This is a genomic window from Paenibacillus jiangxiensis, from assembly GCF_046098255.1.
GTDB lineage: Bacteria > Bacillota > Bacilli > Paenibacillales > Paenibacillaceae > Paenibacillus > Paenibacillus jiagnxiensis.
Genome location: NZ_JBJURI010000006.1, coordinates 1 through 115,343, shown reverse-complemented (window position 1 = coordinate 115,343; position 115,343 = coordinate 1). Strand labels below are relative to the sequence as shown.

Below are 115,343 nucleotides of genomic sequence, written 5' to 3'. Positions count from 1 at the left end.
GTTTCCTTGAAACCCTTTACTGAAAGCGTTTCCCTTCAGCATGATCATCTTACCACCCGCGCTTTTGGGCCAGCTATAAATATCTTTGCTAAGATTTGTTTTATTATTATGTCATGCAGCTGGATAACGCTTTCATATGGTACTTTCTTTTGATTTTGGCATTTTTTTTAGCAGTATCCTGTTCAACAGGACGTCACTTTGAACGCATGGTCACAGTTTTTGTTACATTCCCATCTACATTGTTTGTTGCGCAAAAATCGTAATTTGTTTAGTCATTTCATATTGATTTCACCCGTAAATACCTGTACATTTTAAGTACGAAACAAATCCACGTAACAAATCAACGCAACAATCGGCAACTCAGGGCTAATATTGTTTGAACAATGCAGCATTCCTATACACTCTAAATGGTGATCACCAGTATTTTCAAAGGAGAAATGTTTATCCATGAGTACGATCCGGGATGTTGCGAAATTAGCGAATGTATCCACAGCCACCGTATCCAGAGTTTTAAACAATGACACCACCTATAAAATCACGGAAGAAACCAAAGAAAGAGTCTGGCAAGCGGTTACTCAGCTTCATTATAAAATCAGTTCACGCCCAAAGCGAAAAGCTGCACAGAAGGATCAGGCCGCAAGCAAGCCGCATATCAAAATCGGATGTGTATTAAGTGTTACAAAGGACAAGTACAACGATCCTTATTTCATGTCCATCTTATCCGGCGTGGAAGAGAGATTGCTTAGTAAAGGGTACAGCATTTCCTTTATTCGGACCGGAATTGAACTGAATGATCACAAAATTTTATCCAATACCTTCAGCGAACCGATTACCGGTCTGATCCTGATGGAAATTTTGAAAAGCGAAACCTACGAGTATATATGCAAACAGGTTCCCCATATCGTGGGTGTCGATACAGAACGCGAGGATATCGATAATGTGGGTTATGATCACTACAATGTCGCTTCAATGGCCGTAAACCATCTCATTAACAAAGGCCACACCCGGATTGGATATATCGGGGGAAGCGGGCTAACGGGCAACTTGAAGGACAGCCGCCGCTATCGGGGCTATTACGCTAGCATGCACGCTGCCGGGATGTCCGTCAATCCCGATTGGGTGATTGATTGCCTGTGGGATGAAGCCGTCTGTATCGACAAAATCAATCATTTATGCAAAACCGGCAATTACCCAACCGCCTTCTTCGCCGGGAGTGACCTGATGGCCATGGCCGCCCTCAATGGCTTGTATAATAAGGGCATTTCCGTTCCCAACGATGTGGCTGTTATAGGTCTATCCAATATTGAGGTATCCAAGTATTCCAATCCCCCACTATCCACGATCGAGGTGCCGACCAGGGAAATCGGCATGGTCGCTGTCGACAACCTGATCGATAGAATCAACGGAAACCGGCTGCTGCCCAAGAAAATTATTTTGCCCACCCGCCTGGTGGTACGCAGTTCTACCTAGAAAGTACAAATCGAAAAATGAACTCGTGCTAAACGCCATGCCATCTCGGAAAGCACCGTCGAACAGTGAATCCGGATATTCGGACAAGGAGGTGAAGCTTCTCATTCAGCCGCATATTTCCAGGCTAAGAAAGAATGCTTGCTTGCTGGTTTAGGGCTCCAATATCTGTATAAGAGGAGGTTTGAAATGAGAACACGAGGCAATAAGACGAAAATGACGTTGATCGTTTTTACCATGATGGCCTTGCTCCTTACCTTATTCCCCTTTCCCGCCTTTACTTCGATTGCAGCAGGCGACGTGATTGAATTCCATCCGACCGAGCTGGATGATCCGCTCAATAACCCATTTAAGGGCTGGGCGCCTTCAGCGAAATCTACCGGCTATCCGCAGGAGCACCGCCTGGTTTATGCTGGCATCACCTGGAAGGAGCTAGAGCCGACAAAGGACCAATATGATTTCAGTGCGATTGAAGCATCCAATCACTTTGACTATTGGCGAAGCCGCGGAGTCAAGGTAGTGCTGCGCTTTATTATGGACAGTCCTTCCGGTTCGCCTCACCGGGATATTCCTGAATGGCTGTATAATGACATGGTCAATATGGGGCAATCGCCGGGTACGGCCTATCGGGATGATACCGGCGGTATGGGAACGGGCAACAATACAGGCTTTTCCCCCAATTACAGCTCCGAATATCTGATCTCCAGACACAAACTTGCGATCGAAGCGATTGCGAAGCATTACAACACCCCCGACAGCCCGATCGCTTTTGTACAAATCGGTTCGCTCGGCCATTGGGCGGAATTCCACACCTGGCCCTACGCAGGACCGAATGGGGAAAGCAACTATACAGGCGTGTTTCCTCCGAACGAAATATCCAACCAGTACATTCAACACTATATTGACGCATTCGCCGCTCAGGAGGATCATACGCAGTTAATGATCAGACGGAGCGTGGAGCTGGCCAAGAATAATAACAAAGGGCTTATTTTCGGCATGTATAATGACGTATTCGGAGATCAGCCGAGCTTCGATTCCGAATGGGGATGGTATACAGGCACACAGAACGGCTATTGGGATGATATTGGACAGCGGCAGCCGGATCATGCAAACTTCTGGGACATCCGTATCTCTGGCGGCGAATTTTACGGCGGTGCTTCCGGTATGAATGCCGCACTCACAACAGGCAGCGGCTTTAATGAGACGCTTCGGCAGACCGAGCTCAGTAAGCCGAGCTGGCTGGGACCGAATTCCCCGGCTTCCCTGGCGCAGGGCAATCCGCTGCAAGGCAATATCGACCGGCTCAAGAAACGAATGGGCTACCACTTTGTTGTGAAGAAGGCTGCATATCCACAAGACAATAATGGGGGCACGCTGGATGTATCCATCGATGTGGAAAATAAAGGGGTTCAGCACTTCCCCTTCAACTGGCCTGTTGAAATTCAGCTGCGCAGCGGGAACAATATTGTGGCCCGTCAATCCGTATCCGCAGACTTAAGAACCTGGAAAACCGGTTTGCATACGGTCTCAGGCTCTCTCTCTACCGGTACACTGCCAAGCGGTTCCTATGACCTGGCCATCGCGATCCTTGATCCAACCACAAACCAGCCAGGGGTTGACTTTGCCAATACGGACCGGCTTGCGGATGGAGCTTATAAGATGGGTACGTGGACCAAGCGTTAGAATGAGGCAAACATCCAACACATGTTAAGAAAAGGGCAACGCCCTTGGATAGGATATCCAGGTACTTTGCCGACTTCGGGAGTTCACAAAACGTAGCCGCCTCAGCTTTCATCCCCCTCTTCTAAAGCTGGATGCTTTTGTGGAGGGGGTCTCTCTTGTCACCACTGATAAAATTATGCTTCTGTGTCGCCCGGCAGCTTTTCGATCAGGGGCAGTGTAATTCTCACCTTCGTGCCTTCGCCTTTGGTGCTCGTGATGCTCACGCCATATTCCTCGCCGTACAATAAGGTAATCCGGTTATGCACATTCTGAATGCCGATCCCGGTAAACATCTGGCGTTTGCTCTTCGGATTGGGCAGCGTATCCTGGCCGGACAAGCCGTCCATGCCGTCGCCGTTATCCGCGACCTCGCAAATGAGTGTATCCTCCGTACGAGATACCAGAATGTAGATCATTCCTTCATTTTTCTGATTAAAGGCATGGAAGAACGCATTCTCAATAAAAGGCTGAATGATCAGCTTTGGCACATGATAGTGCATGCAATCGGGAGAGGCAAATGTATTCACCTTGATCCGGTCGCCGTAGCGAGCGTGGTTAATGAAAACGTAGTTTTGCATATTAGCCAGCTCCTGCTCAATGGTGACCGTTTCATTGACGTTGCTGATCGTATTCTGCAGCAGGGAGATGAGCGCATTAATGGTCTCGGCGGCCTTCTCCTTGCTGCCCTGCTGTACCAGGAACTTGACGGAGGCCAGCGTATTGTACAGAAAATGCGGATTAATCTGCCGCTGCAATGCCGCCAGCTCGGCATTGCGCTGCTCCTTCTGGGTGTACAGCAGCTTGTCGATATAATCATTCAGCTCATAGAGCATGTAGTTAAAAGCCTTGCCCAACTCGCGTGTCTCGTAGCTGCCGCCAATATCGATGTAATTATCGAAATTTTTCTCCGTGATGTTCGACATCTGCTTGACCAGCCGGGAGAGCGAGTCGGTCAGCCTTCTGGAAATCAGAAACACGACCAGCAGGGAAATCGAAATAATCGCCAGGCAGATCAGTACCACCGATTTGACGTTGATAATCTGGCCTACCGCAAATTTCCGATCAATCAGATTAACAATATAGAAGTCATAGGCGGGCACGTAATTGGCGAGCAAAATATGGTCCTTGCCCATTACCTCGGCATTTTTATAGGGCAGCTGCCGGGCTGCGATATCCTCAGCGTCGCCAAGCAGCTCGGGCGAGCTCTGTCCGATCCAATCCTCGCGGTTGCTGGAGACGATCCGGCCTGTCTTGTCCAGAATAACAACATCGTTACCCGTGCTCGTGAAGTTGGAATAGAACTGCTTGAATTCCTGTTCACGGATGGAGACATACAAAATGCCGTACAGCGTTCCGCTGGTACGCTCGATAAGAGCTTTGGAGGCGATGATAAAATGCTCATCCTGCGCCGCTCCGGGCGAGCGCTCACAGTCATACTGATACATAAGCCGCTTCGGCTCGGCAATGGTGTTGATGGTAATCCGGTGGCCTGCCAGGTCATCCCCCGCCACGGGCCAGTACATCTGGCCGGCAGAATAACTTCTGCCGTTCATACCTGAAATGGTAATGCCCACATCGTAAGCATCCACATTGGATTTGATCTGCTTCATCTGCTGCCCCATGTTGAAATAAAGCTTGGCCGTCGTGACGGAATCGGTGCTGCCTGCAGTCAGGAAGCTCTTCACCGTCAGGCTCTGAGATGCATGGCTGGAGGCATTAACGATGGAGTCGTTGAAGGACTCGAAACTGGTTTTAATCTGGTTCAGCACCTTGGAGTTCGTGATGCTGAAGGTCTCAACAAACAGACGCTCCGACATTCGGAGCGTCACAAGCGAGGTTAACACGCAGACTGCCGTAATGCTGATGATCATGACAATGAATATTTTAAAGAACAGCCCGTCCTTCTTCATCCGGTTCAGATATGTTTTCATACTAGCTTCCCTTTTCCCTGTAAGAGGTTGTTCAAAAATTCGCACTATTAATGCGTGTTCAAAAAGTCAGGTTTTCAGCACCGAAGTGTATGCTTCCGAAGTGCGTTTTTTCAAAACGCTTGAGTTGGATGAAGCTAGGGACTGAGGAGCGGAGCGTACCTGGGGTACGTGAGCACCTGAAATGTTTCCGCAGGAAACATGCTTCGGAAGCATCTGCTTAGTCCCGGCTGAATTCAAGATTCGATGTCGAGTCCGCTTCCTGACTTCCTTCGTGATCAAAAGATGACTTTTTGAACTACCTCTATCAGTGCTTTCTTCGATATTGGCTGGGCGAGCAGCCAGTCAGCTTCTTGAATACTTTCGTAAAATAGCTGTGATCCGAGTACCCGACCAAACTGCCGATTTCCGAGATCGGAGCGGCGCTGGAACGCAGCAGCTCGGCTGCCTTGTCCACACGGACCTTGTTCAAATATTCGCTGAACCCTTCCTTGTTATGCACGGTAAAATAGGTGGACAGATAGGACGGGTTAAAATGAAAATGCTTCGCCAGCGCGGTCAGGCTGAGCGGCTCGCTGTAGTGATCATTGATGTAATCGAGGAGCATCTTCATGTTGTCATCGCCTGCCTGCTGCTGCTTCAAGGAAATCAGCCTGTCCGCTTCCTGCAGGAATTCCTCCAGCCTGGCGGTTGCTTCATGCACATTGCCGGCCTCTTCGATAGCCTGAAAGTAAGCAAACTTCGCTTTGTCCAGCTCCTTGACGTCATATCCGGAGCCTCCGAGCAGAATCGTAATATTAAAAATGATGTTCCCGAGAAAGGACCTGAATTCGGAAGCGGAGCTGCTGTAGTCCTTCGCCTTCCCGGCAACATGGTCTCTCAAGGACTGGAACGCCTCTGCAAAATGCTCCCGTTTCATATCCTCGGCAAACCGCTTCAAGTCGAACAGGGCGATGGGTGCAGCCAGCTGGGGCAGCAAATCCTCCGTCAACAGCGGCGCTTCCGGAAAATAAAACCTGATGTCCAGCAGCTTCAGCAGCCTGTCCCTGAATACGCTTCCCAATTGGCCGAAATCGCGGAACCAATGGCTGGCCACCCACCCGGCGTCCGGTTGGCTGATGCTCAGTGTCCGTGTCAGGCCTTCTGCCTTCGCCAGCAGATGCGCATAGGACGCCTGCTCCACATTGACCAACCACACCGACAGATGGCTGTCCGCCGGCACGGGCATGATCACGATATGCTCCAGGGCCGCTCGAAGCGAGTCGGCAAGCTCTTGCCCGGGATCGGTTAACCCTGCGGTTTTGCCTTTGGCGGACGAACGGCCCTTGTCCATACCCAACAGGCAAAAGCCTGTATAAGGAAAATGACGCCGCGGAATGTCAGGGTCGTACTCAGCGTCATAGGACGCAACCAGCTTTCCGATCACGGACTCCACAGTGACGGTATGTCCGCCGCTGCCGCCGGTGTACTGCAGGGAAGGGATACGGCGGGCGGTCTTCTGCAGCACCCGCAGCAGCTCTTCCGTTTCCAGTTTGGGCTTTAGAATGTAATCCGCCACCCCGCTTTGGAAGGTCGAGCGTACATACTCGAACTCACCGTAGCTGCTGAGCACGATGATTTCAATATGCGGATAACGGCTCTTCACCACTCTGGTAAACTCTTCGCCGTCCATCAAGGGCATGACAATATCGGTAATGACAATATGCGGGTGCACCGTTTCAATCAGCTCCAAGGCTTCGCGCCCGTTGGAAGCCTCCCCGGCGATCTCGAATCCGTATTGCTCCCAGTTCAAGTAATGCTTGATCCCCTGACGGACAAGCGTTTCATCATCCACGATCAAAATCCGGCACATCTGCTCCATGCTCTCACTCCCCACCATTACGGAATTTCCTGACGATCCATATATCAAGTTCGTTTGTTAGCGCTTTAATAAGTGCTCTAATGCTACCATAATTCAATTCAAAGGGGCAAAGGAAAAAATTCGACTGACTCTTGGGCGCTGCTTTTACACGTTGTGAGACGCTCCGATAACGAACCATTCCTACAATCGCTGTTGGCCCCAAGCGAACGCTGCCGCTTTTCCGGAATTGCTTCGTTCTCTCCGCTGCTGCGTGCATATTCATTATGTACAAAAACAAGCAAAAGGAGCGGCCCCACAGCCATTTTCAATGACTTGCGGGACTGCCCCTTACTTCATAATTACTCCCCAATATACCTGCGTGCTCCCGCAAACTCTTGCGAATAAGCGGCTGTCTTGATCGAGATGATCTCAACCGTCTTACCGGCCTTCGGGGAGTGAATCATTTTCCCATTTCCGGCATACATCGCAACATGGTGCACCTTGCCTTTGCCCTGGTTATAGGCAAAAAACATTAAATCCCCGGGCTTGAGCTCATCAAGGGCCACCGGCGTTCCCTGCTTGATCTGCTCCGAGGCGTCGCGCGGCAGCTGGATGCCATGAAAGCCATATACGGTTGAAGTAAAGCCCGAGCAGTCAAAACCATAGGCAGATATCCCAGCCCACAGGTACGGCAGACCGAGGAAAAGCTTCCCTGTGCTAACCAGGTCTTCGCCCGACGGCTGCGGAATATCCGAGGCCTGTTCATAGACGAGTGCATCCTGCGCTTTCAGCCAGGCGGTTCCGCCAGCCGGGGTATGAATCTTGATCCAGCCGCTCTCCCGCGCAGCCACGGGTAATCTCGTATTAAAGCTGACTTCCAGCGCCTTGGTTTGCTTGTCCTGCTTGTACAGTACAGCCGTTTTGGCGCTGACGACAGCGAACGGACAACCGTCATAGGCGGAGGTCGTCGTCACGATCTGCGACCTGGGCAGCCAGCCGGGATAACCATATTTGCTCTTGGAGGTCGTCTGGTCAACGACAGCCACCTTGGCCCAGCTTCCCTTCACCTGCAGCAGACGGACCTCCTGTCCGTACAGGGCCTGCGTTTCAGTGCGGCCTGTCAGCCATCTGCGCTGGCTCACGGACATGGAGGATGTCCACTTTTTCATATCCACCGGATTGGTTAGCGAGGGCTGATCCAGCGTCCGGTTGATGGAGGGATTCTTCCAGAGTGTGGCGACAGCCACGTTAATGTAATGCTTGCTCCCCGCCTTGGCAGGCGCACAGTTCTCCCCGGCGGCACCCGCCGAACCGGGCGGAATGAAAGTAAAAAGAAGAATAACGGCAACGCATGCCGACATGATTCTCGCACATATTTTCATAGCGTTTGGTAAACTCTCTTTCTTTGATTTAGGAATATTACCTGAGCAGCCCGCAGTATCACTTTACCTGTAAATTCTATTTCCAATAGGAACTATCCTGCTTGCAGATCTGCAATCCAGTCATAGGCAGCAGAAAAAACGGCGACTGCCCCAAAGGTTATCGGAGGCAATCGCCGTGAGGCGGGTTATTTCCCGGTTCGAAGGCTCAACCGTTCTTTGTTTCCATGTACTCGCCTATATCAAACTCAGGCATGCCAATCGTCTTAAACCAGGTGCGGATCTGCTCCTCATCATCCGAGAACGTCAATGAGAGCTGCAGCAGGAGTCTGGCTTTCTGCGGCAGTAAATCGGCAGCGCCGATGACACCCGGTGTACCACTATCATATACTGCTCCGGAGCCTGCACGGGTGGTGCTGACGAACAGCACGCCTTTATCGATAGCCGCTTTACGGGCTTCCGCCTGCTTGGTCGATATACCGCCGGCTCCATGTCCTGCGGTTACAATACCTTTTACGCCCGCATCCGCCATGGCACTGATCGATTCCCCTCCCGCTTCAGCATAGCTGTAGACAATCTCTACTTTGGCGATATCCTCCGGCTTCACCTTTTTCAGGTCAAACGGCGTTTTCCACGATTCCTGTCCGCACTGCAGAACACGGCCCGGAGCTCTTACGCTGCGGATTCGGTTTTCATCCACCGTACCCAGAGCCCCGTAGCGGCCACCGTCAAACGTATCCAGACGCAGCGCATCCGTTTTGGTTACCTCGCGGGCGGCGAAGAACTCATCGTTCAGCATCAGCACGGTGCCGTAGCAGGTTGTCTCCCCGCTGGCCGCAAGCCGGATGGCGTTGAAGAGATTGGCCTCCCCATCAAACGAGAACGTATTAGACTGTCTCATGGACCCGGTGAACACGACGGGTTTGTCGCTCTGTACGGTCAAGTCCGCAAAGTAGGCCAGTTCCTCCATAATATTGGTGCCTGCATTGACCACAACGCCGTCAACGTCTTCATCCGACAGCACTTCATCAATGGCGAGACTCATATCATACAGATGCTTGGTCGTCGTCTGGGCAGAGCCGATATTATATACCTCACGAACGGTTACATCCGCCACCTTGGAAATCTCGGGTTGCAGTCTGGAGAGAATATCCGATATCGACACTTTATCCGTTCCGTAGGATTGGAACATTTCACGCCCGATGGCCGTGCTCGTAATCGTTCCGCCCATACCCACAATTACAATATGAGGCAGGTCGGCCTCTGCTGCGCCGGCCTTTCCGGCGCCGGGATACGGCGAAATTGCGAAAGCAACCAATAAAAATGCTGTAAATAAAGCTCCAACCCATCTTTTTCTCATGTGCATCCTCCCAGTCGCAAAGTAACTATTTTGTTATTTTTTCTAACACAAATCTATATATAAATGCTATTCATGTAAATATATCTATGTACCTATTTTGTTTTAATGCCGAAATCCACCAAACTATCGCTATATAGACCTTAATAAATACAAATAAATGTAATATTAAATAACATTTAAATTCTATTTTTTCTAATACCAACAAAAAAGAAGCCTTTAGAGGCTTCCAAAAATAATGCCGGAATTCTGATCAATGAGACGCCAGAAGATCTTCAGCTATTTTTACCAAATCCTTCTTGGTCAGCTCGCTGTCCTGATTATCAAAAATCTCGTAATACAGATGCTTGCTATCATCCCTCCACCCAAGCCGATTCTTGCTTGCACTTGCAGTTTGGCCGGTCTCATCCGAACTGATGTAGAAAACTTCCGTCCCGTGAATCCTTAGCTTTTCAGCCGAATCCTGTTCATCCAGGAAAACCGTCATCTTCTTCGAAGCAGGATCAAGGGTATGCACCATAACACTTATATAATCGTGTCCTTTTACATACTTGGCCAATGTGAAGTCAGCTTTCGACCAGTTGAGTTTTTTAACAAATACTTTTTCACCCGCCGGAGCAGACTCTGCTTTCCGGACAAGTTCATCCGTTAACGCACGGTATTCAGCCATTTTCGCCGGTTTAGGGAACATGTAGGCTGGGTATGCGTATCCGAAATCAAAGTGATAGCCGTTCGGCAAATGAGAAATATTGTTCAAGGCTGGCGCGCGGGTTCGTTTGATTTCATCCTGCAGGCCGCTAAAACTGGAGATTTCCGGCCATTTATACACAAATTTGACCGGATTCGTCTTGTCTGCGCTGTTCATAAAATCATCCTTAACGTAATAAGCGGCATACTCCCCTGGCTGAAGCTGATCTTGCGCCAACTGCTCGTACATGCCAAACAGTTGCGTGTATTTTTTGAGAAATTCGGATTTTTCCTCAGTTGTTTCCGTATTTAATATGACATCCCCCTTGCTGTTCCGGAATTCAAGGTATTGCGAAGCAGCGTAACCTGTCACGGAGAGACCCACAACAAAGATCAAAAGCATCACAGGGATGGCGATCCCATGCCGCAGGCGCTTTCTTGCTGTCCATCCCGGCTGTAGACGACTCTTCTGATGAACACGTGTCATCACTTTGTCCGTAACATCAAAAGCCTGAACGGCTAAAGTCTCTTCCGGCAGCAAATCCATCCTTTTCAGGCTTTCGTCTTGGACAGCGCCTGGTAATTCACGCATTGGGCTTCCTCCTCAATCTGATCCATTAATTTTCTTAGCTTGGTCTTCGTTCTGCCGTATTTTTTCTTGACTGCTTCCGGGCTTTTGTTCATGATTTCACCGATCTCGGCATACGGCTTTTCTTCAAAAATCCGCAGCACCAGCACATTTCGCTCCTCTACTGTCAGTTGGTCCAAGGCCTTGCTCAGCGGTTCGCTGAAGAGCTGACGATCCATCACCTGTGCGGCACTGTCAGCAGCTGTATCTTTGATAAACAGCCCCAAACTAAGCTTCCGCTGCAGCTTTCTCCGCCGGATCGAGTTCAGGCAGTGATGGTACGCCATTTTATACAGCCAGGAAGAAAAGCTTACGGATGGCCGGTACAAGCAGATTTTCTCAAATGCCTTGACCAGCACGTCCTGAACGGCGTCCTCCGCTTCATGCCTGCTGCCTAGCAGCCGCCAGCAATAGACGAATAGCTGCTTCTGATACGTCTGCACAATATAGGCGTATTCCTGAACCTCACCTGCCTGCACCCGTTTAATTCTATATTCGATCTCCTCATCCATCCTGGTTCAGCGCCCCCTTTATGCCTTGTTGCTGGATGAAGTTTATATATGTATAACAATTGAGATGAGCCACAAGGGACACCTCGCCGCAAATTCAGCAGCATACAGTCTCGTGTCTCCCCATGATATAACAAATAAACCCGGTGCCTGGCGAAAAAAAATACGCCCCACAACCCGTTTATGGCCGTGAGGCGTCGCTTCGTATATTACAGTTTATTTTCGCTCCAGCAAATAATCCAGAATGATGTCCAGCTGTGCTTCCAGGGATACCGGATCGTTGAACAAATCTCCCTTGGGGTTCATCCTGAAGACCCGGTTGTTCTTAACGGCAGGTAGGTTCTTCCACAGGCTGCTTTCGTATACAGCTGAAGGATCGGTGTCATCACCGCTCCAAGGGTTCGTGAAAATATAGTCCCCCGCATATTCCGGGAGCTTCTCCAAAGATAAATTCGCCCATCCTTGACCGTTGTCAATCGCCTGCTGCTGAACGATCGGCGGTGCCTTCAGCTCCAGCTCGCCGTAGATGATATCCCCACCCCGCCCATAGTTATGACCAAATGCATAGATTCCTTTGGCGTACGGCTGAATGATGGAGACGGTCTTATCCCCGATTGCAGCCTGAACCTGGGGTTTCACCTCGGCAATCTTCTGATCCCAGGCTGTAATCCATGCCTCCGCCTCAGCCTCCTTGCCTGTCATCTTGCCGAATTCACGCAGTTGCTCCCTTAATGGAAGCTCACCGAACTTGATACCCACCGTAGGGGCAATCTTGGAATAGCTCTCGAGGACGCTGGCATCTGCCCAGCCGGGGGCAATGATCAGATCAGGCTTAAGCTCCAGTATTTGCTCAAAAGACTGGCCATCCCCCAAATTCGCCACACCATCGAGTTTCCCTTCAAAATAAGGGTTCTCCAGGGCCTGCTGATTCACTCCCACAGGTTTGATGCCGAGCACCAGCAAATCCCCTACATAGCTGTCCGCCACTTCCACAACACGCTTGGGATTGCGCGGAATCTCGACTACACCATTCGAAGCCTTGTATGTGATCGTCTCTGACTGCGAAGCCTCGGTGCTATTCGTATTGCCAGCCGACTCCCCCGAATTGGCCGCTGAAGGAGTCGAAGCGTTTCCGCAGGCCGACAGAACCCCAATCATAAGTAATGTAAAAACGATAAATGTCCATTTGCGAAATTGATTTATGTACACAACGCTCTCCCCTGTTCTTTCTAATTGAGAATAATTATCAATCAAATGATAACAGGGATGTCCATAACTGTCCAGCAAATGGAGCAAATAAAAAGACTGCCGCGATCTCCTACAGCTCCGCAGCCACGCCAAAATGATCCGATACGACAGGGCCTGTCTTCCCGTTCAGCACAACCGTGGAAGACTTCGCCCGCACCGGCATGCTGGAGAGAATATAGTCGATCCGCAGATTGTCCGTATTGTTCTCCCATCCAGCAATCGCCTTGAGCACGGTGTAGCCCTCATCGCGCCGTTCTGCTTCTTCGTACAGGTCATGCCAGCCGTGCTGCATGACGTAGTCGTACCCCTCGTCACGGACGCTCGCTGCATTATTCAGGTCCCCCATCATAAATACAGGGTTGGACCTGCAGCTCCGCAGGACGGCTTCCGCCCGGTCCCACTGCTGCCGGAAAGGCTCCTCGCCATCATTCCACCAGCCAAAATGTCCACTGACGAACCAGGTCTTCGCTCCTCCCGTTTCCGTCAAAATGCCGGCAATCTTCCGCGTACGGAAGCTGGCGTAGTCACGGCCTGTGGACACATAACCGCTCACAGTTTCAAGTATTGGCGTCCTCGACAGCAGCGCCACCCCTTCATCGTATTTCCTGCCGCTCATGTGGGTCGGCGCCCATGTCCAATAATAAGTCTCATCCAGCTTCTGCTGCAGAAGATAGGCATAGTTGTCATGCTTAATGACCGCGTCATGCTCAGCCGCCGTAAAATGAACCAGGCCCTCCGCCGTAACGGGGGCATCCTGCATGGGTTGATTCACTTCCTGCAATGCAATGACATCAAATCGATGCTCATTAATGAAGCGGGCCAGCTGCCCGATCTTGTCCAGTTGATGCTCCTCATGCCAGGCATGGGTGTTCAAGGTTAACAATTTCATTTCAATCACCTGCATTTCATAGTATGTAGTTGGTACGCCCCGGTCTCTTCGATATATACAAATTCCCATCCATCATCTTAACACAAAAAGGACGCCAGCCATTGAAGCCGCCGTCCGCTATTTTAATCCCAGCCTTCCCTGGATTCCTTCACACTTTCTTCTATACCCTTTAGCTGCTCCTCTGTAAGACTTCCTCTTGCCTTCAAAACAGCTTGTTGGTTGGCTTGAAATACAGACTCCTCAGGCCATTCCGGGAAACCTGCCGCGCCTCTTATGGTGCTGTCACGAAAATTATCTTCGTCAGAAAAAGAAACCCACCAACCATCCCCGATGAGAGAAGCCTTGGTATCTTTGGCTATTGCAAAAGGCAGGTACTCTTTTAGACCGATTTCAGAGAGCAGCTTCTTAGCATCTACTCGATCCTCCGGAAAAACCCGATCAGACATCCAGTGCACGAAATCAATCATAGGTACGCGCGTTTGACCACGTTTAAATAAGATTCTGGGGATGAAAAATTCCTTTACTCCCGGGCGCAGCTCCAGATAATATTTTCCTTCGGTTCCATGTACTTCGGCGATGCAGACATTGTCGTAAAATAGCTTCAACATTTACGTCACCCCATAACCTTCAGGTACTTTGTGCGCCAACGTAAATATGCTGCGGATACACCCTCCTCTATATTATATTCAATCTCCATCCCGGAACCAGACTGCAATACCGAAAAGGCTATTTATTTGAACCCGAAAGATAAATAAAGATAAAACAAATAACCCTGCCCGTAAAAATACAGACAGGGTTATAACACACCGTGACCATCCGTCAAATTTACTTTTGCAAATGATAAGGCACGGTTGTCACAATGACATCTCTGCGGTAGAGCAAGTGGGCCCGGATCAACAAGCTGGATTGGTTATGCAGAATGTTGTGCCAGCCTTTCTTCGGAATGAACTGCGGGATCACAACCGTAACCTGATAGTTCGATTCACTGGCCTTGCGCTGGACGGTATCGATAAATTTCGTCAATGGATGAATGATGCTCCGATAAGGAGAATACAGCGTCACCAGGCGTACATCAGGCTGCCAGGCTTTCCACTTTTTCTCGAAGGCGACTTCATCCCCCCGCTCGAATGGAACATACACGGCAATGATCTGATGCGGTGACAGTGACTTCGCATAGTTCAATGAATTTTCGACGACATGGGTAATGCCTGCGACCGGCAGGATCACAACATTGCCTTCGATCGGAACAGCAGGCTTGCATGTCGAGATTCTGAGCTGATCCGCAACATCGTCATAGTGCTTCCGAATCCGGTAAAACAACAGAATGATGAGCGGCAGGAACACCAGCACAGGCCACACCTGGCTGAATTTTGTTAAAAAGAACATGATCACCACGATAAAGCTGATCAAGGCTCCAATAGTATTAATGATGAATTTGAGCCCCCACCCCTGCGGTCGCTCGCGCAGCCATTTCAACATCATCCCGGTCTGTGACAGAGTGAAGGGTATAAAGACACCCACCGCATAAAGGGGAATCAGATGCTCGGTTTGCCCTTCAAAGGCCATGATTAACACAATAGACAGCAGGCCCAGGATGATAATGCCGTTGGAGTAGCCCAGACGGTCTCCTCTTACCGTGAACATCCGGGGGATAAATTTATCTTTTGCCAGATTGACCGCCAGCAGCGGGAAGGCCGAATACCCTGTATTGGCAGCCAGGATGAGAATAAGCGCCGTGGTTCCCTGGATAAAAAAGTACATGAAATTTCGTCCGAAGGTCTGCTCGGCGATTTGCGATACGACCGTAACCTCTTCCTTGGGGCTGACTCCGTAATAATAGGCCAAAAACACAATTCCTGAAAAAAGCAGGGCAAGCAGAAACCCCATGGCCATGAGCGTTCGGGACGCATTGCTCGGAGCCGGTTCCTTAAAATTCGGAATCGCATTGGAGATAGCCTCAACCCCGGTAAGAGCCGAGCTTCCCGAGGAAAAGGCGCGCAGCAGAATGAACAAGCTCACTCCCGCCACCGGAGTACCGATGGAGGTGTGCAATTCAGGAGAAACCTGACCTGTCGCAATCCGATACAGTCCTGCACCAATCAGTATAAAAAGAGCCAGCACAAACAAATAGACAGGGTATGCCAGAACCGAGGCCGATTCCGTAACTCCCCTCAAATTCAGCAGCGTGATCAACAGCACGAATATAACTGCAATCAACACATTATAGGAATGCAGGCTGGGAAAAGCGGACGTGATGGCATCCGTACCGGCAGATACGCTTACTGCCACCGTCAATATATAATCCACCAGCAGCGAGCCTCCTGCAATCAGGCCAGGATATTTGCCCAAATTTTCTTTGGATACGACATAGGCTCCGCCGCCGTGAGGATAAGCAAAAATGATTTGCCGGTAGGACAAGATCAGCGCAGTAAGCAAAATTAAAACGCCAATAGCGATGGGGATCGAATACCAGAAGGCGGCCGTGCCGATGGTGACCAGCACCAATAAAATTTGTTCAGGACCGTAAGCCACCGACGAAAGGGCATCCGACGAGAGAATCGCGAGCGCTTTTTTCTTGTTTAACTTTTGCTCACCAGCTTCGTGTGATTTAAGAGGTCTCCCGATCAAAAATCGTTTCAAATAGGATAACATTTGTCCTCACCGTATCTTTCTTGGGAAGTGATTCAACATTCATTCAAAGCCCGAGTGTTTAAACAGCTTGCCCTGCCACAGCCCAAATTATTTGGCAAGGCTGATCGGGCCTTGAATAGAATATCCCTTTAGAACGGTTTATGTAAAATGCTGCACTTTCATATTTCTGTCAATTTTGCCTGAATTGATTCATGTAAGCGAGCAAAGTAGCCTTTTTTAACATCAAGCTCTTGCTGGCTTGTGAAATCTCGCCCGGATCATAGGGGGATACAAAGCCTTATTCAGATGGTTTAGTGGGATCAGTTTACGCCTAGCTCTATAATGCGGTGTCACCGGAACGTTTATTCTGTGCGCTCATATTCTGTAGGTGAGCTATCCTGAAAGGAGTTGTGCATCATTTTTTACTATCAGTATAGGGTCGAAGGGCCTGATGGATTATGCAACCAAATGATGGCCATCTATAGAACCCTTTGGGAAACCATCCATCATGCCAAAAAAGATCCGTCTGCGGGTTTTATGCTGAACAATCTGCAAACCCGGACCTCCATTAACCTCGACATATCCCCGCCATTTGCCCCGATCCCCCCTGATTCCATAATCGATGTTGAAGCGCTGATCCCATTGCTTGAGAAAAGACAGATCCCTGTCCTTAAAGAAGATGCCGTCCTTAACAAGGAAGATACGATCATACAATGCACTCGATGTCCGCATAGATTCTCCGTGACCTATGAGGAATGCCGGGAAGTCGGACAGTTTATCGCTACATCGTTTCCTTTTGCAAAGAACCTACAGAAATTAGCTAATTTCATGATTGGTTGCATGTCCTATTATCCGAAATGGAAAGTGATCCAGCTGCGAATTGAAGGGGACCTGCTGCTATTCGAGGAAACCAGACGGATTGGCCTGGAGAAGGCTACAAAAAACTACCTTGACGAACTCGTTATAACATCGCTTGCCAACGAATCCGGCCTGAATGCTGTTTACTTCGCCACCGGGGTACAGGAAGAACGTTATAACGAAATTGTCCAACAGTTAAATGAACAGTTCCCTCATATTACCTTCAAAAGGAAGACGGAGATTCTACAGGGCTTCCCTCTCCTTCAGCAAGAGTTTGATTCGTTGTGTCTGGAACAGCAAGCGATGGTGGATTGGCTGGTCTGCATCGGCGCTTCTTCATTTGTCGGATCCTACGGATCATCGTTCGCTTATCTGGCGGGTTACATGAGACATTACCGCGGTTTCCCGGAATCAGCCACACAATTGCTTATGGTTCAGCACAACATATGGGATGCTTGGTTCCCCCGAATTTGAAGCATGGTTCTGGTAAAAGGATTAATTCCATCGGACAGGAACTTTCCGAAAAAAAGGACCTCATCCCGCGCCATAGCAGGATTTGAGGTCCTTTGAATAGATTTTCGAAACTGTCTCAGCTTTCATCTGATTTCGTAAAATAAGCCTCAATTCTCAGATCAACGCCAATCTGCTGCACGCTCATATGGGTTAAGGAGACGGCTTCATCCATAACCGCCGCGCCCAGGCCTTCGAGGAAGGTAGGTGCATCCTTGCCTCCGACCAGCTTGGGAGCCATGTATAGTACAAGCTTATCAGCCAGCCCCTGCTGCACGAACGAGGCGTTCACTTGTCCCCCGCCTTCAACGAGCAGCGAGGAAATTTCATGCTGGCCCAGAATGTCCAGCACCTGCTCCAGATTCACCCGCTCGCCTTCTGTCGGAAAGACCTTGACCCCGGCTTGTTCAAGTTGCCGCTGCTTGGCTTCATCCGGCGCGCTGCCGGTAAAAATCCAGGTTTCCGCCTCGCCGTCCGTAACGACACGAGCATCCAACGGAGTGCGCAGGCGGCTATCCAGAATCACGCGCAGCGGATTTCTGCCGTCAGGCAGACGGGTGGTGAGCTGGGAGTCGTCATGCAGGATAGTCTGTACCCCCACCAGAATGGCGGCATGCTCGTGACGCAGCCTGTGGACGTCCTCTCTGGCCTCCCCGGAGGTGATCCATCTGCTGCTGGCCGTCCGGGTCGCAATTTTGCCGTCGAGCGTGACCGCGGATTTGATGGTGACAAACGGCCGCTTGCTCACAATATAAGCATTGAACACTTCGTTCAGCCGGACAGCCTCTTCCTCCAATACGCCCTGGATGACTTCAATGCCCGCATCCTTCAGGATTTGCACGCCCCGGCCCGCCACGAGCGGATTCGGGTCCATCGCGGCAATGACGACGCGGCGGATGCCTGCGCGCACGATCGCCTCAGCGCACGGGCCAGTCCGCCCATGATGCGAGCAGGGCTCCAGCGTAACATAGATGGTTGCCCCCTCCGCATGTTCGCCAGCCATGCGCAGCGCATGAATTTCCGCGTGGGGCTCTCCCGGCTTCAGATGGGCCCCGATGCCCACGATTCTTCCGTCCTTGACGATGACCGAGCCAACCATCGGGTTGGGCCGGGTTTGGCCCCGGGCAGCTTTTGCATTATCCAGAGCCAGTCTCATATACGTTTCATGCATGCAGAATCTCCTCATCTTGACCGAAGTGACCGGAACGCTTCACCTTGGTCTGCAGATATTTGGCGTTAAATTCAGAGACATCGCCCCACAGCGGGACACGCTTGACCACATTCATGCCGGAAGCCTTCAAGGCTTCGAGCTTCTTCGGATTGTTCGTAATGAGCGTGACCGGCTGCTGTCTCAGGTGCTTGAGAATGCTGATGGCATCCGTGTAGCTGCGGGAGTCATCGGCAAAGCCTAGCTCCAGATTCGCTTCCACCGTATCCATGCCGTTTTCCTGCAAAATATAAGCCATCGCCTTACTGAACAGCCCGATGCCTCTTCCTTCATGATTCGCCAGATAAAAGAGAGCTCCTGCCCCATTCTCCACAATCATTCTCATGGACTGGTGAAGCTGGTAGCCGCAATCACAGCGTTTGCTGCCGAAGATATCGCCTGTATGGCAAATGCTGTGCATGCGGATCAACGCATCCTCGGCGTGTTCAAAATCACCATATACCAGCACGCTGGACTGCTGCCCTTCCGCCAGGTTAAGGGAAGAGAGCCGCTTGATCAAAGTTTCAGCAGAAGCCGTCTGGAAGGCGGCCATGTCCTCCTCGTTTTGTACTGGCAGCCAGCAGTACCACTGGAACACCACGGTGTCCCCGTCAAGATTCACAGGAAGCCTGATGGGTCCCACCAGAATATTGGTCGATGTATCGGATTGCACGGTTGCTATTTTATCTTTCAAAATGGAAACTGCGTTGTTAGGAATCATGCTGCACCATCCTTAGCTTCTCTAAGATTGCCCCGCCCAGCGGGGTATAATATAAATAGATATAAAAATAATAGCACATATGTTCGTTTTTTCAAAAGAAAAATATAATTTTTCCACATCTGAAGAGGATGAGTGTCTTCTTACATCTAATGATAAAAAAGATCGGATATATAGTGAGGCTCTATCCAGAAATCGATGCTTGACCAATGAAGTTGCCTCGAATGATCGATCTGGCCGGTACATTTCTCTGCTAACGGGTGTCATAGCGCCTATTCGCATGAGAAAAACAAGGTTCCTTTTCTAACGGTTGCAGGCGCGCCTATTTAGGTGAAACATCCCCTTTACCTACGGAAAAACGGAAAATAAGCTCGCGGACAACCGTTAAATCTTGTAACCCCCCGTTTTTACCCAAATAACGTCGCTCACAACCGCTGGAATTTTCGCGCTCTTATTCACACTAACATCTGTTCCCTATACGCACTCGCTCCTGTTCCCCAGTCAAGCACCGAGCTCGATCGGGAAGCATAAATAACTAATGTTTCATCCCAGCATTACGGACTGACTAGTAAAATTCAACTTGAAGGAGGACTCCATCGAACGTTGACGCTGCTGCAGCATGTCCACTTCCTCCCGACGGAGATGCTCGAAGCGTCTCAACCGCTCCGCTGTTACAACCTTTTCCTCTAATGCACGGATTAATTCAAGATGCAGCACTTCCGCATCCCGCAGCGCGGCATTCACACCGTAGGCCCCTGTCGGCGTCATCGTATGCGCGGCATCCCCCATCAGCACCAGACCGTCTCTAGCCCAAACTGGACAAGTGCTGCTGAAAATATCCAGCAGTACGAAGTCCGACCAGGAGCTGATCTTCTCCTTCACGGACTCGCCGAGGTCCGGAAAAGCTTCTGTCAGCAGACGGACAAACGGCTCGAAAGGCCCCTTCCTCAGCCTCCCGAATGACCCCTCCGCAATATTCCAGCCAATCTGAATCATGCCCCGTGTCCGCGTGAAAAGCGAAAGCTGCTGCCGCTCCACCATCGCGAACCGGATGACAGGCTCCCACCCCGAAGGGGCCGGGATTAACGCCCACAGCAGATCGTACCCGTGCTTTATTCTATGCACAGGAATGCCTGCCCGTTTGCGAACGGTCGAATAGCGGCCGTCAGCTCCTACCGTAACAGTGCTGTGTATCGTAACGGCTGCGCCTGACGCATCTCTGCCCGTCAGCCCTGTACAGCGCTGCTCTTGATCCTGAAGCAGGCCGGTAACGGTTACTCCGGTGAGCAAGGTGAAATGCTCGTATCGCTCCGCTTCCTGAAGCATAACCTGCAGCAGATCTGTCTGCGGGACATGAATGCCGAAGTGCCCCTCCGGGCTGTCAGGCAGCAGACTATTTACGAGCTGCTTCCGATCCCAGTATTCGATGCGGGTTAAAGGAAGGTAAGCCTCCGGATCTAGTAGGTCAAGCATATTATATTTTTGTAAAATCTGATCGCCTTCATTGTTCAAAATTTCACCCCGGAACGCTCTGCCGATCTGCGTCTGCTGCTCAACCAGAATGACCGACATACCCTTTCGTGCCAGCAAGCAGGCCAGCAGAGCACCACCGGGTCCGGCTCCAGCGACGCAAACATCACATTCCAATATCATAGTCATACGCCCCATCATGTTATTTATAGCCCAAAGAAGTAACTTCATTTCATTCGATTACTTTATGTAACAGAGTATATTTATAAAACTTTATTTCGTCAAGTTAATATTAATAAAAAAAGTAACATTGTATATTTTAATTAGCCTTAGTATAATAAAGCCCAAAGAGGTGATAGGAGAATGGAAACGTCACAATTATGCCCCCGGTTCGAAAAAGCTGTCGAACTGCTGAGCAAGCGCTGGACCACGTTAATCGTCTATCAGCTCATGGCCGGGCCGCAGCGATTTGTCGCCATCGAGAATTCCCTGCCCAATCTGAGCGGCAAGGTTCTTTCGGAGCGTCTGAAGGAGCTGGAGGAGGAAGGGATTATTGAACGAACCGTCTATCCCGAGAAGCCGGTCCGCATTGAATATTCACTGACACAGAAAGGCCGTGAGCTGGCCCCTTTGCTGGAGAACATTCAAAGCTGGGCCACCCGCTGGATCGAAGTGCTGCCTGCTCTGGAGAAGCAATAATGAAGAATGGACGGCCGTCCTCCGGTATTCGGGGGGCGGCCGTTTGCTTCTTTAATGAAATGGACAAGGTGAAGTCCAAAGGCTGAACACTGCAAAAATGAAAAAGCCAAAAAGGCACCCGCAAGGGTATCTTTTTGGCTGTTTTTTGTGCAAACGCGGTCTGGCTTCTGCGAATGTACGTCGTCGTAGACGTTCTCTTATGCTGCGCTCTCCGAAAGTCTCGGCTTAAGGCATACGCTCCAGATACGGCTTAACGGTCTCGGCAAGCCGGTAGCCGCTGGTCCCATCCCAGTTCACGGACCAGGTCATGGCCCCACGCAAATCCGGGTAGCGAGCCACTGGTTTGTAGCTGCCGCAGCCGGTGCCTGTCGCAAGGCAGCCCAGGGCGTTATTCACGACAGAAGCATCCACATATCCCCCGCCTGCCGCACTCGAAGTAGCCGGAACGCCCAAGCCCAATTGCGAAGGGGACACCCACTGCAGCGTCAGGTCCGACAGGGCGGTCAGGAAGTCCACATTGCCCTGGGAATAACATTTGCCGTCACGGCCAAGCATACAGCCGGAATTGTAGTATTGAACATTGATGACGGTGGTGATGTCCTTCAGATTTTTATAGAGCTGCATGTAAGTCGTATTTTCGTTCTGCATATCAATCGTTTGCGGAGCCATCGTCAGTACGAAGTCAGATCCCACCCGCTGTTGAATTTGGCGGATCGCGTTCGTTAAATTCGGTACATTCATGCCGTGCTCCAGATCGACATCAAGGCCGTCCAGCCCGAATTGGGAAATGACACCGGACATGCTTTCCACAAAATTGGACACGTTCGGGGATGCCGTGCTGAGATCTATGTTGCCTTTCTCACCACCGATCGAAATGATGACCTTTTTGCCTTTTGCCTGCTTGGCCTTAATATCGCTGATCAGATCGGCATTGCTGTATCCACCCAATGCCGAAGAGAGCGAAGAGTCCACGCTAAATTTAACCGCACCAGGTCTGGAGGTATCCATCTCGGCGAAGGCCAGTACGATGATATCATATTCATCAGGCACATCGCGCAATCTCAAGTTTGTAGCCCCGTTCACGAAGTTCTGCCAGTAACCGGTAAGCGTATGCTTCGGCAGCTCGCCGCCCCCACCGCCCCCGTCGGAAGGAGCCGTCGTCGCGTTCACTTGGGCGCTCTTGGCGGACGTATTCCCAGCGGCATCCTTGGCAGCTACACTGAACACATAGGATGTGCTGGCGGCAAGTCCAGTCACGGTAGCCGTCGTTCCGGATACGGTAAGCACCGAGCCCGAGCCTTGATAGACAACATACCCGGTCACGCCGACATTATCTGTGGACGCGCTCCAGGACAAGGACACACTGGATGAGGTGGTCCCGGTTACCGTCAGGTTGGCCGGTACGGAGGGAGCTGTCTTATCATCCGTTCCCCCGCCTCCCCCATCTTCAACCAGCAACCACAGCGCAGGCACATTGGACGGCTCCCAGCCGGCCAGGGATGTGTGCGACTGGCGGCACTGATAGGTCGCTCCCCCATAGGTGACCGTATCATTCACCGTATAACTCACATTGGGTGCCCACTCTCCCTTGTCGGCGGCGAAGGCCGCGGCCGGCAGCAGAGCGGTCATGATGGCCAGAACCAGCAAAAGAGACAGCAGCTTGCCATGTTGACGACGGACGGTCAGCAATTCTCTAATCATAGAAAATTCCTCCTTTTTATCATGGAATGTATGATTTCTGCCCACTCTCTTCGCATCACCTCCTTCATCGCGGGACAGATTAGAATCAGTTCCTGAATATGTGTATTTTTAATAGAAACAGTTCATAGCAAGACGGATTGGGCATGTACTTTAATAAGAAGAATTGCAGCTGCTGAAAAAAACGTTGCAAGGAAGGAAACTGCAGAAGGGCGGGAAGAAAACAGTAGTGTTTCGTTAATTTTTGCTCAAGACAACTTGTAGTCCTGATCCTTTTCAGATTTCCGCAAAAACTGAGGCTTTCGAGCCGATATTGCGCCCGCCGGAAATCTAACGGTTGTATCAGCCGCTATTTTACGAAAAAAGACCTTTTCTAAATTCTTACGGTTGTGACCGTCGTTATTTCCCTTTCTTTAGGCGAAAACATCCGGGTCAAGTAAAATAAGCTCCATGGTGACCGTTATAATTTGAAATCAACGTTTTTGGAGCCAATTACGGTTGTGGCGACCATTAGAATAGTGTTGTGGTTAGAAATGTACCTTGTCAGATTGTTGCAACACTATCGGGAAGGAAGAGGTTATATTTTCCATAAATATATCACTACACCCATTTCTATCACAGGGAGAAATTTATAGGATGAGAGGGGACAATCTTGTACTGGTCTTGAACTGATATAATGGAAAGGATCAATAACATGCAGTCTGTAAACGAGACGGGTGATAGTATGATGGATAACGACGCTATGATGAATGATGATACACAGTGGACCGAGCTTGTGCGGCAGGTTGCGGAGCATTTCAGCGATCTGACGATCAAGCGCGGATTTCAATATTACAAGCAAGGACGGGTTCATGAGCTCATGACACCTGATCATGGACCTGTTGAAGCAGTTGTTCAGGAAAATGGGGCTTCTGCCCGGGTCAGCCTCAGCCTTGACGCCTTGGAGAACAGTGAGTGCTCCTGCGGGGAGAACGGCGGCTGCAGGCATATGATCGCGGTCCTGCTGCAGTACGCGGCGCTGGAGGAGCGGCCGGTCTACAGCATCGTGAACGCCCATTCGGCTAACCTGGCCAGCAGGACGGTGTTGTCTCCACCGCACCGGGAGGCAGGCCATGCCTCAGGAACAGGGACGGGGACGGGAGACCGTTCCGCCGCGATACCGCAAGCGGGCCATGAGCAAGCTAACGGGGCAGCCATCGCCATGACGCAAGTAGACCACGAGCATGCCAATGGGCCGGCTATAGAGGACATGAGCGCTTCCCAGTGGCACAGCCTGTTCGGGCAATGCACCGTCACTTTAGGCAACGGCGCGCAGCCCGCCCAGTATGCCAATCAGGCGCTGGAAGCGATCTATGCCGTCAAGCCGCCGCTCGCTCCCGTGCTGGAGCAGCTGTTCGGGCTGCATGCCCATCTGTTCGTCCTGCACAGGCTGATCGGGCACGCACCGGGCGCGGCTCGTCCCGCCCACTTTTATTTGGGGTACCACACGCAAATTGCCGCTGACGAAATACAGGCCGCGATCCGGATCAGCCTGTCGGAGGAGCTGGCGATCGAAGGTCTTCCCGAGCACTGGAGTATGGTGACGGACACGCTGGACTATCTGCGCGAGCGGATGCTGAACGAAAGCGGCGGACGGCTCTACTATTTCCCGGATATTTATTACCGGTTCTGGCAGCAGTGGCTTGCTCCCCATGCAGGCGGACCGGAGATGTTCCGGGAGGAGCTTCGGCTGCTGGAGGCGGCTGAAGGAGCGCAGGACAGCGGTCCCGCTCGAGTGCCAAGGCTGCTGGCCCGCTGCTGGATGTATGTATTCCTTGGCCGGGATGAGGAAGCATGGCGGCTTCTGCAGGCAGCGGACGGCAGCACCGCGCTACAGCTCCCTTCTGCCCAGCTTCTTCTGCTTATAAGTGCGCTGCATGGGCAAGGGGAATGGGCGCGGCTTGTTGACGGCCTCACAGCCACTGGCCCCCTGCTGGGAACAGGAAGCTTGGACGAGTATCTCGCTTGCTGGCGGACGGCGCTGGAGCACCTGCCCGAGCTGGAGGCGAGGATGTGGGATACGCTGACCGGCATGCTTCCGCTGTCCGGGGACATCTATGCGCAAGCTCTGCTGGAGCGGGGCAGGTACCGGCAATGGATGGACTATCAGCTGAGCACCGGGGCGGAGCCGCTCGATTACCGCGTTGCAGAGCTGCAGGTGATTGAGCGGCACGCACCCGAACTGCTGCTGCCCTTCTACCATCAGGCGGTGGAAAGATATGTGCTGCTCAAGAACAGGCACGATTACAAGGCCGCGGTCAAGCTGCTGAAAAGGCTGGCCAAGCTGTACAAGAAAATGAAGCTTGAGGACCGCTGGGAAGCGTTCTTCGCCTCCTTCGCCAGTCGTCACGGACGGCTGCGCGCGCTGCAGGAGGAGCTTCGGAAAGGAAAGCTGCTGTCATGAGTACATTTACGTTCGCTTATACCGTTCATCTTACGCTCAGCGCCCATGGCGACGCCCTCATCTACGGCACAACGGAGACGGGCGGCTATGTGCACGGGCTGAAGCTGAAGCACCGTTTATTTGCATGGCATGAACCATCCTGTTACGGCACAGAGCTGGAAGTCAGGCAGGTACAGGACGCCGAGATCATCATTCTGCCTGCCGAGCAGGTGATTCCCTTCTTCGCGCGACGCGAGCTGCTGGAGCATATCGAATGGGAATGGGGCCAGGATGCATCGGGGATTGTCCGGCTTGCCCCGGCGCTTGCCGCATGTATCGAGGAGCGGAAATATATCCCGAGCTTCTCTGCCTTCCGGGCCGGGCGGCTGGAGTGGATTTGGGACGCTGCGGCTATGGACGACGCTGTGACTGTCGGGGACGCGGCGGCTGTGGGGAATGCCACGGCTATGGAGGACGCAGTGGCAGCGGGGGATGCTTCAGCGGCTGATTCCGGTCTGCGGACCACGCTCAAGGAGAGCGCAGCGGATGAAGGGCTGGCGGCGGCCTTCTCGGCGGCGGTATTCCAGCGCTGGTACGGTACGGAAGCGGAAGCGGCCGACCTGCGGCGGGAATATCCGCAGCTCTTCGCGGGCAGGGGAGCTGCTTCCGCCTGGGATGAGCCGAGCTGGCTCGTATCCATCGGCTGGAAGGCGGACAGCGCGCCGTTCCGCCCGCTGCTGCAGGACAAGCTCGATCCGGCCCATCTGGTTCCCATTCGGCTGCGCGATGACGGACAGGCGGCCGGCGACTGGCCGGACCACTGGGCGGCCTACCTACGGGACCGCTCCCCTGCCTGGCTCGCCGGCCTGCGCGCCAACCTGACCGCAGACCAGCTGTCCGGCGGAAGCGGCGACGTGCTGGGCAGCCCGCTGTCGGATGAGGCCGCCTGGTGGTTCCTGACGTCCGACAGCCGCCGTTTGCTGGAGGCCGGATGGCAGGTGCTGCTGCCGGCCTGGTGGGAGGCCGCTTCCCGGAAGAAGCCGCGGCTGCGGGCCAAGCTGCGCTCCGAAGAGAGCACCGACAGCAGCCGGGGCAAATCGCTCTTCGGTATGGATGCGATCATCAGCTTCGACTGGCGGATCGCCGTTGGGGATGCGGCCCTAACCGAGGAGGAGTTCGCCGAACTGGCCGCCCGCAATGAGCGCCTGGTCCGCTTCCGCGATCAATGGATTACGCTGGACCCTGCCCTGCTGGAGCAGATCCGGCGGATCATGGATGGAGTGGACAGCGCGCAGGGCCTCTCCTTCCAGGATGTGCTGCATCTTCACTTGCTGCAGAACCAGGAGCAGCCGCGTCGGCGCGGTCCGAAAGCGAAGGGGCAGGAAGCTGAAGACGATGAGCCTGTCAAGCTGGAAGTGGAGCTTGACGCGCATCTGCAGCAGCTGCTCGCCCAGCTTGAGCGCAGAGCGGAATGGCCGCAGCCGTCCGTGCCGGCGGGCCTGCAGGCTGAGCTGCGCAACTATCAGCTTGAAGGCTACGGCTGGCTTGCATTTCTGCGGCAGCTCGGACTGGGAGCGTGTCTGGCGGATGACATGGGCCTGGGCAAAACGATCCAGTTCATCACCTATCTGCTGCATCTCCGGGAAACGGCGGAGCCGGATACAGCCCTGCCCGCCCTGCTCATCTGCCCGACCTCGGTGCTCGGCAATTGGCAGAAGGAGCTGGCGCGTTTTGCTCCCTCCTTGAGGGTGATGCTCCATTATGGAAGCAGACGTTCCGGCGGGGAAGCCTTTGCGGAGCAAATCAGCCAGGCGGACATCGTTCTCACCACCTATGCCACCGCCACGCTGGATCAGGAGCTGCTGCAATCGTTCACGTGGGAGTCCATTTGCCTGGACGAGGCGCAGAACATCAAGAACGCTCAGACCAAGCAGTCCGCTGCCGTGCGCAGCCTGTCCGCCCGCCACCGCATCGCCCTGACCGGCACTCCGGTTGAGAACCGGCTGGCAGAGCTGTGGTCCATTTACGACTTCATCAATCCCGGCTATCTCGGCAGTCTGCGGGCCTTTACCACCCGTTTCATTCAGCCGATTGAGAAGGATCACGATGAACAGCGGACACAGGACCTGCAGCGGCTCGTCAAGCCGTTCATGCTGCGCCGCAAGAAGAAGGACCCGGCGATACAGCTTGCTCTGCCTGACAAAAATGAAATGAAAACCTATATTCATCTCACGCCCGAGCAAAGCGCTCTGTATGAGCAGTCCGTCCGCCAGCTTATGGAAAGGATGAAGGAGCTGGAGGGTATGGAGCGGAAGGGTGCAATCCTGTCGGCACTCACTCAGCTCAAGCAGCTCTGCGATCATCCCGTGCTGCTCACCAAGGAAGCGGTGCAGGAGCCTGAACCATCTGGAGAAAGCAGCTCCGAGGGCGGATCCATGATCGGCTCTCGGAGTGGTTCCGTGAGCGGCCCCCAGAGCGGCTCCGTGGACACCGCCCGCCTGATCAGCCGCTCCGCCAAGCTGGAGCGCCTCGTCGCCATGGTGAAGGAACTGCGTGACGAGGGCGAGCGATGCCTGATCTTTACACAGTATATCGGAATGGGGGTTATGCTGCAGAACGTGCTCGGCCACGAGCTGCAGGAGCCTGTGCTCTATCTGAACGGCGGAACCTCCAAAACCGCCCGCGACCGCATGATCACGCAGTTTCAGTCCCAAGAACTGCCCTCTACCGAGCAGCCGAACGTATTTATCCTGTCCATCAAGGCGGGCGGCGTCGGCCTCAACCTGACCGCAGCCAACCATGTCTTCCATTTCGACCGCTGGTGGAACCCGGCTGTCGAGAATCAGGCAACCGACCGCGCTTACCGGATGGGACAGACCAAGGACGTGCAGGTTCACAAATTCATCGCACTGGGTACACTGGAGGAACGGATCGATGAAATGCTGGAAAGCAAGCAGCAGCTCAGCGATCAGGTCATTACCAGCACGGAGGGCTGGATCACGGAGCTGTCGAACGAGGAGCTGCAGGATCTCTTCACGCTCCGCCGCCAGTGGACCGCCGATTGACCCCTTACCCACAAAAGCGGCCTCATTCCTGTGGAGCTCAGGACCGAGGCCGCTTACCTGTTTTTTTTACAATGAACCTTATTTCCTACCCACCACTGCATCTCTGCCATATTCGAACAGAAATTTTATCCTGTAATACTCAAAGACAAGATCTCGCTCCATAACTCCACAGTTATGAAGCACCCACGGTTCAGCCTGGGGCGGGATGCCCACAGAGTACCCTCTTCTCTTGAATTCGAAGCATTGGGATACGGTTTTCAAGTATTTTGCCATAACATTGGTCCGACTCCCACCAAAGCCCGCTATCCGGAACAGTTCCCGAACCAATAAGCCCGACCAGACCGAGCTGCGGATGGGTATTGAACAATTCAAGCAGATCGTGAATAAAGTTGCGGTTCATGATATATGTATCCTGGTGCAAATAGACCTTGTACTTCGCCCGTGATGAGCGAATGGCCTGATTATAACCGGAGGTGAGGCTGGACGCTCCTCTGATGGCGAGGGCTTGGGTATGAACACCTGACGCGGTACAGTCAGATAACGAATGTGCTCCTTGCATACTTTGTACAATTCCTCATCATTCACGCAGGTTATAAAGCAAACGGAATTTTCCTCTTCTGTCATTGTCTTCACTCTCATTCCCGTATGATCTCCTGAATCATATGAAGCTGTGTTTTGGAGTATAACCGTAATCTAAAAAAAGAAGCAGCTTAATCGCTGCCTCTTTCAATTGCGCACCCGAGTTATGAAGGAACTATAGGGGAGCTAACCATCCGTCCATTCATTCGTTATCTCTTTCTCATGGGCTTGCTTGCAAATTTGCTGCTAAGCTTGCTGCCGGATTTGCTGACTGCTCTGCTTTTCATTTTTGCTCTGGCGCTGCTGACGCTTGCCTTACGGCTCGCACTGGACTTGCTGCCCGCGCTGACTTTACGGCCGCTCGCGGCCTTACGGCTCACAGCAGCCTTGCGGCCTGCTGCGGATTTCTTCTTGAGGTTCTTTTTCCGGTAGCTGCTGACGCTTGCTTGCCCAGCGAAACCGTATCCTCCAGGATTATATCCACCCAGGTCCTGCGGAGAATCAATCTCGTCTCTTACAGAGTATACATAAGAATGCTGATACACAGGGCAGCAATGATATTTTTTCACAATCTCAATCGGATGAATGACCTGAACCAGTTGTTTCTTGTAAATGTTCTGAACCTGAGTCTGCGTTGGAGCTGTAACCATTTGATCAGGGCAATTTCCGTTGCTGCAGTCTGCACCGTAGTTGTAACCGGACATTCAAACACCTCCCTTTTGTTATACTGCATTATATGTCATTGAAGGGGAGGAGCTTGTTTATTCGTCTATGTCCAGTAAAATAGGTGCCTGACTCGGGCTCGCTGCGGGCAGAGGGTCATTGCGGTTCCGGAAGCGGCTTGGTGATCATGAGGGATTTCAGCTCGCTCCGCTCCAGAAACGGGTACATATCTTCAATCGGCCGGTTCACCGCCAGCTTCGGACGCACTTCCGTCTCCATCCCCAGATGGATATCCACAAGGCGAGGCCCCGCAGTTTCCAGCGCTTCGCTTATGATGTACTGAGCCTCTTCAAACCTCGTAATCCGCTTCGCCGGAATGCCGTAAGCCTTCGATACCTTCACCAGATCAGGACATTCGTAGCCTTCGACGGTCGATTGCCGGCGTCCGTCCATATACATATCCTGAAATTGCCGGACAATCCCCAGATGATGATTATTCATAATGAAGATTTTCAGCGGCAGCCGGTGCTGCACAATCGTCTGCAGCTCCTGGATGTTCACCTGAAATCCTCCGTCACCTGCAATGACAACGACCCGAGACCCCGGCCGGCAGATCGCGGCTCCAATCCCCGCCGGAACGGCAAATCCCATGGCTCCCATACCGCCTGCGTTCAACAAGCGCTGCCCCTTCTTTAATTGAAAAGACTGGCTGGCCCACATCTGATGCTGACCGACGTCGAGCACAATCAGATCATTCTCCTCGCAGCATGCGGACAGGAGCTGAATGAACAGATTCGGATCGATGATGCCACGCTTCGTCGGCTTCACACCGCTTGGATAGCGGAGCATATAATCCTCAATCGTCCGCTTCCATGCCGCATATTTATTCTTCGGGGCCTTGGGCAGCCGCTTGTTAAGCTCCTTCAGAAATCGCTTGACATCGGCATGAATGGCCACATCCGCCCTGACCTTGGCGTTCAGCTCGGTGGAATCGATATCCACGTGAATCTTTCTGGCTCCGCGCGCAAAGGTTGCCGGTTGAGTGCCGGTCTGGCGGGTATCCAGCCTGGAACCGAGAACGAGCAGCAGGTCGCAGTTCGCCACAGCCAGATTGCTGTAGCGGTTCCCATAGGTGCCGATTAACCCTATGCTCAAGGGATGGCTGGTGGGAAGAGCATCCAGTCCAAGCAGGGAGCTGACGACGGGAATGCTGCTCCTGTCTGCCAACTCCTGCAGCTCCGAAGCCGCGTTCCCGGCCCGGACCCCTCCGCCGACAAGAATCAGGGGACGCTTCGCCTGACTGAGCAGGTCAAGAACCTTTTCCAGTTCCGGGATTCCATCGGCACCCGCTTCATCATCGTACTGACGGTGCTCCTCGCTGCCGAAGAAGCTTTCCAGCTCATCCGGCTCGATCTGCGCGCGCTGCACATTCAGCGGCAAATCCAACAGGACCGGGCCAGGACGGCCATTCTGGGCGATGAACACCGCCTTCTCCAGCTCATACCGGATCTTCTTTTCGTCAATCACCAATTTCGCATACTTCGTAATCGGCTTGACGATACTGACGACATCCGTTTCCTGGAAGCCGATTTGTCTCACAGGCCGGTCAAACTTGAATTCATACGTATTGACTTGCCCGGTAATAAACAGACACGGCACCGAGTCAAAATAACAGCTGCCGATCCCAGTCAGCAAATTCAGCGCCCCCGGTCCACTGGTAGCCATCGCCACTCCAAGCTTGCCATTGATCCGGCTGTAGCCTTCGGCCGCGAAGGCGGCGGCCTGCTCATGGTGCATCGATACCGTATCGACCTCCCTGGCGTCAATGGTTGAATCGATCAGATGGGCAATGGCCTCGCCGGTCATTTCGAATATATGTCTGACACCTTGCCGGCTGATGAAGTCGATGACATAATCGGATAATTTCACCCTGATCCTCCTTTTAACAGATGCCTTGCATTAAGCTGCCGCCATGTACACCCCGCATCCTTCTCTCTCTATGACCATCTACTTCATATCCGTACGCTGCCTTCATTCGGGCCGAATCCATCGTGATTTACAGCTTTGTTATATCTATATGTGCCCACCTGCAAATGATGTGCCTGCAAAATGAGGAACACAAACCGAAGCATAATTGATGGACTGACGAATATGATGTAGTAAAGCGGACAGGCAAAGAGAAATTGACAACGAGCTGGAGGGTGCAATGTGATCAGAGAGATAAAAGAACGCTGCGTTCTGAACAATGGAGTGGAAATACCGTGGCTGGGGCCGAATGAAATGCTTGTGGGAGAAGAGGTCAAGCGTTATGGACTTCCAGGGCGGGAGCCGTTCATAACGATCAAACTGTGATAAAAATGTCACTTGCGATTATGCCGGCGATTAGCGCCTTGAACCTCAACCAAAGGTTCGGTGGACATCCCGATCCATTCGCGTTTCGGGATTGACGCCTTTAATATAGATGACGGCTGTACACAGGCCCGCGGAAGTCGCGACCCCGCTGGCTCCTGCTGTACATGTCCTGTCGCCTCTTGTATGCTTGCAGGCCATACCTTTGAAGAGCTGAGGATCGCGTCTGATCGCGAAATCCTACCGCAACACTGGAGCATCGGCTGGAAACATGGTTGTCCGCTGCTCATTGTTTGCTCTGGCAGCTCAGGTATGGCCGGTTATAAAACCTCATTCTTTGCTTTTAAGAGCATAGACCGAATTGCAGCTCCCGCCCCTGGTCCAAAACGTATTTTTGTCCATGGACCATGAGCTGCATATTCTGTACCTATGCTTCTGATGTTCATGAGCAGTAGTACTACATACGCATATAAACTATTTAATGCTCTACTATGTACACTATTTAATGCTCCTGACGCTCTTATAATTTCTTATGCTTCAATGTAAAAATCCTCAATATAACAATAACAGATCATATATCTATAACTCTGTTTGTTTTTACATTTAATCGTTTCTGTTTATGGATCGTTGTTTTATTAGGTTCATAGCTCATAAGCTGTTCACAAATCATTATTTCAAATTTTAAATATGACAACAACTTCTTTACGTGACGTAAATGATCCGATTTAAAGGTCAAAATAAGAATTTTTTGTATTAATAAGCTGCTGACTATGCTACAATACACGTAATAACGTCACTAAGGAGGCTGGTATTGTGAACGAGGAAATTTTGACACAGATACTAGGAAAATTAGAGTCCATTGACAACCGTATGGACTCCTTTGAAACACGTATGGATTCTCTCGAAACCAACATGGTACGCATGACGGAACGCCTCGATTCTCTTGAAACCAAGGTGGATCGTATTGAAAATAAACTGGACAAGACCTTTGAACAGGTGGCAAGTCATACAGAGACCATCCATGAAATTGTCGCCACGCAAGAACGGCACGAACGAATTCTGGGGGAATTGTCCGTACGGTCGATTGAGCAAGAAGCCTATATGCGTCAAGATAAATAAACCAATTTCCCATATATCTTTCATAATTATGAATATATCAAAGCAGGCCTGAACATAATACGTCTACTATATGACTAAGGAGATGGCCGCTATGATGCAATGGATCAAATTCGTAGTTATGGGGATTGTGTTCTGGCTCATTGCCACAGCCTTCTTCAGGCTGCTTGGCCCGTATGTACTGCTCGGCCCGCAAGAGACCTACTTCGTTTCGTTCCTGCTCCTGCTGCTGTCCGTCATCCTGCTGCTCGTCGCCGGGATATCCCTGTTTGTCAGGCTGCGCATGTACCGCGACCGAGGCTCCGCGACACGTTTCGGCTTCTGGCTGGCTTTGAGCGGACTGGTGATGAACGGGTTCATTTTTATTTATCGGTCTTATGTATACCCGGACTTCACTCCGCAGCAGCATGAATCTTATATCATCTGTATCCTGTTCGGCTGCGCATTGGCGCTGTGGGTCCCTTCCCTGATGGACCGGCTGATCCGCACCAAGACAAAAAAGGTAACGTTCGAAGCAAACGTGGACTCCGGGAAATCTTCCATCACCGATGCGAATCCCGTGACTTCCCCGCAGGATGCGGACATCCTCGATGAACATCAGGAGTTTCATGCACCCATGGATGAATCCAAGCGTGAATGAGACGAATCCCGGAAAATGGCAAAGGCCACTTGCAGGACTGCTGGTGGCCTGATGTTTCCCCTATAATCTTTAAGCATCTTATACACCCAAAAGCTACCGGATTCGGATTCTGGCATCACCGAACATCAGACTCGCCAGGGTTAAATAAAGGTCTGCATTCATCCGGTCTCCGGCGGATCCGTGCAATTTCCCAAGTCCCACACATGCCAGATAGGTGCCGTGCCCTGACACGCCTGGATATTCATCCTGAGCAGGTCCCAGGCTCAGCGCTTGCCTTAATGTATCAATGGCTTTGCCTGTTTGGCCCAGTGCCTGCAAGCCGTTCGCCATCAGGTGATACAGATCCGTGAAGTCCGGGAACAGCGTAATACTTTCCATGCTGTAATGAACCAAGTCGTGAGATTTCCCCATGGTTTCCAGTGTCATCAGCCTGTATTTATGCGCACTGGACAGTACAGTCTTCGGGAATCCGGATGGATCTTCCAGTGCTGAATTAAAATGCTTCAGAGCGTTCTCCAAATCATTCATTCGATAAAGCTCAATCCCCAGGTAATAGTGATACTGCCGATAATCCGGGTTCTCCCTGAGAGACTGCAGGAGCAGAGATATATTTCGTCTGATTTTGTCCTGGCGCAAAATATTTTTGGCCAGATTCCCATAATGATGGATATGGATATCGACCTGCCCAACCTTCACTTCTGGATTGGCCCACAGCATGCTCGGCAGAATTTGTTCGTGAATCCTGCCTTCAAACCGGTATTCCGGCCGATTACGCACCATCCGATCCAGACTGGCATGTGATGTTTCTCCCGTTTCCAGATGGTTGATGAAATAAAATTGAATGGCTTCGATATTCTGCTCACGGATTGCATCCCGGGTTAGAAGCTCTTTGAGCTTGTCGGCCTCTTCCACATCCATCTCTTCATCAGCGTCCAGCCACAAAATCCAGTCTCCCGTAGCTTCTTCGAAGCCCCGATTGCGGGCAGCCGAGAAGCTATCCTGCCATGGTATATGAATCACTTTCGCCCCGAAGGCCTCGGCAATCGATACGGTATTATCCGTTGAACCGGTATCTACAATAATGATTTCATCCACAATGCGCATGACACTGCTGAGGCATTTCGGAAGATATTCTTCCTCGTTCTTTACAATCATACATAGCGAGATGCTTGGTTTATCCATAGCCCACCTCTTAATTGAAATACGGATGAGTCCCTCATCCAACGCCTGAACGTTGAATTCAGACATTCGTCCCTCCATTCTATTCCCTTGAGCTCTGTCCTAGACCAATGGGGTTACAGCAAAGTGAGGAATGACGTCCCTATATTCTATTGACCTGCTGCAGAAAAGTTGTGGGCTTGTGGCACTGGACAGCAAAAGGCCATGCCTGCCGCAATGGCCTGCATAGCTTGAGTATGGCGCACTAACAAGTGTTTCTTTTTTATGCCCGGAAAGCCTTGTAGGTCAACGGATACGATTTATGCAAAGCGCTTGTATTGAAAAAAAACTCCGGGTAGTGTATTGAATCCCCTAATGTATTTATAAGATTAATCTCATGATTATGATCCAGGCTGGGATTGGTTAACTTCACCAGTACAACATATAAGTAGTAGATGTCCGTATAATCCGGATACATCTGAATAGCTTCGCGTGCAATGTTCAAAGCATCCTCATCTTTCTCCAGTTCTATTAGACATAAGATGACCCACTTGGTGAATACTGCTTTATATTTAGGATCGCTTGCCTCATTTGTTTTACTTGCAAATGCAGCTAATGCCTGTTCGTAATGTTTTTGCAGAAAAAAGTCCAATCCTCCCTGATACATATCCATGGTGTTGGGATTGCCTTTTACTACACAAAAAATGCGTTCCCTCGCCTTCACAAAGGTATTCTTTTTACGCGCGGCAATTTCCCACCTGCCTATATCATGGTGTTCCAGCCATTGGTCATAGAGCTTTGGAACCTCGATTGTGTCGCTGTGGGTTTTCGTAAGAAAATCTGTAAATTTTTCATAATCCGCGTTATTCAGGAAATCCCTCTGGCTCACATAGATATCCCACTCGTCCAGCCCCTGGACTGCGGGAATGGAGTAAGAGGCACAATGCAAATAATATTCAGCCAGCTTCTTCACGATCACCGACCACTCAAAGTTGGCAGCGGTTAGCAATCCTTGTTGTACCAATTCATGTTTAAGCTCTTCATTTCCGATCACACGCAGCATCTGTTCTGCCAGACTATTCGGGTTGTGGATCTCTGCGAGCAAAGCGTTAGACCCGTCAACAGCATACTCCAGCACACCTACGTTCTTGGTAGTCACCACGGCGCACCCGCAAGTCATGGCTTCGAGCACAGGCAGTGAGAAGGATTCATAGTGGGAGCCTGCAACAAACACTTCTGCCCCTCTATATAACGCGGCAATATCTTGCTGCGAAGGCTGAACGAACACTTTTCCAACCCCCGGGATTTGCGAAATATCCGTTGCAGGTTCTGAAGTTGAGATCCACAGCAATTCCAACTGAGGGTGAACCTGCTGAACCAGCTTAAAAGCCTCCAAAACATCCTTGACCCCTTTAAATTCGACATGGTCGCTTCCCATGATCAATACATATGGAGCGTCCCATGCAAACTTGCTGCCCGTGGCATTAAAATTCTGATGATCCACTGCATTATGAATGACCGCAGCATCGCGATCATAATATTTTTGAATTAAATCTGCTGTTGGTTTGGACACCGTGAACACAAAATCAGCCAGTTGAAACTGCTTATAAGCAAAATCTATTTCCCCTTGGCTTAAACGATCGTAATCAAACAGATGTCTATCCCCTTGTTCAAAGTAAACGACAGGAGCGGCGTTGGCCTTAACACACTCATAAATGTGGTGATAATAAGTCGCAACAATCAGATCACATCTGGGCATGGCCTCCCCTACATCCATCCCGAAGGGGACTTGTGTGTACTCGGCATTCAGCTTGAACCAACGCGGACGGTCGAAATGGGATAAAATGGTTACCTTAGCTCCCAAATCAACCAGACGATTAGCCTGCTCGAATATAATCTTAACCCCGCCCCAGACTCCAACCTGATTCATGACATATACAATATGGCAGTCCGATAAGGCTGGTGCCGATTTCTGAACTAATTCTTTTCGATCGGGTTCTATGTTCTCAACATCCCTGCTTCGTCTGAGAAATTGTTCCCATCGCAAGCCCTCTATCATTATCTCCTCTCCTTCAATTAAATTGAATCAGAGCAAATGGATAAAAATCGTGAGAAATGACCTCCTGAAGCTTAACTGGAACCGGGTCTCCTTCGGTACTTAACACATATAACCGTCCCCCATGATGATTAAGTATCAGATTTAATAATTGAATAAAGGGTTCACACTCTTCGCCAAGCATCGGTCTATTCCATTCAAAGGATATATTTTTTATTTTCCCCTGCTTGATTAGTCCCCTCATGCCGAGAAAAGCTTGATACTCTCCTCCCTCGATATCAATCTTCACCAAATCGATTCGATCCATATCCATAAGTTCGCTGTCCAGAGTGACTCCTGGGATCGATATCTTCTTATAGTGATCAACTACATTGTTATCCTCAGGTCTTTCGTTAATGGAAGAATAACAAGGAAATCGTTCAGATATCTGAATTTCCAGGTTTTTATTTTCAGAATAAATAGCCTTATTGATCAGGGCAACCCGATCAGTAACCCAATTCATTGCAAGATTGTCCTGAAGAAATGGAAGCATTTCAGGATTGGCTTCATAACCGATTACTTTTCCTTGTGCTCCCACTTGTTTTGCGGCAAGCAGGGTGAAGTAACCTATATTTGCTCCAATATCAACAACAGTGTCTCCTGTTTTTATATACTTAAGAAAAAAGCTTGTTAACGGATATTCGAAATATCCAGTCGTCACCAAAACAGGCATTAAACTATAATCTTGTGATGATATTGTAAGCCATCCGCCATACCCTAATTTTATAAGCATTTTATGATCACCAATATAAGTACCGTTCATTTGTCCGCTCCTTTTCTCCTTTGCTCCGTATCTCTCCCTTCAATCATATTCAGATAACTGCTTGATATGACTTCTCTTAAGCCTCAAAATTGGATATGAGCAGGGTAAAGAGGGGATTTTCAGTCATATTAAAAGCCCGCTCGTTATTGGGTACGAGTGAGCTTTATGAGTGCGGAGCATTTGCCTAAGTGTCTGGAGAGCGCAGCGCATATATCGTGGAAAAAAATCCGCAGGAGCAATGACTTGTTGCAACTCCACTGTTTCCTGCGGAAACGTGCCCATTCGGATAGCGCCGTCAATACGAAAGGCATGATTTCACAAGGGTGCAAACATGCGCAATTACATGAGTTTGATAATGTTCACGTTAGCATTAGAATATTGCGAAGCAGCCGCGTTAGAGTTGGTGTCATTTAAAGTTAGAGTAGATGTTGTGGCTCCAGTACTAATAATGGCACCACCTGCCAGTGTAGCATTTCCATTTGCTACTCCTGTCGCAACGGATTGTGTTCCAGGAATCGCTGCCCCATTTTCAAACAGTGCCAATGATCCCGAAAATGAACCTGTATTAGTAATTAACGGAGTTGTCGCAGTATACGTTACGTAGTATGACTGGTTAGGGGCAAGCAGGAAGTCAGTATTGTTTGGATGTGTAATCGCAGATCCAGACGACGAAGCTCGTGTATTGACGAGACTTAGTGGCTGACCAAACTGTGCCGTTTGCGCAGCGACTTGATAGGCAGACAGGAAATTTTGTAATACTGCTGGTGCTGTCGCCCCAGTTGCTCCTGTCGCGCCGGTGTCTCCGGTGGCTCCTGTTGCTCCGGTCGCTCCCGTGGCTCCGGTGTCTCCGGTTGCTCCTGTTGCTCCGGTCGCTCCCGTGGCCCCGGTGTCCCCGGTGGCTCCTGTCGCTCCTGTTGCACCGGTCGCTCCCGTGGCTCCGGTGTCTCCGATTGCTCCCGTCGAACCTGTCGCTCCCGTGGCTCCGGCGTCCCCGGTTGCTCCTGTCGCGCCGGTCGCTCCCGTGGCTCCGGTGTCTCCGGTTGCTCCCGTCGAACCTGTCGCTCCCGTGGCTCCGGCGTCCCCGGTTGCTCCTGTCGCGCCGGTCGCTCCCGTGGCTCCGGTGTCTCCGGTTGCTCCCGTCGAACCTGTCGCTCCCGTGGCTCCGGTGTCCCCGGTTGCTCCTGTCGAGCCGGTAGATCCTGTTGCTCCCGTGGAGCCTGTTGCTCCCGTGGAACCTGTTGCGCCGGTAGATCCTGTCGCGCCGGTGGAGCCTGTTGCTCCCGTGGAACCTGTTGCGCCGGTGGAACCTGTTGCTCCCGTGGAACCTGTCGCGCCGGTGGAGCCTGTTGCTCCCGTGGAACCTGTCGCGCCGGTGGAGCCTGTTGCTCCCGTGGAACCTGTCGCGCCGGTGGAGCCTGTTGCTCCCGTGGAACCTGTCGCGCCGGTGGAGCCTGTTGCTCCCGTGGAACCTGTCGCGCCGGTGGAGCCTGTTGCTCCCGTGGAACCTGTCGCGCCGGTGGAGCCTGTTGCTCCCGTGGAACCTGTCGCGCCGGTCGCGCCGCTTGAGCCTGTGGCTCCGCTTGAGCCCGTAGCTCCTGTAGGACCTGTCACTCCGATTCCAGTAGCACCCGTGGCTCCCGTAGGACCTGTCGCGCCGGTCGCTCCTGGTGCACCAGGATCACCTTTGGGTCCTGTTGGACATGTTGGACACGTTCCTGGCGGCCCTGCCGGACCCTGCGCTCCTGTGGCTCCCGCTGGACCTGTCGCGCCTGCCGGACCGGTTGGTCCCCCTGGAGGTCCTGGAGGTCCCGGAGGACCGGTTGGCCCCACAATATTCGTAGCGCACAGGGCTGTTTCCAATTTGTTGCTCAGTACAAAGTCTTTATTGACCGTTTCTTGAAGCGTTTTCCGAATGCTGTCGTTTACAGCCAATATATCGCTGATCGTTGCGGGCGGTCCTGATACACCTGGCAATGTCCCCAGTACATATTGAAGCTTCTCGCCTTCCGCATTCAAAATATGACTGAGCCCCAGCTCTTCCATCGCGATCGATGCGACGATCAAGGATATGGCGTCATCTCTTGTAATTGTGATCGTTGGCGTAATATTAGGCAGATTGGCTTGAGACATTTATACATCTCCCTTCACCTTTGATAATCCAACATATTCTCTCACATTCTCGGTAGTGTTAGTTGAACACCTGTTTTGGTCATACTTTTGAAAAATGGATGGAACGGACGCCGAAAAAGAGACTAGCCTGCTCCACCATGCCTATCTGCGCTAAACGAAAGCTTTCTTGACCAGGTTTCTGATAGAACCGGAAGAAACTAAAAAAAGCCCGCATCATGAGAAGCACCATGATGCGGACTTTTTTGACACTCGTTTTTTTCAAACAACGCAATACCGATTACTTTTGACTTTGGGTGAAAGAGCGATGCAGGAAGCGAAAATAATCTGAAACATATCTAAAACGGCCTTCCTGAATCATGTTATCGATGATGTCCCAATCTTGCTGGGGCAGAGTTACGGTATAGTGTCTTTTGATGCCCCCCTTGGGCTTGGGGCCAGGTTTCTTTCGAACCTTGCCTTGGTGATCGATCTGACTTGCCAATCCTCTGACTTCTTTCTCCAAGTCGTTCAGTTGTTTATAAATGCTGTGCAGTCTCCATTCATTATCGAAGGTGAAATCAAGCCGTTCCCTTTCCTCGGTGTGGTCATGATTTGCTCCCATTTCATTTTCGCTCATGCTAGTCAACATATGCTCCACCATGATTTGAATGTTTCTCAACTGCTTCAAATATTCCTTACGCTCTTCTTGACTGTTCATTCCGATCATCCTTCGATTTGGAAATTGCCCTTAATCACCAGGATGCGTTTCATGAAGCTATTAAGGCTTTAAGGAAAGGTTTGTCTAGATGTGTCCACCTCTCCAGAATCGTAAACGTCTGAAGGCCCATTTCTATATTCTATGACCGGCGCAGAAAGATAAGAACATTGGTTTGTTCACTGGAAGTATACTTCCGACACGTCCGATCTGTTCGCAGGATGCGAATAAAGACCGGACGTCAACGCCGTCCGCATATGTATAATATCTCTATGATATCGCCAAAGAGTGGATTTCTGTGAACGCGGAAATAAGGGGCTGAGCCATCCAATGGGGAGGTGTTCAAGATGAAGTGTAAAAAAACAGTGACTTCGATAATGCATAGACGCATGCTATACTGATCATATGGGAGAGTGATAATGTGAATGAAGAATTCCTAAAAGCAATCGAGCAACTGTTGGATCAAAAACTTGCACCTATACATGATCAACTTGAAAAAGTGGACCATGAGTTTGCATCTGTACACGATAAACTTGAAAAAATGGACCATAAGTTAAATCTGTTGGTTGAGAGTCAACCAGAAGACATTGGTGCCATACTGGAAATTATCAACAAGAAACTGGATGAGATTAAAACAGACGTAGAATTTACTTTTCATAAAGCGTCTCAAAATGAGTTAGAGCTTAACCGTTTGAAACATCAATAATGACAAAACTCCCAAATGATCATAGGTCACTGAAAAACTAAAAAGAGACATCTGCCATTAGAAATTCGAGACGGATGCCCCTCTTTTTTTATTTTACTCAGCTGCTCACGGTCATCCTCCTATTGTCAACCTTCAGAGCCGCCAGCGTAAAACAGATGTCCGCTTCCTCCGGTTTATCAGCTGATTCGAACAATAAGCCGAGATCCCGGCATGTTAAATAAGTCCCGAATCCCACGATGGAGGGGTATCCCTGCTCGGCCGGACCCGTCTTGAGCGCCTGCTGCAATGAACGGATGGCCTTGTCAATTTCCCCCAGACCCACGTAACCGATGGACTGTAGATGATACAAATCCGTGAATCCGGGAAATTGAGCAATGCTGTCCGTACTGTGCCGGACCAGATCGTCGTAACGCCCCATGTCCGCCAGGATTCCGAGCCTGTATTTGTGCGCATTGGACAGTAGGGGTATTCCAAAATCGCCCTGCTTGCTCAAAAATTCATTAAAATGATCGAGTGCCCCCTTTAAATCTCTGCTTCGGAATAACTCAACGCCCAAAAAGTATAAATAATGCTCTGCATCCGGCTGTTCCAACATCGCTTGACGAAGCAGCGTGGTATTACGGCGTATTTTATCCTTATCGGCAATATTTTGGGGCAGATACCCATGATGGTAGACATGAATGTCAATCTGACCGATTGTCAGGTCCGGAGTGAATTTCAGCATATTGGGGAGAATCTGCTCGTGAATTCTTCCTTCAAAGCGGTACTGCGGCCGGTTCCGTACCATTCGGAGCAGAGAATTGTACTCCAGTCCGCCTTCATAGAGGTTGCTGACCACCAATAGAAGGCCCTCTATTCCAGGCTCACTGGCCTCACCACGGGTCAGCAGTTCCTTGAGCTTGCCGGCTTCTTCCACATCCATCTCTTCATCGGCATCCAACCAGAGAATCCAGTCCCCTGTCGCTTCATCGAAGCTCCGGTTGCGGGCGTCCGCAAAGCTGCCTTGCCACGGCATCTGAATCACTTTGGCCCCGTACGCCTGTGCAATCGCCACAGTATCGTCGGTGGAACCGGTATCCACAATTATGATCTCATCTACAATACGCTGGACGCTCCTGAGACATTGCGGAAGATATTTTTCCTCGTTCCTGACGATCATACATAACGAGATGCTTGGTTTCTCCATGCCAACCCACCTCTTTACTATAAATACGGATAAATCCCTCGCTCAGGAATCGGTTATGTGCAGTCTCAAAATACCTGTCATTCTATTGTATTCTATGACGGCCCGTCTCAGACCAACACAGGATTCATATTACAAGCCGCAATTCTCCGGACGGTCTTGAAATGAGATCAGCCACCCTTCAGCAGAGGTGTATAACGCCTGAAGGGTGGCCAAGATTTTATCATTTATTAAGCCAGCTTGATCACAGTTATACCCGTATTAGCAAAGGTATTAGAAGCAGTGCCCTGGTTAAGAAGGGTCAACTCGCCTCCTCCCGACCCGGTCTGAATGACGGATGAACCTCCGACATTCACGCTGTCAGCAGTTACTCCCCTAAGGTTAACGTTTGTTTGGGTTCCGAGAAGTCCGACGCCATCCAGAGCTAAAACGGCAGAATAAATCCCTGTAGCTGTACCGCCCCCACCAGTTTCTGTAACAATATTTGTGTTATATGAGACAGAGTACTGCTGATTGGGGGCCAGGAAGATCGTAGGGGAACCGTTAGGGTGAGTGATGGCCGTTCCACTGGAAAACGTATTATGGTCAAGCGGTATGGCTTGACCTGGAGCAACCAAAGGTCCGGATGCGCCTTGATCAACTACTGCCGTCAAATTGTTCGAGGTTACCGTTGGGCCGGTTGGGCCGGTCACTCCCGTGGCTCCGGTTGCTCCTGTGTCCCCGGTTGCTCCGGTCGAGCCGGTCGCTCCCGTGGCTCCGGTGTCTCCGGTTGCTCCCGTCGAACCTGTCGCTCCCGTGGCTCCAGTGTCTCCGGTTGCTCCCGTCGAGCCGGTCGCTCCCGTGGCTCCGGTGTCTCCGGTTGCTCCCGTCGAACCTGTCGCTCCCGTGGCTCCGGTGTCTCCGGTTGCTCCTGTCGAACCTGTCGCTCCCGTGGCTCCAGTGTCTCCGGTTGCTCCGGTTGCTCCGGTCGCTCCCGTGGCTCCGGTGTCTCCAGTTGCTCCCGTCGAACCTGTTGCTCCCGTGGCTCCGGCGTCCCCAGTTGCTCCTGTCGCGCCGGTAGAACCTGTTGCGCCGGTGGAACCTGTTGCTCCCGTCGAACCTGTCGCGCCAGTAGATCCTGTCGCGCCGGTAGATCCTGTGGCTCCCGTGGATCCTGTGGCTCCCGTGGAACCTGTCGCGCCGGTAGATCCTGTGGCTCCCGTGGATCCTGTTGCTCCCGTGGAACCTGTTGCGCCGGTAGATCCTGTTGCGCCGGTAGATCCTGTTGCTCCCGTGGAACCTGTTGCGCCGGTAGATCCTGTTGCGCCGGTAGATCCTGTTGCGCCGGTAGATCCTGTTGCGCCGGTAGATCCTGTTGCTCCCGTGGAACCTGTTGCGCCGGTAGATCCTGTTGCGCCGGTAGATCCTGTTGCTCCCGTGGAACCTGTTGCTCCGGTGGAACCTGTTGCTCCCGTGGAACCTGTTGCTCCCGTGGAACCTGTTGCGCCGGTCGCGCCGCTTGAGCCTGTGGCTCCGCTTGAACCCGTGGCTCCTGTCGCGCCCGTGGCTCCTGTAGGACCTGTCACTCCGATTCCAGTAGCACCTGTGGTTCCCGTAGGACCTGTCGCGCCGGTCGCTCCTGGTTCACCAGGATCACCTTTGGGTCCTGTTGGACATGTTGGACACGTTCCTGGCGGCCCTGCCGGACCCGTCGCTCCTGTGGCTCCCGCTGAGCCCGTCGCGCCTGCCGGACCGGTTGGTCCTCCTGGAGGTCCTGGAGGCCCCGGAGGACCGGTTGGCCCTGCAAGATTGGTAGCATCCAGAGCTGTTTCCAATTTGTTGCTCAGCACAAAGTCTTTATTGACCGTTTCTTGAAGCGTTTTCCGAATGCTGTCATTTACAGCCAAGATATCACTGATCGTTGCAGGTGGTCCTGATACACCAGGCAGAGTCCCCAGTACATATTGAAGCTTCTCGCCTTCCGCGTTCAATATGTGACTGAGCCCCAATTCTTCCATCGCTATCGAGGCGACGATTAATGATATGGCATCATCTCTTGATAGAGTGATCGTTGGCGTAATATTAGGCAGATTGGCTTGAGACACGCATACCTCTCCTTTCACCTTTGATAATCCAACATATTCCCCCTCATTGTCTGTAGTGATAGGCAAACGTATGGTTTTGTCCCATTTTTGAAAAATAGGTGCAACCCTTTCTATCAGGTGTATCTGATAGAACCGGAAGAAACCCAAAAAAAAGTCCATATCATAAGGAGCAACATGATGCGGACTTTTTTTTGACACTCGTTTTTTTTCAAGCAACGCAATACCGGTTATTTTTGACTTCGGATGAAAGAGCGATGCAAAAATCGAAAATAATCTGAAACATATCTAAAACGGCCTTCCTTAATCATGTTATCGATGATATCCCAATCTTGTTCCGGCATGGTTACGGTATAGTGTCTTTTGATTCCTCCTTTGGGTTTGGGGCCTGGTTTCTTTCGAGCCTTACCTGGGTGATCGACCTGACTTGCCATTCCTCCAACTTCTTTCTCCAAAACGTTCAATTGTTTATAAATGCTGTGCAATCTCAATTCAATTTCGAAGATGAAGTCAGGCCCTCCCCTTCCTTCCGTGTGGTTATGATTGGTCCCCATTTCATTTTTGCTCATACTAGTCAACATACGTTCCACCAGAATTTGAATTTGTCTCAGCCGCTCCAAATATTCCTTACGCTCTTCTTGATTATTCATTCCGATCATCCTTTGATTTGGAAATCGTCCTTAATCACCAGGATGCGTTTCATGAAGTAAGATTTATGGAAATTTCATTAATATTAAGAGGTATGCCTCCTTCTCCTGGAACAACTTCGCTGTTTCTAGTATTTATGTAGCTAAATTATTCGCCGTTATTGTTGGACCGGTTGAGCCTTACTCCCCACTGCTATATTCTATGACTGATGCAGAAATACAAGAACATTGGTTTGTTCACTGCAAGTATACTTCCGACACGTCTGACCTGTTCGCCGAATGCGAATAAAGACCGGACGCCAACGCCACGCCATCACATATGCCAAAGAGTGGATTTCTGTAAACATGGAGATAAGGGGACGACCAATCCAATGGGGAGGTGCTCAAGAAAGAACATAGCACTCAAGTGCAATCCGGTTGGGATGCAACCTGAGCTAGGGGATAAATGGAAGTGACCACCCTTCAGGAACGTGTTAACGTGTGAAGGTTGGCGTGGAATGCTTTGGCTTTACTCAGCTGTCCCCTGTCGCTTCATCGAAGCTCCGGTTGCGGGCGTCCGCGAAGCTGTCCTGCCATGGTATCCGGATGATTTATATTTTCTGCAATCTTAAGAAACCCGAGGCTCTTGGAAGATGATCCTCGCATCGCCAGTCATGACACTCGCCAGTGTAAAATACAAGTCCGCGTCCTTTGAGTTCCCGACGGATGCGCACAACTGCCCGAGGTCCCGGCACGTTAAAAAAGTGCCGTGTCCGGCTACGCTCGGATACCCCTCCTCAGAGGGACCCATGCTTAGCGCTTTCCGTAACAGCTCCATGGCCTTGCCGGTTTTCCCCAGTGACTGATAGCCAGCCGCGCTCAGGTGATATAAGTCCGTGAATCCGGGGAATTTAGATATACTCTCCTCACTGCAGCGGATCAGGTCATCGTAACGCATCAGATCTGCCAGCATAATGAGCCTGTATTTATGCGCACTGGCTAACAGCGCCTTTCCAGTATCAGCTTCCGCCCTGTTCAAAAATACATTGATGTGGCGGAGAGCTTCCTCCAAATCATTAATTCTGTACAGCTCAACGCTCAAATAATAATAATAATGCGAATATTCCGGATACTCCGCCATGGATTGCTGAAGCAGCGTGATATTGCGGCGGATTTTATCCTGATCGATTACATTTTGGGCCAGATAACCGTAATGATGAACATGAATATCCACCTGTCCAAGCTGCAGACCAGGGTCGAACTTCAGCATATTGGGCAGAATCTGTTCGTGAATCCTGCCTTCAAAGCGGTATTCCGGTCGGTTCCGAACCAACCGATGCAGGTAATTGTACTCAACGCCTCCCCCTTCAAGGTGATTGCAGAACACAAATTGAATACCCTCGATCCGCTGTTCACGGACGGCATCCCTGCTCAGCAGCTCCTTGAGCTTCTCGGCTTCATTCTCATCCATCTCTTCATCGGCGTCCAGCCAGAGAATCCAGTCTCCTGTCGCCTCATCGAAGCTCCGGTTACGGGCATCCGCGAAGCTGTCCTGCCACGGCATCTCGATGACTTTGGCCCCGAAGGCCTTGGCAATCGCCACCGTGTCGTCCGTGGATCCGGTATCCACAATAATGATCTCATCCACAATGTGCTGGACGCTGCTGAGGCATTTCGGAAGATATTTCCTCTCGTTCCTGACGATCATGCATAACGAAATGCTTGGTTGATCCATAACTCACCTCTTTACACCAAGTACGGATAAATCCCTCGTTCAGGAATGTGTATGTGTGATCTCAATTTATATGTCATTCTATTGTATTCTATGACGGCCTGTCTTAGACCAACATAGAATTCATATAACAAGCCTCAGTTCTGCGGATGACCTTCAAACGTTATGTCTATGAAGAAACAATGTAAAAGATACCCTTCGGAACGGTATAAACGTCCGAAGGGGAACTAAAATTATGCTTAATTAAGCCAACTTAATAACTGATACCCCAACATTGGCAAAGCTGGTGGAGACAGTTGGCGATGCGCTTATCAGCGTCAAATCAGCGGTCGCCGCACCAGTGGTTATAACACGTCCTCCCGAGAGAGCCGCTGCTGCATTGACTGGATCGCCAGGCGGACTAGTCACGTTAGCGTTTGATTGTGTTCCTCCAAGTTCAGCGCCATTCAGTGCGAGTGCTGCAGCATAAACTGCTGGAACCGGTGTATACACATTCGTGTTATAGGAGGCATAATAGGTCTGGTTCGGGGCCAAGGTAATAGTGGGGGAACCATTAGCATGTTGAATTGCTGTCCCTTGGAAAGAAGTGCCGAAAAGAGGTACAGAACCGCCTGGAGTGCCTGCAGCTACTACAACACCTCTAAATGTATCGTTAGTAGCCGTCAAATTGTTCGCGGTTACCGTCGGACCAGTCGGACCTGTTACACCGGTATCACCTGTGGCTCCAGTGGCACCGGTGTCTCCCGTTGCTCCCGTGTCACCGGTTGCTCCTGTTGCTCCCGTGTCCCCAGTTGCTCCGGTTGCTCCCGTGTCCCCAGTTGCTCCTGTTGCTCCCGTGTCACCGGTTGCTCCTGTTGCCCCGGTGTCCCCAGTTGCTCCTGTTGCTCCCGTGTCACCTGTCGCTCCTGTTGCTCCCGTGTCACCTGTCGCTCCTGTTGCTCCCGTGTCACCGGTTGCTCCGGTTGCCCCGGTGTCCCCGGTTGCTCCTATTGCTCCCGTGTCCCCGGTTGCTCCTGTTGCCCCGGTGTCCCCGGTTGCTCCTATTGCTCCCGTGTCACCGGTTGCTCCTGTTGCCCCGGTGTCCCCAGTTGCTCCTGTTGCTCCCGTGTCCCCAGTTGCTCCTGTTGCTCCCGTGTCACCTGTCGCTCCTGTTGCTCCCGTGTCTCCTGTTGCTCCCGTGTCCCCGGTTGCTCCCGTTGCTCCCGTGTCCCCGGTTGCTCCCGTCGCTCCGGTTGCTCCTGTCGCGCCGGTCGAGCCTGTTGCGCCGGTGTCTCCCGTTGCTCCTGTCGCTCCCGCGTCACCTGTCGCACCTGTCGCTCCCGCGTCACCTGTCGCACCTGTTGCACCAGTCGCACCTGTCGCTCCCGTGTCCCCGGTTGCTCCCGTTGCTCCCGTGTCCCCGGTTGCTCCCGTTGCTCCCGTGTCCCCGGTTGCTCCGGTTGCCCCGGTGTCCCCGGTTGCTCCCGTCGCTCCGGTTGCTCCTGTCGCGCCGGTCGAGCCTGTTGCGCCGGTGTCTCCCGTTGCTCCGGTCGCTCCCGCGTCACCTGTCGCACCGGTCGCTCCCGCGTCACCTGTCGCACCTGTTGCACCAGTCGCACCTGTCGCTCCCGTGTCACCTGTCGCTCCAGTGGCTCCGGTTGGGCCTGTTATCCCCACTCCCGTTGCACCCGTTGCTCCCGTGTCCCCCGTTGCTCCTGTCGCGCCGGTCGAGCCTGTTGCTCCGGCGTCTCCCGTTGCTCCGGTCGCTCCCGTGTCACCTGTCGACCCAGTTGCACCGGTAGGACCTGTTACTCCTATTCCCGTTGCCCCAGTTGCACCGGCTGGCCCCGCAGTTCCGGCTGCGCCTGTCGGACCTGCTGCGCCCGTTGCTCCTTTCAGGCTGTCAATGAACTCCTGAGTCGTTCCTGTATATCCAAGCAGAAGCCAGAGTTGATACGCAGATAAACCAGGCGCTCCTGTCGGACCCGTTGGACCAGGAGCGCCTGATGCTCCAGTTCCACCAGTAGCTCCGGTTGGACCCGTTGCTCCGGACGAACCGGTCGCACCTATCGAACCTGTTGCTCCCGTTATACCTACCGGTAATTCACCACCACCTGATGGGCCAGTTGGACCCGTAGGACCCACAAGATTGGTGGCTGTCAAAGCCATTTCCAATTTGTTGCTTAGCACAAAGTCTTTATTGACCGTTTCTTGAAGCGTTTTCCGAATGCTTTCATTTACAGCCAATATATCGCTGATCGTTGCGGGCGGTCCGGATACACCAGGCAATGTCCCCAGTACATACTGAAGCTTCTCACCTTCCGCATTCAATATATGACTGAGCCCCAGCTCTTCCATCGCTATTGAGGCGACGATTAATGATATGGCATCATCTCTTGTAATTGTGATCGTTGGCGTAATATTAGGCAGATTGGCTTGAGACACACATACCTCCCCTTTCACTTTTGATAATCCAACATATTCGACCTCACTTTCGGCAGTGTTAGGCAAACGCCCGGCTTTGTCTCATTATTAAAAAATAGGTGCACCTCTTCTCGATCAGGTGTTGCTGATAGAACCGGAAGAACTCGAAAAAAACCGCATCATGGGGAGCACCATGATGCGGACTTTTTTTGGACACTCGTTTCTGTTCGAGCAGCTCGTTTCAGTTCAGGACCGTATCCCCTCGGCCTGTTTCTTCAGCTGCGGGTATCCGCCTTTTCCGGCAAACCTGCAAGGTGGTAGAAATGCTGTTCAATATTCTTCTCCGCAAAGTCCTGAGCCGTATCAACGAAGGTAATCCCCCCGTAACAGCGCCGGTTGTCAATATATTGAGGAACCCCGGCTTTTCTCAATCCGTCGCTGAAGATCACGTACTCATAGCGGTAGCTCTCATCGTCGTATTGCACATATTTCAGAACTTCCTGGCGAATGAAATACGTACAATGAATGACATCCACCTGGATCAATCCTTTGACCTCTCCGGAAAAAATATCATAGTACTGGGTGTTCACTTCTAAATATCCGTTCGCATCAACCCTGTGATGATAATTGGAATAGGTGCTTTCCAGGACATCAGCGTTTCTCAAGAAAGGGCCGATCACCGGCATTCCCGTATCCAACAGGCTTTCAACCGTGTCCGGTGCGATGAAATTGTCGCAGTCTGCCACAAAATAATGCGTGCCTCTGTCCAGCGCCCACTGTATGGATTCCTGCCGGATCCTTCCCAATACTTTAAACTTAATAGCGTTCCACTCATGAGGAGCGTAGTCCTGCACCGGCTCTTCCACATCGCTGTCGTCGAAGCTGACCTCATGATAAAGGTGCTTCACCCGGTCGACCCATGCTTTCAACATTTCGGCCGTTTCATCATTATTGTTGTTCGTCCGGATATAGAGATTGATGCTTGAGGAGGGGTAAGTCTGCTGTTCAATCATATTTAAATACAGGGGTAAAGCATGCGCTTTATCCTTGGCCAGGATGGCGATCGTTATTAACTCCCGGGACATTCGGCAATCTCTCCTTAATCAAGATACGATAACCGCTCAAGCTGCCAACGGTTCTGTGTGTTGTTATCTTTAATAGCTTATGCCCGGGAAGAGGGAATGTTACCAGCCCTGCCAAGGGGGTGCTTGCTTATGCTGGCAATGGTCTGCCTTCACCGTTTGGCGTCCGGCGGTCTTCACGTATAAATTGATGAATGCATGTGCCATTAAATGAATATCAGGTTTATTCAGTTCCACACCTTGTCCTTTCGGTCTGATAACATTCTTATGCTGTACATGTCCCTTGTGTTCCCCCATGCTGCTGCTCCTCCCCTTGTGTTGTAGTACAGTGTATGAGGAGAAAGGCCGTCCGATTCCATGCAACACGCAGGGAGCAGCGAGAATCACGGGCTATAACTATTCATAAGTGAAGACATTGCAAATCATGGCTTCTTATTTGACGTCTAAAGGGCTTCATAAACCGGCCTAAAAATATTCGATGGTATAACTGAACGGGTATTCCTGGCGTTCTCTTTCCCATGTGGATTTCTTGCTGAGATCTTCCGGGATGATTCTTGTGTAGTAGATCCGTTTAATAAATTGCTTCAAAGTCTCGTTCTGTTCTTCCGCAGTCTGGTATGTAAAATCATCAAGCAGTTTAAGGATACCGTCCAGCCTCTCTGAATGAGCAGCCATTTCCATGGCCTGCATTTGTTGGAGAAGCTCCTCTTGAGTCCGCTGCAAGGCTTGCTGCCGGCTCATCAGAGCCTCTTTCTTCATCCTCAACTCATCCTCGGTAAAGACTCCCTTCACCGCAAGTTCGATCAATTTGCCCTGCTGCTGATCGCACTCATGAAGCTGCTGCTCCACGCGGTCCATGCGTTTCTGAAGATCCGAACCGGCGGCCGACAACTCATCCTGATGCAGAAGCTCCAGTTCTTCCCGCAGCCGCCCTCTGTAAGTCTGAACCTTCATCACTACCTCTTCTTCCATAAAAGACAGCTTCATCCCGCGATTATTGCACCTCTCCGTACTTTCAGGCAAACGGTAGCTGCAACCCTTGATAAAATAATTACCGCTTCTTGCCCTTCTGAACGCCAGCTTTCTTCCGCACACGCCGCAGAACAGCAAGTCCTTCAGCATCGCAGTTCCTAACCTGACGGCGGGCTTTTCCCGCAATCTCCAGCTCTTCAAGCCTCGCTCCATCCTTTCCCGATTGGCTTGCTCCCATTGCTCCGGAGCTATGATGGCCGTATGGGCATGGTCTGTGACAATGGTATCGAGTATTTTGTAAGTGTATTTGCCGTGTTGTTTGACTCGCTTACGATTGTGATAGACTATGGTTCCCTTGTAGACCGGATTCCTAATGATCCTCATCACCGTGGGCGGCTGGAAAACATCTGCCCGCTTCGGCTTATAGCCCTCCAGGTTCAACATATCCACAATCCTGCGGCTGCCCAGGCCTTCACGATACAGCTTGAATATGTACCGCACCACTTCAGCTTCAGGCTCATAAATCTCAAGCCGCCTGGTTGCCTGGTTCCGTCTGTAACCGTATGCCGGGCTGCCGCTAATATGCTCCCCGCGCCGGGCGCGCTGCATTTTATTGACCTTGTTCCTCCGGCCCATCATCTCGTATTCCATCGCGGCTAACATCGAGCTTACATCATACAGCACACGGTCCTCTTGTGAATTGGACAAGTCAAACGTCTGCGAGGGGGTGATGATCTTGATATCGTGATCTATGCACAGCTGCTTGATGTGCTGCGATACCAATCCGTTGCGTGAAAGCCGGTCCAGCGAAATGGCGAATATGGCTTGATAACGTTCAACGTTATCAATCAGCTTCTGAAGCTGGGGACGCGCCTCCAGCTCGTGCCTGCCGCCACTGACAATCTCTTCATACACTTCAACCCTGCAGCCCTGCTCACGGCAAAATTCAAACATGATCTCACGGTGATTCTGCAAAGTGTCCTCGTCCTCTCCCTTGTCACGCGAGATACGCAGGTAGATGGCACCGAATAGACCGATCTTGGTACCATTCACGGCGTTTATCAGCCCCTTTGCATGCGTGATGCTTTTCGACTGTTCAGGCCCTCCATACGCACATTAAAAATAGCTTGGAGTGACAAAACACCTTTATTTGACGTCTGGGGTCCTATTTCTAGTCTATTAGGGGATTTAGCAAATTAGTACAATCTATTCGGGACATACGTTCGCCATCACTTCATTTATTAAATACGGAACGGGAATGCAACAATGTCCGAGGCCGGCCTGGAATGCTTTTTTGGGCACAAAAAAACCCACTCGTGATTTGGAATGAGTGGGCTTCACTACAATTTTCGTTTAAAATCCAGAATATAGGATTCCGTTTCAACGGATTTTACGGAGAGTATTTCAAGAATACGGTCTTGCCTTTCTTGCCCTTGAATCAGTGCATTTACATTAATCTTAACATCTCGTACATCTGCTTCAATTGCTTCCAGTCTGTTTTCAACTTTATCCAATTTACTGTCGATTTTATCCAGTCTACTGTCGACCGTATCCAGTCTGCTATTGTTTTCCCCAACCATTTTGATGAGTGTTCCAAGCATTTCTTCCATACGGTCTAATCGGTCGTCGTTCATACGTTCAGCCCCCTTTTAGTGATTTGAGCACAAGCATACATGACAAAACTCCGCTTGTAAACTCATTGTTAAACTAACAAAAAGAGACCTTCCCAGCTACGAACGGAACATAATTTTGAGAATTTCGAGCGCCTTGCGTTGATCCGTCTCGCTTTGCTCCATTAACAGGGCCGCGGCTTCTATAACCATGTCGCTCATATCGATGCCTTTATATTCACTGAGGGATAGCAGCGCGGATAAGCGGACTCCAAGCGCATTCGCTATTTTTTCGAGTGTTTGTATTTTGACGTTATATTCACCACGTTCAATTTTGCCGATGTAGGAAAAATTAGTGCCTACCAACTCCGCAAGCTGCTCCTGCGTCAATCCTTTTAATTTCCGAAATGCCCGGATTCTACGGCCGATCCTTTTTAAAGTTTGCTCCATGTACACGCTCCATTGTCTCTATTATTAACTAAAGTGTAGACAAATGGAGCTGAATAATTCAGGTATGTATATGGACAATAATATTGTTATATTGTCTGTTAGCAGACTATTTTGTATAATCAAATCATCATCCGTCGAATGAACCATCCCAGTCCTTTCCAACAGCGCTGAACTCTTGCTTCATCTTTTCCCCTTCTGTGAGCTTACGATAAGAAGCAGCCGACGGATCAGCCAAATGACCAGCAAAGAATAGTCTTATCGAGTGTACAGGCTGTTCTTTTTTTCATTCCGCTAAATATGCGATGCTGAAAAGGGAGAAGACCATGGAGAATCTGAAGCAGGAAATCGAACAGAAAAGACGCGAATTGGTGATACTGGCGAATGACAAAGGCTTCCTTGCACCGGAGGTACTGCAAAAATCCCAGGAACTGGATCAGTTGCTTGTCCAATTTTACCGGAGTACGCTGCTCTTGAGAAATTGAAAGGTCTGTTATGTACCGAACATGACTTTGAGAATCTCAACCGCCTTGCGTTGATCCGTCTTGCTTTGCTCCAGTAACAGAGCCACAGCTTCTAAAACCGTGTCGCTCATATCGATGCCTTTATAATCCCCGTGGGAAATCAGCTCGGATAAGCGGACTCCAAGAGCATTCGCTATTTTTTCAAGCGTTTGTATTTTGACGTTATATTCTCCACGTTCGATTTTGCCGATCTGGGTGAAGTTGATGCCGACCAACTCCGCAAGCTGCTCCTGCGTCAATCCTTTCCATTTCCGATATTGCCGGATTTTACGGCCAATCCTTGTTAAAGTGTGCCCCATGTGCCGCTCCATTCAGAAAATGGATTGATAGTGCTTTGATGGATCATCTGTAATCCTGGTTGACAAAAGATACAGGACCTCATCGGTCCTTCTTAACAAGCGGTTGACGTTTTTTTTCTTCATTTTAACGATCTGCTCTCTTTCCAGATTAGAAGCCAAATATTGAACAGTCCCGATAAAAATGACCACATCCAATGCGGGAGAAGCTTCGGAATGCAGCAGATGCAGAAGCTCGTCCATGGAAAAAGACCTTTTCGGAAAAGGTTTGTTATTTGTTGTGATGTATAAGGCTTCAAGCATGGAGGTAAGAGCCCGGTCGCAGAAGATCAGGCAGGGTAAAGATTGGTTATGATTATGCAAAATCATGGCAAGTTCTATATGGTATTGAGATAACTTGTGAAAGCGATATGTAAGTGTTGGGCGACGATCCTTGGGTGTTCTAAACTTTGTTACCTCTGTTCTGTGCTCCATCAAGGAGTGAAAATCCATGGTCCTCATTCCTCCCGAAATAACGAATATTCACCTCATTACTACACTTCTTCAAATACAGAGATGTATGAATTTCTTTCCAAGGGGCAAGATATACAATAAATATTACTATATAGTAGTTTTATTTTCAATTAACTTATTATCAGTATGTTAAATCTAATTGAACCTTTCTCTAGACTCTTAACTAAAGAGAGGTGTGAAGATGTCTGAAATTTTAAAATTAGTTGGGGCACGAATTAGAGATCTAAGAAAAGCAAAGGGATATTCCCAAGAGGCGTTGGCTGAATTGGCCGGGTTTAATCCGAGTTACATAGGATTTGTAGAACGTGCTGAGAGAAATGTTTCTTTGAAGAATTTAGAGAAAATCGCCAAAGTGCTGGAAGTTGGGGTCTACCAGCTATTTACATATGAAAAAGAGAACGAACAACTTCTCAACGATGATATCGTTATTCAGGAAATCGTGTTCATGCTTAGAGAACGCGGGCCACAAGATGCCAGAATGATCAGAAATATTATGCTGGAAATCTTCAATCAATCATCTAATTAACCGTCACGTTGAGAAATCAAAGTTTCAAACCAACATGAATGATTTCATTAATAAAGGTCAGCCTTGTACAGGATAGACTTGTCTATCCAGCCCCTTCTATATTCTATGCCGTAAATCAGAAATATAAGATCATATGTTATGTTCACTTATTCCGCCCCGTGACACCTGTTGTGCCCGTGGACGATTGGTGTATGTGCGGATGATGGATGTATAGCCACCCTTCAGGACCATGTCCGCCTGAAGGGTGGTGGCCGAGATGCTACAGGTTAAGCCACTTTTACCACGCTTACTTGGACATTCCGAACTCCTGTAAGCCCAGTTCCTGGAGAATTATTTACCAGCTGTAGATCACCATTCGGTAATGAATTACTATTAAAAACAACTGTATTACTTAGAGAGGCGAAAGAACCGATTGCAACACCTTGAGCAATCGTACCTGAACCAGCAACCCCCAGGAAACCTACCGCCACTGTATTGTTACTACCAGGACTTGGTGTGGCCGAAACAGCATAACTGGCCTGATAAATTTGATTCGGTGCCAGATGAATCGTTTGATTATCCGGATTCGTTATAGCCGTGCCGCCTACTTCAACCACTCCACCAATGGTGATTACTTGACCAGATGAGGCACCTTGGTTTGCATCCAAATTTCTTCTTACGAAATTTTGCCCAACAGCTGGTCCTGTAGCTCCAGTCACTCCAGTCATGCCGGTTGCTCCAGTGGCGCCTGTTGCGCCCGTTGCTCCTGTGGCGCCTGTGGCTCCTGTGGCCCCGGTATCTCCCGTTGCTCCGGTTGCTCCCGTTGCCCCGGTGGAACCTGTTGCTCCAGTCGAACCTGTCGCGCCGGTAGAGCCTGTCGCTCCAGTTGATCCTGTTGCTCCGGTAGAGCCTGTTGCTCCCGTGGAGCCTGTCGCGCCGGTAGACCCTGTTGCTCCGGTAGAGCCTGTTGCTCCGGTGGAGCCTGTCGCGCCGGTGGAACCTGTTGCTCCGGTAGACCCTGTTGCTCCGGTAGAGCCTGTCGCTCCAGTCGATCCTGTTGCTCCCGTCGATCCTGTCGCGCCAGTAGAGCCTGTCGCTCCAGTCGATCCTGTTGCTCCCGTCGAACCTGTCGCTCCGGTAGAGCCTGTTGCGCCGGTAGAGCCTGTCGCTCCAGTCGATCCTGTTGCTCCCGTCGATCCTGTCGCTCCGGTAGAGCCTGTTGCGCCGGTAGAGCCTGTTGCGCCGGTAGAGCCTGTCGCTCCAGTCGATCCTGTTGCTCCGGTAGAGCCTGTTGCTCCAGTCGATCCTGTCGCTCCGGTAGAGCCTGTTGCGCCGGTAGAGCCTGTCGCTCCAGTCGATCCTGTTGCTCCAGTCGAACCTGTCGCTCCGGTAGAGCCTGTTGCTCCCGTCGATCCTGTCGCTCCGGTAGAGCCTGTTGCTCCCGTCGATCCTGTTGCTCCCGTCGATCCTGTCGCGCCGGTGGGGCCTGTTGCTCCTGTAGACCCTGTTGCGCCGGTAGAGCCTGTCGCGCCAGTCGAGCCTGTCGCGCCGCTTGAGCCTGTGGCTCCGCTTGAGCCCGTGGCTCCTGTCGCGCCCGTAGCTCCTGTAGGACCTGTCACTCCGATTCCAGTAGCACCTGTGGCACCCGTAGGACCTGTGGCGCCGGTCGCGCCTGGTGCACCAGGATCACCTTTGGGTCCTGTTGGACCTGGTGGACATGTTGGACACGTTCCTGTCGGCCCTGCCGGACCTGTCGGACCGGTTGGTCCTCCCGGAGGCCCTGGAGGTCCCGGGGGACCCGTCGGCCCCACAATATTCGTAGCGCACAGGGCTGTTTCCAATTTGTTGCTCAGCACAAAGTCTTTATTGACCGTTTCCTGCAGCGTTTTCCGGATGCTGTCGTTTACAGCCAATATATCGCTGATCGTTGCAGGAGGTCCCGACACGCCAGGCAGGGTTCCCAGTACATATTGAAGCTTCTCACCTTCCGCATTCAGAATGTGACTAAGCCCCAGTTCCTCCATGGCTATGGAGGCAACGATTAATGATATGGCATCATCCCGTGATAATGTAATCGTAGGTGTGATATTAGGCAGGTTCGCTTGAGACAATAACAACCTCTCCTTTCAGTAGGATAGTCCAATATATTCTCCTTCACCTTCGGCAGTGTTAGACTAACGTTTGGTTTATCCCATGATTTGAAAGATGGGTAAAACGGCAACTAGAGAAAGGGAACTAGCCCGCACCAATAGATGCTTATCGTCGATCTGAACAATTTCAAAACCAGGAAAAAAAGCCAAGGAGAAGATTTTTGAATACATTACCTGCTTCTATAATGGAAAAATGAAAGAATTCAAAGAAAACTGAACAAGCTAACGCCGGTTGAGTGCCGACCCCAGATTGATTAAGCCACCCGTTCTGTTTTGGTTGAATCATGTCTCTATATTTAGCTCTATTACGGTATTTAACAGATTAGTACAAGCTGTCTCAAAAATTTCTCCTTGAGCCTTGAACCTGTTTCTCGATTTCATGCCACGGTCAAATCATATAGCCGCCCTCTATAAACATGAGCTCCCCGCCATTGCCCGTTAGGTAGCCCGATCCTATTTTAGGTCAATTCAACTTAACGACATTGATATTAGCACTAAGAAAATCATTGGGTTGCCCCGACAGGTTTATACTTTTAAGATTTAAGGTACTGGATAATGTTGTACTAAAAATAACCGTGCTGCTCAAATTGGCAATGCCATCGGGAGTGGTGGCACCAGGTACAGGTTGAACTCTTGCAACAGAGCCATTGATTACAGCGTTATCCAGATATAACCCCGCTCCTGCCTCCCCACTAGGTGAAGTAATGGGACGAGCAAGGTACGTTGCCTGATAAGTTTGATTCGGTGCCAGCGAAACATTGCCTGTCGTCGGATCATACTGGATGGCAGTACCATTATTGGTGAGAATGTTAGGGAAAATAATGGTGGCGCCATTATTAACGCCATTGACACGGTTACTCAGATACGCACTTAGATTATTTGCCGTCACCGTCGGGCCGGTAGGACCTGTCACTCCCGTCATTCCTGTCACCCCGGTTGCTCCTGTGACGCCTGTTGCGCCACTCGGGAAATCATGGTTTCATATTTGACGTCTCAGCCGGAAAATCCCGTAATTCCAGGCTTTCCGGCGATCATGAGGGGCTCTCGTCCACCTGATCTGCATCTCAGCTCGAAGGGCAGTTTAATTTTGCCGACGTCACGTATTTGCGTCAGTTATTAATTTTAATCACAGCAGCTGACGTGTCGAATTTATCCTGCCTCCAATTCGCTGGCGCAGCGCTGTGTCGATAACAGTTCATTAGCGGGAGCGGCCACCCTCCAGGACCATATCCGTCTGAAGGGTGGCGTGTCTGACTGCTCGATCTGTTAAGCCAGTTTAACCACACTTACTGTCGTCTCAGCATATGTTGTCGGGTTATTGAGATTCACAAGTTGTAAGGTATTCGTGGGAGTCCCCGTCGTAAAAATGGTGCAGCCAGACAAAGTAACATATTTACCAGGCGTATCGCCAGAAATTGCGCCAGTAACAAATAGTCGGGTTGTTCCATTTAATACAAAGTCCACTGCGATGTCACCGACACTATTAACGAGCGCTTTCGTACTATAGCAGGCTTGATAAGTCTGATTAGGACTAAGATTGATATCCGGTGATCCGGTTGCATGCGAGATTGCCGTACCACTTAAAACAAAATTATTATCAAGTGGAATCCCTTGATTTACTCCAATAGGCGTGAGGACGTTTGGTGTAAAAGCGGTAAGAGTATTCGCTGTCACTGTTGGACCGGTAGGACCTGTGGCCCCGGTCGCTCCCGTTGCTCCGGTTGTCCCTGTGACGCCTGTAGCACCACTCGGGAAATCATGGTTCCATATTTGACGTCTGGGCCGGTTAAAGCAGCCGCTTTTATTATTAAGCCAGCTTGACCACAGTTACCCCCGTATTGGCAAAGGTATTAGAAGCAGTGCCCGTGTTAATAAGAGTCAACTCACCTCCCCCCGCCCCGGTCTGAATGACGGATGAACCTCCGACATTCACAGAGTCAGCGGTTACTCCTCTAAGGTTAACATTTGTTTGGGTTCCGAGAATTCCGTTGCCATCCAGAGCTAAAGCGGCAGAATAAATCCCCGTAGCTGTACCGCCCGCACCCGTTTCTGTAACAATATTTGTGTTATATGAGACATAGTACTGCTGATTCGGGGCCAGGAAGATCGTAGGTGAACCGGCAGGGTGAAGGATGGCCGTTCCGCTGGAATACGTATCACGGTCAAGGGGTACTGATTGGTTTGGAGCAACGAAAGGTCCGGATGGGCCTTGATCAACTACTGCCGTCAAATTATTGAACGTCACCGTCGGGCCGGTTGTGCCGGTCACCCCTGTGGCGCCTGTTGCGCCACTCGGGAAATCATGGCTTCTTATTTGACGTCTGAGGGGCTATTAACCAACAGGGACAACTCTAATGAGCTGCCCTGTCCTATTTGCGTTGTTTTCAGGTCCGACTACTGTCGTTCGATTTCGAAGCTGCGCTGCATTCCGGGCCAGGGACTCCTGGAAGCTAGCAGAGACTTTTTCGAGCTCTTACTCCTACAGAAGGGCCGCAAGCGAGGGGTCATCCATTTCGCCCTGCTGTTCCATCCGAACATCAAACCTTCGATCATTACTTTGATCATATGACCGCCCTTCAAGATCGTAAAGCTCTGAAAGCTGGTACTCTCCCAGCCCCATACCGCCGCCTGACAGGCAATCGTGCTATTTCAGGTTAAGCCAGCTTAACAACATTTACCCGGGTAGTATTGACTGTTGAATTTGTAAAACTGTTCAAAGTTAAAGTGCTTGTTGTTGTAGTTTGGAAAATTGCCGAACCACTCAGATTAGCTACACTACCAGGCGGAAAGCCTTGTGTAAATGTACCGGATCCCGCGATGCCCTGACCATCCAAATATAAGCCAACTCCAGCATTTCCTTGTGCATCTGCTATCTGACCTACAACATAGGTAGCTTCATACGTTTGGTTCGGATTCAAAACAATATCCGTCGTTCCATCTACATGCGTAATGGCATTACCACCTTGTACAGTATTATTTCCAAGTGGAATGGGTGTATCAAATGTAACAGGCTGCGGTGTGGTATTAACAGTGGCCAAATTATTCGCCGTCACGGTCGGGCCGGTAGGACCTGTTACGCCTGTTGCGCCACTCGGGAAATCATGGTTTCATATTTGACGTCTGGGCCTGAAAAGCGCATGTTTTCATTGCGTACGATCATACATAAGGATATGCTTGGATTTCCCATAGGCTCTCCCCTACATGAGATTTAACCAGTTTAGAACCGGGGATTAAACAATCTACACCATGAGGAATGATCCTTCATGATGTAGATGTTTTGATCCCTTCAACTCGCTGCAACCTCTATTGAAGCTTGACTACACTCATTCCAGCATTTGCCCAGTTAATAGAGAAAGGACCATCAGCGTTAACACTGCCAACTTCGAGGGCCAGCGTTCCTGTAGTTGGACCAGTTTGAATTATCGCACTCCCGCTGAAGGCTTGAAAAGCGGTACCAGCGGGTATTCCTGTAGTATAGGTGAGAGAGGGGTTAGGGCCTGCTATTGTACCGTTTAATGTTGGAAAGATTGTAAATTGATAGTTTGTTGAACCTGCAGGAGACGCACCTATATTAGGATTTGCTTGATAGGTAACAGAATACGTCTGATTCGGTGCTAAAGTGATATCGCTAGTGGTCGCGCCAGAGGTAGCAGCCGAGGTAATGGCAGTGCCATTTGAAAAACCAGAGTTAAACAGAAGATTTCCGCCATTAGGTATGACGTGTCCTCCGGGGGTGATATCTGAGACCGTTAGGTTATTCGCGGTCACCGTAGGTCCGGTTACTCCCGTCGCGCCTGTTGCACCAGTGGCCCCGGTATCACCTGTAGCTCCGGTTGCTCCATCCGAGCCCGTAGCTCCAGTCGCTCCCGTCGCACCAGTTCCGCCGGTGGCTCCCGTGTCACCTGTTACTCCGCTTGCCCCGGTGGCTCCACTGGCTCCTGTTGCTCCCGTGACTCCGGTTGGACCCGTGACCCCCACGCCTGTCGCCCCCGTTGCTCCGATGGCCCCGGTTTCACCGGTTGCTCCGCTGGTTCCTGTGGCTCCCGTGACTCCGGTTGGACCCGTGACTCCCACGCCTGTCGCCCCCGTTGCTCCGATGGCCCCGGTTTCACCGGTTGCTCCGCTGGTTCCTGTGGCTCCCGTAGCTCCGGTTGGACCCGTGACTCCCACGCCTGTCGCCCCCGTTGCTCCGATGGCCCCGGTTTCACCGGTTGCTCCGCTGGTTCCTGTGGCTCCCGTAGCTCCGGTTGGACCCGTGACTCCCACGCCTGTCGCCCCCGTTGCTCCGGTGGCCCCGGTTTCACCGGTTGCTCCGCTGGTTCCTGTGGCTCCCGTAGCTCCGGTTGGACCCGTGACTCCCACGCCTGTCGCCCCCGTTGCTCCGGTGGCTCCAGTTTCACCGGTTGCTCCGCTGGCTCCTGTGGCTCCCGTGACTCCGGTTGGACCCGTGACTCCCACACCTGTCGCTCCCGTTGCTCCGGTGGCTCCAGTTTCACCGGTTGCTCCGCTGGCTCCTGTGGCTCCCGTGACTCCGGTTGGACCCGTGACTCCCACGCCTGTTGCCCCGGTTGCTCCGATCGCGCCTGTTGCTCCACTTGCTCCCGTAGCTCCAGTTGCACCCGTAGCTCCAGTTGCACCCGTTCCGCCAGTGGCGCCTGTTGTTCCGCTAGCCCCCGTGGCTCCGGTTGGACCCGTTGCACCAGTAGCTCCAGTGCCGCCTGTCGCACCTATTGCCCCAGGTTCGCCAGTAGCTCCGGTGGCACCTTTTGAGCCTGTTGCACCCGTCATACCTACTGGTATATCACCACCGCCTGATGGGCCGATTGGACCGGTAGGACCCACTAGATTGGTGGCATTCAAAGCCAATTCCAACTTATTGCTCAGCACAAAGTCTTTATTGACCGTTTCTTGCAGCGTTTTCCGAATGCTGTCATTTACAGCCAAGATATCGCTGATCGTTGCGGGCGGTCCGGATACACCAGGCAATGTCCCTAGAACATATTGAAGCTTCTCACCTTCCGCATTCAATATATGACTGAGCCCCAGCTCTTCCATAGCAATGGAAGCCACAATCAGGGATATAGCGTCATCTCTTGTCAACGTAATCGTTGGCGTGATGTTGGGCAAATTGGATTGTGACACTTCTATCTCCCCTTTCGGTTTTGATAGTCCAATATATTCTGTCCCACTGCAGAAGTGTTGAGGTAATCGTCCAGTTTCATCCTATTCTTGAAAAACAGGCAGCCCGGAATCATAGGGGAAGTCAGACGAATAACTAAAGTTTAACGTACTATCATTACTCGCCTCGCCAGAAAATGAAGTCGAGTCAGCAGGTCCCGTTTTTGAACAGGACTTATCCGCCAAATTCTTCATCCTGCGACAACAACACTGAATTTACAAGTACGGATCTGTCACGTACACTATATTCGAATCATGGGGAGGAGGCTGGCGTATGAAGGACGACCATTTAAACCGTATGGAAGAAATGCTTCAAACTCTCATCACAATGGTTGAGGAAGGTAACAATATTCTGAAGAGGATAGACGAGAGGATGGATAGAATGCTTTCCGTTAAATCTATTGAAACCGACTCTTCTATTCAGGATTTTACACGAAAAACGCAGCAAAACCCACCAGTTCCACTTAACGAGCGAGCTTTTGTTCTATCGGAGACGAAGGAGATATCAGGGCATCATGACGCCACGGAGTGGTGGCTGCAAGCCCTTGAAATTGTTAAAAAAACGGTTGAACCCGTCTCCTTTCAAACGTGGTTCAAGAACACCTCCGCGACGTTTGACAGTGAGATGTTCGTGATCACCTGCCCCACCCCTTTCGCGCAGGAATGGCTTTATGCCCGCTATTCCAACGTCATACTGCAAGCTGTTGAACTGGCGACCGGGAATCCTGCCATAAAGATCGCGTTTCAGTCGTTGGAGAGCCCGTCGACATAATTCCGAAAAGGGATGGGACACACATATTTCATTGTCAATTGGTCTCGCTTATAATTATTACATAGACAGGAGCAGAGCTTAACCACACTTATATTCAAAGCTCCAAATGTTTGTATAACTGTGTTGAAATTGTTAATGGTCAGAATAATATTTATTGGAGGCGTTTTACATGGCTAAAAAGATAGAAGAGAGTGTGGTTCGTCAGATAAAGGACATACTCCAATCGGCAGGCTATAGAAATCCAAACAGTGTTGATTTAGAAAACAAGACAGTTTTCGAGAAATCTCAAGAAGAGGAGAAAGATTTCTCTCACATAAAAAAACCCGTCTCTAGGGTTATCTTGGAGAATGCAGGTATTTTATCTCCCGAGCAGGAGAAACGAATGTTAGATTTTATTGAAGGTGATCGTGGATAGTAATGTAGTCATTGGTGCATTGGGCAGCGACCTTAAATGTCGTACTTTTTTTGCAAATGACATAGATATGGTATTCTCTGGTATTGTCATTGCAGAGGTTTTGAATGGTGCCGAGAGTACTGGTGTACTTGTACGTCTACCATGTAGCTTTCCTGATTACTCCCTTCTATATTCTATGCCCATCGCAGAACAATAAGAACATTGCGGCACAACAAAAGCCATCCCTGCCCGTAATGGCTATAGGATTGAGACACTTATAACTCCTCTCAGGAGATAAAACAACCACACTCAGTAGTTGGAATGTGGCTATTCAATCATATACTTGCTATATTCTATCTTTTTTGTTCGTCATCCTGCTCCTGCTCAGGCTGATCCTGTTCGGTCTCATGAACGAGGTCGAATTGGATCCCATCAATGCAGTAATCGTAGATGAAGGACTTTATCTCCGTCATATCGTTGGATTCATAATACTGCACCAGCAGGCCTGTAAAAGTACGTTGATGTTCAATTGGAATGGAGATGATGCCACAGCCTGAGGAGATCAGCACTTGATTGCCGGAAAGCATGGCTGTCCGCTTGTTGCCATCCAGAAACATTTGCTTTCTCATGAGGTAAAGCATGAGTGTGATGGCTTTATCCGTTGGATTTTCAATGGCTGTTACTTCCGAAAGTTCCTCTCGGATTTGAGATTCAACAGGTATATCCGGCCGCCAAGTCGTACCACCGATGGAAACGGGTACTTTTCTTAAATGTCCCGCCTGAACAATCAAATTGTCTCCGCCTACCAGTTGGTTGATTTTAGAGATATAATTCAGATCAATGGGATAGTCGAGATTATCCAGTATAAATTGCCATGCGTGCTTCAAATTGTTTACGCCAACAACTTCGGCCACTTTAATGCCCGGAACGCTGATTCCGTTAAAAATAGCTTCCGTATCGGGATAGGTGACGGCGAAACCCTCAAGTTTTGCGCTTTTCCATATATAATCGATGATATTACGTTTTGCTACAAAGATATTTTGTTCGACGGTCATGTGGTATTTAGCTTGCATCATTCCGTAACTCCCTTTCCCGATTTTGTCAACAAGAATTATCATCATTATAGCTCGTTGCCCCTTAGCATACAATAAAACCTTGAAGGAGGACTCATCAAGCCAACTTAGCCACGAGAAATTCAATCTTGGCCACTGAGATCAGTAGAATTGAAGTATAATATGGACACATACTCCAATCGGCGGGTTATAGAAATCCAACCAGTGTTGATTTAGAGAACAAGACAGTTTTCGAGAAAAATGCTACGGAAGGTGATTTTTCTCATATTACTGACCCATTTGCCAAAGCTCTTTTGGAATGTTCAGGTATGCTTTCTCCAGAACGAGGAAAAAAGATGTTAGAGGTCATAGAAGAGGGTAGGGGATGATACCACGGTCAATATCAGCCAAGGCACTTTCATAGTATCTATCTGACTTATTAATTAAGACATTAATTTTCCCCTCAGACGTCAAGAATAATCCCCTCCCTCACTATGTTATGTTGTAAGGAAGAAAGTTCGCCATCATCCCACTCACTCAACAAGGAAGTGACAGCTGAAATGTGTTGTACACTATCATCATCAAGCAAAACCTCAAACAATGTATCAGAAACGATCCTACGAAACGGTGAGGCTTCCATACCTTTCCCTACCAACATAAGGTCGAGATCAGAATCCTCCCTAAAGTCGCCTCTAGCTCTGGAACCAAATAATATAACTTGTTCTAAATCAACTTTACCAGAAAGTTTTGCAATCAATTTTCTAACTGTACATATTTCTTCTTGCGTCAGCGTTGGAATCTCATCAATTTTTAATCTGGTTATTGTGTTAAGGCCAGGTCTGGAAAAGTTTGCAGATACTTCATTTTTTTCAAAATCTAATACAGAAGGATGTGTGTATCCATAACTTTTAAGCAAATCTTTAATTTGTCTTACTACGGATTCATCTACTTTATATTTTGCCAACTTAGCACCTCCCCGAGATCAATACATGATCAGTGATTAACTCCCTACTACAAATTGATTCTGGTCTCCTTAAGTATGCAAAAAAAGAGAAGAAAAGGCTACTATGAATGGATGTTCTACCGCTGACATGATGAAAATGACATCATCACGTGAGAGTCCTGCTGATCTGCAACCATCTATTGATTTTGCGCGATTTCTACGGTTTTTGGACAATGAAGAAACTGCCCCCCAAGGTTTTACTTGAAGGGCAGTCCGTTTTGCATCGTATCCTGATTATGCTTTCTTTCTTCTCAGCAGGAACAGGCCTGCAAGCAGAATGATGACACCAGCCAGCAGATAACCGTACATATTCGTTGCGGTTGCCGGCAGCTTGCTGCCGTTGCCATCTCCGTTACCGGAGTTTCCTCCGTTCACCGAGTCGCCCGAGTTGCCGGATTGTCCGGTGCTTCCAGTCCCGCCAGATCCACCGGATTGGCCGGAGTCTGTGGAACCGGAGCCGGAATCAGAAGGTCCCCAGCCCGGGTTGTTCGTGCCGCCGTAAGAAGGACCATTGCCCGGTTCTCCCGGAACGCCGGAATTGCTGCCGCTTCCACCGCCAACAACGATGTCTTCAGACGGCGTATTCGAACCGTTCAGGTTGTCGCCGGTTACTTCAGCCGTGTTGCTGATCGTCTGGCCGTTCTGACCAGCTACCAGCTTCGCCTGGAATACAACCGTATGCCAGTCGGTATCTGTCACGTCGCCGAATTGGCCAACGACTTCACCGTTGACATAATGCCCTTTATCACTGTCCTGCGCATCCGTTACGGTCACGCCATCCACTTTCAGCGAGCCCGGCACATATTGCAGTTCAGCACGCAGAGCGTCGGAAATTTCCAGATTCGTCACGACACTGTCCTCTACGGTGTTGTGGGTGCGAATCGTATACTCAATGACATCGCCGACTTGCATCGTACCGCCATTGAGATCCTTCGCTACTTTCTCAGACTCCAGAACAGGAGTCGGGTCTTTGATCGTAATCTCTTCGCTTGGTTTGTCCGGGGTATTCACGTTATCCCCGTTAACCTCGCCAACGTTATTGATCTTGTCGCCTTTGTCTCCCTTGACAATCTTCGCTTCGAACACCACCGTATGCCAGTCGGTATCCGTTACGGTGCCAAGGCTGCCTGTCACCTTACCATCCACATACTTGCCTTTGTCGCTGTCATTGCTATCCGTTACGGACACGCCATCTACTTTCAGCGTTCCCGGTACGTATTCCAGCTCTTCCGGCAGGTCGTCGGAAATGACCATGTTCGTTACACTGCTGTTCGAAACGGTGTTGCGGGCGCGGATCGTATACTCGAGCGTATCGCCAACTTCGATGCTGCCTCCATTCACGTCCTTCGCCGATTTCTCGGATTCCAGTACTGGAGTGCGTGAATCATCATCGTCGTCATCGTCGTTCGAGCCACCGCCACCGCCGCCACCTGAGCCTCCATCATCCGGATCTTGTGGATCAGTAGGAGGGTCTACTGGTGGTGGTGGCGGGAGTTCAACCACAACCTTGTCAGTCGGTTCGCCCGGCACGTTAACGTTGTCTCCGGTTACTTTCCCAGTATTCTGGATCGTCTTGCCGCCTTGTCCGTCCTGGATCACCGCTTGGAACTCCAGCGTATGCCAGTTCAGATCATCGACATTGCCAAATGAGCCATACACTTCACCGGAAACGGAATGTCCGGCATCACCATCTTGCGCGTCTGACACAGATACGCCGTCCACCTTCAAGCTGCCTGATACGTATTGCAGCCCTTCAGGCAGCGTATCGGTGATCGTCAGATTTTCCAGATAGGTGTCGTTTACAACACCTCTTGTACGAATCGTGTAGGAGATGGTGTCTCCCACGTCATACGTAGCCTTGCTTGCATCCACATTCGATGCGGATTTCTCCGATTCAATCTGCGGATTGCGCGGGTACACCTGCACTTCTTCTCTTGGACGATCCGGCGTATCCACATTGTCGCCTCCTACAGCACCAATGTTGATAATATCCTTACCGGCTTGTCCCGGTTGTACGATGGCGTCAAACTGTACCGTATGCCAATTCTGATCCGAGACGTCGCCAAGCTGCCCGGCAACCTCACCTCCGGCATAATGACCCTTGTCATCCCCTTCGGCATCCGTTACGGCTGCGCCATCCACCGTCAGACTGCCTGGGACATATTTCAGCTCGGAAGGAATCACGTCGGAAATCTCCAGATTTTTCACGATGCTGTTAGCAACTGTATTGCGGGACTGAATCGTGTACCGCAGCGTATCTCCCACTTCAGGATGCTCGGCATCCGTGTTGCCGGACGCTTTTTCCTGAAGGGTCATCGTTTTGCTGGATTCAAGTTTAGGGAAAATGACCGATGAGTCCGTCTCATTGGTTTCAGTCTGTTCTTTTTCCCCTGACAATAAATTGTCATAGTCGATTTGTGCCTTGTTGTTAATGGATTTCACTGCATAATCCGAAAGCACTTTCACTTTAAATTGTACAGTGACCCCATCCGGCAATTGGCTGGCATTTTGCAGGTCCCCTAGCTTAATACTGACCTGTTTGCCGTCAAACTGACCTTCATCCGTATCGGCCTCATCCGTCAGTTTCTTGGTTGTTGATCCGTTAATCAGGACCATCGAGCCAGGGACATATTCCGTGCCTGCAGGAATCGCGTCAGTAACGACCGTATCCCCTGCGATGTCTCCGCCCTCATTTTTGGTATTGATCGTATACGTTAATTCCGTACCTACGCCAATTTCCCCTGGTGGATTAACGGTCTTGGTCGAGGTTACACACGGCTCTGTTCCCAGGAAGATATCATCTAACAAATTCCCCCACGCCAATGCACCATTGGAAGAGGAAACTGCCTCAAAACCAAATCTTGTATTGGTTTGTCCGTCCGGAACATTGTAAGACCCTGTATAATAAGTCCATTTGTTTAAGGGACTGCTCATCTGTTGAATAACTGGAAGGTCATCCGGTTGAGTATTAGACGAGCCTATGCGGAGCTGCATCGTATCCGTCCCATATTCCCCGCGGTGAGCCAGCCGCCAATAAATGGTTTGGCCCGGTACTGTTGCTACATCCTGATACAACATAGCTGGTTCATTGGCGTTCAATTCCGCAAATTGTGTTCCCTCTGCAGCAACAACAGGGATGGTTTCACTATTCCCGCCATAACCTGGCCCCAGAAAATTATTAGAGTTTTGCATGATTTGTATTCGATTATCAGAGGCATCCGTTTCCCAACCCGGAACCTCATTTCCGTAAAAATACATCCAATACGCTTCGGATCCCGGGGACCCTTTATCCCCTACATTTCTCGCTTTCGGCTGCTCAAAGCCTCCATTGATCATCGCTACCGGAGCTGGGCAGGCATTCCCTTCTGCCGCCTGGGTCACAGGAGTAAGAGTCGGTTGCGAAACAGGCAATATGCCGAAAATCAGCATAAACACAGAAAATTTAACAAAAAGACGCTTCAATAGGCTTGTCCGCCTTGTGGAACGGGTATCGTGCACTTGTCTCCCCCCCAAATTGTTTATTCCAGTCCACTACTTTGACAATTAGACTATTACCTTCCCCAAAGCCGATGTCATGACATGATCGGTGCTGGATTCGACATTCGACCCTCCTTCGCTCCAACATCTTTCAAATTTTAACTATATCTCTGTTAATATAATCCACATCCCAGATTTAGACAATCTTTTTACAGTCTTAAATTAAATTTGCACAAAAAGACAAATTATAACATGATTTAGGATCTAATTTTTATGAAATCAATCCTCTTAAACACCTATTTATATCCATTTATGATTTTCATTTTCTGTAAGTATTGGCACAATCGGAGTTCCTGTTTATGGAATCGGTTTTACATGTTTATGTTAATGAAGAGAGAAAAATCACTATAATCTAAGAAAAAACTACTAAACATAATGGAAATCGTTTTTCTCTCCAGATACAAGAATAGAATCACTCTTCGGGTGGCAAAGCGGACTACCCTTCAAGACGGATTAAAGGTCTGAAGGGTAGTCAATTAGACTGCTGATCACTTACCCCTACCTAAGATTGGGCCTGCTTCATTTACAATTGCTTTATTGCACTTTAACCACACTTACTTGTAAAGCGTTAATTGTTGCAGAACCACTAAGGACATCGGCAAACATTCTTAAAGTAGGGTTTACGTTACTATCCACAAGGAATGTATTCGTTATCGGTAATCGCTGACCTGGCGTGATATTGTAATTCGTACCACTACCAGCAACGCCTTGAAAACCTATTCCTACTGCAGACATTGCTTGCGGACTAGTTGATTCAACATCAGCCTTGTAAGTAACCTGATAGATCTGATTCGGTGCCAGCGAAATCGTATTCGTCCCATCATACGTAATGGCCGTACCATTCTGTATAACTTGTGTGCCGAGGTTAAGAAATGTGGGCCCCATAGCAGAAGTAACGACTTGAACTGTGGGAGGGAGTCTAACCGTTTTAAGATTGTTTGCCCCAACGGCTGGTCCCGTAGCGCCTGTCACTCCCGTGGCGCCTGTTGCACCCGTCGGGAAATCATGTTTTCATATTTGACGTCTCAGCCAGTAAGCCCGCAATTCAAGCTTTTCCGCGGTCAGGGGGCTTTCATCCGCCAGATCCGCACCTCGGACCGAGGGACAGTTTAATCTAAGCCACACTTATTTGCATTGATCGCAGCTGCAACTATGTTGAAGTTTATCCAATATAAAATTCGTGGCGCAGCCCCTGTACCGAAAACAGTTCATTAGTGAGAGCGAATTTGTGCCTCCTTAAGATGATTCCGCAATTTTTTTGCTTATGGTTCGAATTCATGGAAAAAGGCCACCCTTTAGGAATTGTACTTCTCTAAAGGGTGGCCAAGTCTTTTACTGAAGTTTAACTACACTTACGTTCAGATAATCAAATGTGTTGCCTGCTACGTTGCGGTCCATAACGTTCAAAGTACTTTGCATGGTCGTACTAATAATAATTGAATTACTAACATTAAGACCGGTGCCATTGGGTTGACCGCTAAAGAAATTAAATGAACCGGTTGGTTGACCGTTTAACGCCCAACCTACGATCGCTCCTCCATTAGCCGCTCTTACATTACCTGTATAACTGGCTTGATACACTTGATTCGCTGCAAGGGTGATATTCGGTGATCCAGGCGTGTGAGTGATGGAGCTACCATTACTCACAGTGTTTGTATCAAGTGGTACAACCCCCCCGAATGCAACCGATACTGGGGAAGTAGTCTGAGCGTTCAAATTATTCGCCGTGACGGTCGGGCCGGTAGCGCCGGTTACCCCTGTGGCGCCGGTTGCGCCAGTTGAACCTGTTGCTCCCGTGGAACCTGTCGCTCCGGTGGAACCTGTAGCACCGGTCGAACCTGTTGCTCCCGTCGAGCCTGTTGCTCCCGTCGAACCTGTTGCTCCTGTCGAACCTGTTGCTCCCGTAGCACCTGTCGCTCCGGTAGAACCTGTTGCGCCAGTTGAACCTGTTGCTCCTGTCGAACCTGTCGCGCCAGTTGAACCTGTCGCTCCGGTGGAACCTGTCGCTCCGGTGGAACCTGTTGCGCCAGTTGAACCTGTCGCTCCGGTCGAACCTGTCGCGCCCGTGGAGCCTGTCGCGCCCGTGGAACCTGTCGCGCCCGTTGCACCTGTTGCTCCGGTAGAACCTGTCGCGCCCGTAGCACCTGTCGCTCCGGTAGAACCTGTCGCGCCAGTTGAGCCTGTGGCACCCGTCGAACCTGTTGCGCCAGTTGAACCTGTTGCTCCCGTAGCACCTGTTGCTCCCGTAGCACCTGTTGCTCCCGTAGCACCTGTTGCTCCCGTCGATCCTGTCGCTCCAGTCGAACCTGTTGCTCCTGTCGAACCCGTAGCACCCGTAGCACCTGTCGCTCCCGTCGAACCTGTTGCTCCGGTCGCGCCAGTTGAGCCTGTGGCTCCGCTTGAACCCGTGGCTCCTGTAGGGCCTGTCACTCCGATTCCAGTTGCACCTGTGGCACCCGTAGCACCTGGTGGACATGTTGGACACGTTCCTGTCGGCCCTGCCGGACCTGTCGGACCGGTTGGTCCTCCTGCTGGTCCCGGAGGCCCCGGAGGACCGGTTGGCCCCACAAGATTAGTAGCGTCCAGCGCTGTTTCCAATTTATTACTCAGCACAAAGTCTTTATTGACCGTTTCTTGAATCGTTTTCCGGATGCTTTCATTTACAGCCAAGATATCGCTGATCGTTGCGGGCGGTCCGGATACACCAGGCAATGTCCCCAGCACATATTGAAGCTTCTCACCTTCCGCATTCAATATATGACTGAGCCCCAGCTCTTCCATAGCAATGGATGCCACGATCAAGGATATTGCCTCATCTCTAGATAGAGTGATCGTTGGCGTAATGTTAGGCAGATTGGATTGTGACATTTCTATCTCCCCTTTCGGTTTTGATAGTTTAATATATTCAGCCGCACTGCAGAAGGATTGAGGTTATCGTCCAGTCTCGTCCCATTTTTCGAAAAATAGGTAGTTTGGAATCATAGGGAAACTGCTCGATTGTATTGTGACACTGATAGATTATGCTAAAAGAATACGTAACTTATGTAAGTAATTTTCTCAGAAAATGGATTGATAATGCTTTGAACGGTCATCTGTGATCCTATCTGACAAAAGATACAGGACCTCATCGGTTCTTCTTAACAAGCGGTTTACGTTTTTTTGCTTCATTTTAGAGACCTGCTCTCTTTCCAGATTAGAAGCCAAATATTGAATAGTCCCGATAAAAATGACCATATCTAACGCTGGAGCAGTTTCAGAATGCAGGAGATGCAGAAGCTCGTCCATAGAAAAAGACCTTTTGGGAAAAGGTTTATTGTTTGTTTTGATGTATAAAGCGTCAAGCATGGAGGTCAGAGCCCGGTCGCAGAAGATCAGGCAGGGTACAGATTGGTTATGATTATGCAAAATCATGGCAAGTTGTATATGGTATCGAGATAACTTATGGAAGTGGTATAAAGTTGTTAGACGAATATCATCGACCGTTCTAAACTTCTCAGCCTCCGTTCTGTGCTCCATTAAGGAGTGAAAATCCATAGTCCTCATTCCTCCCAAGATATAAAATCTCCAGCAATCCAACAATCATGTCCAGTTTGAGTGATTTCAAGTTGAGGGTCCGCAAAGATTGTTCCACTCTTTTGATCCATTTATAAAATGATTGTATAGATAAAGTAAATGGAGGTCAATATAAACAGTACTCTTATGTACAATTATTTCATTATTTGGTTTGCACATGAATATCTGTATTGAGCCATCTTCCTCTTCTAACCTTATACTTGGAGGGGATGATTATGAGTTTGCCAGAGCGTGTTGGAAATCGAATACGTGAACTTAGAAAGGCAAAAGGCTGGACCCAAGAACAACTAGCAGAGGCTGCAGGGCTTCATTACAGTTATATTGGTGGAGTTGAACGAGGGGATCGAAATATCTCATTGGAAACGTTGGAGAAAATCGTTACTGGTTTAAACGTTCCACCGGTTGAAATTTTTAATTTTGAAGAAGACACTGAGTATCGTAGAGCTATGGATGAACATATGACTTTGATGACTACATTGGAGACGAAAGACATACGCGTCCTGACTAGGGCTAATAAAGAAATCATTGAACATTTCGTCATCACCAAAGCAAGCGGACCCTCTGAAACCGAGGTCCAATCGCTCAAATCCAACCCATAAGGACAGTCTTGCATGGGAGTGGCCCTTGACGTGTTCGAAACCAAGAACACCTGCTATTCAAAGTTTACTTAGGTGCTTCACAATTTAGAACAGTCGCTTACCATTCCTGGCCATTCTTCCACCAGATGATGCCATAAATTGTCTTGTTCCCAATTTGTGCTCGGTTGGTCCGGTAACTTGTGAAGCAGCTGTCGGATAGGTTGGGTTGCACAATAGGCCTTGTCGGTGCTGTTTACGTTGAGAGACTGGACTGGCTGCTGGGTCAAGGTGGCTTCCTACGGGATCACCCAGAAAATAATGGCCACCCTCCAAGCGTCGGCTAGACGTTTGAAGGGTGGTTAAGTTGATTCACTAAAATGTTTTCTTGCTTCGATTGAAGCTAATACGATTCAGGTTAAGCTATTTTGATTACACTGAATGTCGATGTCTCAGTGAGAAAATCCCGTGATTTCAGACTTTTCAGATAACTCCTTATTAGAGAGATCCCTGCGTCCACTGGATGATTCCGTAAAAACTGCTTCAAGATTCTGTTCTGCTCCTTAGGCGTCTGGTAAGGGAGCTGATCGAGCATATTTATGTATGTAAAATATCATTAGAAAATCGTTTGATATCGCTTTGACTGGTCATCTGTAATCTTGGTTGATAAAAGATATAGAATTTCATCGGCTCTCCTTAGCAAGCGGTTTACATTCTTTTTCTTCATTTTGGAGATCAGCTCTTATTCCATATCTGAAGCCAAATATTGAACCGTTCCGATAAAAATGACCACATCCAGCGCGGGAGAAGCTTCGGTATGCAGGAGATGCAGAAGATCCTCCATGGATAAGGTTTTCTTGGGAAATCGTGTGTGGTTAGTTCTGAGGTACAAAGCTTGAAGCATGGAGCCAAGAGCCCTGTCGCAGAAGATCAGGCTGGATATTGGTTGGTCATTCATTCCCCAATTTGTTACCATAAATGAACAAATAATTATGGCAAGGGGTACACAGGGGTGAAAATCAAGGAAGCACGCGAGTTAAAACGGCTTGCACAGGAACAGGTCGCTGTGCTTGTGGATACTTCTGTACGGCATTACCAACGCATTGAGGCGGGTCAAGATATACCTAATGTCATTCTGGCTTTGGACATCTGCCGAGCCTTGGAGATAGATCCCCGCGATGTAGAGGAGTGGCAGGACAGCAGCAAACGTCCCCGTCGCCGCCGCCCTCTTGAATAGAAATAACACTCCCGTTGAGTTGATACGTGGAGTGTCTTTAGTACGATCAACCCATGGTTTTGAGACGTTGTTGAAGCCACATTCTATGACCGACGCTGAAAAATAAGAACATCTAATATGTTCACTACGACGCGTCCAATCGTGCGCCGGTTGCGAATCAACATCCTCAGGGACAGCCTTGAACGAGGGCTGTCCCTGATCAATTGGCGTTGTTTTCCGGTGTTGGCTCAGAAGTGCAGGAGGATTTACCAAAAGGGGCTTGGGAAATATTCGATGGTATATCTAAAGGGATGGACTTGGATGGGCGAACCTAATGGCCCACATAGCTTAAGTATGGGTAAGTATGTCATTATCATTATGATCCGACGGCTTCTCTAAATACGATCCCCGTATCCCCTCCCATCAGGCTCGATAGGGTCAAATACATATCCGATTCCTTCAGATTACCGACAGAGGCGTACGATATACCGAGCTCCCGGCAAGTCAAATAAGTCCCTATTCCTGGTATGGACAAATATTCTTCCGGAGCCGGTCCAATTCTCAGTGCTTGCCGCATGGAAGAAATGGCCTTGTCTGTCTCCCCCAGTGCATGCCAGCCATCCGCTCTGAGGTGATACAGATCCGTATAATCCGGAAACAGCGCAATGCTCTCCGTACTGTACTGGACCAGGTCATGATATCGTCCCATGGTTTCCAGGGTGAATAGTCTGGATCTGTGCGCACAGGACAGTAATTGCTTCGAGAAACCGGCCGGTTTCGCCACAGCGATATGAAAGTGTTCGAGGGCTTCCTCCAATTCATTGACCCGACATCGTTCAATTCCCAGGTAATAGTGATAAGTCCCATCTTCGGGATGCTCCTGGATGGATTGACGGATGAGCGATATATTTCTTCTGATTTTATCCTGACGCACAACATTTTGGGCAAGATTCCCATAATGATACACATGGATATCGGCCTGCCCTATGTTCATGTCCGGGCGGGCTTTCAGCATGCTTGGCAGAATCCGTTCATGAATTCTTCCTTCAAACCGGTATTCCGGCCGGTTCCTCACCATGCGGGGAAGACAGGACTGTTCCATTTCAGAACCATCCGTATAGTGGCAAAAATAAAATAGGATGCCTTCGATGCTCTGCTCACGGATCGCATCCCGGGCTAACAGTTCTTTGAGTCTGCCCGCTTCATTCACATCCATCTCTTCATCCGCATCCAGCCATAAGATCCAGTCGCCTGTCGCTTCTTCGAAGCACCGGTTGCGAGCAACCGAGAAGCTGTCTTCCCATGGCATGTGAATCACTTTAGCCCCGAAGGCCTCGGCAATCGATACGGTATTATCCGTTGATCCGGTATCCACAATAATGATTTCATCTACAATACGCATGACACTGCTGAGACATTTCGGAAGGTATTCTTCCTCGTTCCGGACAATCATACATAACGAGATACTTGGTTTATCCATAACTCACCTCTTATGGGGCTAGAGTAAAGAAACCTGAGGCTCCTGGTATTTGATCCTTGAATCGCCGATCATCAGACTTGCCAGGGTAAAATACAGGTCCGCGTTCTTTGAATTCCCGGCGGATGCGTACAGCCGGCCGAGCTCCTGACAAGTTAGATATGTCCCGTGTCCCGCTATGCTCGGATATTCCTTCTCAGCCGGACCGATTCGTTGCGCGTGACGCAATACATCCACGGCCTTGCTGGTATCCCCCAAAGCGTTGTAGCCCATCGCACTGAAATGATACAAATCCGTGAATCCAGGAAAGCGGGCAATGCTTTCCTCGCTATACCGGATTAGGTCGTCGTAACGCTTCAGATCTGCAAGCATAATGAGCCTGTATTTGTGCGCTCTGGACAGTAACGCCTTTCCAGCCCGCATCCCCACCATATTCAAAAATACATTCATATTGCGGAGAGCCCCCTCCAGATCATGATCCCTGTAGAGTTCAACGCTCCAATAATAATAGTAATACGGATAATGCGGGTGCTCCGAGATGGCCTGCTGAAGTAGCGCTATATTTCGGCGGCCTTTATCCTGCTCGATTACATTTTGGGTCAGATAACCGTAATGATGAACATGAACATCCACCTGTCCGAGCTGCAGATGAGGATCGAGTCTCAGCATCGAGGGCAGAATCTGTTCGTGAATCCTCCCTTCAAAGCGGTACTGCGGCCGGTTCCGAACTATTCTCGTCACATAATTATACTCCAGGCCGCCTCCTTCAAGGTGGTTGCAGAACACAAATTGAATGCCCTCGATCCGCTGCTCGCGGACTGAATCCCGGGTCAGCAACTCCTTGAGCTTGTCGGTTCCATCAGCGTCCATCTCTTCATCAGCATCCAGCCAGAGTATCCAGTCTCCTGTCGCTTCATCGAAGCTCCGATTGCGTGCGTCCGCAAAGCTGTTCTGCCACGGCATCTGAATGACCTTGGCTCCAAAGGACTTGGCAATCGCAAGGGTATCATCCGTTGACCCGGTATCTACGATAATGATCTCATCTACAATGTGCTTGACGCTGCTGAGGCATTTCGGGAGATACTTCTCCTCATTCTTGGTAATCATGCATAACGAGATGCTTGGCTTCGCCACAACTTCCCCTTCTTTCCAACTTCAGAGTCCTATTCCCTGTACTCACAAGAAAATAAAGATTCGCCCCCTTCACATCCATATACATTCGTCTGAAGGGGGGCGAGTCTGGACTACCCATATGGGCGCAGGTTGATCTGTAAAACAGCGATTTAAACCATGTTAAGCCAGCTTAATTACACTTACAGATGAGTTAGAATAGGTACCTGGGGCAAGAGTTCTCAATTCTAATCTGCCTGGGGTAGCACCGGTGTTAATAACAGTATTTCCTGATAAACTTACCGCAATGCCGTTACTAGTAGCGCCTGCGTTCGTACTCGGAATAAGATTTCCATTAAGGTAAATAGCTGCTCCCAGGTTCCCCGGTCCTGACCCGTTTATTCTATAGTCCACATAAAACTGCTGATTGGGAGCCAGCGTGAGACTACCGAGTGGGCCCTGGGCGATGGCGGTACCATTCCGCACTTCCACGCTCATTGCAATGACGGATCCAGCCACTAGAGATTGTGGAGTGGCATGATCTGCAAACACATTATTCGCCGTCACCGTCGGACCTGTTGGTCCTGTTACACCGGTATCACCTGTAGCCCCTGTGGCTCCAGTGGCGCCTGTTGCCCCCGTCGGGAAATCATGGTTTCGTATTTGATGTCTCAACCGGAAAAGCCCGTGATTTCAGGCCTTTCCCGCGATCAGGGGCTTTCGTACGCCAGATCCCCATCTCGGACCGAGGGACAGTTTAATTTAAAAAATCAACACTTATTTACGTCATTATTAATTTTAATCAAATCCGCATCCATGTCGAATTTATTCGATCTCCATTTCGCTGGTGCAACGCCTGTGTCGAAATCTACCGTATGAGTCAGGCTGATTTGCAGCACTCTTATTTGACGTCTGAAGGGCTTTGAAACGACAGGGACAGCCTCAACAGGAGGTGTCCCTGTCCTATTGGCGTTGTTTTCATAGGTGGCTTAAAAATATTCGATGGTATAACTGAAGGGGTGGGCTTGACGCTCTGGATTCCGGGTGGACAGCTTCCGGATCTCCTCCGGCATGGTCCTCATATAGCGGATTCGTTTCACGAACTTCTTCAGAGCCTCGTTCTGCTCCTCTGCCGTCTGGTATTGGAACTCCTCAAGCAGTCGGATCGTTTGCATCAGGCGGTCTGCATAAGGCTGTTCATCCATATCCCGCATTTGCTGCAGTACCTTCTCCCTCGTCTTCAGCAGCATCCGGCCTTGTTCCACCAAAGTTTTCCTTTTGCTGTCAAGCTCTTCACTCGAGAAGATCCCGGACAGTCCCAGCTGTAACAGCTTCGACTGCTTCCGCTCGGTTTCCTTAAGCTCCGCTGTAATACTCGTCAGTGACTCAAGATGGCCTGCGGAGATGCTTTCGAGCTCCTGCTGCTGCAGAAGCTGAAGGTGAGCCTGCAGACGCTGCTTGTGGGCCTGAATCTTCGATACCACTTCTTCTTCGAGGAACTTCAGCCGTATTCCCCGGTTATAACATTTCTCTAAGCCATCAGGCAGCTCATAACCGCAAGGCTTGATCGTGTATATCCCGTGCCTTTCCCTGCGGATGACAAGCTTTCTGCCGCATATCCCGCAGAACAGAAGGTCCTTGAGCATCGTAGTCCCCGTTTTGCCGGCAGGCTTCTCGCGGATGATTACGGTCTGCTCCCCGGGTTCCACACGCTGCCGATTGACCATCTCCCACTCCTCCGGCCGAATGATGGCGGGATGGGCATGCTCCGTAGTGACGGTCTCCAGCAGCTTGTACCTGTACTCCCCGTTTTCCTTGATGCGCTTGCGATTCTGAAAGATCACAGTCCCTTTGTATACGGGATTCTTGAGAATCCTCCCGATGGTTGAAGGACAGAAGTGATTCGACTTCGCTGGCTTATAGCCCTCACGCTTCAAAATGCCCGCAATTTTACGATTGCCAAAGCCTTCTTGATACAGCTTGAAAATGTACCGTATCACCTTGGCCTCAGGCTCGTAAATTTCGAGTCTTCTTGTTACCGGATTCCGTCTGTATCCGAAAGCAGGCTTTCCCACCACATATTCGCCACGCCGGGCACGCTGGATTTTATTGAGCTTGTTTCTGCGGCCCATCATCTCATATTCCATCGATGCGAATATAGAGCTCACATCATACAGCAGACGATCCTCCTGCGAGCCCGCCAGGTCAAACATCTGGGAAGGGGTGATGATTTTAATACGATGCTCTATGCAAAGCTGCTTGATCTGCTGCGACACCAGACCATTACGCGAGAGACGGTCCAGAGACACCGCGAAAATGGCCTGATATCGTTCAATATTGTCAATCAGCCGCTGCAGCTCGGGGCGTGCTTCCAGATTGTGCTTGCCTCCGCTCACAATTTCCTCGTACAGCTCAAATGTGTGGTCATGTTCAGCGCAAAATTCCTGCATGAGCTCACGATGATTCTGGAGCGTGTCTTCATTCTCCCCCTTATCCCGTGAAATACGCAAGTAAGTTGCTCCAAAGATCCCGGCTTCTTCGTTCATGATGCTCAACCTCCCATCTGTCCTTTCCGGTTTGCCCTGAAGCTATTCGGGGCTGTCGCAGCAGCTTGGCTGCTGTCACTGCTATCAATCTATGTTCTTCACTGAAATGTAAGAACATCTGATATGTATGTTTATAGATACTTTCGAAGCCAGATCGAATGGACAGTGGAAAATAGATTGGATTGTACGGCTATATATGCGGTGATATAATAAAGCGAGGTGATTTGCTTGGAAGAAAAAATATTTGCAATATTAACTACGATACAAGAACAAATGTCCCAATTGCAGGAACAAGCATCCCAAACACAGGATCAAGTGTCCCAATTGCAGGAACAAATGTCCAAAACGCAAGAACAAGTGTCTCAAATGCAGGGACAATTATCTCAAACACAAGAGCAAGTTTCCCAATTGCAGGGACAGGTATCTCAAACACAAGAGCAAGTTTCCCAATTGCAGGGACAGGTATCTCAAACACAAGAACAAGTGTCCCAATTGCAGGGACAGGTATCCCAAACACAAGAGCAAGTTTCCCACATGCAGGAACAAATGAACCGAATGGAAGGCGACATCTCGGCCATTAAAGAAACGGCCGACCGGATCGAAGCACACCAGCATGACGATCTGGTTGCAACCCTGGAACGAATCGACCAACGTATCGAGGTCATTTCCCAGTGGAAAGAAAACACCGACAAGGTTGTCGATGTTCTGGCCGCAAGAACAACAAGACTTCAAGCAACACTGAACACCTCATCTTAGAAGCATTTGTTTAGAATTTCATTAAACCTAATTGCAAAGTGCATTGACCGTAGGCGGTTCCCTTTACAAAGTCGTCGCATACAGTCAATGCTTTTTTATGCCTTCGTGGGCAATCAAAAGTACTCAATCATGTAGCTGAACGGATATTCCTCGCGCTCACGGCTTCTTTCATGCAAAGCCTGGATGTCATCCGGCAGCACCCTGGTAAAGTTGATCCGCCGGATGAACTGCTTCAATGTGATGTTCTGTTCTTCAGGCGTCTGGAAGGCGAACTCATCCAGCAAATTCATGATGCCGTCTACCAAATTTATCCTGGTGGAGGCTTCGAAATCCTGTATTTGCCGCAGTGCCGTTTCCTTCTGTTCCCGCAATGAATGCTCCTGGTTCAGCAGCCTTTCTTTTGCAGCCTTCAACTCCTCATGCGGAAAAACCTTTTTCAGTGCCATATCCAGCAAATTGGCTTGCTGCTTCCGATTTTCATCCATCTGATTTTCCAGGTGAACGAGCTGCTCCTCAAGTTCAGAACGCATATGGAGAGAATCAAGCCGCTGCAGATGCTCCAGCGCTCCCTGCAACTGCTGGCGGTATGCCTGGATGATCAATACCATTTCTTCTTCCATGAACTTCAGCTTCATTCCGTGATTCCCGCACTTCTCCCCGCTGTCCGGCAGCAGAGACTCGCAGCGCCTGATGAAATAACCTCTGTTTCTTTCTTTCTTGATGACAAGCTTCCTTCCGCATACTCCACAGTAGAGCAGGTCTTTCAGCATGCTGGCACCCGACTTGACAGATGTTTTCTCGCGGAAAATCATGGCTTGTGCGCCGCGCTGCGCACGCTCCCGGTTGGCCAGATCCCACTCTTCGGGGGGAATGATGGGGGGATGGGCGTTATCCGTGACGATCGTGTCCGACACCTTGTAGCTGTACCTGCCTTTTTCCTTGACACGCTCGCGGTCATGCAGTACAAGACGCCCTTTGTAGACCGGATTTGCAAGCATTCTCTTCACGTTACAGGGCCGGAAGCTGTGACCGCGCCGGGGTTTATAACCTTCACTGTTAAGCATGTCGGCAATCTTGCGGTTGCCCAGCCCTTCGTTGTGAAGCTTGAAGATATAGCGCACAACCTCTGCTTCCGGTTCATGGATTTCCAGCTTATGAGTTAATTTATTTCTTCTATAACCATACGCGGGCAGTCCGACGACGTGCTCCCCGCGCCGCGCCCGCTGCAATTTATTGTATTTGTTCCTGCGCCCTATCATTTCGTATTCCAGCGTGGCAAACATGGAGCTTACATCATACAGCAGCCGGTCTTCCTGGGAATTAGACAAGTCGAAGGTCTGTGAGGGAGTGATAATCTGGATATCGTAGTCGATGCACATTTGCTTGATTTGCTGGGATACCAGTCCGTTGCGGGAAAGCCGATCCAGAGACACGGTAAAAATCGCTTTGTATTTTTCAATATTTCCCAACATCTGCTGCAGCTGTGGCCTTTGCTCAATCTCGTATTTCCCTCCGCTTACAATTTCTTCATATATTTCATAACCGTACCCGTTCTGTCGGCAGAACTCCTCCATTATTTCGCGATGATTCTGCAAGGTATCCTCGTTTTCGCCCTTATCCCGTGAAATACGCAGATAGGTTGCTCCGAAAATCATTGCAGTGGTATCGTTCATAAGTGATGGCCGCCTCCCTCTGTGATCTCGTCCGGAGCTGCCGGAATGATCTCCTGTAGCCAATAAATGAAAACAACGGACCAGTTGCTCCTGTTACACCAGTGTCACCTGTAGCCCCCGTGGCACCAGTTGAGCCTGTTGCTCCCGTCGAACCCGTTGCGCCGGTGGAGCCTGTTGCTCCTGTAGGGCCCGTGGAACCTGTTGCGCCAGTATCACCTGTCGCGCCTGTAGGGCCTGTGGAGCCAGTAGATCCTGTCGCTCCGGTAGAGCCTGTTGCTCCAGTTGAGCCTGTCGCGCCAGTAGAGCCTGTTGCTCCAGTTGAGCCTGTCGCGCCAGTAGAGCCTGTTGCTCCAGTTGAGCCTGTTGCTCCAGTCGAACCTGTCGCGCCAGTAGAGCCTGTTGCTCCAGTCGAGCCTGTTGCTCCGGTAGAGCCTGTTGCTCCAGTCGAACCTGTTGCTCCAGTTGAGCCTGTCGCTCCAGTCGAGCCTGTTGCGCCAGTTGAGCCTGTTGCTCCGGTAGAGCCTGTTGCTCCAGTCGAACCTGTTGCTCCAGTCGAGCCTGTCGCGCCAGTCGAGCCTGTTGCTCCAGTTGAGCCTGTTGCTCCAGTCGAACCTGTCGCGCCAGTAGATCCTGTTGCGCCAGTAGAACCTGTTGCTCCGGTCGAACCTGTTGCTCCGGTAGAGCCTGTTGCTCCAGTCGAACCTGTTGCTCCAGTCGAGCCTGTCGCGCCAGTCGAGCCTGTTGCTCCAGTTGAGCCTGTTGCTCCAGTCGAACCTGTCGCGCCAGTAGATCCTGTTGCGCCAGTAGAACCTGTCGCGCCAGTAGAGCCTGTTGCGCCGGTCGAACCTGTCGAGCCTGTCGCGCCGCTTGAGCCTGTGGCTCCGCTTGAGCCTGTGGCTCCTGTCGCGCCCGTAGCTCCTGTAGGACCCGTCGCTCCGAATCCTGTTGCACCTGTGGCTCCTGTAGGACCTGTGGCGCCGGTCGCTCCTGGTGCACCAGGATCACCTTTGGGTCCTGTTGGACATGTTGGACATGTTCCTGGAGGCCCTGCCGGACCCTGCGCTCCTGTCGCTCCCGCTGGACCCGTTGCGCCTGCCGGACCGGTTGGTCCTCCTGCTGGTCCCGGAGGTCCCGGAGGACCCGTTGGCCCCACAAGATTGGTAGCGTCCAGGGCTGTTTCCAGTTTGTTGCTCAGTACAAAGTCTTTGTTGATCGTTTCCTGCAATGTTTTCCGGATGCTGTCATTGACTGCCAATAAATCACTGATCGATGCTACCGGCCCCGACACACCTGGCAGGGTTCCCAGTACATATTGAAGCTTCTCACCCTCCGCATTCAAAATGTGACTGAGTCCCAGCTCCTCCATAGCTATGGAGGCGACGATTAACGATATGGCATCATCTCTTGTTATTGTAATCGTAGGTGTAATGTTAGGCAGGTTAGATTGAGACAACCACAATCTCTCCTTTCAATTGGAATGATACATTCTATGCCCCCTTGGTTTCGGAGTGTTAGGCGTATGTCGTTGTTTTATGTACTACTACTATAAATAGGCAAATGCCCATTACAGCTGCCGTTCCTCCCAGGCTAGGTGCATGGGAAGCTCAGGATGCACGCGTTTCAACGCTTTAATACCGGTAATTTATCGATGCTGTGGACACCTTTGGAGGCTCGAAATAGAAATTGGCGTTTGACTGGGGAACATAGACGAGTGTGCATAAAAGCACGATAATTCTAACCGTTGTGAGCGAGCTATTTGGGTAAAAACAGGGGGATACAAGATGTAACGGTTACCAGCGAGCTTAGTTCCTGTTTTTCCGCAGGTAAAGGGCTGTTAAAGCTGGTAGTGGTACAAGTCCCGGTGTTACCAGCATCCATCGACCGGAGGTCACACCGGTTCTCACAGTAGATCCTCCAGCGAGATTGTACGATTCAATACAGGTTCCACCGGCCCGGGGCGAATGCTCCTGCATCCCCGCCTGACTCGGTTGCACCAGTGACTCCAACCTGCGCCGGTGACTCCTGTCATGCCCGCTGCTCCCGGTGGGACCGCGAGTCCTGTCAGGCCAATCGGTCCTGCAAGGTTGTCGACCGCTAAATTTTACAATGTATACGAGAATAGAGGGCTTCTTCAATACAGCTGAAGAATCCCTCTATTGATCCCCGTCTCATTCCACGCTGTGAACCCAATCCCGTTCCTCCCAATCATAAGGCCTCTGATTGCTTAAAGTTCTTCGTTGCTGCTGCCATCGGCCGGGCCCAGGTTCGGAGTGTAGGGAGGCAGAAAAATGAGTGTCAAGCGCGGATTTTTTCGCAGATAGGATTCAAAGTCGTTCACATGCTCCAGCCGGTCATAGCTCATCACCACAAACAGGGATCCTTCAGGGTGGTCGCGCAAAGCATTCCTCAGCATGCGGATGCCGTCCAAAAAGCTTAGTTTCCCTTGATCCTTAGGAGTGAACACGTTCCAGCTGTCCGATGCTTCAAGATACCAGCCGTGCTGCAGGAGATAATACGGGAGGGCCAGAGATTGGTCTTCGTACACGATGCGGCTGTTTCTGGCATTTTTGATCATGGCCTTGAGCGTCGGAAACGCTACTCTGGAATGACGTATATTCGCGATCGGATCGGCTGAAACGAGCGTGAAATTCGCCTTTGTAAAATGAAAACCCAAACGCTGAAGCAGCTTGCTTATCCCCCGTTTGCTGAAGGACTGGCCGTACTCCCTCATGATCCATTGTTTAATGAGGTTGATGCTCCAGCTATAGTAATCGCCCAGCCCCACATCTAGCGGGCGCCTGTTCAATAGCAATTCCTTCAGTACGGCCTCCTGCGAAGCGTCAAGCTTGCGGGAGAGCATGGCATAATAGGCTTCACCCAGCCCCTCGATTCCATTGGACCGATAAATGTCAATATAGCTCTTGACCGTCTGTCTTGTACGTCCCAGCGACCTGGCGATGGATGTAAAATTATTGCCTTCAAGATAGAGTCTTACAGCTTCATAGCGCTCGTAAATCCGCTGATTATCCTCACTGTTCATCGCTTTGATCAGCGCTTGCAATTCAGTATCTTGGTGTTCCACGTTTTCGACAACCTTCCGCTGCTTAAGTAAGCCTGCCCTCTGGTCAGGAACAGTTTTGTTCAGTCAACAACTGCCACACGCGGTCTGTCTTTTTGCTTACTTTCCGGAAATCCGGAGATTGGGAGAACATATAATCCCGCTGGCGTTCATCCCCGCTTTCATCTCACCGGGTACGGTTCCTTGATCCGGCCGGGACGATTCAATCATCTGTGAAGGAGCATCCATCCTGCCGGTCTTGCGGTACACCTTGGCGCTCTTGGCGGTAAGCTGAGCGGACAACCCGGATGGAGCCTGATTCGGCCTGAGCGGCTGGCTTGCCTTGTGACTGGCCGGTTCCCCTGCAGGCTCGGAGCGGGGCGGGAGGATCAGATGAGCCGGCGGCTTGCTTCTGGACGGACGGACTGCAGCGCCTGCAGGCTCGTTGGCTGCCAGAATGAGCGGATCGCCCGCGGACTCGGCTGCGGTAAGAATGAGCGGCTCCCCTGCAGACTCCGCTGCGGCAAGGATGAGCGGTTCACCTACGGACTCAGATGCAGTAAGGATGAGCGGTTCCCTTACAGGTTCGGCTGCGGATGATTTGACCGCAGCGCCGGTCTGCGTGTCGGCGCGCGCTGCGGCAGGGTCATCCAGCTCCCGGACCCCAGGACCACCGTTCACCTTCCCGACCGGCTGCGCCAGAATAGCGCCGCTTCTGTCCAGCGTGTCAGAAGCCTCCGCATCGCCTGAGAGCTCATCCAGGAGCGGAAACGCCGGCTCATCCGCCGGCATGACCGGAGTCTGGCTGGCCAGGGTGTCCAATGTCACGCCTATAATCTGGTTGATCAGATCATCCAGCTGATTCAATTGATGATCGAAGCTGAGATCCGCTTTGGCGCATTCCAGCATTTCCGCAGCGGCAACCGATAAATGATTGATTGGCTGCAGGAACTCGGCCGGCCAGCCCGCACAGATACCCTCCAGGTCTTTGATGCTGTCCAGCGTCTGCTGCGACGCATCCAGAATCGCTTCCTTCTCAAACTCCTCCAATGGGTGCCATTTCTCAAAACTCCCCATCCCCATCCTCCTCGTTCAAAATTCTGCGGCTCATCTCCACCATGCGAATCAGCAGCTTCTGCTTCTCCACAAGCGCCTCGACCACACGGGCGGTGGATAGCTGAAAATCATTGATGTTCTGGTTGGTCGGCATGGTGGGAAAATTCCCGGCAGGACCCGTAAAGGCCTTGATCTTGTTCGCTTCCGCCTGAATGAGATAGGATATCGATGTCTGTTCCATGGCCACGGAGGTCAGGATATCCTTCATCACCTCCCGGCTGGAGCGTTTGTTGCTGCTTTTCATTTTATCCCCGATATGCTTCAGCTGCTGCTCCAGCCCTCCGGAATCGCTTCTCCCCTTACCGGTGTTGAACAGCTCCATTTCTTCCTTCGCGATGCTATTCAGAAGCTCTTCCTGGCTGAGTTCCTCCTGCTCTCCTTCCCTATTGGAGTTCACGGACAAATCCGCTTCCCGTTTGGTCATAAGTTTCAACTCCCGTCAGGTACTCTACCCATACTGTTTCACCTTGCCGGTGTCATGGAGGTGCGCATCAATGATCGCCTGAAGCTCCTCCCGTTCCATGGGCAGCTTATCTTGCCAGAAATATGTAAGCTCATGCAACGCGGCATCCTCCCCCAGACATCTGATCAAGGCCTCAAGCGGCGGTTTGAAGGTGCTGGAGTAGGACAGGGATTCCACAAACGCCTCGACCGCAGCATCGTCCCGCCCCAATTTTTCCAGACACAACCCCTTATAGTAAGCTGCCTGATGGCTGCCGGCTCCCTTGCGGACCAGATATTTGCCGAAAGACGGCTCTCCCAGCTCCAGACAGCGGTTGAAATGGTGCAAGGCTTCCTCGTACATTTTCTTCTTATAATGAATAATTCCGGAATAGAACTGGAGGTCGACATAATCCGGATACATGCGCAGCGCCAGCTTCAAGCCATGATCAATCTCTTCGGAGCTGACTTCGTCCAGCACCACCGAGTACTTCAATTTGTAGACGATATAAGGAGGAAGCTGTTTCTCGTCCAGATAATGCTGGATGGCGGTGTTCAGCTGCTTGAAGCCGGGACGGTACATCTGCAGGCGGTAATATTCACACGCCAGGTGGTACGCATACCATTGACCTCTGATGCCTGCCGTCAAGGGCTGACGGCTCAGATGATCCAGCTCCCGCAGCACGCTGGACTTGTTCTTGAGCGGGTTCTTCTCCAGCCTGTAGTCATGAATTTTCACCGGGAAAATGCCAATCCGTTCCTGCTCTCTGGATTTGCCCTTCAGCTGGTTGAAGTTGAGCAGCTCCTGATGTTCGGTAAAATACTGAAAACGAAAATGCCTGCGGAACAATCTCGGGGCGGCCATGTCAAGGATTCGTACACGCCCGCTCGCCGTGGAGCCGTATTGCAGCACGTTCAGGAAGATGAGATCGTATTGCTCCTGATAGATCAGATCCCGCACCCGGTAACGGTCCATCTGGTCCAACTGTTCATCCTCATGCATCCATAAGATCCAGTCTCCTGTTGCCTGCCCCAGGGCAAAGTTGCCTGCTTCCGGGTAGCTTCCCTCTTCATAAAAATCAAATACCTTGGCGCCGTAGACTTTCGCCAGCTTCGGAATGCGGTCCGTAGGCTCCATGTTCACGATAATCATCTCGTCGGCCAGACCGTGCGCGCTGTCCAGACAGCGCTTCAACTGCGCATCGCTGCCCGTGGCGACCATGCATAACGACAATCGCTTCATTCTCGTTCACTCCCCGTATCCGAGTACACTCTTACATCCCCATCCGAAATGGATACTCTTCTGACACATACATATGCCCGCTAAAAAGGAGTTATAACCGAAAAAAAATAGACTACCGAGGACTCCTCAATAGTCTATTTCCATCTGGTGGCGATCCCTCTTAAGGCTGCTGCCGTTCTGCGTGGACTTGCTGCCTCATATACATGTACAAGAGCATTACTCGCTGATCAGGAAGATGGACAGGTGTCCTGCCGTGTTGCCCGCGATTGCGCTCTGCAGGAAGCGTTCGGTATCGGAGCGGTTCGAGATGCTGATCCGGTCTCCCGCGTTCAGATAACCGACTCTGCTGGAGGAGAGGGTGCCGGTGTTCGCATATGTCGACGCACCGCTGTAAGGCTGGTCATTGATCAGCAGCGAGAACAGCGTTGGCGCAGGCTGGTTCGGCGCCAGTGATACAAACCATTCAATATTGTACAGTCCAGGTGTTTGGACGATGACCTCATTGCCATTATAGATCATACCCGAGACATCGCTTCCAGTCGGCAGGTTGAGATTCACTTTGCAGCCGCATGGAACGCACTGGGTGCAGCAGCAGCAATTGCAGTAACATTTCTTGCCGCAGCCGCCGCCACAACCGCCGCCACAGCCACCACCACAACCGCAACCGCAGCCACCGCAGCAGCATTCACATTTTCCTGGAGGACCTTGCGGGCCTTGCGGACCTTGTGGACCTTGTGGACCTTGCGGACCCTGTGGTCCTTGCTGACCTGCTGGACCTTGTGGACCTTGTGGACCGGTTGCTCCTGTTCCGGAAGGGCCTTGTGGACCTTGCGGACCCTGTGGACCTTGCGGGCCTTGCGGACCTTGCGGACCTTGTGGACCCTGCGGACCTTGCGGACCGGTTGCTCCTGTTCCAGAAGGGCCTTGTGGACCCTGTGGACCTTGCGGGCCTTGGGGACCTTGTGGACCCTGTGGACCTTGCGGACCGGTTGCTCCTGTTCCAGAAGGGCCTTGGGGACCTTGCGGACCCTGTGGACCTTGCGGGCCTTGGGGACCTTGCGGGCCTTGCGGACCTTGTGGACCTTGCGGACCGGTTGCTCCTGTTCCCGCCGGGCCTACCGGACCTTGCGGACCTTGCGGGCCTTGGGGACCTTGCGGACCTTGCGAACCCTGTGGACCTTGCGGACCGGTTGCTCCTGTTCCCGCCGGACCTACCGGACCTTGCGGACCTTGCGGGCCTTGCGGGCCTTGTGGGCCTTGCGGGCCTTGTGGGCCGGTTGATCCTGTTCCTGCCGGACCTACCGGACCTTGCGGACCTTGCGGGCCTTGCGGACCTTGCGGACCGGTTGATCCTGTTCCAGAAGGACCTACCGGACCTTGCGGGCCTTGGGGACCTTGCGGACCTTGTGGGCCGGTTGATCCTGTTCCTGCCGGACCTACCGGACCTTGTGGACCTTGCGGACCTTGTGGACCCTGTGGACCTTGCGGACCTTGTGGACCTTGTGGACCGGTTACACCTATTCCCGCCGGGCCTTGTGGGCCTTGTGGGCCTTGCGGGCCTTGGGGACCTTGCGGACCTACTGGACCGGTTGATCCTATTCCCGCCGGACCTTGTGGACCCTGCGGGCCTTGCGGACCTTGTGGACCTTGTGGACCTTGTTCACCTGCTCCGGTTGGACCTGCCGGACCTTGTGGACCTTGTGGACCTTGTGGACCCTGTGGACCTTGCGGACCTTGTTCACCTGCTCCGGTCGGACCTGCCGGACCTTGTGGACCCTGTGGACCCTGTGGACCTTGCGGACCTTGCGGACCGGTTGCACCAGTGCCCGGTCCCGTTGGACCTTGCGGACCCTGCGGGCCTTGGGGACCTTGCGGACCTTGTGGACCGGTTGGACCTGGTGTGCCACCACCGCCAGGACCTGTTGGTCCTTGTGGACCTTGTGGGCCCTGTGGACCCTGCGGACCTTGTGGACCCTGCGGACCTTGTGGACCGGTTGCTCCTGTTCCTGCCGGGCCTGTTGGACCTTGCGGACCCTGTGGACCCGTTGCACCTGTGGCGCCAGTGCCCGGTCCCGTTGGACCGATAGGTCCTGTCGGACCTGTCGGACCTGCCGTTCCGGTAGGGCCTTGGCAGCCTTTAACAAACTTCTTCAATGAATCCATCTTGTTCTGCAGCACCATTTCCGTCTTCATGACTTCGGTGAGCGTCTCACGGACATTACAGTTCAGCGCCGTAATTTCATCCAGATTCGGCGGCGGGTTGAGGCCGCCTCCCGACAGCGTACCCAAAGCAAACTGGATCTTCTCCGCTTCGGCATTGATAATGTGGCTCAGTCCAAGCTCCTGCATTGCGATTGATGACAGTATCAGGTTGATTGCTTCGTCTCTAGTGAGGCTTATGGATGGGGTAATATTAGGTATGTTTGCCTGCGACATTCTACACATCCTCTCCCTTTACGATATCCCCTTAATCCGGTGGGGTGGATTAAGTTCTAGGATAATGTATGTGGCATTCGCTGAATGTGTTAATGTCCCGCTTCAAATTTTCCCGTGTCCCCCAAATTAATTTTTTTAAAGATGAGTAATAGTACAAGTAGCGCCGCTTATATACTAAACCATCGATAACAGGTTTCCTTACTCGTCGCAGATGAACTTGTAGGAAAGGAGGGGTTATCCTGTCACAGCCATCAATCCCCAATATCACACCACTGATCACCGTTACAAAAAGAGAAACGATCTCATTATTATTGGGTTCCATAGCTATGAATGAATTGTCCATGTCACACATCATTAATGCGGAAGCTGAGAAAATACAGGCTTTTGTTCAGCATGCCGAGCGTTCCATGTCAGTCAAGACGAAGGACTATATTCAATTTAATAATGCCGTATCCAAATTTATGGAAGAAATAACGATGGAGCAATGGTTGAGTCTCAACAAGCTGGACCGGGTTATTCAGCTTGTGGATGAGCATTTTCAAGAAGGGGATTATGACGATTGCGAGGATGAAGACAAGGGGAGCTCGGAAGAGTACTACGACGAATGACGTTAACCCTTTAAGGAGGTGAGGCAATTGCGTGTCGCTGCAGTCATAACATAATGAAACACCAGTGCACATACCTTTTGGAAATTGCCAATTGCGCAGTAATACAATTAAAGATATGTCAAGGAGTGAGAGCATGTCCTATCCAAATATCCCGAACATTACCCCTACGATCACTGTAGACGCCTGCGATGCCATTAACCTGCTGCTTGTGTCTATCGCTATGGAAGAAATCGGCCTCAGTCATATCATCAATGCCGAGGCCGAGAAGATTCAGTATGTCGTCGGTACCCTGCACGGTACGGGCCATTCCGCCTCGGTCGACGATCTTCTGAAGATCAACAAGGATGTACGCAAGACATTGTCCGAAGTCGTTCGCAAAGAGCTGCTGTTGCAAATGAAGCTGGAAACTGTCATGTCCGCCAAGCACCCTTGTCTTTAATCGCTTGTAAAGCTTATAAGAGCTTGTAAGAACTTGTTAGAACCTTCAATAGCTTGTGAACTGATTTTCCAGTTACTTACTTAATTTCTATGTACATTTAAGGAGGAATTTATCCATGTCTTTTCCAACAGTTCCGAATATCACTCCTACAATCTCTATCGACTACTGCGATGCCGTCAACCTGCTGCTCGTGTCCATTGCGATGGAGGAGATCGGCCTCAGCCATATCATTAACGCCGAAGCCGAAAAAATCCAGTATGTGCTCGGCACCCTGCATGGAACAGGCTCAACCGCCTCGGTTGACGACATTCTGAAGGTCAACAAGGATGTGCGCCAGACGCTGTCGGAGGTCGTTCGCAAGGAGCTGCTGCTGCAAATGAAGCTGGAAACTGTGCTGTGCAGCACCCCTCCTTGCTCGGGCGGCACCCCGACTCATCAGCCGCAGCCACCTTGCCCGCCTGACCAAGCATCAGGTGGCAGCACATCCTACCCTACCTACCGTTAATCGTCCTTCCCCGACGATAACGTTCATATAACGAGGATTTCTCACGACTGCCAACGACCTGGTCGATGGCAGTCGTTTTTTTGTTTGTTGTTAAAAAGCTTTGAAAAAATGTCCAGCGTGGCAGGCACCCTGCAGGCGCCTCCACACGCTGAACCTTTGCTGTTGATTCATTCTGTTCTTGGTTTATTCTATGCCGGATCAATCTCCGGGGTTCCTTCTCCCCTTACAAAACGAGAGCCCAGCAAGCCTATAAAGTATTTGCGGTTGTAGAGCATGCTCGGATGCTGCGGGCTGAAGGCCAGGGCCTTCTCGTTATGCTCGCTGGCCAGCTCATGCTGTCCGAGTTTGTCATAACACAAACAAATCTGCAGATGAGGATACCAGGTCGTTATGATTTGGCTGGTCATCCCCATCGTATCGGCCGGAGCATCCATCTCGATCGCCTGCTTATACCAATGGGCGGCAACTCGATGATTGCCCAAAACCAAAAAGATATCGCCCATATTGGAGTAATATTCCGGTCTCGGCGCGTCATACCATAGCGAACGGCTCATGGCGGCGACAGCGTCTTGACGCCGATCCAGTTTATTGTAGCAATCTCCCAGTTTGAAGCAAGCTTGTAAGTTATCCTCTATCCAGCCTTGATTCGTATCCAGGAATTTGTTGTAGTATTCGATCGCTTCCTCGTTCCGTCCGTTATCGCGCAGTTCATTGGCGAAGTAATACAGATCGCGCGGCGAGAATTGTTCCCCTCTTTGCTTCCGTGCCAGATAAATTTGCAGGTTGCGGTCCGTGTACGGCTTATCCTTGTGATGCGCTATCGCTACATCGCTGGCGATCATAGGTCCGTCGGTGATCAGGACCTCATGCACCGGCCCTTCCCACTTGAAATTGCAGGATCTGCGCACCAGCCGGAATCTGCGCAGGCTGAATGTCACATTGCCTGAAGCGTCGAAGCCCAGATTGTACGGCATGCTTACCCGGTCAATCTCCGGAGGCAGGGTGCGCCTCAGTTCCTTTAATCTTGCCACATTGGCCTCGTCAACGACATCATCGGCGTCCAGCCACATAATGTACTCCTTCGTGGCCTTGCTGAAGGAGAAATTGCGGGCAGCGGAGAAATCGTCGATCCATTTGAAATCATAGACGTGCTGTGTATATTTCGCGGCGATTTCTTTCGTGCGGTCGGTCGATCCGGTGTCCACAATCACAAACTCGTCCACTGCGTCCTGGATGGAGGAAAGGCAGCGGTCCAGAGCTTCTTCTTCATTCTTCACAATCATACACAAACTAATTGTAATCATTCGTGGCTCTCCTTCTTCAATGGTCTGCGGCAGAATCGAGAACACCCAGATTCTGCAGCGCTTCTCTGGCCTGCTCCATCGTATCCGACAGCTCAAGTGATTTGCGGTACGCTTCTTCCGCCTTGGGGAGGTCCTCCATCAATTCGTAACAGCTGCCGATATAATACCAGGCCAGGAAGCTGCCGGTACCAACCATAGTCAGGTAGGCAGGATGGTCTTCATCCAACGTGAGGCAGTATTCAAATGTTTCAAGGGCTTCGGGAAATTTTTTCATGCTCATGAGAATGATACCTTTATAAAAATGCAGGTCCACATAATCGGGATACAGCTTGATGGCAAGCTCAATGCTGGGCCATCCGCCTTCATAGCTGCCAATGGCCATAAGTATGGAATACTTTAGCTTATATAATAAGGAAGGTGGTTTTTTCTGCGATTTCAGAAAGCTTCCAATCGACAAGTTCACCCGTTCAAAGGCTTCAGCCATTCTCTCGTCGCGGTAAAGCTCGCTTGCATAATGATAATCGAGCCACGGATCATGGTCCTCGGCCTCCAGCGCTTTTTCCAGCAGACGCAAATTCCGTTCTTTCTTTCCTTTCTCTTCGACTGCTTCCTCCAAGTAACCGTAGTGATGCAGGGTCACAGGCACCACAAGCACGGATTTATTGGTCAAGTCCAGGGCCTCGATATCCAATTGCTCATGGATCTCTCCGGCAAAACGCAGCTTTGGATCGTTGCGGAACAGCCGGTATTGATTCATGATATGAGAGCGGTCATAGGTCACCGGGAAGGCCCCGTAATAATTCACAACCTTGATCCGGCCAAAGTAGCATTCCTCCCTGGACAGGACGTCCCGCAGATGCTTCCCGTCCCCTGGCTCCACTTCTTCGTCAGCATCCAGCCAGAGGATCCATTCTCCCTTGGCCTGCTCCAGGCCGAAATTCCGCGCATCCGCAAAGCTGTCGTTCCATTCGTAGTCATAGACGGCCGCTCCATACTCCGCCGCGATCTCTTTCGTGCGGTCCGTTGAACCGGTGTCGACGATAATGATTTCATCCACCGCGTCCTTGACGCTCTCCAGACACCGCTGCAGCCATTTCTCTTCGTTCTTGACAATCATGCACAGGGACAACAATCCTTCTTCTATCACCTTTACTCCACGCTCCTCTTCTGATCAGGATGGTTTTTCGACCGTAATGCCGAATAGAATGGTCGACAATTTACGGGCCGCCAACTCGCGTCTGATCATATAACGGCGCGCGATCGGCGCCAGATACTCATTTTTGTTCACACCCTCACAGAAATCGACGGTAATCATGTCCGGCTCGCCTTCCGTCGACAGCTTCAACGCACGCAGAATGCGAATGTCTTTATCTGACAGAACGTCGCCTTGATACAGCCACAGCACATACTCGGACTTCACGTTTTCAAAAGCGTTATAAGCAGTGTGTATCTTGTTGCTTGCTTCCGTAAGGGAATAAAACTCAATGGGATAAGACTGGGCGATTTCGCTGCTGGAATCCGTAGAACCCAAATCGACCACGATGATCTTATCTACATCATTCGTCAAGGAATCAAGGGTTTGGCGCAGAATGCCTTCCGCGTTCATAACGACCAGGCAGGCTGACACGGAGATCTCCGGCTTAAAAATGAGCTGATGAATATTGCCGCCCCATTTCCTGTTTGCAATCTCCGCGTTCTGCCGCATCAGCTGTGTAATCTCACTGTAGGAGAGTTCTTTGCGGGTAGTGGCATGACCGACATGGTGGATGAAAGCGTCCAGAGCTACACGCAGCCCGTAACCGGACCGAAGAAACCTCAGGCTTAAGTCATCATCCTCATAATTGCCAAGCCCGTATATTTCATCGAACAGACCGACCTCCTCCAGCGCAGACCTTGTGGTCAGCATGCAGAAGCCGATGAGCCGGCGTACCTCAATATAAATCCCCGCATAGATGTCCGCATGCTGTTTCGCAAACTCATCCAGTTCCTCCATATTGCTGTACGACGCCGTAATCTGCTGATGGCCGCTGGAAAAGTTGGTAACGGGCCCGACCATACCGATTCTGGGATCGTCATTCAGCGCCCGCAGCAGATGGGTCATCCAGTTCTCGGTAACCACCGTATCGTTGTTAAGAAACATGATGTAATCTCCGCTCGAACGCTCAAATCCTTGATTGCATCCCTTGGCAAACCCCTTATTCTCCCCGTTCTCAATCAGGATCACATCCGACTGCGAACGCAGATAATCCAGTGTCCCGTCGGTGGAACCATTATCGACGAGGATGAGCTCATACGGCTCCCGGGTGTGGCGCCGGATGCTATCAAGGCATGCCTGGGTCAGCGCCAACTGGTTCCGGGTTAATATCACGATACTGATCAGAATAACATCGCCCCGCTTTCTTGCATTGTCAGTATGCTTGGAAGCAAAATCTTGTGCGCTGAGACTTCGCTGCCGGTTTCCCTATATTTATAAGCGCGATGCTGCGGAAGGATGCCTGTTCACAAGACATTTCACTTTTTTTTATTTCAGGAATCACCGAGACATTTGTCCCTGAATACACTGCAGCAAAACCTGACAGAGAGGAGGGATAGAATATGAAACATTCTTATGATGATTTGTTCACGTCATTCTCCAAAACCAAGCAAGAGGCCGTGAAACGGATCATGGAATCGTTTGAAGAGACTGGCATGCAGTCGCAGCATTCGGCTTATGCCAATCAGTTCGACCTTCGGCCCGAGCTTGGAAATACGCTGGAAGCGCCCAAGAATCATGTCATAGAGGACTTGCAAAGAACCTTCGAACAAATCCAGCAAGCCTTGAAGCAGCATTATCCTGATGCAGAGGACAACAATACATCGATTCAGGAGTTATGGAGTGAATTACACCGCATCGCTTTTCCCCCTTCGGGTAATTAATCCCTATAAATGGCAAGGATAAAGACCACCCTTTTCTTCTTCAAGGAAAGGTGGTCTTTATCATGTTTCCTGCACATAAAATGAACTAGTTTTGAATCCGGATAGAAAGGTTGATTGTACATGGAATTATTCGACAAGGCGGATCGCCTGGGCATGAAATGGATTTCCAACACGGAGGGGCACAGTGCGTGGCTTCGTATTGAAGATCTCAGCTACTGCATCGTTCGGGCTCCTCTGATCTGGTATTCCGATGAGCCCACATCCACGGTTGAGGTTGTGACGGAGCGCGATAAATTGACGGTTGAACTGGAATCCGTGTTCCGGGACAGCTCCACCGGGCGTTATGTGCATATCAAGGATATCACGTTCTTTGTTCAGATGAATTCTGACTGCGTGTATGCCGTTACACCGAAGTCCGGGGATTCGGGCGATCTGGTCTGGCATCTTCCTGTCATCTACAACTGCCCGTTCCTTCCGCCATGTCATCTCTCCCTCCATATACAGCCGGAACCTGATACCCCGCTGTGGGAATCTTGGCTGGAGAAGCTTCCGGAAATTACGACCGACCTTTCCCTGGCCTCCGAGCTTCACGTCCTTGAAGGGAATACGCACCAAAGCTATATGGACACCTTTTCCATGGATAAAGGTCTGAAGAATCAACCGCTGTATCCCAGGGTCCGTGAAGAGTCCCCCCATCCCTACCTGATCGCCCAGCGGGTGGTGGCTCGGGATGCCGTGATGAATCTGGCTCAATCCGCGGACCATAGCGCAATCAAGCTGGGAGACATCGTCACCAACCGCACAGTCATCACGAATACCGGTTCGACCACCTGCATGTATGTCCAATACCGGACCACCCTGCCGGAGTGCGCCCGCCTGGTGCCCGGGAGCTTTGTCATCAACGAGATTGAGGTCCCGATGGAAACGGATGCGATGAATGTCATCACGGTGATTCTGCGAAATATGCCTGTCGGAGACCTGCTGGACGTCTCCTTCAAGATGGAAATCCATGAGGAATCCGAGATTGAGAAACTCTATATCAGCTCTGTACTGGATTATCACTTCGAGGCGGTTGACGGCCGGCTGCTGATCGGCAATCAGCCGAGCAATGTGGTGGAGTTCATATGGGGAGGGCCTGAGGAAGAAAGTGCGCCCCCTTCGCAAGAAGAAAAATAAATACTTGACGGAAGTAACTCTCCCTCCGCGTCTGTCATACTGTATGGTATCTCAGAAGTTTAAGGAGGGATACAGTATGTCGCAAGCGAACATCCCGAATATTACGCCATCGGTCACTGTGGACCGGTGTGATGCCATCAATCTGGTCCTGGCATCCATCGGCATGGAGGAATTGGGACTTAGCCATATCATTAACGCGGAAGCGGAGAAGCTGCAGTACGTTCTGGGCACTTTACCGGGCTCCAAGCCCCCGTTTCAACCCACATTTTCCGATCTGATGACGGTCAATCGCAGCATCCGTGATACTCTGAAGGAAGTGCGCAAGAAAGAAACGGTGCTGGCCAACAAGCTGGATCTCGTCGCTGAAGAGGCCTGGGGCTGCGGCGGCGAATGTGGTTGCGGTTGTGGCGACGGTTGCGGCGGAGACTGCGGTTGCGATTGCGGCTGTGGTTGTTGTTAGGCAGCTGCACTCCGGAAGTGATCTGATCAGCCGGTTCTTATGCGATGCATAAGGGCCGGCTTTTTGCCATTAAGATATAAGTCTATTTATATGAGAAATAGATTCATGCCGTTGCTGCGATATCCCGGAGTTCATAGGTTATAGGGAAAGCCAATCCATTGAAAAGGCGTGAGAAGTTATGAAATGTTCTTCGGGAGAGAAGCAGCTGGTGACCAAACGGAAATGCATCTACAAAACGGATTTCAAATCCTATTATGAAGAATACTATTACGTGCCTAAGGTAAGAAGATACAGCAAGTGCATCACGAAGAAGAAAGCTTGTCCAAGTCCGAAGCCAAGCCCAACTCCCCGCCGCACCCGCCGCTGCCATTGCGGGTGCGGCTGCTGACAAGCCCATTCCCGGGAAGAGAGGGTAAAGCCCCTCTCTCTCTTTTTCCTCCGCGTCAGTCCTGCTTTGCGGCCTGCTGCAGCTCACCTGTGCTCACAAGCCCATTCAGGCTTGGATGCAAATGCTCTTGCTCCCCGTGCCCTGGCGCCGGGGCGGAGCCGGATATATTTCTGGCCAAAATCCATTTTGCGCTTGGCGTGTGAAATACCTCAATAGTTGTATTGTTAGCAGAATTATACACCACCAATATTTTCCAATCACCTTCCGTTCTTGCTATATCGAACCAGTTTTCATAAATCGCCGTCGGGCAGGAATAATACAAGCCCTCAAATTCAATTCCACCCGCTGTAACAAGCCCCAAGCATACATTTCTCAATACAATCATTCCCTCTCTGATAGATTATACTAAGAATGTATTCGGGCTCGGCCGTTTTATTCCAATGATTTGAAGAAACTTTCATATTCTTCACATAGTCAAATGCACAAGGATGAAATCCCTGCATACTATGCCTTGAAGAGGTGAAAGCATAGCCATGAGTGAAATGTTCAAGAAGGAGCAGCTTGACAAACTCAACTACTCTCTGAAACGCAGGATTCGCAAACTATATACCTCCAAGGGCTCGCCCGGCGGGATGCCTGTAATTGTCTGCTTCAAGCACAAGGTGACCCCGTCCCGGATCCATGCCCTGCAGAAGCATATGGGGTCTCACTCCTTCACGATCAAGCACCACCTGCCTCTGCTCAATGCATTATCCACTCAAATCTCCGTCAGTGGCCTGAAGCGGCTCAGCAGCTGGGCGGGTGTTCATCGGATCTATCTGGATGACATCAACAAGGCATGCTTGAATACGGCGCTTCCGTCCATTGGAGCCGCTGCCGTGCAAAGCTTCCGGGGACTCACCGGAAAAGGCATCAATATCGCCGTACTGGATACCGGGGTATTCCCGCATCCGGACCTGACCAGACCCGTGAACCGGATTGTGGCCTTCAAAGATTATATTCATAAAAAATCCGCCCCTTACGACGATAACGGTCATGGTACCCATGTCACAGGTGTGATCGCGGGCAACGGATGGTCCAGCGGCGGGAAATATAAAGGCCCCGCTTCTGAAGCGGGCATTGTGGCGGTGAAGGTGCTGGATGAGCATGGAGAAGCGCTGGACTCTGTCGTCATCAAGGGAATTGAGTGGTGCATCTCGAACCGGGTACGATACAATCTGCGCATTCTTTCCTTGTCCTTGGGCAAAATGCAGGTGTCCCCCATTAAAGACGATCTTGTAGTGCAGGCAGTGGAAAAAGCAGTGAGGGCAGGACTTGTGGCGGTGGTCTCCGCAGGCAACAGCGGGCCGGACTCCGGCAGTATCGAATGTCCCGGAACCAGCCCGTCCGCGATTACCGTCGGAGCCGTGGATGACCGTGGTACGACCGACCAGAAGGATGACCGGATATGCAGATTCTCAAGCCGCGGCCCTGTTTTCGGTTCCAAGATGCCCAAGCCGGATATTTCAGCGCCCGGTGAAGGGATTATTTCGCTCCGCGCCCCGGGGTCCGTGCTTGTCCGCAACAATCCCCGCAGAAGAGTCGGCTCGGACTACTTCATGCTGTCGGGGACCAGCGTGGCTACGCCCATTGTCGCCGGCGTTGTCGCACAGGTTCTGCAGCAGCGCCCTTATTTGACTCCGATTCAGGTGAAGACCCTACTGAAGAAGAATGCCTATCACCGGAAAGGGATGAAACCCAATACATTTGGCAGCGGTGTGCTCAATGCAAGGTTTCTCTTAAAGCAGCAGTTAGGAAGAACCGCTTCCTCAAACACCAGGTAAAAATAAACAGTTACTGTAAATTAATACGCTTACATGACACGTCATTAATTTTTTTGAATATTATGGTTTTCCCATGTATCCTTGTGTTAATATAGGTTTATGGTCCCGCTAGTGCGCATCTCGATACTCTATGAATCTTGGGATTACTGCTGCAATACATTTAACTTCCTCTTAAATAAGGAAAGCTATGGTACGATTCTACTAAAGCAACACTCAACGTTTTCAATGAAGGTTCAGCTGCGGTCGCTATTTATAAATAGAATCTCATTTGGGACGTGATTGCGCAAGAGTTGATAATCAAGGATCTCCGGGAAGATCATTTCCAGGCGAACGTTTCAAGGGGAACAATTGAATAACGAGCTGTACGACACCCGTGCTGATTGCAGAATTGGAGCGGGTGTTTTTGTTTTCCATCTTGGTAATCGTATTTCCTTCTTGAACCGGAGTTTTTCCCATTACGATTTTATCTTGGCCTGGATCATTTCATATCAAAGGAGGGTGAACAAGAATGCCAGCAGGAACTATCGAAGCGGACAAAGAATTTCTGCAGAAGGTCTTCTCGGAGAATTTCTGGTTTCTGATCCCTGAATATCAGCGGTCCTACGTGTGGAAAACCGATAATGTTATCGAACTGCTGGAGGATCTGTATTTTGCATTTGTACATAAGCCGGATAAGGATTACTTCCTTGGAACCCTGGTGTTAAAAAGACATAACATGAGCAGCTTCCCTGAATACGAGGTCTTGGACGGGCAGCAGCGGCTAACCACCCTCTTTATCATGCTGGCTGTTCTCCGGGATATTATCAACAACCAGCAGTTCAAGGGCACGCTGCAAAAGAAGATTTATCAGGAAGAGAACATTCTGGAGAATATACCGTCCCGCTCCAGGATTACTTATAAAATCAGAGATAATGTGGAAGGGTTTATCCACGAATTCATCATCAAACCGGAAGGCACAACACAAACCGGTGCCCTGAAGCTGTACGCGGACAGCAGCAATGACAATCTGTCGATCTCCAATATGGCGAACAGCGCCCTGGTCATGCGTGACTTTTTCATGAAGCAGAAGCAGACAGGCAGCCTGGAAGAGTTCCTGAAGTTTGTCTTTAACCGCGCCCTCTTCATTTATGTCTCCACGGAGAACACGGAGGATGCGTTCCGGCTGTTCACCATCCTGAATAACCGTGGCATCCCGCTCACTAACGCCGATGTGCTGAAGTCGCAGAATATCGGGGCCTTGCCGACGGAAAGGGAAAAGAACAAGTATGCGAAGATATGGGAAGAGATTGAAGGCAAACACGGAAGCGATTTTGACCGTTTCCTGCAGTTCCTGAGAACCATTCTCGTGCAGGAGAAGGCCCGGGCCAATCTGCTGGAGGAATTCAACGACAAGATCTATCACCTGAGCTCTTCGCAGCCCCCCCTGCTCCGTCTAGGGAAAGAAACGTTCGATTTTATTAATAAATACAACGACATCTATGAGCAGATCATTGAACTGCAAAACGAGCATTTGAACAACAGCATCAAGAACCTGCTGACGATCATGAAGATCGGCTTCCGTTCGGAGGAATGGGTGCCTCCGTTAATGCACTACTATGCCAAATTCGGTCTGGGCCGGCTGGGCGAGTTTGTGAAGAAGCTGGAGTACAAATTCACCGGCGACTGGGTATGCGGCGTGACGCCCACCACCCGGCTGGAGGCTATGAATAACATTTTGAAAGCTATAGATCAAACCCCGGAAGGCCGTCTGGATGATCTGCTCGGCAGCCCTGCCCTCTTCAGGATTGACACGGAGGAGTTCAGAAGAAACATTCAGGGAGATGTCTACAAAAAGCAGTATACCCGGTATTTGCTCCTGAAGATCGAATATTTGTCGGGAGACAATACCGTGCATTTATCCAATTATCAGTACATTACGGTGGAGCATGTGCTGCCGCAAAATCCGCCCAGAAACAGCCAATGGGTCAAGGATTTCAGCGAAGCGGACCGGAGATACTGGACGAACCGGCTCGCCAACCTGGTGCTGATCAGCCAGAAGAAGAACAGTGCCCTAAGCAACCAGGATTTTGAGAAGAAAAAGACCATCTATTTAAAAAACAGAATTGATGCGTTCCGGGCCAACAAAATATTCATCGAGCAAAATTCCACCTGGACACCGCAGGTGCTGCGGCGCAGACAGGACGAGCTGACCGTTCTGCTGGTGAAGTCTTCCTAGGCTTTGACTATGGGGAAAGTCCCTGACTTGTAGCATTACTTTTTGTATGCTGCGAGACGCTCCGTGCATGTCCATACCTGCAAGAATAAGGTGCGGATGGACTCCGCCCCTCAAAGCCGCTCATCCAGCATTTGAAATACTTGCCCTACTTCCCTCCATCTTCTCCTAGATTGGGCCAGGACCTGTTGTTGGGCCTATTATTGGACCAGTTGGCCCCAGACAGACTTCTGCACATGTTGGGAACGGCGGATCTATTATGATCTGGTTATTACATGTTACACCTGTTGGGGTTATTTCCAGCACACATCCTGTGGGAACTGGAATACAGGTTACTCCTGATGGCAGTTCAATGGATACACATGGTGTTGGACCATCAATAATTGGCACACATGTCAACAATGGAAGTGTGTTTGGACCATATGAAAATATGACTGGTGCACATGGCACGCATGTGGTGCCTGATGGGCATGTTGGACCCGTTGGGCCTGTCGGGCTTGTTGGACCTGTTGGGCCCGTTGGGCCTACCGGGAGAGCCCCCAATGCCATTTCCAGCTTGTTGCTCAGCACCCAATCCTTCTTCGTTGTTTCTTGCAAGGTTTTGCGAATGCTATCATTGACTGCCAACAAGTCACTGAGGGTCGGTGGTGGCACGGATACACCCGGCAGGGTGCCCAGTACATATTGCAGCTTCTCCCCCTCGGCATTCAAAATATGGCTTAATCCCAACTCCTCCATCGCGATGGACGCGATAATCAGGTTGATCGCATCTTCTCTTGTGATATCGATCGTTGGCGTAATGTTTGGAAGATTCGCTTGAGACAATCCATTCATTCCTTTCGTAGTGGATAGTCTAATCTATTCGCCTACACTTACTCTGGCGTGGGTACTAGCGGACTTTGAGAAAATATGCCTAAAATAAGGCTGCCCTTAAACAGATGATTCTGCTTAAGGACAGCCTGTGGGCATTATCGGCAAGACTCGCCGTATGGAGAGTTTCAAGAGGTACCACCACGATGGTACAGTTGGTTGTTACGGCAGGCAATATGGATAAACGTCCGGGGCTGGCGTGCCAGTAACATATGTTATGCCAGTTCCGTCGAAAAAAATCATAGTGCCTTTAGGAGGAACTGGAACACATGTTGGACCTGTCGGAAGTTGCAGCGATACACATTGTGTTGAACCATTATTTATGATTGGTTCACATGTTATTGGCGAGCCAACTGCACGTATGAACGGTGCACACGTTGCTACGCATGTCGGGCTGGTCGGGCCCGTTGGGCCTGTCGGACCGGTTGGACCTATTGGGCCTGTTGGGCCTACCGGGCAAGCATCCAAGGCCATTTCCAGCTTGTTGCTCAGCACCCAATCTTTCTTCGTCGTTTCTTTCAGGGTTTTAAGGATGCTGTCATTGACTGCCAACAAATCACTGATCGTCGGCACCGGAGATGATATACCAGGCAAAGTGCCCAATACGTATTGCAGCTTCTCCCCCTCAGCATTCAGTATGTGGCTTAACCCCAATTCCTCCATCGCGATGGAGGAAATCACTAAATTTATTGCATCGTCTATAGATACTGTAATCGTTGGTGTAATGTTTGGAAGATTCGCTTGAGACAAACCTATCACTCCTTTCATTTTAAATATCTTGCTGATCATGCAGCTCCCATTTAGCCAATGGCCTGGCGGGGGTTGTTATGCCTGTTGGCGTTATATCCCCTGGTCCCAGTGCGTGAGGGTGATATTATAGCCGCCTGTCGAGCCTGTCGTGCCAGTTATGCCTTTAAGAGCATCCAGGGCCAGCTCCAATTTGTTGCTTAACACCCAGTCTTTATTCGTCGTTTCCTTAACGGTTTTAAGGATGCTGTCATTGACTGCCAACAAATCACTGATCGTCGGCACCGGAGATGATATACCAGGCAGAGTGCCCAACACGTATTGCAGCTTCTCTCCCTCGGCATTCAGAATGTGGCTTAATCCCAGCTCCTCCATGGCGATGGAGGAAATGATCAGAGATATCGCATCTTCTCTGGTGAGCGTAAATGACGGGGTAATATTGGGCAAATTGGCTTGAGACATTCCAACCACTCCTTTCGTTTTTTTGATCATGCAATCTATTCACTTGCCTATGTGTGAGTGTGAGTGCAATGTGAAATACGATGAGTCAGGGCGATTCATCCCCGCCTAAGCTGGGCAATTTGTAAGAAGCGGCTTATTGCTGCGGAGAAGGAATCTGGTGAAGTGGGGGCACCGTTATATCTGGTCTTATGGCTCAACAATAAAGGGTACACATGTTATGCCTGTAGGAAGTACGATTGGTAAACAATCTTGATCTTTTGGAGATTGATCTGTTGCAGTTATCGGAAAATATGTTGTACCTGTTGGAAGATCGATAGGTACAAAGGTTGCGCCTGGGGTGACCGGTATGCATGTTAAACCTACAGGTTCGGGGTACATGACCATCCAAGATGGCCCGCCCAATGCGTCTGTTATGTCTGCTGCAGCGGTCACTCCTCCCGCTCCTGTCCCGACTGGCGCCTCTGCTGCGACTGATGCCTCTGTTGTGACTGTTGGCTCTGTTGTGGCTGGTGCTTCTGTTGTGACTGGAACCTCTGTTGTGACTGGAACCTCTGTTATGACTGGCGCCTTTGTTGTGACTGGGACCTCTGTTATGACTGGCGCCTTTGTTGTGACTGGGACCTCTGTTATGACTGGCGCCTTTGTTGTGACTGGGACCTCTGTTATGACTGGCGCCTTTGTTGTGACTGGGACCTCTGTTATGACTGGCGCCTTTGTTGTGACTGGGACCTCTGTTGAGCACTTGGAAGCCTTCAGAGCCATCTCCAGTTTGTTGCTGAGTACCCAGTCTTTCTTCGTTGTTTCTTTCAGGGTTTTACGGATACTGTTATTTATAGCCAGAATGTCACTGAGCGTCGGGGCTGGGACAGATACACCGGGCAGGGTGCCCAGTACGTATTGCAGCTTTTCCCCCTCGGCATTCAGAATGTGGCTTAACCCCAGCTCCTCCATGGCGATGGACGAAATGATCAGGTTTATCGCATCTTCTCTTGTTAGAGAAAAGGCGGGTGTAATGTTTGGCAAATTGGCCTGGGACAACTCATTCACTCCTTTCGTTCGGAATAATCCAGTCTATTCACCTATGTATCAGTAGGTGTGTCACTAGCAAAAATGCAAAAAGGGACCCGAAAGGGCCGATGGCCCGTGGGTCCCTCTTGTGTATAGTGAAAGTCTCAAGCGGATACATGTATACCTGATTTCCGGGATCAAGCGGTCATTTCTTCGACTCGGAGCACAAAGCGGCTTGCAGCTTGTTGCTCAGCACCCAATCCTTCCTGATCGTTTCCTTTATGGTTTTACGAATGCTTTCGTTTACAGCCAATATATCACTAAGAGTCGGCGGGACTGGCAATTTCTTTCCAGGCAAGGTGCCCAGTACATATTGCAGCTTCTCCCCCTCGGCGTTCAAAATATGGCTTAATCCCAGCTCCTCCATCGCAATGGAGGCAATGATCAAGGTTATCGATTGCTCTCTTGTTAACGTGATCGTTGGCGTAATGTTCGGTATATTGGCTTGAGACATTCCACTCACCCCTTCTGTTGTGGTCTGTCTATTCTATTCAATTCCGGACTTGCAGGCTTGGATACCAGTGGATATTGAAAAAATTCAATATAAACAAGGCCGCCCCTCAAGCAGTTGATTCTGCTTAGGGGTGGCCTTGTGTCCTGATAATGGAAATTACAGGAAAGACTCACATTGCGAGTTCTGTAAGACGTTAGCATGATAGTGTAGTTGATTTTTATGGCAAGCAATACGGATAAAAGTTAGGGTTTGGCGAGCCAGTAACATGGCCTATTTTTGTACCATCGTTATATATGAAAGTGCCTTTAACTACTGGAACACATGTCGGTCCCGATGGGCCAGTGACTTGTACACATGGTGTTGGACCATTATTTACGATTGGAAGACATTGAAATGCCCCGACTCCGAACAGATATGGTGCACACGTTGCTACGCATGTCGGGCCGGTCGCGCCAGTCGTTCCCGTTGGGCCGGTCGGGCCAGTCGGGCCAGTCGGGCTTGTCGGGCCCGTTGGACCAGTGGGGCCTTTTGGATCCTTGGAAGCACACAAAGCCGCTTCCAATTTGTTGCTCAGTACCCAGTCTTTCCTGACCGTTTCCTTCAAGGTTTTACGAACACTTTCGTTAACGGCCAACAAATCGCTGAGGGTCGGATTCAACGGAGATACTCCAGGCAAGGTGCCCAGCACGTATTGAAGCTTCTCCCCCTCGGCATTCAAAATGTGACTTAATCCCAGCTCCTCCATCGCGATCGAGGCAATGATCAATGTGATCGATTCTTCTCTTGTGATCGTAATCGATGGGGTAATGTTCGGCAAATTGGCTTGAGACAATCCATTCACTCCTTTTCGTTATGTCAGTCTAGTCTATTCACCTACGAACATTTAGGTATGGGACACGAGCGGATATTGTAAAAACAACATGAACAAGGCCGCCACTCAAGCAGATAATCTGCTTAGAGGCGACCTCATTTCACGGCCTTGTTCGCTCTTCTCTCAAACGCGAAACTTCACGTAGTCTCTCCGTCATACGCGCACTTTCTTGTATTTCCGCGTGCGTTCATCGTCAATCTCACCGTTCCAATTCAGGCCAAAGCCGAAATCGTAGACATGATTCTCCGAATCGACATGGCATTCCATATCATGCGGCACGTCCTCGAACTGCTCCTCCACCGTCTTCATGTTGGCAGGCATCTGCATCGGCAGCAGGCCTGAAGGCTCTGTCGCTCCGGTCAGAATCTCAAATACGGCCTGATCCAGCACCCCGAAGTTAGCAAGGATGGCATCAACTTCAGCTTCGAATTCCTCCACCAACGTCGGATTCGACAGCAGCAGCGACACCACCACAGGTTTGCCTTTCATCTTCCGCTTCGTTTCCAGCACCGTGTCCAGATCGGCAGTATTATGGGCTGTAACTGTCTTGCCCTTGTAGGATCGGTTAAGCACGTCCTGCGCGCGGGCATCGCCGGCAAGGCTCGCTTCGCGCGCATGCTCGGCGGTGTATGGCCGGTATTGCAGGCTCAGCGGCACATAACCGTTGCCTCCCTGATCGGCATCCTCCTGGCTGTAGCCGGTTCCCGATTTGGGGCTGCGGATGCAGACGAGCGCAAAATCAGCCTCATCCGGGTTATCCGTAACATTGAAGTATTTTGCCGCCACTTGCATATTCACCGGATATTCGTACGATTCCGGTGTCGGATTGCCGAACCAGTCCTTGCCCGCTGGTGTCAGAATTTTCGGGATATACACGGTGCTCTTCGGCTGCACAGGCAGCAATTGGTTTTTATTTTTCAGCATGACCACCGATTTCAGCTGCGCTTCGTAGCCTTCCTCCATAAACTCCGGATTACCTACCACGCGCGCGCTGGCTTCAGGATCAAGGTATGGATTTTCGAACAAACCCAGCCTGAACATATTTTTGAGCAGCCGCACGGCGGATTTCTCATAACGTCTGCGCATATAAGCTTCGCCATGCTCAGCCACGCCCAGCTGATAGGCTTCCAGCACGGGTCCCATCTCGTTGTTGCCGCCGAATTGATCCACTCCGGCCATCAGCAGCCTGTAATGACGCTCCGCTACGCTAAGCTCTTCCACTCCCCATGGCTTGCCGCTGAGGAATGAGTCCCGTGCATCTGTTTCGTCCGCCGTAATCAGCCAATCCGTGCAGACGACACCATCGTATCCATATTTGTCCCGCAGCAAATCCTTGATCAGGTATTTATTATAAGAGTTCCCTACATTCTCGCCGTTCACGGTATCCTGATTCACAGAAATCGTATAATACGGCATCACAGCCGATGCCTTGCCCGTCTCGCCGGACAGCTTGAATGCCCCGTCCACAAAAGGAATCAGATGCTCCTCAAAGTTATTTCCAGGATAAACGGCATATTTGCCGCAGCCGTAATGGGCATCTCTTCCGCCCTCGCCCGATCCGCCCCCTGGCCAGTGCTTCACCATCGCATTGACGCTGTCATAACCCCAGCCGCCGCTAATCTCCTGCTCTCCCGTGGAGGTCTGAAAACCGTCGATATAAGCGCGGGCCATATCGGCGGACAATTGCGGATCCTCGCCAAAGGTGCCGTTAAACCGGAACCAGCGCGGATCAGTCGCGATATCCACCTGCGGGGAGAGCGCTGTCGCAATACCGAGCGCCCGGTATTCCTTGGCCGCAATCTCGCCAAACCGCTCAGTCACGGCTGGATCGAAGGTCGCGGCCAGTCCGAGCGTCTCCGGCCACATAGAGATTCTGCCGCCTGAGCCTGCGTTGAACTCGGAGCTGGAATCCGACCCGTGGCGCGGATCGGAGCTGTTGTTTGCCGGAATGCCCAGCCCCGTCCCTTCGGCAAAGGCCTGCACATTATTGCTCCAGCGGGCGGCCACCTCCGGGCTCTCCACTGTCGTTATAAGAATATGCCGCAGATGGTCCTTGGCGAGAAATGCAATTTGCTCATCCGTCAGCTCCCAGGGCTTGGCTCCGCTTTCCTCATAGCTTTTGCCGTTGTATGTGCTGGCGAACCAGCCCCGGCTCACCGCCGGAATGGATTGATGACGGCTGTACAGCATCAGCCCCGCAATCTGCTCAATCGTCATTTTGGACGCCAGATCCCGGGCCCGCTCTTCGGCAGGAAGCCGCCAGTCTTCGTATTTATCCAGAGTGCCGTCCTTGTTCAGATCCTTGAAGTACAGCCCGTCCTGCTCCAGAATGGTAACTCCGGAAGCTGTCGAATATCCCAGAGTCGGGCCTCCCGGATTGGTCACATATTGAATCGTATCCTCAACGGATTGTGTTTGCTTGTTGGTCATAATGGGTTCCTCCAATCTCCATGTAGGCGAAACGGCCACCGGCTGTTCGATGCTCGATGTTCGATGTTCGATGTTCGATGTTCGGTGCCCGGCGACCCTTCGCCTTTATCTCTTTTTAGTAGGTTTTCGGCTCAACCTGATAATCGGTGTTTGACCATGGAACATGGTGCGAGTGCGGATAAAAGCGCGAACATTCTAACGGTTGTGAGCGACGCTATTTGGGCAAAAACAGGGGCTTACAAAGTGTAACGGTTGCTGGCGAGCATACGACCGTTAGAAAAGAAACCTTGTCTTTTTCGTCCGAATAAGCGCTGCCACAACCGTTACGCACCCAGCCTACCTAGCCAAACTAGACATAACGAACTGATGCAAGTTCAATCAAGGTAAGCAGTAAGCTTTACTTCCCAACCGGTACAGCCGAATCAGTCAAGGGATCAGCCCCTGCCTGCTCATGCTTCCCCTGCCCGATTTCAGGCAGCGGCTTGACTGCCAGCATGCCGCCGATGATGCAGAGGCCCAGGAAGATGTAGAAGAACTGCCAGCTGCCGATTGCCAGCAGCAGCGGCGCAATCGCAGGCACGATCGATTGCGGCAGCGCATTGGCCACGTTCATGATGCCGAAGTCCTTCGCGGCATCCTCCTTGCGGGGCAGAATGCGGGCGACCAGCGCCGTATCCACCGCACCGAAGCAGCCATAACCAAGGCCCATAATGCCCGAGGCAATCATGAAAGCTGCTGCATTCGGAATAAATGCGAACATCAGAATGCCGATCACCATAATGAAGGCGGATACATACAAGAACGGCTTTTGTTTGCGGAGCTTATCCGACAGTACGCCGCCCAGTACGCTGGTCGCAGCCGAACATATCAGACCGATAATGTTGATCGTTGCCACGCTTCCCGTAGCCATTTCTTCCGTATAACCCATGCGGTTCACCAGCATGACCGTCAAATACAGCGTGCTGCAGTATCCCATCATGAGCAGAAACTTGGAAGCCACAGCCCATGAGAATTCAGGGAATTTACGCGGACTTGGATACACTTTGCTGATCTTCTCGCCCAGCGACACCTTCGCCTGTGCCGTCTTAACGATATCTACTTTACCGTCCCGGATTAGCAGCATGCTGACCAGAGGGCCGGCAAAACCAACGATGGCCATAAACAGCCATTTGCCGGACGTAGGAACAGACGTCATGAATGTCATCAGAATCATGCCGATGGACATGGCCAGCGGAATGATCAGTCCCAGCAGTCCGGACACGGTACCCTGTTTCGTTTCCTGCACTTGGTCGGGAATCAGGGCGGTATAAGCCGCCATGGCGAAGTTGAAGAACAGCTGGGCCACCGCCCAGCCAGCAACGATCTGCCATACCTCTGTCGCCATGCCGATCCACACCAATGCGGCACAGCCGACGAATGACCCGATGAGAATCCAGATCCGTCTCCGTCCGAATGAAATATTGGTATGGTCGCTGAGCGCTCCCCCGATCGGATTTCCGATCAAGGCAAAAAATGCGCCCACGCCTGCCACGAGGCCATAGGACCCGGTATATCCGCCAGGATCAATTTCGATCATCTTAAAAGTAAGCAGCAGTGTTGCCGGCGTCATCAATGCCAGCATCATCAATCCGTAACCGAGCATAATTCCAGTTGTTAATCTGCGAAAAGGTGTCTTAACCTGGCCTTTAATCTGATTTACAGCCATGATGATGACCTCCCATATAGAATGAAAGCGATTACAAAACAATTGTATATGAAAACGCCTCCACAGAGAGAGGCGCCGTTTTACAGTCTTTTGGGTTATTTTTTAACTTCCTTGGGGGCCGACTTCGCCCTCCCGGCGTTAGAACATTAAAAATTGACACAGGGCTAGTGCACAGGGGTGAGCTGTACGCATTGCACTGCATGGGGCTCCAGGGTGGACACATGGATCAGGCTGCCGTCTGACAGTTCAAGCTCCTGGACCTGCCGCATGGGCTGCGATTTGGCTTTGATAAAAGCGGCATCCTCGGCGGTCAAGGAAACGGGAGCGCCCATCTCGACCCATGTGTCGAAGCTGCTGCCATGCCGGCGGGTGACCGTGTGCGTCACTTTTTTATATCTTCCGGAAGGCATACCGAGCAGCTCCAGCGTTATTTTCAGTGTTTTTTCATCCTTAAATACGTTATAACGGTTGGTGTCCTCGACAAAGGACGTATCTCCAAGCGCGTACAGGTCATCAAAATGACAGTAATTATACGTTAAAATCTGATAGCTTCCGTTCTTCTCCGTCACCAGGTACCCATCACCCTGCGCAAGCAGGCGGTCTCCCAGCTTGTTCAGCATTTCGTAGCCGTACATGGCCGCCTTGGGGATGCCATACTGGGCGAGCAAGCCCAGTCCGCCATGGAACAGGCTCGCGGAAGCCGCAGTCTCCTCGATATTGTCGCTGAGCACCCAGTAACCAAAGCTGCTGATCCGGTCGAGATTTTCAGCAATATTTTTAACGATATAGGAGGCTTTGTACAACGTATCATTGGTCAGCTCACGGTGATAGGTTGTGGAATTCCACTCGGTAAGGTACATCTCGCGATCAGACAGTCCAAGCTCATCCAGCAGGCCGCGTTCACGAATCAGCATTTCCCTTAAATAATTCGGGTTGTTCGAAATGCCCTGAAACTCCTTTAACAGCTTCTTGAACGGTTCAAGCATGTCGTGCTGGTCCATGTTCTCAAGCTCCATCATCTCTTCCATACCCTCATGGGGATAGAAATGAACAGGAATAAAATCCGGATCACAGCCGTGCTCTCTGCATAATGCGAAAAAACGTTCAAGAAAATCAGTGGAACGCAGCGTAATGATGCGGCCCGGCGCTCCGATCTGCAGGCGCGGCGATACTGCCTTGACGGTCTCGTAGGTCCGCAGATACAGCTCCATATACTGCTCTTCGCCTGCGGGCCAGAAGATTTTGAATTCCGGTTCATTCCAGAACTCGAACTTCCAGCTTTCCACCTCGGCTGCCCCGTACCGGTTCATGCAATGGCGCAGGAAGCGGTCCACCAGCTCGCACCAGCGGTCTATGGATTTGGGAGGGCTGACATAGCTTGCCCGGTAAAATACCGTTTTGCCCGGATCGGCTGCGAGCGCGGAAGGCATGAAGCCCAGCTCCACGAACGGCTTGAGCCCGACAGACAGCATGAAGTCGAACAGCTGGTCCACGAACCGGAAATTAAAATGCGGCCGTCCTTCCCCATCCTCCCTGTAGATCATCATGCCATCGTCAAAGATGCCGTGAAACCGCATATATTCAAATGGACAGTGCTGCTGCACATAGCGGATTTGCGCCTGCACATCGGCATGGAGTCCTTCCTGGGCTTTGCCGATCGTGATCAGGTTCCTCCAGGTATGCCTGAGAGGCTTCCCTTCCACCTCAGTGTTCACGGTGAGGCACAAAGTCTCCAGCTGCTGAATCGGCTCCTCGGCAAAGGACTGGCTGCGCCGCAAATACTGGCTGATAATTCCCAATGCGCTTGATTGATTGTAGGCCAGATAATTGGACGATTCCGCAGGAGCCTGTTGCCCCAGCTCAGGCCTGTAGTGCGTCCGATATTCATGCGGGGTCATATGGTAACGGTTCTTAAACGCGGTATAAAAGGACTTCACATTCGGAAAGCCATGGGCCATAGCCATCTCGCCAATGGGAATATCGTCGCGCCGCAGCAGATCCTCCACTGCATTTTTCAGCCGTATATTGGTCAAATAGGATTGAAAGTTCATGCCGATATGTTCGCTGAAAAACTTGGACAAATACGGGACGGACAGGTACTCCCGCTCCGCAATATCCTGCAGCGATACCGGCTCGTTGTAATGCTCCTCGATATAGGTAATGATACGAAGCATACGTTCCATATATTTTTCCTGAATGGCACCGCTGGTCGTAGCCCCTCTGAACTGCTTAAGCAGAGTCGAGAACACCCCCAGCATCCGGTGCTCCATCTCCAGCCTGAAGGCCTCGCCCTTTTTATATTTCAGCTGCACCATTTCAGCCAGGAGATACCGGATGTGATCGAGCGCCTTCTTTTTATCAGAGCTAGCCGACCCGGAATAACAATCGAACTGAATGCCGTCCAGCTGGTTGATATGCTCCCGCAAATAGGCGACAGGAATGAGAAAGGTCGCGATAATGTTATGATCCAGGCCGATCACCTCATGCACATGGCACTGGTTGATCAGCAGCACATCGCCTTCCTTCAGGGCATATTTTCGGGGACCAACCGTAGCCTCAAGAGAGCCCCGCAGCACAAATATAATCTCAACACTGTTATGCCAGTGGCTTGGCACATAATTCACGCTGTGCAGCGAGACGTCAAACGGCAGAGAATCATCGGTCACCACCAGCTCATATATGGAATGTTTCAAGCTGTCACTTCCTTATCAAGGCCTTATGTCATCCAGTGAAAACAAGTTTGCTTTGAAAAACTCCACAAATCCGGAATTACTGTCAGACTCATAAAAATCCCTCAGCATTTTTAGATATTCCTGGTTGTCTACTAGCGGGGACAATATCTTTTAGCCTCCATAGCAACACTGATGCAATGCCACCATCCTGGCAGTTCTCTTATTTCCATTATTAAAAAACTGTGACTTCGAAATAGCCAGAAGAAAACTCACAGCCTTATTCAGAGAACCACTAAGTTGTTCTATAGCTTCGAACATCTGTATAAAATTCCCGTATAAATCTCTGGGGTCGGGAGGAACATAACTGGTTCCCTGAATAAAAATGTTTGTCTTTATAAGTTCTCCGGACATGACTTATTTTGGTCCAGCAACGATCATCCTATTGTACAGGCACACCCAATTAAACCTTTGTAGCTGCTGGGTTCTAAGGAATTCGAATCCCCTTCTTGCAAGTTTGCCGATTTCATGCTACGAAAGTTAAGGCTTGATAGTCAAGCCGCCCGTCGATCGTGGCAAGGCATGTGAACTCGCTGCCCGGAAGCTTTGCACGATTATCCCATTGGATCAGGTGAAGAGTTCCGATGTCCTCGTTCATCCTAACCCACACCGTTCAAGCCACGCACATCATGCTCACCTTTCCTCGTTCAAGCACTGTGATCAGGACGCAGCCGCAAGAGGCTGAACCGGTTGGCGCACGATCAGTCGGCGGTAAGGGATCGCGGGAATCGCCACGCCCATGTATAACAACTTCTGCCACATCGATTCTTCCACTCCGGGCAGGCGCAGTCGTCGGCGTACGGTGTACTCATTGAGGTACGCCTGCAGATGCTTTGGTCCCAAGGCTACATACGTACGCTTCAGCGATTTCCACGCCTCTCTCACCACTTTCCGCAAGGGCGTGTACAGTCGATAGGCTTGAGGGAACGATTGTACCGCCGATGCACGGACATCTACCTGTTCATGGATGAACGCAGCGAGTTCGAGACGATTCGCTCCGTTCCCATCTCCCCTCATCTGCGGCACCAGGTGGATTTTGACCTGCTCCGGCTCGCCCGACTCCGTGACCGT

Annotated in this window: 102 protein-coding genes and 2 pseudogenes; 29 read left to right on the top strand and 75 right to left on the bottom strand. The window is 50.7% G+C overall.

Annotated elements, in window-relative coordinates; translation table 11 throughout:
- Positions 1–447: 447 nt before the first annotated feature.
- Together ACI1P2_RS08390 and ACI1P2_RS08385 are read left to right on the top strand one after the other, a co-directional pair.
- A complete protein-coding gene (locus ACI1P2_RS08390; RefSeq protein WP_355318677.1) occupies positions 448–1,470 on the top strand; it encodes a LacI family DNA-binding transcriptional regulator in 1,023 nt (340 codons plus the stop codon).
- A 186-nt stretch (positions 1,471–1,656) separates the two neighbouring features.
- On the top strand, positions 1,657–3,150 hold the full coding sequence (locus ACI1P2_RS08385) for a DUF4832 domain-containing protein (RefSeq protein WP_355318675.1): 1,494 nt from the start codon (positions 1,657–1,659) through the stop codon (positions 3,148–3,150).
- A gap of 173 nt (positions 3,151–3,323) precedes the next feature.
- On the opposite strand, the gene ACI1P2_RS08380 is transcribed toward ACI1P2_RS08385, so the two are convergent.
- From ACI1P2_RS08380 to ACI1P2_RS08335, 10 genes are all read right to left on the bottom strand, one after another.
- Complete coding sequence (locus tag ACI1P2_RS08380) at positions 3,324–5,120, bottom strand: cache domain-containing sensor histidine kinase (protein WP_355318674.1); 1,797 nt, start codon at positions 5,118–5,120, stop codon at positions 3,324–3,326.
- 304 nt (positions 5,121–5,424) lie between these two features.
- Entirely contained in the window at positions 5,425–6,978 is a 1,554-nt protein-coding gene (locus tag ACI1P2_RS08375) for a response regulator transcription factor (protein WP_355318846.1), read from the bottom strand.
- A gap of 338 nt (positions 6,979–7,316) precedes the next feature.
- Positions 7,317–8,318, bottom strand: a complete 1,002-nt coding sequence (locus ACI1P2_RS08370; protein ID WP_355318672.1) for a C40 family peptidase — start codon at positions 8,316–8,318, stop codon at positions 7,317–7,319.
- 226 nt (positions 8,319–8,544) lie between these two features.
- Positions 8,545–9,696, bottom strand: a complete 1,152-nt coding sequence (locus tag ACI1P2_RS08365; RefSeq protein ID WP_355318670.1) for an asparaginase — start codon at positions 9,694–9,696, stop codon at positions 8,545–8,547.
- Positions 9,697–9,946: 250 nt separating this feature from the next.
- Positions 9,947–10,972, bottom strand: coding sequence for a DUF4367 domain-containing protein (locus ACI1P2_RS08360; RefSeq protein WP_355318668.1), 1,026 nt, complete (start codon positions 10,970–10,972; stop codon positions 9,947–9,949).
- Positions 10,933–11,520, bottom strand: a complete 588-nt coding sequence (locus tag ACI1P2_RS08355) for an RNA polymerase sigma factor (RefSeq protein ID WP_355318666.1) — start codon at positions 11,518–11,520, stop codon at positions 10,933–10,935. The genes ACI1P2_RS08360 and ACI1P2_RS08355 overlap by 40 nt, the downstream gene beginning before the upstream one ends.
- Positions 11,521–11,733: 213 nt before the next feature.
- A complete protein-coding gene (locus ACI1P2_RS08350; protein ID WP_408976179.1) occupies positions 11,734–12,720 on the bottom strand; it encodes an iron-hydroxamate ABC transporter substrate-binding protein in 987 nt (328 codons plus the stop codon).
- A 115-nt stretch (positions 12,721–12,835) separates the two neighbouring features.
- A complete protein-coding gene (locus ACI1P2_RS08345; RefSeq protein ID WP_355318663.1) occupies positions 12,836–13,654 on the bottom strand; it encodes an endonuclease/exonuclease/phosphatase family protein in 819 nt (272 codons plus the stop codon).
- A gap of 122 nt (positions 13,655–13,776) precedes the next feature.
- Positions 13,777–14,262 (bottom strand): hypothetical protein, encoded by a 486-nt coding sequence (locus tag ACI1P2_RS08340; RefSeq protein ID WP_355318661.1) that lies wholly within the window; start codon positions 14,260–14,262, stop codon positions 13,777–13,779.
- Between the two features lie 217 nt (positions 14,263–14,479).
- Positions 14,480–16,306 (bottom strand): APC family permease, encoded by a 1,827-nt coding sequence (locus ACI1P2_RS08335; protein WP_355318659.1) that lies wholly within the window; start codon positions 16,304–16,306, stop codon positions 14,480–14,482.
- Between the two features lie 450 nt (positions 16,307–16,756).
- Between ACI1P2_RS08335 and ACI1P2_RS08330 the strand changes: the two genes are divergently transcribed.
- Positions 16,757–17,617: an O-fucosyltransferase family protein gene (locus tag ACI1P2_RS08330; RefSeq protein WP_355318657.1), complete on the top strand. Its 861-nt coding sequence runs from the start codon at positions 16,757–16,759 to the stop codon at positions 17,615–17,617.
- 115 nt (positions 17,618–17,732) lie between these two features.
- Here ACI1P2_RS08330 and ribD read toward each other — a convergent pair whose 3' ends face one another.
- The 3 genes from ribD to ACI1P2_RS08315 all read right to left on the bottom strand — a co-directional run bounded on the left by ribD (position 17,733) and on the right by ACI1P2_RS08315 (position 21,231).
- The gene (ribD, locus tag ACI1P2_RS08325; RefSeq protein ID WP_355318655.1) at positions 17,733–18,824 is read right to left on the bottom strand and encodes a bifunctional diaminohydroxyphosphoribosylaminopyrimidine deaminase/5-amino-6-(5-phosphoribosylamino)uracil reductase RibD; all 1,092 of its coding nucleotides are present in this window, start codon (positions 18,822–18,824) and stop codon (positions 17,733–17,735) included.
- A complete protein-coding gene (locus tag ACI1P2_RS08320) occupies positions 18,817–19,581 on the bottom strand; it encodes a GTP cyclohydrolase II (RefSeq protein ID WP_355318654.1) in 765 nt (254 codons plus the stop codon). The genes ribD and ACI1P2_RS08320 overlap by 8 nt, the downstream gene beginning before the upstream one ends.
- A 540-nt stretch (positions 19,582–20,121) precedes the next feature.
- On the bottom strand, positions 20,122–21,231 hold the full coding sequence (locus ACI1P2_RS08315; RefSeq protein ID WP_408976178.1) for an FAD-dependent monooxygenase: 1,110 nt from the start codon (positions 21,229–21,231) through the stop codon (positions 20,122–20,124).
- A gap of 180 nt (positions 21,232–21,411) precedes the next feature.
- Between ACI1P2_RS08315 and ACI1P2_RS08310 the strand changes: the two genes are divergently transcribed.
- Positions 21,412–21,747 carry a winged helix-turn-helix transcriptional regulator gene (locus tag ACI1P2_RS08310; protein ID WP_355318650.1) on the top strand — a complete coding sequence of 112 codons (336 nt, stop codon included), beginning with the start codon at positions 21,412–21,414 and terminating at the stop codon, positions 21,745–21,747.
- A 225-nt stretch (positions 21,748–21,972) separates the two neighbouring features.
- On the opposite strand, the gene ACI1P2_RS08305 is transcribed toward ACI1P2_RS08310, so the two are convergent.
- Positions 21,973–23,448 (bottom strand): chitinase, encoded by a 1,476-nt coding sequence (locus tag ACI1P2_RS08305; RefSeq protein WP_355318648.1) that lies wholly within the window; start codon positions 23,446–23,448, stop codon positions 21,973–21,975.
- 673 nt (positions 23,449–24,121) lie between these two features.
- On the opposite strand from ACI1P2_RS08305, the gene ACI1P2_RS08300 reads away from it, so the two are divergent.
- Positions 24,122–25,888: an SWIM zinc finger family protein gene (locus tag ACI1P2_RS08300; protein WP_408976172.1), complete on the top strand. Its 1,767-nt coding sequence runs from the start codon at positions 24,122–24,124 to the stop codon at positions 25,886–25,888.
- Positions 25,885–28,932, top strand: a complete 3,048-nt coding sequence (locus ACI1P2_RS08295) for a DEAD/DEAH box helicase (protein WP_355318644.1) — start codon at positions 25,885–25,887, stop codon at positions 28,930–28,932. The genes ACI1P2_RS08300 and ACI1P2_RS08295 overlap by 4 nt, the downstream gene beginning before the upstream one ends.
- Before the next feature lie 78 nt (positions 28,933–29,010).
- Here the strand turns inward: ACI1P2_RS08295 and ACI1P2_RS08290 are convergent.
- From ACI1P2_RS08290 to ACI1P2_RS08280, 3 genes and pseudogenes are all read right to left on the bottom strand, one after another.
- Positions 29,011–29,491 (bottom strand): annotated as a pseudogene (locus tag ACI1P2_RS08290) (glycosyltransferase).
- A 229-nt stretch (positions 29,492–29,720) separates the two neighbouring features.
- Positions 29,721–30,215 carry a hypothetical protein gene (locus tag ACI1P2_RS08285; protein ID WP_355318642.1) on the bottom strand — a complete coding sequence of 165 codons (495 nt, stop codon included), beginning with the start codon at positions 30,213–30,215 and terminating at the stop codon, positions 29,721–29,723.
- Between the two features lie 115 nt (positions 30,216–30,330).
- The gene (locus ACI1P2_RS08280) at positions 30,331–32,103 is read right to left on the bottom strand and encodes a thiamine pyrophosphate-binding protein (RefSeq protein WP_355318640.1); all 1,773 of its coding nucleotides are present in this window, start codon (positions 32,101–32,103) and stop codon (positions 30,331–30,333) included.
- A 279-nt stretch (positions 32,104–32,382) separates the two neighbouring features.
- Between ACI1P2_RS08280 and ACI1P2_RS08275 the strand changes: the two genes are divergently transcribed.
- The 3 genes from ACI1P2_RS08275 (at position 32,383) to ACI1P2_RS08265 (ending at position 34,279) form a co-directional block, all read left to right on the top strand.
- A complete protein-coding gene (locus ACI1P2_RS08275; RefSeq protein WP_355318638.1) occupies positions 32,383–32,526 on the top strand; it encodes a hypothetical protein in 144 nt (47 codons plus the stop codon).
- An 810-nt stretch (positions 32,527–33,336) separates the two neighbouring features.
- Positions 33,337–33,642 (top strand): hypothetical protein, encoded by a 306-nt coding sequence (locus ACI1P2_RS08270; protein ID WP_355318636.1) that lies wholly within the window; start codon positions 33,337–33,339, stop codon positions 33,640–33,642.
- Between the two features lie 91 nt (positions 33,643–33,733).
- Positions 33,734–34,279, top strand: a complete 546-nt coding sequence (locus ACI1P2_RS08265; RefSeq protein WP_355318634.1) for a hypothetical protein — start codon at positions 33,734–33,736, stop codon at positions 34,277–34,279.
- 93 nt (positions 34,280–34,372) lie between these two features.
- Here ACI1P2_RS08265 and ACI1P2_RS08260 read toward each other — a convergent pair whose 3' ends face one another.
- From ACI1P2_RS08260 to ACI1P2_RS08240, 5 genes are all read right to left on the bottom strand, one after another.
- A complete protein-coding gene (locus tag ACI1P2_RS08260) occupies positions 34,373–35,527 on the bottom strand; it encodes a glycosyltransferase family 2 protein (RefSeq protein ID WP_355318632.1) in 1,155 nt (384 codons plus the stop codon).
- 193 nt (positions 35,528–35,720) lie between these two features.
- Positions 35,721–37,367, bottom strand: a complete 1,647-nt coding sequence (locus ACI1P2_RS08255; protein ID WP_355318630.1) for a glycosyltransferase family 4 protein — start codon at positions 37,365–37,367, stop codon at positions 35,721–35,723.
- Positions 37,368–37,509: 142 nt separating this feature from the next.
- Positions 37,510–38,295 (bottom strand): FkbM family methyltransferase, encoded by a 786-nt coding sequence (locus ACI1P2_RS08250; RefSeq protein ID WP_355318628.1) that lies wholly within the window; start codon positions 38,293–38,295, stop codon positions 37,510–37,512.
- 339 nt (positions 38,296–38,634) lie between these two features.
- On the bottom strand, positions 38,635–40,425 hold the full coding sequence (locus tag ACI1P2_RS08245; RefSeq protein ID WP_355318626.1) for a collagen-like triple helix repeat-containing protein: 1,791 nt from the start codon (positions 40,423–40,425) through the stop codon (positions 38,635–38,637).
- A 277-nt stretch (positions 40,426–40,702) separates the two neighbouring features.
- Complete coding sequence (locus ACI1P2_RS08240) at positions 40,703–41,122, bottom strand: hypothetical protein (RefSeq protein ID WP_355318624.1); 420 nt, start codon at positions 41,120–41,122, stop codon at positions 40,703–40,705.
- Between the two features lie 418 nt (positions 41,123–41,540).
- On the opposite strand from ACI1P2_RS08240, the gene ACI1P2_RS08235 reads away from it, so the two are divergent.
- On the top strand, positions 41,541–41,825 hold the full coding sequence (locus ACI1P2_RS08235; RefSeq protein WP_355318622.1) for a hypothetical protein: 285 nt from the start codon (positions 41,541–41,543) through the stop codon (positions 41,823–41,825).
- Positions 41,826–41,922: 97 nt separating this feature from the next.
- Here the strand turns inward: ACI1P2_RS08235 and ACI1P2_RS08230 are convergent, their stop codons facing one another.
- The 10 genes from ACI1P2_RS08230 to ACI1P2_RS08185 all read right to left on the bottom strand — a co-directional run bounded on the left by ACI1P2_RS08230 (position 41,923) and on the right by ACI1P2_RS08185 (position 53,964).
- A complete protein-coding gene (locus ACI1P2_RS08230; RefSeq protein ID WP_355318620.1) occupies positions 41,923–43,011 on the bottom strand; it encodes a glycosyltransferase family 2 protein in 1,089 nt (362 codons plus the stop codon).
- A 227-nt stretch (positions 43,012–43,238) separates the two neighbouring features.
- A complete protein-coding gene (locus ACI1P2_RS08225; protein WP_355318619.1) occupies positions 43,239–45,092 on the bottom strand; it encodes a collagen-like protein in 1,854 nt (617 codons plus the stop codon).
- A gap of 227 nt (positions 45,093–45,319) precedes the next feature.
- Positions 45,320–45,739, bottom strand: coding sequence for a hypothetical protein (locus ACI1P2_RS08220; protein ID WP_355318617.1), 420 nt, complete (start codon positions 45,737–45,739; stop codon positions 45,320–45,322).
- A 604-nt stretch (positions 45,740–46,343) separates the two neighbouring features.
- Positions 46,344–47,450 (bottom strand): glycosyltransferase family 2 protein, encoded by a 1,107-nt coding sequence (locus ACI1P2_RS08215; protein WP_355318615.1) that lies wholly within the window; start codon positions 47,448–47,450, stop codon positions 46,344–46,346.
- A 240-nt stretch (positions 47,451–47,690) separates the two neighbouring features.
- The gene (locus tag ACI1P2_RS08210; protein WP_355318613.1) at positions 47,691–49,871 is read right to left on the bottom strand and encodes a beta strand repeat-containing protein; all 2,181 of its coding nucleotides are present in this window, start codon (positions 49,869–49,871) and stop codon (positions 47,691–47,693) included.
- Between the two features lie 254 nt (positions 49,872–50,125).
- Positions 50,126–50,935 (bottom strand): hypothetical protein, encoded by an 810-nt coding sequence (locus ACI1P2_RS08205; protein ID WP_355318611.1) that lies wholly within the window; start codon positions 50,933–50,935, stop codon positions 50,126–50,128.
- Between the two features lie 99 nt (positions 50,936–51,034).
- Positions 51,035–51,229: a hypothetical protein gene (locus ACI1P2_RS08200; protein WP_355318609.1), complete on the bottom strand. Its 195-nt coding sequence runs from the start codon at positions 51,227–51,229 to the stop codon at positions 51,035–51,037.
- A 168-nt stretch (positions 51,230–51,397) separates the two neighbouring features.
- Positions 51,398–52,957, bottom strand: coding sequence for a recombinase family protein (locus tag ACI1P2_RS08195; protein ID WP_355318607.1), 1,560 nt, complete (start codon positions 52,955–52,957; stop codon positions 51,398–51,400).
- A 287-nt stretch (positions 52,958–53,244) separates the two neighbouring features.
- The gene (locus tag ACI1P2_RS08190) at positions 53,245–53,538 is read right to left on the bottom strand and encodes a hypothetical protein (RefSeq protein ID WP_355318605.1); all 294 of its coding nucleotides are present in this window, start codon (positions 53,536–53,538) and stop codon (positions 53,245–53,247) included.
- A 96-nt stretch (positions 53,539–53,634) separates the two neighbouring features.
- Positions 53,635–53,964: a helix-turn-helix domain-containing protein gene (locus tag ACI1P2_RS08185; protein ID WP_355318603.1), complete on the bottom strand. Its 330-nt coding sequence runs from the start codon at positions 53,962–53,964 to the stop codon at positions 53,635–53,637.
- A gap of 323 nt (positions 53,965–54,287) precedes the next feature.
- On the opposite strand from ACI1P2_RS08185, the gene ACI1P2_RS08180 reads away from it, so the two are divergent.
- On the top strand, positions 54,288–54,446 hold the full coding sequence (locus tag ACI1P2_RS08180) for an aspartyl-phosphate phosphatase Spo0E family protein (protein WP_355318601.1): 159 nt from the start codon (positions 54,288–54,290) through the stop codon (positions 54,444–54,446).
- An 8-nt stretch (positions 54,447–54,454) separates the two neighbouring features.
- On the opposite strand, the gene ACI1P2_RS08175 is transcribed toward ACI1P2_RS08180, so the two are convergent.
- Positions 54,455–54,784, bottom strand: coding sequence for a helix-turn-helix domain-containing protein (locus ACI1P2_RS08175; RefSeq protein ID WP_355318599.1), 330 nt, complete (start codon positions 54,782–54,784; stop codon positions 54,455–54,457).
- A gap of 12 nt (positions 54,785–54,796) precedes the next feature.
- Complete coding sequence (locus ACI1P2_RS08170) at positions 54,797–55,024, bottom strand: hypothetical protein (protein WP_355318598.1); 228 nt, start codon at positions 55,022–55,024, stop codon at positions 54,797–54,799.
- Between the two features lie 451 nt (positions 55,025–55,475).
- On the opposite strand from ACI1P2_RS08170, the gene ACI1P2_RS08165 reads away from it, so the two are divergent.
- Positions 55,476–55,820 (top strand): helix-turn-helix domain-containing protein, encoded by a 345-nt coding sequence (locus tag ACI1P2_RS08165; protein WP_355318597.1) that lies wholly within the window; start codon positions 55,476–55,478, stop codon positions 55,818–55,820.
- Positions 55,821–56,086: 266 nt separating this feature from the next.
- On the opposite strand, the gene ACI1P2_RS08160 is transcribed toward ACI1P2_RS08165, so the two are convergent.
- The 6 genes from ACI1P2_RS08160 to ACI1P2_RS08135 all read right to left on the bottom strand — a co-directional run bounded on the left by ACI1P2_RS08160 (position 56,087) and on the right by ACI1P2_RS08135 (position 63,091).
- Positions 56,087–57,910, bottom strand: coding sequence for a hypothetical protein (locus ACI1P2_RS08160; protein WP_408976171.1), 1,824 nt, complete (start codon positions 57,908–57,910; stop codon positions 56,087–56,089).
- Positions 57,911–58,412: 502 nt separating this feature from the next.
- Positions 58,413–58,880, bottom strand: a complete 468-nt coding sequence (locus ACI1P2_RS08155) for a hypothetical protein (RefSeq protein ID WP_355318596.1) — start codon at positions 58,878–58,880, stop codon at positions 58,413–58,415.
- 335 nt (positions 58,881–59,215) lie between these two features.
- Positions 59,216–59,623: a hypothetical protein gene (locus tag ACI1P2_RS08150; RefSeq protein ID WP_355318594.1), complete on the bottom strand. Its 408-nt coding sequence runs from the start codon at positions 59,621–59,623 to the stop codon at positions 59,216–59,218.
- Between the two features lie 133 nt (positions 59,624–59,756).
- Entirely contained in the window at positions 59,757–60,218 is a 462-nt protein-coding gene (locus ACI1P2_RS08145) for a hypothetical protein (protein ID WP_408976170.1), read from the bottom strand.
- A 385-nt stretch (positions 60,219–60,603) separates the two neighbouring features.
- Complete coding sequence (locus tag ACI1P2_RS08140; RefSeq protein ID WP_355318590.1) at positions 60,604–61,002, bottom strand: hypothetical protein; 399 nt, start codon at positions 61,000–61,002, stop codon at positions 60,604–60,606.
- Positions 61,003–61,252: 250 nt separating this feature from the next.
- Complete coding sequence (locus ACI1P2_RS08135) at positions 61,253–63,091, bottom strand: beta strand repeat-containing protein (RefSeq protein ID WP_355318588.1); 1,839 nt, start codon at positions 63,089–63,091, stop codon at positions 61,253–61,255.
- A 310-nt stretch (positions 63,092–63,401) separates the two neighbouring features.
- On the opposite strand from ACI1P2_RS08135, the gene ACI1P2_RS08130 reads away from it, so the two are divergent.
- Together ACI1P2_RS08130 and ACI1P2_RS08125 are read left to right on the top strand one after the other, a co-directional pair.
- Positions 63,402–63,899: a DnaA N-terminal domain-containing protein gene (locus ACI1P2_RS08130; protein ID WP_355318586.1), complete on the top strand. Its 498-nt coding sequence runs from the start codon at positions 63,402–63,404 to the stop codon at positions 63,897–63,899.
- Between the two features lie 169 nt (positions 63,900–64,068).
- A complete protein-coding gene (locus ACI1P2_RS08125) occupies positions 64,069–64,314 on the top strand; it encodes a hypothetical protein (RefSeq protein ID WP_355318584.1) in 246 nt (81 codons plus the stop codon).
- 332 nt (positions 64,315–64,646) lie between these two features.
- On the opposite strand, the gene ACI1P2_RS08120 is transcribed toward ACI1P2_RS08125, so the two are convergent.
- The 6 genes from ACI1P2_RS08120 to ACI1P2_RS08095 form a co-directional block, all read right to left on the bottom strand.
- Positions 64,647–65,369, bottom strand: coding sequence for a Fic family protein (locus tag ACI1P2_RS08120; protein ID WP_355318582.1), 723 nt, complete (start codon positions 65,367–65,369; stop codon positions 64,647–64,649).
- Positions 65,370–65,808: 439 nt separating this feature from the next.
- Complete coding sequence (locus tag ACI1P2_RS08115) at positions 65,809–66,309, bottom strand: nucleotidyltransferase domain-containing protein (RefSeq protein ID WP_355318580.1); 501 nt, start codon at positions 66,307–66,309, stop codon at positions 65,809–65,811.
- A gap of 273 nt (positions 66,310–66,582) precedes the next feature.
- On the bottom strand, positions 66,583–69,777 hold the full coding sequence (locus ACI1P2_RS08110; RefSeq protein WP_408976169.1) for an isopeptide-forming domain-containing fimbrial protein: 3,195 nt from the start codon (positions 69,775–69,777) through the stop codon (positions 66,583–66,585).
- 642 nt (positions 69,778–70,419) lie between these two features.
- Positions 70,420–70,620, bottom strand: a complete 201-nt coding sequence (locus ACI1P2_RS08105) for a hypothetical protein (RefSeq protein WP_355318576.1) — start codon at positions 70,618–70,620, stop codon at positions 70,420–70,422.
- Between the two features lie 597 nt (positions 70,621–71,217).
- Positions 71,218–72,753, bottom strand: coding sequence for a hypothetical protein (locus ACI1P2_RS08100; protein WP_355318575.1), 1,536 nt, complete (start codon positions 72,751–72,753; stop codon positions 71,218–71,220).
- Between the two features lie 189 nt (positions 72,754–72,942).
- Positions 72,943–73,419, bottom strand: a complete 477-nt coding sequence (locus ACI1P2_RS08095) for a hypothetical protein (RefSeq protein ID WP_408976168.1) — start codon at positions 73,417–73,419, stop codon at positions 72,943–72,945.
- Positions 73,420–73,673: 254 nt separating this feature from the next.
- On the opposite strand from ACI1P2_RS08095, the gene ACI1P2_RS08090 reads away from it, so the two are divergent.
- A complete protein-coding gene (locus tag ACI1P2_RS08090) occupies positions 73,674–74,057 on the top strand; it encodes a helix-turn-helix domain-containing protein (protein ID WP_355318571.1) in 384 nt (127 codons plus the stop codon).
- A 718-nt stretch (positions 74,058–74,775) separates the two neighbouring features.
- Here the strand turns inward: ACI1P2_RS08090 and ACI1P2_RS08085 are convergent.
- Positions 74,776–74,991 carry a hypothetical protein gene (locus ACI1P2_RS08085; RefSeq protein WP_355318569.1) on the bottom strand — a complete coding sequence of 72 codons (216 nt, stop codon included), beginning with the start codon at positions 74,989–74,991 and terminating at the stop codon, positions 74,776–74,778.
- A gap of 54 nt (positions 74,992–75,045) precedes the next feature.
- On the opposite strand from ACI1P2_RS08085, the gene ACI1P2_RS08080 reads away from it, so the two are divergent.
- Positions 75,046–75,270, top strand: coding sequence for a helix-turn-helix transcriptional regulator (locus ACI1P2_RS08080; protein ID WP_355318568.1), 225 nt, complete (start codon positions 75,046–75,048; stop codon positions 75,268–75,270).
- 355 nt (positions 75,271–75,625) lie between these two features.
- Here the strand turns inward: ACI1P2_RS08080 and ACI1P2_RS08075 are convergent, their stop codons facing one another.
- From ACI1P2_RS08075 to ACI1P2_RS08060, 4 genes are all read right to left on the bottom strand, one after another.
- Positions 75,626–76,729: a glycosyltransferase gene (locus tag ACI1P2_RS08075; protein ID WP_355318566.1), complete on the bottom strand. Its 1,104-nt coding sequence runs from the start codon at positions 76,727–76,729 to the stop codon at positions 75,626–75,628.
- Positions 76,730–76,747: 18 nt separating this feature from the next.
- Complete coding sequence (locus tag ACI1P2_RS08070; RefSeq protein ID WP_408976167.1) at positions 76,748–77,860, bottom strand: glycosyltransferase; 1,113 nt, start codon at positions 77,858–77,860, stop codon at positions 76,748–76,750.
- 159 nt (positions 77,861–78,019) lie between these two features.
- Positions 78,020–78,511 carry a hypothetical protein gene (locus tag ACI1P2_RS08065; protein ID WP_355318562.1) on the bottom strand — a complete coding sequence of 164 codons (492 nt, stop codon included), beginning with the start codon at positions 78,509–78,511 and terminating at the stop codon, positions 78,020–78,022.
- Positions 78,512–78,825: 314 nt separating this feature from the next.
- Positions 78,826–80,382, bottom strand: a complete 1,557-nt coding sequence (locus ACI1P2_RS08060; protein ID WP_355318560.1) for a recombinase family protein — start codon at positions 80,380–80,382, stop codon at positions 78,826–78,828.
- Positions 80,383–80,610: 228 nt separating this feature from the next.
- Here ACI1P2_RS08060 and ACI1P2_RS08055 point away from each other — a divergent pair, with 228 nt between their 5' ends.
- Positions 80,611–81,138 (top strand): hypothetical protein, encoded by a 528-nt coding sequence (locus ACI1P2_RS08055; protein WP_355318558.1) that lies wholly within the window; start codon positions 80,611–80,613, stop codon positions 81,136–81,138.
- Positions 81,139–81,251: 113 nt separating this feature from the next.
- On the opposite strand, the gene ACI1P2_RS08050 is transcribed toward ACI1P2_RS08055, so the two are convergent.
- From ACI1P2_RS08050 to ACI1P2_RS08015, 8 genes and pseudogenes are all read right to left on the bottom strand, one after another.
- Positions 81,252–82,811 carry a recombinase family protein gene (locus ACI1P2_RS08050; protein ID WP_355318556.1) on the bottom strand — a complete coding sequence of 520 codons (1,560 nt, stop codon included), beginning with the start codon at positions 82,809–82,811 and terminating at the stop codon, positions 81,252–81,254.
- A gap of 79 nt (positions 82,812–82,890) precedes the next feature.
- Positions 82,891–84,264: pseudogene (locus ACI1P2_RS08045) on the bottom strand (collagen-like triple helix repeat-containing protein); the annotation flags it as partial.
- A 771-nt stretch (positions 84,265–85,035) separates the two neighbouring features.
- On the bottom strand, positions 85,036–85,893 hold the full coding sequence (locus ACI1P2_RS08040) for a winged helix-turn-helix domain-containing protein (RefSeq protein WP_355318554.1): 858 nt from the start codon (positions 85,891–85,893) through the stop codon (positions 85,036–85,038).
- A gap of 96 nt (positions 85,894–85,989) precedes the next feature.
- Positions 85,990–86,946 (bottom strand): hypothetical protein, encoded by a 957-nt coding sequence (locus tag ACI1P2_RS08035; protein ID WP_355318552.1) that lies wholly within the window; start codon positions 86,944–86,946, stop codon positions 85,990–85,992.
- Positions 86,933–87,409 carry a hypothetical protein gene (locus tag ACI1P2_RS08030; protein ID WP_355318550.1) on the bottom strand — a complete coding sequence of 159 codons (477 nt, stop codon included), beginning with the start codon at positions 87,407–87,409 and terminating at the stop codon, positions 86,933–86,935. The genes ACI1P2_RS08035 and ACI1P2_RS08030 overlap by 14 nt, the downstream gene beginning before the upstream one ends.
- Positions 87,410–87,433: 24 nt before the next feature.
- Complete coding sequence (locus tag ACI1P2_RS08025; protein ID WP_355318548.1) at positions 87,434–88,669, bottom strand: glycosyltransferase family 2 protein; 1,236 nt, start codon at positions 88,667–88,669, stop codon at positions 87,434–87,436.
- 216 nt (positions 88,670–88,885) lie between these two features.
- The gene (locus ACI1P2_RS08020) at positions 88,886–89,227 is read right to left on the bottom strand and encodes a hypothetical protein (RefSeq protein WP_355318546.1); all 342 of its coding nucleotides are present in this window, start codon (positions 89,225–89,227) and stop codon (positions 88,886–88,888) included.
- A complete protein-coding gene (locus ACI1P2_RS08015) occupies positions 89,224–89,358 on the bottom strand; it encodes a hypothetical protein (RefSeq protein WP_355318544.1) in 135 nt (44 codons plus the stop codon). The genes ACI1P2_RS08020 and ACI1P2_RS08015 overlap by 4 nt, the downstream gene beginning before the upstream one ends.
- A gap of 813 nt (positions 89,359–90,171) precedes the next feature.
- On the opposite strand from ACI1P2_RS08015, the gene ACI1P2_RS08010 reads away from it, so the two are divergent.
- From ACI1P2_RS08010 to ACI1P2_RS07995, 4 genes are all read left to right on the top strand, one after another.
- Complete coding sequence (locus ACI1P2_RS08010) at positions 90,172–90,756, top strand: hypothetical protein (protein ID WP_355318542.1); 585 nt, start codon at positions 90,172–90,174, stop codon at positions 90,754–90,756.
- 675 nt (positions 90,757–91,431) lie between these two features.
- Positions 91,432–91,713, top strand: a complete 282-nt coding sequence (locus tag ACI1P2_RS08005) for a hypothetical protein (protein WP_355318541.1) — start codon at positions 91,432–91,434, stop codon at positions 91,711–91,713.
- Positions 91,714–91,846: 133 nt separating this feature from the next.
- The gene (locus tag ACI1P2_RS08000) at positions 91,847–92,152 is read left to right on the top strand and encodes a hypothetical protein (RefSeq protein ID WP_355318539.1); all 306 of its coding nucleotides are present in this window, start codon (positions 91,847–91,849) and stop codon (positions 92,150–92,152) included.
- A gap of 115 nt (positions 92,153–92,267) precedes the next feature.
- Entirely contained in the window at positions 92,268–92,657 is a 390-nt protein-coding gene (locus ACI1P2_RS07995) for a hypothetical protein (protein WP_355318537.1), read from the top strand.
- A gap of 188 nt (positions 92,658–92,845) precedes the next feature.
- On the opposite strand, the gene ACI1P2_RS07990 is transcribed toward ACI1P2_RS07995, so the two are convergent.
- The 3 genes from ACI1P2_RS07990 to ACI1P2_RS07980 are packed head-to-tail and all read right to left on the bottom strand — an operon-like array spanning position 92,846 to position 96,329.
- Positions 92,846–93,961 (bottom strand): glycosyltransferase, encoded by a 1,116-nt coding sequence (locus tag ACI1P2_RS07990; protein ID WP_355318536.1) that lies wholly within the window; start codon positions 93,959–93,961, stop codon positions 92,846–92,848.
- A 16-nt stretch (positions 93,962–93,977) separates the two neighbouring features.
- Positions 93,978–95,108 carry a glycosyltransferase gene (locus ACI1P2_RS07985; RefSeq protein WP_355318534.1) on the bottom strand — a complete coding sequence of 377 codons (1,131 nt, stop codon included), beginning with the start codon at positions 95,106–95,108 and terminating at the stop codon, positions 93,978–93,980.
- 24 nt (positions 95,109–95,132) lie between these two features.
- Positions 95,133–96,329 carry a glycosyltransferase family 2 protein gene (locus ACI1P2_RS07980; RefSeq protein ID WP_355318533.1) on the bottom strand — a complete coding sequence of 399 codons (1,197 nt, stop codon included), beginning with the start codon at positions 96,327–96,329 and terminating at the stop codon, positions 95,133–95,135.
- 227 nt (positions 96,330–96,556) lie between these two features.
- On the opposite strand from ACI1P2_RS07980, the gene ACI1P2_RS07975 reads away from it, so the two are divergent.
- The 4 genes from ACI1P2_RS07975 (at position 96,557) to ACI1P2_RS07960 (ending at position 98,901) form a co-directional block, all read left to right on the top strand.
- Positions 96,557–96,877: a hypothetical protein gene (locus tag ACI1P2_RS07975; protein ID WP_355318531.1), complete on the top strand. Its 321-nt coding sequence runs from the start codon at positions 96,557–96,559 to the stop codon at positions 96,875–96,877.
- A gap of 120 nt (positions 96,878–96,997) precedes the next feature.
- Positions 96,998–98,053, top strand: a complete 1,056-nt coding sequence (locus ACI1P2_RS07970) for a hypothetical protein (RefSeq protein ID WP_355318529.1) — start codon at positions 96,998–97,000, stop codon at positions 98,051–98,053.
- A gap of 76 nt (positions 98,054–98,129) precedes the next feature.
- The gene (locus ACI1P2_RS07965) at positions 98,130–98,513 is read left to right on the top strand and encodes a hypothetical protein (protein WP_355318527.1); all 384 of its coding nucleotides are present in this window, start codon (positions 98,130–98,132) and stop codon (positions 98,511–98,513) included.
- A gap of 178 nt (positions 98,514–98,691) precedes the next feature.
- A complete protein-coding gene (locus ACI1P2_RS07960; RefSeq protein WP_355318525.1) occupies positions 98,692–98,901 on the top strand; it encodes a hypothetical protein in 210 nt (69 codons plus the stop codon).
- Between the two features lie 55 nt (positions 98,902–98,956).
- Here ACI1P2_RS07960 and ACI1P2_RS07955 read toward each other — a convergent pair whose 3' ends face one another.
- On the bottom strand, positions 98,957–99,277 hold the full coding sequence (locus ACI1P2_RS07955; protein WP_355318523.1) for a hypothetical protein: 321 nt from the start codon (positions 99,275–99,277) through the stop codon (positions 98,957–98,959).
- A 157-nt stretch (positions 99,278–99,434) separates the two neighbouring features.
- Between ACI1P2_RS07955 and ACI1P2_RS07950 the strand changes: the two genes are divergently transcribed.
- A complete protein-coding gene (locus ACI1P2_RS07950; RefSeq protein ID WP_355318521.1) occupies positions 99,435–100,724 on the top strand; it encodes a S8 family peptidase in 1,290 nt (429 codons plus the stop codon).
- 297 nt (positions 100,725–101,021) lie between these two features.
- Here the strand turns inward: ACI1P2_RS07950 and ACI1P2_RS07945 are convergent, their stop codons facing one another.
- A complete protein-coding gene (locus tag ACI1P2_RS07945; protein ID WP_355318519.1) occupies positions 101,022–101,180 on the bottom strand; it encodes a hypothetical protein in 159 nt (52 codons plus the stop codon).
- Between the two features lie 52 nt (positions 101,181–101,232).
- Here ACI1P2_RS07945 and ACI1P2_RS07940 point away from each other — a divergent pair, with 52 nt between their 5' ends.
- A complete protein-coding gene (locus ACI1P2_RS07940; protein ID WP_355318517.1) occupies positions 101,233–102,939 on the top strand; it encodes a DUF262 domain-containing protein in 1,707 nt (568 codons plus the stop codon).
- A gap of 165 nt (positions 102,940–103,104) precedes the next feature.
- Here ACI1P2_RS07940 and ACI1P2_RS07935 read toward each other — a convergent pair whose 3' ends face one another.
- Positions 103,105–103,770 (bottom strand): hypothetical protein, encoded by a 666-nt coding sequence (locus ACI1P2_RS07935; RefSeq protein WP_408976165.1) that lies wholly within the window; start codon positions 103,768–103,770, stop codon positions 103,105–103,107.
- A gap of 104 nt (positions 103,771–103,874) precedes the next feature.
- On the opposite strand from ACI1P2_RS07935, the gene ACI1P2_RS07930 reads away from it, so the two are divergent.
- Both ACI1P2_RS07930 and ACI1P2_RS07925 read left to right on the top strand, forming a co-directional pair.
- A complete protein-coding gene (locus tag ACI1P2_RS07930; RefSeq protein WP_355318513.1) occupies positions 103,875–104,015 on the top strand; it encodes a hypothetical protein in 141 nt (46 codons plus the stop codon).
- Between the two features lie 152 nt (positions 104,016–104,167).
- Positions 104,168–104,551, top strand: a complete 384-nt coding sequence (locus tag ACI1P2_RS07925; RefSeq protein WP_355318512.1) for a hypothetical protein — start codon at positions 104,168–104,170, stop codon at positions 104,549–104,551.
- Positions 104,552–104,646: 95 nt separating this feature from the next.
- On the opposite strand, the gene ACI1P2_RS07920 is transcribed toward ACI1P2_RS07925, so the two are convergent.
- The 10 genes from ACI1P2_RS07920 to ACI1P2_RS07875 form a co-directional block, all read right to left on the bottom strand.
- The gene (locus ACI1P2_RS07920; RefSeq protein ID WP_355318510.1) at positions 104,647–105,015 is read right to left on the bottom strand and encodes a hypothetical protein; all 369 of its coding nucleotides are present in this window, start codon (positions 105,013–105,015) and stop codon (positions 104,647–104,649) included.
- A 186-nt stretch (positions 105,016–105,201) separates the two neighbouring features.
- Complete coding sequence (locus ACI1P2_RS07915) at positions 105,202–106,053, bottom strand: hypothetical protein (RefSeq protein WP_355318508.1); 852 nt, start codon at positions 106,051–106,053, stop codon at positions 105,202–105,204.
- A gap of 175 nt (positions 106,054–106,228) precedes the next feature.
- Complete coding sequence (locus ACI1P2_RS07910; RefSeq protein WP_355318507.1) at positions 106,229–106,537, bottom strand: hypothetical protein; 309 nt, start codon at positions 106,535–106,537, stop codon at positions 106,229–106,231.
- A gap of 217 nt (positions 106,538–106,754) precedes the next feature.
- Positions 106,755–107,369 (bottom strand): hypothetical protein, encoded by a 615-nt coding sequence (locus ACI1P2_RS07905; protein WP_355318505.1) that lies wholly within the window; start codon positions 107,367–107,369, stop codon positions 106,755–106,757.
- A gap of 192 nt (positions 107,370–107,561) precedes the next feature.
- The gene (locus ACI1P2_RS07900) at positions 107,562–109,838 is read right to left on the bottom strand and encodes a glycoside hydrolase family 3 protein (protein ID WP_355318503.1); all 2,277 of its coding nucleotides are present in this window, start codon (positions 109,836–109,838) and stop codon (positions 107,562–107,564) included.
- Positions 109,839–110,235: 397 nt separating this feature from the next.
- Positions 110,236–111,543: an MFS transporter gene (locus tag ACI1P2_RS07895; RefSeq protein WP_355318501.1), complete on the bottom strand. Its 1,308-nt coding sequence runs from the start codon at positions 111,541–111,543 to the stop codon at positions 110,236–110,238.
- 164 nt (positions 111,544–111,707) lie between these two features.
- On the bottom strand, positions 111,708–114,236 hold the full coding sequence (locus ACI1P2_RS07890; protein ID WP_355318499.1) for a GH39 family glycosyl hydrolase: 2,529 nt from the start codon (positions 114,234–114,236) through the stop codon (positions 111,708–111,710).
- Positions 114,237–114,386: 150 nt separating this feature from the next.
- Positions 114,387–114,626, bottom strand: coding sequence for a Fic family protein (locus tag ACI1P2_RS07885; RefSeq protein WP_355318497.1), 240 nt, complete (start codon positions 114,624–114,626; stop codon positions 114,387–114,389).
- A gap of 112 nt (positions 114,627–114,738) precedes the next feature.
- The gene (locus tag ACI1P2_RS07880; protein ID WP_355318495.1) at positions 114,739–114,870 is read right to left on the bottom strand and encodes a hypothetical protein; all 132 of its coding nucleotides are present in this window, start codon (positions 114,868–114,870) and stop codon (positions 114,739–114,741) included.
- A 62-nt stretch (positions 114,871–114,932) separates the two neighbouring features.
- The coding region (locus ACI1P2_RS07875; RefSeq protein WP_355318493.1) for a hypothetical protein at positions 114,933–115,343 on the bottom strand (411 nt) is incomplete at its 5' end.

What these genes read in the sequence shown, in the direction of transcription:
- ACI1P2_RS07975 (WP_355318531.1), top strand. Translation starts at nt 96,557, where the DNA reads ATGAAACATTCTTATGATGATTTGTTCACGTCATTCTCCAAAACCAAG.
- ACI1P2_RS08320 (WP_355318654.1), bottom strand. Translation starts at nt 19,581, where the DNA reads ATGATTCCTAACAACGCAGTTTCCATTTTGAAAGATAAAATAGCAACC.
- ACI1P2_RS07960 (WP_355318525.1), top strand. Translation starts at nt 98,692, where the DNA reads ATGAAATGTTCTTCGGGAGAGAAGCAGCTGGTGACCAAACGGAAATGC.
- ACI1P2_RS07910 (WP_355318507.1), bottom strand. Translation starts at nt 106,537, where the DNA reads ATGTCTCAAGCCAATATACCGAACATTACGCCAACGATCACGTTAACA.
- ACI1P2_RS08100 (WP_355318575.1), bottom strand. Translation starts at nt 72,753, where the DNA reads ATGTCACAATCCAATCTGCCTAACATTACGCCAACGATCACTCTATCT.
- ACI1P2_RS08340 (WP_355318661.1), bottom strand. Translation starts at nt 14,262, where the DNA reads ATGTTGAAGCTATTTTACGACAATGTCTGCATCGCCGAAGTACATGGA.
- ACI1P2_RS08095 (WP_408976168.1), bottom strand. Translation starts at nt 73,419, where the DNA reads ATGGATTTTCACTCCTTAATGGAGCACAGAACGGAGGCTGAGAAGTTT.
- ACI1P2_RS08390 (WP_355318677.1), top strand. Translation starts at nt 448, where the DNA reads ATGAGTACGATCCGGGATGTTGCGAAATTAGCGAATGTATCCACAGCC.
- ACI1P2_RS07970 (WP_355318529.1), top strand. Translation starts at nt 96,998, where the DNA reads ATGGAATTATTCGACAAGGCGGATCGCCTGGGCATGAAATGGATTTCC.
- ACI1P2_RS08130 (WP_355318586.1), top strand. Translation starts at nt 63,402, where the DNA reads ATGAAGGACGACCATTTAAACCGTATGGAAGAAATGCTTCAAACTCTC.
- ACI1P2_RS08170 (WP_355318598.1), bottom strand. Translation starts at nt 55,024, where the DNA reads ATGGACGAGCTTCTGCATCTGCTGCATTCCGAAGCTTCTCCCGCATTG.
- ACI1P2_RS07880 (WP_355318495.1), bottom strand. Translation starts at nt 114,870, where the DNA reads ATGAACGAGGACATCGGAACTCTTCACCTGATCCAATGGGATAATCGT.
- ACI1P2_RS07930 (WP_355318513.1), top strand. Translation starts at nt 103,875, where the DNA reads ATGATTCTGCTTAAGGACAGCCTGTGGGCATTATCGGCAAGACTCGCC.
- ACI1P2_RS08000 (WP_355318539.1), top strand. Translation starts at nt 91,847, where the DNA reads ATGTCCTATCCAAATATCCCGAACATTACCCCTACGATCACTGTAGAC.
- ACI1P2_RS08085 (WP_355318569.1), bottom strand. Translation starts at nt 74,991, where the DNA reads ATGAATGACCAACCAATATCCAGCCTGATCTTCTGCGACAGGGCTCTT.
- ACI1P2_RS08215 (WP_355318615.1), bottom strand. Translation starts at nt 47,450, where the DNA reads ATGGATCAACCAAGCATTTCGTTATGCATGATCGTCAGGAACGAGAGG.
- ACI1P2_RS08245 (WP_355318626.1), bottom strand. Translation starts at nt 40,425, where the DNA reads ATGTCTCAAGCCAATCTGCCTAATATTACGCCAACGATCACAATTACA.
- ACI1P2_RS08075 (WP_355318566.1), bottom strand. Translation starts at nt 76,729, where the DNA reads ATGGATAAACCAAGTATCTCGTTATGTATGATTGTCCGGAACGAGGAA.
- ACI1P2_RS08035 (WP_355318552.1), bottom strand. Translation starts at nt 86,946, where the DNA reads ATGGGGAGTTTTGAGAAATGGCACCCATTGGAGGAGTTTGAGAAGGAA.
- ACI1P2_RS08385 (WP_355318675.1), top strand. Translation starts at nt 1,657, where the DNA reads ATGAGAACACGAGGCAATAAGACGAAAATGACGTTGATCGTTTTTACC.
- ACI1P2_RS08265 (WP_355318634.1), top strand. Translation starts at nt 33,734, where the DNA reads ATGATGCAATGGATCAAATTCGTAGTTATGGGGATTGTGTTCTGGCTC.
- ACI1P2_RS07885 (WP_355318497.1), bottom strand. Translation starts at nt 114,626, where the DNA reads ATGTCCGGAGAACTTATAAAGACAAACATTTTTATTCAGGGAACCAGT.
- ACI1P2_RS07925 (WP_355318512.1), top strand. Translation starts at nt 104,168, where the DNA reads ATGAACGGTGCACACGTTGCTACGCATGTCGGGCTGGTCGGGCCCGTT.
- ACI1P2_RS07965 (WP_355318527.1), top strand. Translation starts at nt 98,130, where the DNA reads ATGTCGCAAGCGAACATCCCGAATATTACGCCATCGGTCACTGTGGAC.
- ACI1P2_RS08180 (WP_355318601.1), top strand. Translation starts at nt 54,288, where the DNA reads ATGGAGAATCTGAAGCAGGAAATCGAACAGAAAAGACGCGAATTGGTG.
- ACI1P2_RS07990 (WP_355318536.1), bottom strand. Translation starts at nt 93,961, where the DNA reads ATGATTACAATTAGTTTGTGTATGATTGTGAAGAATGAAGAAGAAGCT.
- ACI1P2_RS08295 (WP_355318644.1), top strand. Translation starts at nt 25,885, where the DNA reads ATGAGTACATTTACGTTCGCTTATACCGTTCATCTTACGCTCAGCGCC.
- ACI1P2_RS08230 (WP_355318620.1), bottom strand. Translation starts at nt 43,011, where the DNA reads ATGGAGAAACCAAGCATCTCGTTATGTATGATCGTCAGGAACGAGGAA.
- ACI1P2_RS07950 (WP_355318521.1), top strand. Translation starts at nt 99,435, where the DNA reads ATGAGTGAAATGTTCAAGAAGGAGCAGCTTGACAAACTCAACTACTCT.
- ACI1P2_RS08240 (WP_355318624.1), bottom strand. Translation starts at nt 41,122, where the DNA reads ATGAACAGTCAAGAAGAGCGTAAGGAATATTTGAAGCAGTTGAGAAAC.
- ACI1P2_RS08220 (WP_355318617.1), bottom strand. Translation starts at nt 45,739, where the DNA reads ATGAATAATCAAGAAGAGCGTAAGGAATATTTGGAGCGGCTGAGACAA.
- ACI1P2_RS08305 (WP_355318648.1), bottom strand. Translation starts at nt 23,448, where the DNA reads ATGATTAGAGAATTGCTGACCGTCCGTCGTCAACATGGCAAGCTGCTG.
- ACI1P2_RS07935 (WP_408976165.1), bottom strand. Translation starts at nt 103,770, where the DNA reads ATGAATGGATTGTCTCAAGCGAATCTTCCAAACATTACGCCAACGATC.
- ACI1P2_RS08120 (WP_355318582.1), bottom strand. Translation starts at nt 65,369, where the DNA reads ATGATGCAAGCTAAATACCACATGACCGTCGAACAAAATATCTTTGTA.
- ACI1P2_RS07945 (WP_355318519.1), bottom strand. Translation starts at nt 101,180, where the DNA reads ATGGGAAAAACTCCGGTTCAAGAAGGAAATACGATTACCAAGATGGAA.
- ACI1P2_RS08060 (WP_355318560.1), bottom strand. Translation starts at nt 80,382, where the DNA reads ATGAACGAAGAAGCCGGGATCTTTGGAGCAACTTACTTGCGTATTTCA.
- ACI1P2_RS08250 (WP_355318628.1), bottom strand. Translation starts at nt 38,295, where the DNA reads ATGAACGGTACTTATATTGGTGATCATAAAATGCTTATAAAATTAGGG.
- ACI1P2_RS07995 (WP_355318537.1), top strand. Translation starts at nt 92,268, where the DNA reads ATGTCTTTTCCAACAGTTCCGAATATCACTCCTACAATCTCTATCGAC.
- ACI1P2_RS08330 (WP_355318657.1), top strand. Translation starts at nt 16,757, where the DNA reads ATGGCCATCTATAGAACCCTTTGGGAAACCATCCATCATGCCAAAAAA.
- ACI1P2_RS08360 (WP_355318668.1), bottom strand. Translation starts at nt 10,972, where the DNA reads ATGCGTGAATTACCAGGCGCTGTCCAAGACGAAAGCCTGAAAAGGATG.
- ACI1P2_RS07920 (WP_355318510.1), bottom strand. Translation starts at nt 105,015, where the DNA reads ATGTCTCAAGCCAATTTGCCCAATATTACCCCGTCATTTACGCTCACC.
- ACI1P2_RS08370 (WP_355318672.1), bottom strand. Translation starts at nt 8,318, where the DNA reads ATGTCGGCATGCGTTGCCGTTATTCTTCTTTTTACTTTCATTCCGCCC.
- ACI1P2_RS08205 (WP_355318611.1), bottom strand. Translation starts at nt 50,935, where the DNA reads ATGTCCCGGGAGTTAATAACGATCGCCATCCTGGCCAAGGATAAAGCG.
- ACI1P2_RS08025 (WP_355318548.1), bottom strand. Translation starts at nt 88,669, where the DNA reads ATGAAGCGATTGTCGTTATGCATGGTCGCCACGGGCAGCGATGCGCAG.
- ACI1P2_RS08175 (WP_355318599.1), bottom strand. Translation starts at nt 54,784, where the DNA reads ATGGGGCACACTTTAACAAGGATTGGCCGTAAAATCCGGCAATATCGG.
- ACI1P2_RS08255 (WP_355318630.1), bottom strand. Translation starts at nt 37,367, where the DNA reads ATGAATCAGGTTGGAGTCTGGGGCGGGGTTAAGATTATATTCGAGCAG.
- ACI1P2_RS08300 (WP_408976172.1), top strand. Translation starts at nt 24,122, where the DNA reads ATGGAAAGGATCAATAACATGCAGTCTGTAAACGAGACGGGTGATAGT.
- ACI1P2_RS08125 (WP_355318584.1), top strand. Translation starts at nt 64,069, where the DNA reads ATGGCTAAAAAGATAGAAGAGAGTGTGGTTCGTCAGATAAAGGACATA.
- ACI1P2_RS08090 (WP_355318571.1), top strand. Translation starts at nt 73,674, where the DNA reads ATGAGTTTGCCAGAGCGTGTTGGAAATCGAATACGTGAACTTAGAAAG.
- ribD (WP_355318655.1), bottom strand. Translation starts at nt 18,824, where the DNA reads ATGCATGAAACGTATATGAGACTGGCTCTGGATAATGCAAAAGCTGCC.
- ACI1P2_RS08285 (WP_355318642.1), bottom strand. Translation starts at nt 30,215, where the DNA reads ATGTCCGGTTACAACTACGGTGCAGACTGCAGCAACGGAAATTGCCCT.
- ACI1P2_RS08190 (WP_355318605.1), bottom strand. Translation starts at nt 53,538, where the DNA reads ATGAACGACGACCGATTAGACCGTATGGAAGAAATGCTTGGAACACTC.
- ACI1P2_RS08355 (WP_355318666.1), bottom strand. Translation starts at nt 11,520, where the DNA reads ATGGATGAGGAGATCGAATATAGAATTAAACGGGTGCAGGCAGGTGAG.
- ACI1P2_RS08185 (WP_355318603.1), bottom strand. Translation starts at nt 53,964, where the DNA reads ATGGAGCAAACTTTAAAAAGGATCGGCCGTAGAATCCGGGCATTTCGG.
- ACI1P2_RS08380 (WP_355318674.1), bottom strand. Translation starts at nt 5,120, where the DNA reads ATGAAAACATATCTGAACCGGATGAAGAAGGACGGGCTGTTCTTTAAA.
- ACI1P2_RS08110 (WP_408976169.1), bottom strand. Translation starts at nt 69,777, where the DNA reads ATGCTGATTTTCGGCATATTGCCTGTTTCGCAACCGACTCTTACTCCT.
- ACI1P2_RS08345 (WP_355318663.1), bottom strand. Translation starts at nt 13,654, where the DNA reads ATGAAATTGTTAACCTTGAACACCCATGCCTGGCATGAGGAGCATCAA.
- ACI1P2_RS08335 (WP_355318659.1), bottom strand. Translation starts at nt 16,306, where the DNA reads ATGTTATCCTATTTGAAACGATTTTTGATCGGGAGACCTCTTAAATCA.
- ACI1P2_RS07895 (WP_355318501.1), bottom strand. Translation starts at nt 111,543, where the DNA reads ATGGCTGTAAATCAGATTAAAGGCCAGGTTAAGACACCTTTTCGCAGA.
- ACI1P2_RS08050 (WP_355318556.1), bottom strand. Translation starts at nt 82,811, where the DNA reads ATGAACGATACCACTGCAATGATTTTCGGAGCAACCTATCTGCGTATT.
- ACI1P2_RS08105 (WP_355318576.1), bottom strand. Translation starts at nt 70,620, where the DNA reads ATGTCTGCAGTAGGAATAGGTTTTCAAGGCGTTGCTGGTAGTGGTACG.
- ACI1P2_RS08315 (WP_408976178.1), bottom strand. Translation starts at nt 21,231, where the DNA reads ATGATATTGGAATGTGATGTTTGCGTCGCTGGAGCCGGACCCGGTGGT.
- ACI1P2_RS08200 (WP_355318609.1), bottom strand. Translation starts at nt 51,229, where the DNA reads ATGGGGGAACACAAGGGACATGTACAGCATAAGAATGTTATCAGACCG.
- ACI1P2_RS08365 (WP_355318670.1), bottom strand. Translation starts at nt 9,696, where the DNA reads ATGAGAAAAAGATGGGTTGGAGCTTTATTTACAGCATTTTTATTGGTT.
- ACI1P2_RS07900 (WP_355318503.1), bottom strand. Translation starts at nt 109,838, where the DNA reads ATGACCAACAAGCAAACACAATCCGTTGAGGATACGATTCAATATGTG.
- ACI1P2_RS08165 (WP_355318597.1), top strand. Translation starts at nt 55,476, where the DNA reads ATGTCTGAAATTTTAAAATTAGTTGGGGCACGAATTAGAGATCTAAGA.
- ACI1P2_RS08310 (WP_355318650.1), top strand. Translation starts at nt 21,412, where the DNA reads ATGGAAACGTCACAATTATGCCCCCGGTTCGAAAAAGCTGTCGAACTG.
- ACI1P2_RS08005 (WP_355318541.1), top strand. Translation starts at nt 91,432, where the DNA reads ATGAATGAATTGTCCATGTCACACATCATTAATGCGGAAGCTGAGAAA.
- ACI1P2_RS08030 (WP_355318550.1), bottom strand. Translation starts at nt 87,409, where the DNA reads ATGACCAAACGGGAAGCGGATTTGTCCGTGAACTCCAATAGGGAAGGA.
- ACI1P2_RS08260 (WP_355318632.1), bottom strand. Translation starts at nt 35,527, where the DNA reads ATGTCTGAATTCAACGTTCAGGCGTTGGATGAGGGACTCATCCGTATT.
- ACI1P2_RS08375 (WP_355318846.1), bottom strand. Translation starts at nt 6,978, where the DNA reads ATGGAGCAGATGTGCCGGATTTTGATCGTGGATGATGAAACGCTTGTC.
- ACI1P2_RS07940 (WP_355318517.1), top strand. Translation starts at nt 101,233, where the DNA reads ATGCCAGCAGGAACTATCGAAGCGGACAAAGAATTTCTGCAGAAGGTC.